The following is a 115,343-nucleotide window of genomic DNA, read 5'->3' on the forward strand; positions in this document are numbered from 1 at the left end:
GGCGCTGCCCTATAAGCTTCTGCGCGAGCAGTCGCTTGAGACGGCCCGGCGTCTGCTCGGTGCGGGTCTCTCGGTCGGTGACCGTGTCGCCATCGTTGCCGAAAGCGACGGCGATTTCGCTCGCATCTTCTTTGGCTGTCAATATGCCGGGCTCGTACCCGCGCCATTGCCCCTGCCAATCGCGTTCGGTGGCCGGGAAGCCTATATTTCCACGCTGCGTGGCATGGTCTCGGCTTCGGGCGCCCGCGCTGTCGTCGTGCCGGAACTGATCGGATCATGGACAGCAGATATTGTTGCCGGACTTGATCTCGCTTTCGGCGGTTCGCCTGCCGAGTTGCTGGCCCTTGCCCCATCCGACCAGCCCCTCCCGTCGATTGGCGCTGAAGACCTCTCTTATCTTCAATTCTCATCAGGCAGCACGCGCTTTCCGATGGGGGTTGCCGTCACTCAATCGGCAGGCATGGCCAATGCTCGGGCAATCGCGCGTGACGGCCTCAAGGTCAGGGAGACCGGGGATCGTTGCGTCTCCTGGCTGCCGCTCTATCACGATATGGGGCTCGTCGGGTTCTTCCTGACGCCCATGACCTGTCAGCTGACGGTAGATCTTCTTCCGACGCGCGAATTCGCCCGACGCCCGCATGTGTGGCTCGATCTGATCAGCCGCAATCGCGGCACGATCGCCTATAGCCCCTCATTCGGATACGAACTCTGCGCGCGTCGCCCTGTTTCGGGCGATCTCGACCTATCCTGCTGGCGCATCGCCGGGATCGGCGGTGACATGATCCGCCACCATATCCTCGAGACCTTTGCCGAGCGCTTTGCCGCCTATGGTTTTGATGGCCGCGCCTTTGTGGCGAGCTACGGAATGGCGGAAGCCACGCTCGCGATCAGCTTTGCTCCGCTTGATACAGGCATCGTCACCGATACAATCGACCTGCGCAAGCTTGAGACCGACGGTGTTGCGATCGCCTCGAATGACCCCTCTCATGCGCTGCGCACCTTCGTACTTTGCGGCGTCGCTCTTCCGGAGCATGACGTGCAGGTGCGCAATGCCGATGGCGCCCTTATGCCGGAGCGCCATGTGGGCATGGTTTATGTTCGTGGCCCCAGCCTGATGCGCGGCTATTTCGGCCGCAGCTCCGAGACTGACGAGGTGCTGGACAGCAAGGGCTGGCTGAATACGGGCGATCTTGGTTACATGCTTGACGGTCAGGTGGTCATCACCGGGCGCGCCAAGGACCTTATCATCATCAACGGTCGCAATATCTGGCCGCAGGATCTCGAATGGTCTGCCGAGCATGAAATTGCTTCGCTGCGCTCACGTGACGTCGCCGTATTTGCCGTCGAAGGCAGCGAGGGTGAGCGCGTTGTGGCGCTGGTGCAGTGCCGCGCCACCAATGACGATGATCGCGCAAAACTGCGCGAGGAAACCATGGGTCTGTTCCGCCGTCAGCATGGCATCGACGTTGATGTCATTCTGGTGCCGCCGCATACCTTGCCGCAGACATCGTCAGGCAAGCTGACACGCGCCCGGGCCAAGGCAATGCTTCTGGCAGGTCAGTTCGAAACCAGCCAGACCGCCGCCTGATGCTCGCGGGAGGGACGGCCGTGACGAACTGCTTCCTTCCCTGGTTTCCCGACAGACCCGCATGAGAAGCAGCCGAAGGGTCGCCCTCTGGCCATAAGGCCCACGCTGTCGCATAAGACCCACCATCACGGGGCGCCCGGCGCCCCAATGCCTCTACTCGGAGACCTTGAAATGGCCGATACGGTCGCCTCCATCGCCTCGATGATCATCGACAAATTGCTTGCTAATCCGAAAGTCCCCCGCGACATCACCGGTGAAAGCAAGATTGTGGAAGATCTCGCCTTCGACTCACTCGCCGTCATGAATTTCGTGATGGAGATCGAAGACGAACTCGATGTCTCCGTACCTCTCGACAAGCTGGCCGACATCCGCACGATCAACGATCTTGCAGCCTGTCTCGCGTCTCTCAAAGCCGGTACCGCCTCGTGACCGATATCTTCGCCAAATATGCGGGCCTCAAGACGGCAGCAGCCGGACTGACGGCGCATTCGCCCCGCAATCCGTTCGGGGTGGTGATCGATCATCCGGTTTCGGCCACGGTCGGTCTGATCGAGGGACGTGAAACCCTTCTTTTCGGCACGAACAATTATCTCGGCCTCAGCCAGTCGACAGCTGCCGCCGAGGCAGCCATCGAGACCGTGCGCCGCGAAGGTGTTGGCACAACGGGCTCGCGCATCGCCAACGGCACCTACGCGCTTCATCGCAAGCTCGAAACCCGTCTGGCTGAAGTCCTCCGCCGCCGCCACTGCATGATCTTCTCGACGGGGTATCAGGCCAATCTCGGGGCAATTTCCGCCCTGGCCGGCAAGGATGACGTGCTGCTGCTCGATGCAGACAGCCATGCCAGCATCTATGACGCAAGCCGTCTGGGCTATGCTCAGGTCATCCGCTTCCGCCATAACGACCCGGCCGATCTCGATCGTCGCCTGTCCCGGCTGAAGGATCATCAGGGTGCCAAGCTGATCGTCGTTGAAGGCATCTATTCAATGACCGGCAACGTCGCACCGATGCGCGAATTTGCCGAGGTCAAGAAGAAGCATGGCGCTTATCTCCTCGCCGATGAGGCGCATTCCTTTGGCGTTCTGGGCGAGAACGGCCGCGGTCTGGCCGAGCGCGACGGCTGTGAGGACGATGTCGATTTCGTCGTTGGCACATTCTCCAAAAGCCTCGGTACGGTTGGTGGATATTGCGCCTCCAACCTTGATGGGCTCGAACTGATCCGCCTCTGCTCACGCCCGTATATGTTCACCGCATCGCTGCCACCGGAAATCATTGCCGCGACGCTGGCTGCACTTGATGAGATGATCGCACGTCCCGAGCTTCGCACGCAGCTCTACGCCAATGCAAAGCAGCTCAACCATGGCCTGCATGCGCTGGGTCTGAAGACGAGTGCGCATGTCAGCCCGGTTGTGGCCGTCACGCTCGACAATGTCGAGCAGGCTCTTGCTTTCTGGAATCGCCTGCTGGAACTCGGCGTTTACGTCAATCTGTCGCTCCCGCCTGCAACACCTGACGAACACCCGCTGCTGCGCTGCTCTGTCATGGCAGTGCACACGCCGGAAGAAATCGACCGTGCTCTGGGCATTTTCGCCCAGGTGAAGAAGGACGTTCTGGGGTAATCAGCCGGTCAGCGACCACAGAAAAGGCGAGAGGTTCTCCGAACCCTCGCCTTTTTTTATGCCTGTTTCTTAGCCCTGCATCCCGCTGAGAAAGATCCTGCGGGCTCGCCAGAGCAGTCTCGGCAGGCAGATCAATGGATGTCGCGCCTCAAAGGGAGAGAGCTTCAACACGAAGCCACTATGGCGTTCGATTTTCCAGGCAAGATAGGCAGCCCCATTCTTGAAGGTGAAGGCTGCCTTGATAAGCCGGGCAACGTTGCGCCACCGCCCCTTGCGAGCCATGCGTTCCCATCGACGCTCTGCCCGCAGGCGCTGGGCTGTCGACAGCCTCGGGGCCACACAGCCGCCCGTCTCATCAAAAGCAAGGCCTGCACTTTGCCATGCCGGGCGGGTAAGCGCGGCGTAACGCGCGTCTTGACCCTGCATGATTACAGAACCTCGTGCCGATTGCTCGACACGCAATTCGGCGCGATAGGTACGCCTGAAAAGTGCCTCCCACCATTTTTCGGGGGGATGCGCTCCCTCTTCCAGACGTGCCGCCCAGCCAGCCGCTGTCGTCACGCAAGAGCGGATGATCGAGAGAAGGGTATCCGCAGCTTCAGGGTTTCTCACCCAGACGAGGCGCACCGGCTGGCAGAACCGTGCCCACAGCGTTGTGTCGGCCGAGCGCGGAGACGCCCCGGCACGAAGCTGCTGCATAGTCAGTACGGCAATTTTTGCCCGTAGAACCTGCCCGTCGATTTCATGCTCGGCATAAAAGACATTGGGGGGCAACAGATGATTGGCCAGCATCGCTGCGGGCGACGCCGGCCAGTCGGACAGACGCTCGAGCACGATATAAAAATCGAAAAGCCCTTCGGGGTCGAATTGTCTCAGACCGGAGCCGTAGAAAAGCACACCAAGTGGTCGGGCAATGCCAAGAATCTGCGTGACCAGCGTATGCAAACGCGGGTCGACCGGTGTCGTCAGTTCACCGATCAGGATCTGATCAAGCGCAGAGTCGGCCTCAGTCATGCACAAAACCGAATTCCGGCCCTTCGGAAAGCACAATGCGATGGCTGGCGCCCGGCGAGAAGCGTTCACCGTCCAGCACGAAATCGCCTTGGCAGGTCAGGACGAGCTCACTCGCCTTGCCGCTCGTATAATCGGGACTCTCACGCAGCCAGGCCGGCGCACGACCACGGAGCAGCGCCCAGGTCGCCTGCAGCAGCTTTCTGGGATGATCGGCAACGCGCAGGAAATGCAGGTCGCCGGTTCTCACCTTGCCGGTGTTCCAGAATGGCCAGATACCGAGATTGAGCTTCTGCAATGCGGTGGAGAGAAAAAGAAAACTCAGTCCATCGACCAGCGGCGTGCCATCCACCTCAAGGGTAAGGCGATCTCCCGCCAGCCAGGTCTCGCGCTGTCGTCGCCAGAGCAGGCTGCCAAAAGCACCAACCAGAGTCGCAGCTACCGCCAGATTATGCGGCGCGTAGCGCAGCACATGCGGCGAATGGGCTATGGCAATGGCGCGTGCGTAACCCGAACTGCCCTGAAACATGCCAAGACGCGTCTCATGCTCACCCTCAGGCCAGGAAATCTTGAGAGGACGGCGGGTCTTGCGCGGCAGAACCGCACTGTTTCGATACAGAAGCTTGAGCGCCTCGATACCGCGTGTGGAAAAACCGATATCCTGGGCAATCAGATTGGTATTGCCTGAAGGAAAGATCGCGATATCGGGCAGCGCATCCTCGGGATAGATACGCGCAATGGCGGTCATGACATCGCTGACCGTACCATCGCCGCCGTTGATAGCGACCAGCGGGACATTGCGCCGGGCGAGTTCCGTCACCATCTCCTGCATCTCGTCATGAGAAGAAGGCACGAGAAACCCGTCACCAAGAAGGTCACTCGCCTGGCGCGCGAATTTTCTGCCATCCCGACGGTTCTTACGACTACGCGGGTTATGGATCAGGGCTAGGCGCACGGCAGTATCATTTATGTTACGGTAATCCCTTCAGCCCGACGGAACATCGGGGGTCCGCCTTGCGCGGCGCCATAGCATGACTTAGGCAGCGGGACCAGAAACCGATTGGTCATTTTTAACTTTTGCCGTTACCGGCCTTTGACCTGTCGCTAGGAAGAGAAAGGTTGATGACCCTGACCGAAACCCCCTCTGTGGTTCTGGCGCATCTTTCCGACGTGCATCTTCCACCCCCTGCTTCCCTGCCCTCGTGGCGCCATTTCACCAATAAGCGGGCCCTCAGCGTCGCCTCATGGAAGCGCCATCGCGTCCATCATCACCTGCCCGCGCTTTCGGATGCTGTCCGCGATGACATGCATGCCGCCCGGCCTGATCTGATCCTCAATACCGGCGACCTGACGAATTTCGGCCTGCGGGAAGAATTTTCGAATGCTGCCTCCTGGCTTGGGACCATGGCGGCCCCCTGCCTCGTGGTGCCGGGCAATCATGACGCCATGGTACGCGAACCATGGCATGACACCGCAGCCAAATGGGCGGACTGGACGGAAAAGACGGCCGAGGGCGCCTTTCCCTATCTGCGCGAAGAAGGCGATCTCGCCATTATCGGCGTAAACAGCGCCATACCGACCCCGCCCTTCATGGCCTGCGGGCGTGTCGGCGCAGCGCAACGCGCGCGTCTGGCCGAAATTCTGGATACGACACGAGACAAATGCCGCGTGGTCATGATCCATCATCCCCCACGCGCCGGACTTGTTCCTTGGCGAAAATCCCTGCTCGATCTCAAGGCAGTCGCTGCCATTATCGCGCAGCACGGTGCCGCCTTGGTGCTGCATGGTCATTCGCATGACGCCACACTCTCGACGATTTCGGGCACATCCATTCCGCTCATCGGCGTGCCATCGGCCTCTTTGCAATCATCCAGACCCTGGCGCCATAGTGGCTGGAACCGGATAGCGATTGCCCGCCAGAGCGCCGGATGGGAGATCGACCTGACGACACGCCAATTCACTCAGGCAGAGGGGTGGCGCTGCAGCCGTCATCGCAACTGGCTCATTCGGGATGGACAAGGCTGATGCGTCTTCCCCATTTTCCGACGCTGGACCGCTATCTTCTTGCCCAGCTTCTTCCCCCCTTCGTTGTCTCGCTGGCTGCCGTTCTGGCGGCCCTTCTGCTGGAACGCCTGCTCGTCCTGTTCGACGATCTCGCCGCAGAGGGGAGCTCACTGGCCACTTTCGTCTCGCTGCTGACCGACCTGTTGCCGCATTATCTTGGCCTGGCGCTGCCCGCGGCTCTTTGCGTCAGCGTTTTCCTGATCATCCGGCGAATGAGCGACAATAACGAGATCGACGCGCTTATGGCGAGCGGCGTCTCGCTGCTTCGTATCGCCCGGCCTTATATGTGGTCAGGTGTGGTGCTGGGGCTCGGCAGCATCCTGCTCTACGGCTATATCCAGCCCGTAGCGCGTTACGATTTCCGATCCGGATTTTACTATGCCGCCCATTCGGGCTGGGCACCTCATCTGCAGGCTGGCATGTTCGCCACGACGTCAGGCGACTCGATGCTCACAGCCGACCGCGTCTCGCGCAACGGGACAGTCTTGCATGAGGTCTTCATCCGACAGCGCGAACCCGACGGTGCGGTCCGGATCATCACTGCTCATCGTGGGCTGATTACTGCCGTCCCCTCTCTCAAGCAGACCCGCCTTGATCTGTGGGATGGGCTGATCGTCTATGATCCGCGCGACGAGAGCAACAAGGCCAATCAGACCCGCTTCGAACACAGCATGCGCACTTTCGATCAGAGCCACGATACAGCGGCGTTCCGCTCCCGCGGGATCGACGAACGCGAACTGACACTGGTGGAACTGGCAACCCGTCTCGAGGCCTCCCATCAATCGGATGCGCCTGCCGGCGACGGCGTCATTACCCGCTCCAGCCTGCGTGCAGAACTCGATTTCCGCCTCGCACGCGCGCTCGCCATTCCCTTCATACCGCCCCTTGCCGTGGCACTAGCCATTGGCGCCAAACGACGTCGCCCGATCATGGGTCTCATCGCGCTCGCGCTCGTGCTGGTGGGCTTTGACCACACACTGCAATTCGGTCACGGCCTGATCGCGACCGGCAGGATGAAGGGTCTTTATGCCATCTGGCTGCCTGAAATTCTTTTCTGCACGATCTGCATGGCGTCCATCTTCAGACGCTCACGCGGGTCGTGGCGCCGACGTCAGGCGATCCCCCTCAACAAGGCGAGGCGCCCGGCATGAGCGAGACCCAGGCATCACGCGCGGTGCTGCGCACCCATCTGACACGCTCATTTCTGAGCCGGACCCTGATCTGTGGGGCAATTCTGGTGTCAATGATGGAAATTCTGGGCCTGCTCGAAATGACCACGCCCATACTCGAGCGCCATCTCGGTGCCATGGGCATGGTGCGCTACGCCCTGCTCAGACTGCCAAGCCTCATTTATCAGACGCTCCCTCTAAGCACGCTGATCGGCGCGCTTTTTCTGCTCATGCAGATGACGCTCAACAGCGAGACAGCAAGCCTGCGTGCCGCCGGGCTCTCGACAAGACGACTGCTTCTGCTGCTCCTGCCTGCAATCGGGATCATCAGCCTGGTCGGGATCGCGACGCAGGAAGTCGTTGCTCCACGCGCCGAACTGGCTCTCGCCAAATGGTGGAACAGAACCGACCCTCACGCCGCAGGCAGCGGCCACGGCTTCTGGTTTCACGCGGCGGGTGACGTCGTGCATATCGACAGCTTCAGCGATGGCGGGCGGCGTATCACGAAGGTTGCCGTCTATCACCGCATCCCTGGCGGCGATCTGGTCGCCGCCGATACGGCGCCGGAGCTGCTCTACGACCCGAAGACCGGATGGCAGGCAACCCTTGTGCGCAGCCTTGCGCTCAGAAGTAACCGTGTCGACATCGACCAGCGCAGCAACATCACGCTTCTGCCTGCGAGTGTGACACCCGATACGCTGATCCAGCTTTCGCAGAATTATCCGGTGCTGTCCTTTTGGTCACTCTGGAGCATCCTGCATCGTGGTGGGGCCTCAAGCCTGCCGAAAGCGACGTATCGCATGGCGCTTTTTGCGCCGTTCACTTTGCCGGTCTCGCTCTGCGCAATGCTGTTCCTGGCCTTGCCGGTCATCTATATTCCCCCGCGCACAGGGACGCGCAGCCTGCTGCCGATTGCGGCGCTGGCTGCCGGTTTTGGTTTCATAGTGCTTCAAGGCCTGATACAGGCACTGGGCAATGCGGGAACCCTGCCTGCGTTAATTGCCGTCACGGCGCCTCCCGCCCTGGCATTCCTCCTCGGAGGGGCATGGATAGTGAAGATGGAAGAAAAATGAGCACGTTCAGTGGTGAACAGGCCGAAGGCTTCTGGAAAGCCTTCTGGAATGCCCGGAAAAACCAAGGCTCCCTTCGCACCGGCAGAAGCTTCGACCTTGGCAAGATGAGCCTGCCGCAGCTCTGGATGGCCTATCTCACCTACCCGACCATTCTGTTCTATTTCACCCTGATCGCAATCTCTACCGGGGTCGCTCTGGCTCTCACGCCGAGGCTCGGGCCGACCCTGATCACCATCCTGCTGGTGGTGGGGATCTATCCCTTCGCCTGGTACGCCATCCATCGCTTCATTCTTCATGGCCGGTGGCTCTATCGTAACCCGGTCACGGCCTCGCTGTGGAAGCGCGTCCATTTCGACCACCATCAGGACCCGCATCTGCTCGACGTGCTGTTCGGCTCGCCGCTCAATACGCTTCCGACAATCGCAATTATTGTCATGCCTATCGGATGGGGCATCGGCGGGGCCAGCACGGCTTTTGCCGCACTGGCGACAGGCCTGGTTATGACCTGCATCTATGAATTTTTCCACTGCATCCAGCATCTGGCCTACAAGCCACGCTGGGCATGGGTCAGCAAGATCAAGCAGTTGCATGTGCTGCATCACTTCCATGACGAGGACGGTAATTACGGCATCACCAATTATGCTGCCGACCGTCTTTTCGGCAGCTTCTACAAAGATGCCCGCGCCCGCGCCCGCAGCGCCCATGTCTTCGATCTCGGCTATGATCTCGACGAGGCAAAGCGCTATCCCTGGGTCATGAAACGCACAGGGGCACCGCCCAAGCAGCGTCCGGACGGCGCGAGAAGTGGCAGCAGCGCACGGTGAGTCTTCCCGTTCTGGTTCTTGCCGGGTCACGCGACGGCGCGCAGGACCCGCTGGCCCGCCATGGAAACGTTGCTCATAAGGCCCTTCTCCCTGTCGCAGGCCGGCCCATGATCGATCGCGTTCTTGAGACGCTTTCTGCAACGCCGAGTCTTGGCCCTGTCTACGTCAGTATCGAGACACCCGAAGCGCTTGATGCGCTCGACAGGGCGTTTACCTGCGTCCCCACGGCCAAAGGCCCGAGCGGCAGCGTTGCCCTTGCGCTTGACCGTATCGGCGCACCCCTACTGATAACGACGGCGGATCACCCGCTTCTTCAGCCGGTCTGGATTACCGAGTTTCTTCGCAATGCCGAATTGTCAGGTTGCGACCTGGCCGTGGGCGTTGCCTTGCGTCCCGTTATAGAGCGCGACGTGAAGGGAACGAAACGCACCTATATCCCGCTTAGCGACATGAGTTTTTCGGGCTGCAATCTCTTCCTGCTGCGCACCGATCGTGCCCGCGCCGTCATCGAGCTGTGGCAGAAGCTCGAACGCGACCGCAAGCATCCGCTCAGAATGGCCCGCACTCTGGGCTTTGGCATCCTGCTGCGGGCATTGTTCAGACGCCTCGACAGCGCGACACTCACGTCACGCATTCATGCCCTGACCGGTGCCCGCGTCAGCCTCGTGCCCATGGCCCACGGACGGGCGGCGGTCGATGTCGACAAGCCAGAGGACTTGGCTCTGGTGGAAAAGCTTTTGGCTGAAGCGCCATGAAAATTGCCTATGTGATCAACTCGGTTGAAGGCGGTGGTGCCGCCCTTCCCGTGCCCGCCATCACGCAGGTCATGCGTGAAAACGGTCATGAAGTGATTGTACTCGCCCTGACACGCCGCGATGGACGCGCCATCAAGCCCATGCTGCAGGCCGGACTGACCGTGCATGTGCGCGAGGGCAGCAAGACAGATCATCTGGCAGCCCTACTCTGGCTCAATCGGGAAATAGGCGAGCAGAAGCCCGATCTGATCTGGACCTCACTGACGCGCGCCACCCTTCTCGGACAATTGGTCGGTCTTCGACGCCGGCTGCCGGTGGTAAGCTGGCAGCATTCTGCCCGCCTCAAACCCGCCAATGCCAGACTGTTGCGCCTTATGCGCAGTCTTTCGAAGCTCTGGATTGCCGATTCCACCTGTGTGGAGCAGGAAACAGAGCGCAAGCTTGGCCTGAGTGGCGATAAACTGACCTGCTGGCCGATCTTTCGCGCCAGTGACAGCTTTCCTGTGGCCGTCCCCGGGTCTGAGGCCGCACCGATCCGTATCGGCAGTCTGGGGAGACTGCATCCGGTCAAGGGATATGACACGCTGTGCGAGGCGGTGCGTCTTCTTGGCAAAATCGCGAATCTGCCGGGATACGAGTTCCATATCGCTGGCGAGGGCGAGGAACGTGACCGTCTGGCGGCACTGATCGCTCGCGACAAGCTGCCGATCGTTCTCGATGGCTATAACGCCGAGCCACGACAGTTTCTCTCGACGCTGCAGATCTACGTCCAGCCTTCGCATTGGGAAGGGCTTTGCCTGGCCGCTCATGAGGCCTTGCTCTGCGGCGTTCCTGTGATCGCGTCAGAGGCAGGAGAACTGCCTCATACGATCACCGAGGCCTGCGGCCGTATCGTGCCCCCCAAAGACCCCGAGGCTCTGGCGCTCGCTCTGGCAGACCTGCTGCGTCAGCCAGAACGCCTTGCCACAATGGGTCAGATCGGGCGCAACCGCGTTCTTTCACGCTTCGACGCCGCATCCTTCGACCGGCGGGGCGCAGAAATCCTAGCGCGCCTCGAAAGAACTCTCTGAACGGGTCTGGGTCAGGTGGCTCGAGAGACGAAAATCCATCTGCGCAAAAACGACTGACGCCGCCAGAAGCAGTATCCAGACCATGCGCGCCGCTGCCTGATGCTCAAGCCAGGCAGCAGCACCGAAAGCGATGACGGCAAGCATGTCGAGCCCGAAATGCAGTCGCTCATCGAGATGACCGCACAGAAACCCGATCAGAAACAGAACAATTCCGAAAATGGCGCAACTCAGAGCCTTTTCCCGACGCATCCAGTCAAGAACAGGCATAACCCGATCGGTTGTGTCGCGTTTGTCAGACAAGAGTTTCTCCAGACAGGTGAAAGCAGGGTGCCTTCGATGAGTAACCACAAGTGAGCGACAGGCAAAGTTACGAAGACGACAAGCGGGGCATGACCGATGCGACACCCCCGCCTCTGAGCCTGCCGGAAAACCAGTTTGCCATCAGGCGCGCCATGCTCGGTCTGGCCCGGAATCTCAACTGGGCATGTCTGAACGAGTTCTCCCTGCCCGCTGCCGGTCGCCGGGCCGATATCATGGCCCTTGGCGCCGATGGGCAGTTGCACTGCATCGAGATCAAGTCAGGACCACGCGATTTTCTGACAGATCACAAATGGCCGGAATACCGCGACTGGTGCGACAGGCTGTATTTCGCAGTCGATCAGCATTTCCCTCAGGCCCTCATTCCGGACGATGTTGGGCTCTTCGTCGCGCATGTGATGGAAAGCCCCTCAACCATCGTGCCGGAATGTGCCATGATCCGCGAAAGCCCGTTTGCCAAGCTGGCAACGGCCCGCAGAAAGACCCTGATGCAGCTTTTCGGCCATAACGCCGCGCTGCGTCTCATGGCTCTGGAAGACCCTGCCATGACAGCGTCTCTCCGTGCGGCCCGACGTGTCGAATAAGGAGTGTCTGCATGACCGATCAACGTCTCATCGCCCAACGCCTGGAGGTTGCCCGCGCCGTCGTCGCCGATGCCGCCGCCCTGGCTATGGCAATGAGGCCGCCGCCGGGTGGACCGGTCGGCAGCATGAAAGGCGTGCAGGATTATGTCACTGAAGCCGATATGGCAGTCGAGGCCCTTGTCTCGAAACGGATCGAGGCCCTTTTCCCTGAAGATGGCTTTATGGGCGAAGAGGGAGGACGCCAGCGTGAGGGTGGGCTGACCTGGGTTATTGACCCGATCGACGGCACATCGAACTACGCTCGCGGACGCGAGCGCTGGTGCGTCTCACTTGGCCTGATGGATGGCGCAGTGCCAGCTGCGGGTGTGATCAATGCCCCGGCTCTGGGCGAGGTCTATACGGCCCAGCGCGGCGTGGGTGCCTGGCTCAATGGCAGGAAGCTTACCGCCTCCCCCGTCACAGACCCGAAAAATGCCATGGTGGAAACGGGATGGAGCGCGAAAGTGTCGCCGGAAACCTATGCCAGCCGTGCGAAGGCGTTTCTGGAGCTCGGTATTGCGCCGCGAACAGGCGCCTGTGGCGCTCTGGCTCTTGCTGACGTCGCCTCGGGTCGCAGTGACGGCTATCTCGAAATCGCCATCAATCTCTGGGATGTTGCCGCCGCCCTCGTCATGATTGAGGAAAGTGGCGCGCGCGTCTCACCGTTCCTGCAGGATGGCGGGCTGACCGGATGCATTTCCATTCTCGCAGCAGCACCGGGTGTCGCCGAGCCAATCGCTGCGGCTGCCGGAATGCGCCTTCTCTGACATCCGGTCCGGTTGCCTGATGACAACCATTCTCACGCCATAATTTCCCGTCAGGGCTGGCAGCTCCTGCCCCCTGACGGTTCACGATACGAGGCCCCTCATCCATGGTTTCTCTCTCACGCCGACTCGTCGCTTCCACGGTCTTGCTGGCCGCAGGTCTGACGGCTGTGCCTGCCATGGCGACGCCAAAACAACAGGCTCTGGTCGACCGGGCGACGCTCGCGGTTCAGGATATCTTCCAGGGTACGACACCGAATTCGCGCGCCCAGCGTTACCTGGCCAAGGCGCGCGCCGTGATGGTGTGCCCCTCGGTCTTTCGCATGTCGATCGTTTTTGGTGGCGCAGGAGGCGGCTGCCTTCTGCTGTCACGCGATGCCCGCGGCTCGTGGTCAGACCCGGCCTTCTATACGCTGAGCTCTGCCTCAATGGGACTTCAGCTCGGCGTTGAAAGCTCTGAGCTGATGTTTTTCGTCATGTCCGATCGTGGTCTTCAGGCCCTGCTCGACAGCCAGTTCAAGTTCAGCGCCGGGGCTTCGGCTTCATTCGCCAATATGGGGAGCGGTATCGAAAGCGGCTCTGCCGGTGCCTCAAACACCGATATTCTCGCGCTTCAGAAATCATCCGGACTTTTTGCCGGCGCCTCGCTCGGTGGTTCCAAGCTGACTATCGACAGCGCCTCCAATCGCGCCTTTTACAATCAGCCCGTCGGCCCGGAAGATATCGTTATCTCGATGCGCGTGAACAATACTGGCGCTGACCCGCTGCGACGCGTCCTGATGCAGGTCGTGCAGCAGCAAAGCGCAACACCGGCCCAATCAGCCATCACGGGCGCTGCAACCTCCGCCGCAAGCGGAACGGTAGGCAACAGCCCCTATCCGGCAAATTACGACAGCAGCAAATCATTCACCAGCCAGTCGCATGGCGCCGTGAAGAGCGAAACACTCTCGGCACCGAAGTAAGACGCAAGCGCCAGGGCGGATTTCCTGCCGTCCTGAGCCTGGCCTGTTGACCTCAGGGATGATGGGAGGGGGTCTTGCCCTGGCCAGTTTGCCCCGCCCTGAGGGCTCTCAGAGCCTCGATCCGCGTGTTATGCTCATGCAGATCATGTGAAAATCCGTGCTTGCCTGTACCGTCAGCCACGAAATACAGCATGTCTCCGGTGGCAGGATGCGCAACCGCATTCAGGGCAGCAAGGCCGGGGGAACAGATAGGGCCTGGCGGCAGAGCCGCAATCTCATAGGTATTATGCGGGCCTGCCACATGCAGGTCATCATGGGTCACCGGATGATCCAGCACACCCAGCCCCTCGCTCAGATCGTAGATCGCTGTTGGATCTGATTGCAGCTTCATGCCGAGCGCCAGACGATTGAGGAAGACGCGCGCCACTTGCGGCCGCTCGGCGTCGTCACCTGTTTCCCGCTCGACAATCGAGGCCAGAACCAGCAGATCCCTCGGTGTGTTCAAGACAGGGTCAGGCTCCCTGCCAGCCCAGACGCGGGCGAGAGCCTGCGTCATGAGCGCTTCGAGACGATGCACGATCTGCGCACGCGGCGCACCACGCTCATAGGCAATAGTCTGGGGAAGCAGCGCGCCTTCCTCAATCGCGGGCATGGGACCGGTAAGCAGCGGGTCCTGCGCGATGAGCGTCGCAATCTGCCGCGCCGTGCGTCCTTCGGGAATGGTGAGATGATGGCTGACTGGCGTACCGTGACGCAGCACATCAAGAACATCGAGTATAGAGGCGCCCGTAGCAAAATGCAGTTCTGCAGCATGGAGGGCACCATGCGATCTTGTCAGCCTGGCTATGAGCCTGAACTGACGTTCAGACATTGAACCACCTGGGATAATCCCGGCAGAGGCCAGATCATGGGCGATCATGACGGTGCTGCCGTGAGGCACGACATGATCGACAGGGTTCTGGAGAGGCCCGGGGCGATGTGCGAACAGCCACAGCGCCGCAGCCCCCCCTGCCCCTGCAAGGACAAGAAGCAGGAAAAGGGCAAGAAAGACGCGCTTCATTCCCGCCCCTTCATGATTTCAGGGCGTGGATCAGACGCCCTTGACGATCAGGCTGGCATTGGTGCCGCCAAAGCCGAAGCTGTTGGAAAGCGCAATGTTGATCTTGCGCTGCTGGGCTTCATGCGCCACGCGATCAATCACGCTCTCACGTGCGGGATTGTCGAGATTGAGCGTCGGCGGAGCGACATTGTCACGGATCGCCAGCATCGAGAACATGGCTTCGACCGAACCCGCTGCGCCGAGCAGATGGCCCGTGGCAGACTTGGTTGAAGACATGGCGACACGCTTGGCGTCATCACCGAAGAAACGCTCAACCGCATCAAGCTCGAGGTCATCGGCCATGGTCGAGGTGCCATGCGCGTTGACGTAATCGATATCGGCCGGGGTGATGCCCGCCGAGCGCAGGGCGGCCTTCATGGCGCGGAACGCCCCTTCATGACCCTCTGCAGGGGCCGTGATGTGATGCGCATCGCCCGAGAGCCCATAACCGATGATCTCGCCATAGATCTTCGCACCACGTGCCTTAGCGTGCTCGTATTCCTCAAGCACGACAATACCCGAGCCTTCGCCCATGACGAAGCCGTCACGGTCGCGATCCCAGGGGCGCGACGCTTTTTCGGGAGTATCATTGAAGCCGGTGGAGAGCGCACGAGCGGAGGAGAACCCTGCAATGCCCAGCGGGCAGACAGCGGCCTCGGCTCCACCTGCAATCATCACATCGGCATCGCCCAGCATGATGAGACGCGTGGCATCGCCAATGGCATGCACACCTGTCGCACAGGCGGTCACGGCCGAGTGGTTCGGCCCCTTGAAGCCATAGCGAATCGACACATGGCCCGAAATCAGGTTGATCAGGGCGGAGGGAATGAAGAAGGGCGACAGGCGACGGGCCTTGCCGCTCGCGACTGTCAGAGAGGCATCATAGATGGTCTGAAGACCACCAATGCCCGAGCCGATCATCACGCCGGTCGCGCAACGGTCTTCCTCGGATTCCGGCTTCCAGCCTGAATCCTCGACGGCCTGAATGGCAGCCGCCATGCCGAGATGGATGAAACGATCCATCTTCTTCTGGTCCTTCGTCGGAACCCAGTCCGAGAGCGTCAGGCCGCCTTCTGCTGTCGGGCCTTCAGGCACCTCACCCGCCACATGGGCAGGAAGATCGCTCGGGTCGAAGCAGGTGATGCGGCCAATGCCGGTCTGTCCGGCAATCAGACGCTGCCAGGTCTGGTCCACGCCCACCGCCAGTGGCGTGACAAGCCCCATACCGGTGACGACGACGCGTCTTTCTTTCATTGCCGATAGGTTTGCCATCATGGGCGGACGAAGCTCCAGTCATAAAGGCCAGCTCCCGGCGGGCTGCCATGAGGGAGCGGCTGTAAATCTCGTCGTATGCTCCGGCTCCACTGAAACGGGAGCCGGAGAAAGATCAATGCATCAGGCCGAATGGCCCAATGCAGCCGGATCAGGCGGCCTTCTGCTTTTCGATGTAGTCGATGGCGTCCTTGACGGTCGCGATCTTCTCGGCTGCATCTTCAGGAATTTCGACGCTGAAGGCTTCTTCGAAAGCCATGACCAGCTCGACCGTGTCGAGGCTGTCGGCGCCGAGATCGTCGATGAAGGAAGCGTCAGGGGTTACCTTGCTCTCTTCAACGCCGAGATGCTCAACAACGATTTTCTTAACCTTATCGGCGATTTCGCTCATCTGTTCTGGCTTCCTGTGTGCCCTTATTCGGGCGGTTCGAATCTGTTTTACCATCCGTCTGGTCGCCCAGTCGGTCCCCGTCTTTACTTCAGAGACGGCCTATACTGCCAGTACCCTGAATCGCGGACCGAAGTTCGGACCCCGGCGGGCCTGGACGCCCACGCTTCGGACGAAGCAGCGGGCGCTTAGCATGGTTTACCCTCCCACGCCAAGCTTTGCGTGTCGAAGGCGCTTTTGCCCTCAGGGCATGGCCATCCCGCCATTGACGTTCATGGTCATGCCGGTCACCCAGCCTGCCTCTTCAGAGGCGAGATAGACGACGGCTGCAGCAATATCCTCGGGCTTGCCCATGCGACCGAGCGGGATGGAACCCAGCAGCTTGTCACGCTGCGCATCCGGCAGCACGGCTGTCATGGCAGTCTCGACAAAGCCAGGCGCGATCACGTTGACCGTGACGCCGCGCGAGCCGACTTCCTGAGCCAGCGACTTGGTCATACCGATCATGCCGGCTTTGGCTGCGGAATAATTGGCCTGCCCGCCATTGCCCGTCACACCGACAATCGAGGCGATATTGATGATGCGGCCGCCGCGACGACGCAGCATGCCCTTGAGAGCGGCACGACACAGACGGAAGGGCGATTCCAGATCAACCGTCATGACCTGTGACCAGTCTTCATCCTTCATGCGAATGATGAGGCCATCGCGCGTGAGCCCGGCATTATTGACGAGAATATCGAGCGGCTTGCCAAGCAGGGCCTCAGCCTTGCCCACGAGCGCATCGGCTTCCTCACCGCTTGAGAGATTGGCGGCGCAGACATGCACGCGCTCGCCAAGGCTCGCCGCCACTTCAGCCAGAGCCGGTTCACGCGTGCCGGAAAGCACGAGCTCGGCACCCTGGGCATGAAGGGCGCGTGCGATGGCAGCGCCCAGACCGCCCGAAGCGCCCGTCACGAGCGCCGTCTTGCCTTGCAGATTGAACATTGTCGTTTTCTCCAGGTTTTCAGAGGTCGCGAAGCAGCGCCTCGATTTCTTCCGGGGTACCCGCGTTGCGCGCCGTCATGTCAGGCACGATGCGACGCACCAGGCCTGTCAGCACCTTGCCCGCACCCAGTTCGATCTGTGATGTCACACCCATGGCCGCCATCGCCAGTACGCTCTCGCGCCAGCGCACCGAACCGGTCACCTGCTGCACCAGCAGATCGGCAATGCGGGTTGCGTCCGTATTCTTGCCTGCCGTGACGTTTGTGATGACGGGGATAGCCGGCACCTTGATCTCGGCGCGTTCCAGAGCCTCTGCCATCCTCTCGGCTGCCGATGCCATCAGCGACGAATGAAAAGGCGCAGAGACGGGCAGCAGCACAGCGCGCTTCACACCCTTGGTCTTGGCGAGCGCAATGGCACGCTCAACGGCTGCGAGACGACCCGAGATTACAATCTGCCCGCCGCCATTGTCATTGGCGAGTTCAAGCGTCTCATGAACGAGATCGCCACCCTCGCTTTCGAGACGCGCGGCTTCACGGCAGATTTCATGGGCCAGTTCAGTCTCGACACCGAGCAGGGCCGCCATGCCGCCCTCGCCTGCGGGAACGGCCTCCTGCATAGCCAGACCGCGCAGACGCAGCAGGCGTGCCGTCTGGGCAATGCCCAGCGCGCCCGAAGCCGCCAGAGCGGAATACTCGCCAAGCGAGTGACCAGCCACAACCGTAGCCTTGTCAGAAAGGGCAAAACCGCCTTCGGTTTCGAGCACACGCACCGTCGCAAGCGAGACGGCCATCAAGGCGGGCTGCGCGTTTTCGGTGCGCGTCAGCTCGCCGGCATCACCCGTGAAAATGAGCTTCGACAGATGCTCATCGAGCGCATCATCGACTTCCTGAAATACTTCGCGCGCAGCAGGGAACGCTTCGTAAAGCCCCTGCCCCATTCCGACAGACTGGCTGCCCTGGCCCGGAAACACGAATGCATGCACTGACATCAGTTCTTTCTCACCCTAAGCTTTGAGCAATTCCGGGTGGGTGATGGCGGAGGCCATGCATCGCTGTCAAATTGTTACTTTCGCTCAAGGGCACCATGCAGCGGAAAAGGCAGATCGAGGACGATGCGGGCCAAGGGCTTGCTCGCCTGAAAAACCGCATCACGTGGATAATCCTGCGGCCGGAAAACAAAGCGATAGGGCGTGCCCCCCTGATTGACGACCAGCGGGTGCATCGTGCCGTTCTCGACCACCTCGAACCGGCTGTTCGGGGCAATCTCGACGGTCAGCTTGTGCGTGTCAGGCAAAAGCAGGGCTATCAGAAAACCGCCTTCATCTTCGATGCATCGGTCAAGCTGGTTCAGCCAGTGCTTCGCCTCGCCCTGAGTAAAGCGCGTGGGATCTGCAGGCGTGACGGTAAAGAAAAACCCCACGCTCACCGTCTCTCCCGGGCGCAGCCTTGCGTAAAGCGGGGGATTTGTGTCCCATAATCCTGCGTCACGTGGGAAGACGATCTCGTTTCCGGGCTCGGGAATCAGCCTGATCATTTCATCGCCATTGCGCAGCATCAGACCTGAGCCATAGCCGGGACGATCCCCCGGCTGGATCGTCGCCTTGAGATGCAAGGTGAGACCGCTTCTGTCGGCAGCAGGATAGGAATCAAAGCGCCGGAAAACACGCTCAAGCCGCTGATAGCGTTTCGAGAGAACCACAAAGGGCTGACCGGTAACCTCAATGGTCTCGTCAGAGGCATGGTTTGGCGGCTGCGCCTGTGCCCTTGCCAATCCGACGGCGGAAACGAAAGCGATGACCGCTGCCAGCAGAACTCTGTTTTTCATCACGCGACCTTCTGCAACACAATGAAGACCTGGGGCACACGGGTCGGATCGTCCAGAAACTCGATCACCCTGAACAGCTGCCCCCATTTCTGGACAATATACGCGCGCGGGATGATTGCCTCGCCATAATGCGCCCCCGGATGCGGACGCCTGACAGACGAGGCATGCAGGAAGCGCCCGGCATCATAGCGGGCATTGGCACGCGCTTCATCCGTGAAACTGTCGGCGCAGGCCTCATGCCATCCATGCTCAAGCCTTATCCCGGAGGCACGGCGCAAACGCTGTTCGGCACAAAAAGCGATAAACCGCCTGCTCTGGGTCGTGATGACCGCAAGCCCGCCCGGACGCAGAAGACGGTGAAACTCGTTGATCCATAACCCAGCGATGAATTCATCCAGATGGGAGAATACCGAAAACGAGACAATGATATCGAAGGTGCCCGCACCAATCAGGGTCGGCGGTGCCAGTCTGGTATCAAGGAAACACAGCGCCGGGTTGCAACGACGCGCCTCCATCAGAAACCGCGATGTCGAATCGATTCCGAAAAGATTTTCCGGGCGGATGTCCTTCATGAAGAGACGCAGGATACGCCCCCAGCCACAGCCGAAATCGAGCACTCTCGTTTCCGCAGAGAGCGGTCTGCCGACATAGCGGCAATAAGCCTTGATCTCCCGAAAGAACATGGAGGCCTCGTGAAGCGACACCTCGCCCGAATGTCCGTGAATTTCACTTTGAAGCGACGGAGCGGGAAAATCGGGCATTCTCACGCCCTCGATTTCGGGAAGCTGGAGTGAAGCGACCAGTATCTGCAGCCAGGCCTCATCGCTGCAATGCCTGAATTTTTCGTAAAGATCTGACGCTTCTGGATAAGAAGACATGCGCTGCCTGCAAAAAATAGCGAATTCATGTCTATAATATAGATTAACGATTTATGAAAACATCATCGCCCACAGATCGTATTTACAAGAATAAAAGTGCCGGACGATCTCTTTTCCGTTCAAACCTGCAACTCTGTTCAGGGCATGGGACAGAAAACCACCGTGCATTGCCTCCACCCGCCAAGCGCGAAGAGTGCCCCATATGCCGCCTTGCCGCAGAAAAGCGACAAGGCGGCAAAAAAGCCTTATCGCGCCACCAGACGCCCGCGCTGCCATGCCTCGGCTGCCTCTTCAGGGTCCATATTATCGACCTGAATGGCATATTCGAGAGCGCTCATCACCTTGTTGCCCAACGTCATCTCGGACAATTCATCGAGCATATCCTGATCGGCACAGGCAGCGACAGACTCACGCACAAGCAGCGCCGCTTCCATCTCTTCCGAAAAACGCGGATCGCTCACCGGCTGGAATGCCTCGTCGTGAAAAAGCGCATGGGGTTGCGCCAGGAACACGACAAATTTCCTGCCAGCTTCGCGCGCGCCCTGCACCGTGCCGAAAAGGACCTCATCTTCACAAATTGTCGGCGTCAGACCCGACAGGTTGGGCGTCTGAGCCAGAACCTGCTGCAATTTCTCCGCATCAGAGCGGGCAACGAACAGGGCTTCCAGCGTGTCGCCAGACAGCTCGGCCGCTGACGACACAGCCTCATAGCTGCCCCAGCAATAATAGGGGCGATAGATTGTGCCCAGAACGCGCATGCCATGCTGGACCAGATCTGCATCACGCGGCAGCCAGGCCGAAACAAGCAGATCGATCGCGCCTTCATCAAGCAGACCAGGCAGCTCCCCCGGATCGGCATCGACGAACTCGACCTCGGCCTCATGGGCATCGAGAACGCGTGCGACCGCGCTCGCACAGCCAGCGTGCAGGGCATTACGCAGATAGCCCAGAGAGATCGTGGTCATGGCGCATCCTTCAGCAAACGAATATCAGGCGAATTGCCTGTGTTCGATCACTTCAGGGCAGGAATGGCAAGAGGATAGTCCGGGTTTGACGCTTTTGGAGCCTCTTCCGGCCATCAACATTTTCATCCCCTGCCCTCATCTCCCTCAATTGCTCTGCGCCTGACGCAACGGAAGGGTAAAGAGCGCATCGCACCCCGTCTCGGGATAGGCTACGGCTGCCGAGCCCTGATGACCGAACCCGGCCTGAAGCAGCCTCGACCCGAACCCTTTCGATTGAGGGGCCGCAACAGGTGGTCCCCCTTCCTCCCGCCAATGCAGGGAGAGGTTTCGACGCGCCTCTTCGTTCACGACCGACCAGACGAGGCTCACCCGCCCCGCCTCGGCGCTGAGTGCCCCGTATTTGGCTGCGTTGGTCCCGAGCTCATGCAGCATCAGACCAAGCGTGGTCGCTGTATTGGGCCCGAGCGAGACCGGGGGGCCCGCCAGATGAAAGCGTTCAATCGGCGCGATGCGGGCCAGCACCTCACGAGCAAGCGTTTCAAGATCACCGCTGCGCCATGCCTGACGCATCAGCAGGTCATGCGCCGACCCCAGGGCCACGAGGCGCTTTTCAAAGGCCTTTACCGCATCGCGATTATCGACCCCGCGCAGACTCTGATTGGCCAGAGCCTGAACCAGAGCCAGCGTGTTCTTGAGACGGTGGGCAAGCTCCTGATGCATTGTCTGCTGGTGGGCGCGTGCTTCAAGAGACGCCGCTGCCACCTGGGCACGGTCAGAGACGGCCCTCAGAAAGGCAAGCTCCTGATCGGTCCAGTCGCGCGGCGTGCAGCACTGGATATAGAGACAATGCGTCAGATGCCCCTGGCTCAGAACCGGCATCAGAAGCTGCGACCTGATCTGGTCTTTGTTGCCATGCTCGGGGACAAGGCAAGGCAGCCAGACATTCTCATGTGCATCGCGCACCGAGAACAACACACCCTGCTCGAGCATATTGAGGGCAACGCTGTAATCGGACCGGTCGTAAGTCCCTGCCGTGCTTGGCAAACCGGCGCTGTGCCAGTCCTGCACGATGCGAAAATGGGTCTCGTCACTGGCCTCGAACAGGGCCCAGCCCGCCCGATCGGCACCGAGCGCATCAGCCAACGCTGAAGCCGCCGCGTGATAGGCTTCCGCGGGCGTGTCCACCTTGCGCAAGGCATCACCAAGAATGACCATTGCCGAAAGCCGATTGGTGGCCACCCTGTCTCGCGTGATATCCTCAAGCGTACCGATGAGGCGCCAGGGTGTTCCCCTTTCATCAGCCTCGATCTCTGCCCTGCGCCTTACCCAGCTTCTGGTCTGGTCTGTCAGGTTTTCGATTGCAAAATCCGTCTCGGGAAACTGGATCTCGTCGCTGATACCCTCTGCAAAATGCAGCAGATCGGTATCCGGCACCGGCATGCAGTTCTGGAACACTTCTATCGGGCATTGCGTGCCGGTCGGCACACCGGTCAGGCGCATCAACTCGGCAGAAAGCGAAATGAGATTGCTTCCGAACCTGATCTCGAACGTGCCGATCCCGGGAAGATCCTCAATCGAGGGTAGGACCGACGGCATTTCGCCCCGCCGCGCGCGCCCTTCCCTTGGGGCTGGCGCCGTAACAGGGCTTTGTTCCGGGCTGTCATCATCCGATCTGGACAGAACGAGCGCAATCTGTCGCTTCAGGGCGTCCATTCCTTTCCGGAACGAGATGGAATCAGGGTCCAGAAACCCATGTGTCAGGAAACAGAGCGTCCCTGCTTCCTGCTCCCGGACGAGCGGAACAGGGACGCGTATCTGAAACACGTAACGCCAGGGGGCCTGCGCCAGCTCGTTCAGCGGTGGCAGCAATTCCTGAACCAGGGGCTGCTGCGGTGCCTTTAGCGGCACTGAAAGACGTGTAGGGAGCGGGCCATAACTGGCCGCCACACTCTGCCGACCGCGATCGGGGAGAGTCACATAGGCGGCAGGGGCCCGCACCAGAGCGGCCGCGACCGTCAAAAGGTCGTGGAGATCGTGCTGGCGCCTCATGAGGCGCCAGGCTTGCAGAAGGTGAACGGATCGGTCGTCTCTTCTGTCGGAGACTGTTCCCTCGCCGTTCCTTGAACGTACATGAAGTTTATTGCACCTTTCGGGCCGTTCGCGGCTGCGTCATGGCGACGCAGACCAAAAAACGGCATCAGGGATATTTAACGAACAACGCGAAAAAATCACCATATTTTAACGCGATCCTGCGGGGCGAGGTAGAGTTTGTCACCCGGCTTGACACCAAAGGCCGCATACCACGCATCGATGTTATGCATCGGCAAATTGACGCGGGCTTCCGGTGCCGAATGCGGGTCTGTCACGGCGCGATTGCGAATGGAATCCTCACGCAGCTTCTGACGCCAGACCTGAGCCCAGCCCAGGAACACGCGCTGATCGCCGGTCAGACCATGCACGACAGGGGCGGGCTTGCCATGCAGCGAGGCATGATAGGCGTCGAGTGCAAGCGTCAGACCACCGAGATCGGCGATGTTTTCGCCCATCGTCAGCTTGCCATTGAGATGCACGCCGGGCAGCACCTCAAACGCATCATACTGCTTGCCGTAACGATCGGCGAGCGCCTGGAAACGCTTGACGTCATCTGGCGTCCACCACTGGTGCAGACGGCCATGCTCGTCATACTGACGCCCCTCATCGTCGAAGGAATGGGTCATTTCATGACCGATCACCCCGCCGATTGCGCCGTAATTGACTGCAGAATCACCATTCGGATCAAAGAAGGGCGGCTGCAGAATAGCTGCCGGGAAGACGATCTCAACCTGGTTGGGATCATTATACGCATTGACCGTCTGCGGGGTCATGAACCACTCGTTGCGGTCGACCTTCGTGTCGAGATGGCCAAGGTTGTACTGCCACTCAAAGGCGATGGCGCGCGCGCCGTTGCCATAGAGGTCACCCGGCTTGATCGTCAGCCCTGCATAGTCGCGCCATTTGTTGGGGTAGCCAACCTGGATCTCGAAATTCTGCAGCTTGCGACCTGCTGCCTCTCGGGTGGCAGGCGCCATCCAAGCATTATGGGCCAGACGATTGGCAAACGCTGCCTTGACGTCCTGCGTGAGCCCCGTGATGCGTGCCTTGGCTGCGGGCGGGAAATAACGCTCGACATAGATCTTGCCGATCGCCCAGCCCATCGCGTCTTCCGTATGGCTGACGGCCTGCTTCCAGCGAACGGGAAGCTGCGGGGAACCCTCGAGCTCATGATCGTAGAAATCGAAGGCCGCCTGCACAAAGCCCTGGCTCAGATACGAAGAGGCATCGCTGGCAAGATGGAAGGCAAGCCAGGAGCGGATCGTCCCGTAATCTGCGGTCGACAGCACCTTGGCCATTCCCGCAAGCGCTGTCGGCTCACCCACAATAATGCGGCGGTTTTCGAGGTTCGACGCAGGGATACCGGCTGATGTCAGGAACCCGGCCCAATCGATACCCGGTGCTTTTTTGGCCAGCTCAGCCACGGTCATCGGGTTGTAGACCTTCACGGGGTCACGCATTTCCGTGCGCGACCACTCAACCTTCGCGAGTTCGGTCTCGAGCGCCACGATCTTTGCGGCTTCCTGCTCGGCACCCGCCCAGTCGATCATGGTCAGGGTCTTGGCGATATAGGCCTGATACGCCTTCTTCTTGGCTGCGAAATCGGGCTTGAGGTAGTAATCGCGATCCGGAAGACCGAGCTTGCCCTGATGCAGGAGCAGCGCATATTCGCCGGGATTATTGTCATCCGCGTTGATGATCAGAGAAAAAGGAGCGTACTGAAAGCCGAATGCTGCCTGGCCGAACAGATGTGCCAGCGATGCAGCGTCTTTCACGCCCCGCACGGTGTCGAGATCAGCCTTGAGCGGGGTCGCACCCAGCTTGTCTGCCTGAGCCGTATCAAGAAAAGTCGCATAGAATGCGCCGAGCTTTTCCTCGGTTGTTTTCGGATCAGCGGCAGGATGCTTGCCTGCCTCGCTCAGGATCTTCTGCACGCGCTCACGTGCCGTCTCGGCAAGAATGATAAACGGACCGAAAGAGGCGCGATCTGCCGGAATGACGATGTTCTTCAGATACGTGCCATTGGCATACTGAAAGAAATTATCGCCCGGTCGTACCGCCTTGTCCATGCCAGCCATGTTGAAGCCCCAGCTCGGATCATAGGGCTTGACGCTGGCGTCATCGGCCTTCGCTTTCGGAGCAGAGGTCTGAGCCGAAGCAGACTGCACGGTCAGAGCAAGAACGCTGACAGCACCGAGCCAGAGCGAGGAAGCGCGTTTCATTTTTCTGGTCACTAGGCAGCCTTTTCCACAAATAAGCTTCAGGTCCCGCCTTCCCGTAAGGCGGGACACATTATGCAACGTTATGACAGTTTTTGTTCAACGGCGAGTCTGGCTGCCAGCCTTGTGAGACGTACCCTTGTGCCCGCTCGGCTCGAGACTGGCCGTGGCCAGAACATCGAAATCGAACACCACAACCTTCTCGAGAGCCGGGGCTGCAAATGTCTTGAACGCCTCATGCGCCGGATCGAACCAGGCCGGATCCATGATCACGGGTTTGCCGACATAGAAGTTGCGATCACCCTCGGAGGCAAAGGTCACAATAAAGGCCTGCTGCAGACCGGCATCGACCCCCTCGCCGCTGTTCTGCACGCCCATCTCGATCGACTTGACCGGATGCGTGCCATCGGGGCGACGTGAGTCCTGCACGAGCCTCAGAAAACGCGATGTCACCTCGGCACGCATGGCGGCCGTCGCGCTCGATTTATAGCGGAACATCACGATATGGCGCACCAGACCGGGGCGCCAGCTTGGCGAGGTAAACTGCGGCAGACCGACCTGCGCGGCGAGGCCGCGTGCGGCCATTGTGCCGCCATCGGCGACGGGAGGCAGGGCGACCGGCCCCGATGAGGCGATCGGCAGGGAATATGGATCTGCCATGACAGGCGTTGCTGCAAGCGTCAGCACGCCACCGGAAATGATCGCCCCCATAAGGGTAAGGCGTGAAAGATGAGACAGCACAGCTATAACGCTCCACGGTGTTGGTTCTGATCCATCTTAGAGCAGGAACGCACCGTGAGAGGGCTTAATTTGTCGTAGGACAGAAAACGCTTTCGTTATGAAGCGGCCAGAGACCGCCTGAAACGCTTCGCCTTGAACTGGATCAGCTGATACATCGCCTTGGCAACCAGCACCTGAACCTTCGAATGCGGCGTAAAGCCGATGGTCTTGAAGATCATGCTGGTCACGCGGTTGATATGCTTGAGCTGATAGCACCCCATTGCCCGCGCCATATAGGCGGCAATGCACTTCTTGTGATCATAGGGCGTGTTGGCTGACATATTGGTGGTGTAATAAGCCGTCGCCAGCTCGTCATCCTCACTCTCGGTCACACGACCAAGCGCGATCTTCGTGCGCTGCCATACGCTCAGCTTCTCGCGCTTCAGATAGCGATGCATGTGGTCGTAGAAGAGCTTGAAATGCCGGTATTCATCGGCAGCGATCTGCTTGCAGATCGCCTTGAGAACCGGCTCATCTGTTGCATCGGCCATGGCGGTATAGAAAGACGATGTCCCTGTCTCAACCATGCAGCGCGCGATCAGCTCGCCCGTGCGCGACCCACGGATCGAGGCATCGACATCCTGCTCGATATGATACGTGCCGCGATAGCGTTCGAACGCCTTCATGTAGTCCCAGCTCGGGTCAGCGAGCATGGCCCATTTGCCAAGCGCATCGCCGTGCTGCACCTCTTCGACCGCCCAGTTATCCGCTGCCTGACGGAAATCCGGGTCGCCCACGAAGACGTTGCCGAGATAGACCGCATAATCGAGCCCGTTCCGCTCGACCACAGCCGCCGCCTTGATGACCGGAATGATGTCCGGGTCCACGCGGGATGCATCGAAAGCATCCCAATCCATCTGATCGATGCGCCAATGTTTCATGACGCAGTGATGACATGAATGCGCCATTTTGGGTAGACATCTCGCGCAGATGGGTGACAAGCGCCCCCTTGCTGTGGCATCGCTGCCGGAGCTTTTTCATTTTCAAATATTTTGGAGCCATGCCCCGCATGTCCCTCGATACGCTGACCCGTGATCCGGTCCTTCCCCGCGAAATCCGCACCCAGGCAAGCTGGAAACCCGAGATCAGGCATGACTGGACACGCGACGAAGTGGCGGCCCTGATCGACCTGCCTTTTCCGGAGCTGATCTTTCGCGCCCAAATGGCGCATCGCGCCTATTTCGACCCGACGCGCGTGCAGATCTCGACCCTGCTTTCAATCAAGACGGGCGGCTGCCCTGAAGACTGCGCCTATTGCCCGCAAAGCGCCCTGCACGAAAAGAGCGTGAAGGCCGAGCGTCTGATGGCCGTGGAAAAGGTGCTGACGGAAGCACGCGCCGCCAAGGCTGCGGGTGCCGGTCGCTTCTGCATGGGCGCTGCATGGCGCTCGCCCAAGGAACGTGACCTCGATACGGTCTGCGCCATGATCGAAGGCGTGAAATCGCTTGGTCTCGAGACCTGCGTCACGCTCGGCATGCTCGATGGCGACCAGTCACGCCGCCTGAAGGAGGCCGGTCTCGATTATTACAACCATAACCTCGACACCTCGCCCGAGTATTACGACAAGATCATCACAACCCGCACCTATCAGGATCGTCTCGACACGCTCTCGAATGTGCGCGAAGCTGGCATCAATGTCTGCTGTGGCGGCATCGTCGGTATGGGTGAGGATGAGAGCGACCGCGCTGGCCTGATCGCCACACTGGCTTCCCTGCCCCAGCATCCTGAGAGCGTGCCCATCAACCTGCTCGTACGCGTCGAGGGCACGCCACTCGCCGAAGCCGAGGCTGTCGATCCCATCACATTCGCCCGCATCGTGGCAGCTGCGCGTATCACCATGCCCGCCAGCCATGTGCGTCTGGCGGCAGGACGCGAACTGATGAGCGACGAAGCCCATGCTCTGGTGTTTCTCGCCGGCGCCAATTCGATCTTCTGTGGTGACAAGCTGCTGACCACCCCCAACCCTGCAGAGCACCGCGACCGCAAGCTTCTGGCCAATCTCGGCATGAAGCCGATGACCGAAGGGCACTAAGCGCCTTCGCTTGATAGAGACAGGAAAGGCCGGCTCCGAGACGGACTGGCCTTTTTCATGCCTCATCTCCGACTGATCGGCACGGATCACGGAAGGAAATTGTCCCTTCCCTGATCATCCCGCGCCTTATGGCCTGTATGGGTGCTGTTATTTGCCTGCCATGTTTGCGGGAAGAGTGCGCACTGCAATCGCCAGAGTGAGCCACCAGCGCAGGTCAAATCGTGCCCCCAGGGTTTCTGCTATCCTGCCTCAAAAGGCCCCCCCCCTAGGCCGCTTTGTCCATGACCGCGAGGCACCCGATTTCTCTAGCCCGCCCTGCCCCCTCCCCGCCCGGGAAGGAGGGGCACAAGGCGGCACAAAACAAAAAAGCCAACCTAAAGGTTGGCTTTTCGACAAACGGAAGACCTGTAGCGCCTTAGTAAAAACGAGAAGTGCATCAACACCCCTCTCGTCTTCCGTGGCTCAGAAATCGGCCGTGACAGAGAATTTGAACGTGCGCGGCAGGCCCTGAAGCAGATAGCCACCGAAAGCACTCTCCCAATAGCGCGTATTGGCAAGGTTATCGACACCAAGACGGGTCGTGATGGCCTTGTGCTCGACCACGAAGCTGTAACGTGCCCCGACATCGAAGCGTGTCCAGTTCGGTACGCGCAGCTTGTTGAGGTTGTCGGCATATTGGTGACCGGTCTGGATCACACGCCCGGTAAGCGTCGCGCCACGAATGAACGGCAGATCATATTCAAGATTGCCGTTGATCGTATAGCCCGGCACGCCGATGGAGCGATTGCCGTCATAAAGCCCCCCCGATGTGCGGCGCTGGCTGGCATCAATGATCGACGTGCCACCATTGAAGCGCAGACCCTTCATGATCTCGCCATTGACGGTGAATTCGATACCCCGGTTACGCTGCAATCCGTTGACCGAGAAAATGCTGTTGCTGGTGCCTGCAATGGCAGAGGTATAGGCATTGGGCTGATCGATCTGGAAAATCGACACAGCGGTCGAGAACCGGCCGATATCGTATTTTGCCCCGAGTTCGTACTGTACCGTCTGATAGGGCGGGAAGATCTGACCGAGATTGACGACCTGACCGGTGGCCTGCGGGCCGGGGGCCAGCCCTTCGATACGGTTGAAATAGATTGAGGTCTGTCGCGTGGGATGCACCACAAGACCGACAACCGGCGTGAACGCGCCCTGATCGTAAGACGTCGTGCTGGCACCGTAATTATAGGCAACCGTCTTGATTGCCTGATAGCGGAAGCCCGCCGTCAGCGCCACGCGGCCATGAAAAGCAGAGACGGTGTCAGAGAAGAAAAGGCTCCAGAGCCGCACCCGGTTGTTCAATTGGGGATTGTCGATATTTCCGCCAATCCATGTCTCAGGCTGTGCCGTGGCATGACGTATCGGATTATAGATATTATTGGCCTGATTGGTGAGGGCGAAAGCGTATGCAGTCGCTGTATCTTCCCACAGGCCCGAACCACCAGCATTGACTTCATGCTTGATGCCACCAGTGTTGAAATGCGCGCGCAGCCCGGCCTGTGTGCTCTTGTTGGTCTGCACATAGGGCACATACATCGCCCCGTTATAGCCTGCGCCGGTCTGGCTGTTGGTTACGTAGGTGCTGCCGTAATTGCCCTTTTCGTTGCCACCCAGACCACCGAACTGCGCATACGCGGTCAGGTATTTGCTGAAATCATGCTCGACCTTGAGCTTGCCATAGATGTAGTTGAGCTCGGTATAGGTCCAGGGCTGACCATAATTCGTCCCTGCGCCCGGGACCTTCGGTACCGAGGTGACGCCGCTCAGAAACACGCCACCGCGACCGCCATTCACGCCCTGGTTCTCATAGGCCATGTCGATGGTCACCCGCGTGCGGTCGGCACGATCATGCCAGTCGAAACCACCACCTACGGCCACCTGATGCCGCTTTTCACGGTCAATGGCCGTAACACCGCTGCGACCAGCCACATTGATGCGCACGCCGAACTGCTTGTCCTGACCGAAACGGCGCCCCACATCGACGGCACCGCCGCCCATCGACGAGCTCGTATAGTCGCCCGTGACACGCGTCAGAGGCGTATCGCCCGCATGCTTGAATTCGAGATTGATGTTGCCGCCCTGCGCCGTGCCACCAGGCGCCGCACCGTTCAGGAAGGCACTGGCACCGTTGAGAACCTGAACCTGCTCATAAAGCTGGGGGGAGACAAGCTGGCGCGGCGTGATGCCATACAGCCCGTCAATCGCGACATCATCGCCGTAAACGGGAAATCCACGGATGACAAACTGTTCCGAGAAATTGCCATAACCCAGCGTCGTGCGCACGGTCGGGTCGTTCATCAGCACTTCACCCAGCGTCTGTGACTGCTGGTTCAGGATCAGGGCTGAGGTATAGCTGCGTACGTTGAAGGGCACATCGAGCCCCTTCTTGTTACCCAGTGCACCGAGATTACCGCCAGACTTCACTTCCATGCGGTTCTGGCGCTGTGCCTTCACCTCGATCTGCTCATCCGACGAAAGCTCTCTACCCCCGGATGATGCGGCGGCCTGTTTCTGGGCGGGTTTACCTTGTTTTTGTTGTGCCTGTGCTTGAACATTCGTCTGATCCTGTGCGCGCGCCTCGCAGGCAAGAGCGGCAGACATCATCAGAAAGGCAGAAAATGCGATGCGCTGTGAGCGCTTACGCAGAGGATTGACGGTAATCAGGGCCGAACTGTTCAAGAGGGTGATCTCATTGACAAGGGGTAAATGACGCGGTCAAATAGACGCGATTAAGAAACGATCGCAACTAAACTTTGGCCCTTCCGACGGTCTTTCGTCAGGAAAAGCAGGCCCTGTTGCACAGGAACCACATGCGAAAGAGTCTCAAAAAAAAACATGACCGAAAGCTGATCCGTGCCTGGACCCTGCGGCTCATACTGGGCATCGCGTTCGTCTATATTGCGGGTATCGGTGTGCTCTCCCTCTTTCGCCGCATGGGCGGAGAGCCTTTCATGAATGTCGGGTTTCTGTGTGCCTTTGCCCTCATGCCCGCCCTGCTGCTCGTGCTTTTCTCAATCCCGCCCCGCCGAAAGCGTAATATCGTGCCCAGCCTTGCCCTGCTTGCCCCCTGTCTCGGATGGCTCTTCTGATGCGAGACACGCTTCGCATCCGCATGGGATGGCTTCACGAGTGGGTAGGATTCATCGGCGGGCTTATTCTGGTTGTCGTATTCACCGGAGGCTCACTGGCTCTGTTCGATACCGAACTGACCCACTGGATGCAGCCGGAACTCTCCCGCTATCAACCGTCCCCCCTGAGCGATGACGCGCTCAACCGGATCGGCAGACTGGCGCAGGACCTGCACAGCCAGGGCCAGAACGCCTTCATCACCCTGCCGACGCCACGCGACCCCATGCTGCGCGTCCAGTATTTCAACGGCCATGCCTTTATCGGCACAGTCTATAATCCGGCGGACGGCTTTCCCATTCTCACGCGTGAGACCGGCGGCGGGCAGCTCTTTTTCGACCTGCACCACTCCCTCTATTACGGCCCCTTCTGGGGGAACATGCTCACCGAAATCGCTGCAATCGGCCTTCTCGTGGCCGTCGTGTCAGGGGTCATCATCCATTTCCGCAGCATTCTGACCGATCTCCTGCTGTTCCGACCCTTCGCCTCGAAAACGCGCGCCTGGATGGATGCGCATATTCTGGCTGGCCTGCTGTTTCTGCCCTTCATGGCAATGATGGCCTATACCGGCGCCGTCATTCACGCCCCGCGCCTCTTTCCGATGTTCGGCATGGGGCATCATGGCAGGCCGAGCCATGAGCGACCGGCACACCCTCAGGGCGGTCGGGCACCCGGAAACGGGCAGAACGCTCCTGCCCTCGCGCCCCTCGCACCGATGCTGCACAAGGCCGAAGCCGTTCTTGGAGCCGATACAGTCGGTCTGATCCTGTTCGAACGGGGCACGGTATCGATGACAAAAGCCGATTCCGCGTCTTTCGCCCTGTCACGCGATCACGTGACCTTTTCCGAGAAAGACGGTAGCCAGATCGCCGTCGTCCAGATACCGGATAATCTTCACCGCATCGGCGGCGTGCTACGTGGTCTGCATTTCATTCGCTGGGCATCCTTGCCCATGCGCTGGCTCTATTTCATTTCCGGTCTTGTCGGCAGCATCATGATGTCAGGCGGCCTGATCCTGTTCCTGATGAAACACCGCCCCAAAAAGGCGCGGAGCTTTTTGTTCCGCCTGGCCGAGACGCTGACCATTGCCGTAACGACGGGCCTGCCTCTTGCCTGTCTTTCCTATCTCTGGGCCAATCGTCTTTTCTGGTCGGATCTGCCTGCTCGCGGCGCCTTAGAGATCCGGACCTTCTTTATTGTCTGGGCTCTGGCCCTCATTCATGCTGCCCTACGCAGCTTCAGTGCAAAACCGAGACGAGGCTGGAACGAGCAATGCGCAGTTTTTGCGGCTTTCGCGCTGACGCTTTTCCCGCTCGATCTGCTGACGCGCAGCGCAAACGGTTTTCTCAACGGTTTCGATGTTTATAAATCTGTCGATCTGACGGTTTTCTGCTTCGGTCTTGCAGCGCTTTTCATCCATCGCAGGCTTGTCGCCCTATGATCATCATCATCATCGCCACATCCTTCTGGGCCGTTGCCCTCTTCGCCCATGCGATGCTGCAACCCAAATTCCTGCGGGTGCAGGGCATCGCGCCTGTGCCCCGCCTTCCCCTGCATCTCTGCCGGATTGTCCTGCCCGTTCTGGCTGCCTTCCTGTGCTGCCAGCTCGACCTGATTTCCGGCGTGCTCGTGTGGTTTGGCTCCGCCTCTATCGCCGGGCTTTTTGCCTCTGCCTTTCTGACGATCATGTCCGTCAGGGCCATGAAACGCCCGACACTGACGAATCAGCCAACGAAGATTGCCTGAAACCGGGTTCGTCCGCCTTTGGCGGGCGCTACCGGTTCAACAGGGCGTCCCAACAGGACCGCAAGAGAACGGCCTCAGGGCTTCTTTTCAGCCTCAGCCCGGCTTTCAGCGGCGCGCTGGGCATAGGAAGCGGCCTTGTTCAACTGACCTGCCCCTCTTGCCGCATTGGCTGCGCAGTCGAGACCGCGCGCCATACCGCGATAATCCAGAATATCCCGACGCAGGGTTACAGCCCTCAATGCCTCGTTCTCGGCCTCGTCATAGGCTCCCTGACGCAGCGCCAGGCGAGACTCGATTTCAGCGCGATCGGCCTGTTCGAGCAAAGGCGGTTTGGCAGAATGCGGCAGGGCATCGCGCGCGCTGGCGAGAGTTTTCACATCCCCCAGCCCATCTGCAGCAAGCCCCGTAAGGAAGGCGCGCCGCTCACCCAATGCCGGATCGCTGGTCTGAATACGCCCGCCAGCCTCAAGGGCTGCCTGATACTGACCAAGGCGACAATAGGCCGCCATCGCAACAAGCTCCAGCTCTGCGCCAGCCGTCGCCCCACGCAGAGTCAGAGCACGATGCGTCTCCGCAACGGTGCCCAGAGCCGCCTGAGGGTCGCCCATTCCGAGCTGCGCCACGGCCAGATTATAGCCTGCATCGTCGATCGCCACGGCATCGTCACGCAGCAGGGCACGATCATAAGCCGTCTGGAACTGCGCCCGGGCCTGTTCGGCTCGGGTCATGTCGAACGCTTCGCGCCCGACATCCATGGCATTGGCGTAGTCCTGATCGGTGCGTACCCCGCCATGATCGCCCGCGCCGCCGCAGGCAGTCAGACCAGCAAGAGCGCTGACCGCTACAAGAGCCCGGTATCCTCGGATCTGGGATCTCATGGCTTGATATCTCCGGCGCGCAATTTGCGCGGCGTTGCCTTGCCTGAGCTGCCTCCCAGAATCCAAAGGCTGCGCAGTTGGTCGGTCAGTTTCTTGAGACTGTTCGCCGTTGCCTGGGCCTGGGTCAGCAGAGCGGGAAGCTGGGCGCTCGCCTCATTCATATGCGCCATCGTCTCCTTGAGTTGCGGCGTGGCCTTCTTCACGTCATTGCTGCTCGAGCGCAGATTACTCATTGTGCCTTCGGTCTGCTTCAGCACGCCCGAAACCTGTGCCTCGATGGGCTTCAGACGCTCGATTGAGTCCTGCAGCGACTTGAGAACGTCATCGGCATGGTTGAGCAGCTTGTCATCCATGATGATCCCGCCAACCGATCCCTTCCCTGCACGAATGGCGTTCGTGACCGTTGCCAGATCAGCCATGATCCTGTCGGCATTATGCAGGCTGGGCATCATACCAGCGCGGATATCAGCAATGGTCTTGGTGATCATATCGGCAGGGTTGGGCTCGACCGTAGCCTCCAGCTCGGCAAACTCCCAGTCCATTGCCGGCCCCTTGCTGCGCTCCAGCTCGATATAGCTCGCGCCGGCCACGACAAAGCGATGACGGATGATCGCGCGACTGTCCTTGCGGATATAGGGCTCGAACTGCGGATCAATATCAGCAATCGCATACATGTTGCCATGCGGGTTGATCTTTACCGAGCGGATAGACCCGATACGAATGCCCATGAGCTCGATATCGTTACCGACGGCGAGCCCGGCGATGCCACTTTCAGGCAGGTTGAAATGCAGCTTGCCGGAAGGCGTCAGCCAGTCGCGCAGCACACCCGCCTCGATGATCGCGAAAATGAACAGACCGAATGTCGCCATCACGAGAATGCCGACCCATTCATCTGCGTAGCGGATACGCATCAGCGGTCGTGAACGGCCATCGGCCTCGGAATTGGAGCGTACGCGAAACATCACACCACCTGCTTCATTGGCATCAGACCTTCATCCAGCAATCTGAAACGCTGTGTGCCCATGGCATTGTAGCCATGCCAGAGTTCCGGCTCCCGCGAGAACCAGATGACACCACAGCCGCGTTCCCGTGCTGCGGTCAGTTCGGCAAGAAAGGCCGTCATCATATCGGCATTCTCCTGTTCGACAGGGTCTTCCAGCAGGAGCAGGCGTGGCTCCCCCAGAAAGGCCCTGACGCAGGCAGCCTTTGCCCGGTCAGCCTTGCTCAGCCTGCCGGGCGCCAGGCTTGGCAAACCCGGAAGTCCGAAGCGCCGGGCCAGAGCCGTCGCTTCATCAACGAGATCCTGCGTCGGCGTGCGCGTGTGATGCAGCTGCTGGACAAGGATGTTCAGATCGGTCCCGAAGAGATCGATCCATGCCCCCTGCTGCATCACCCGCCCGATCCTGCCACGCAACGCCCAGGCGCGCGTCTCGGCGAGCTTCTCCCAATCAAGGCCCAGACACAGTGCATGACCCGACACGAGTGGCGTCAATCCGCTACACAGATCGGCAAAGCGCGTCGCCCGCAGCGGATCGCGGCAGGCGATCAACAGGCAATCGCCGGGCATGAGACGCAAAGAATAAGGAATAGACGCCAGTCCGCTTTCTTCAAAAACCGGCAGGGCTTCTCTCAATTCCAGCACAGCAGAAAGATCATCGCTCATGCGACAGCCACCCCGAGAATGACATTCACGATCATGATCACCATAATGCCACGGGCAAAGCCACGCGGCAGCAGCGTTGCCAGCGTATCGCTGCGCGTGGCGTCGAGACCGGTCAGCTGGGTAGCCAGGCTGAGCAGAAATCCGCTGAGAACCAGTTTGAGCGGAATGCCGATATAATCGATCGGCTTCATGGCGCCGACAATGTCGTAAAGAAACGTCCAGAGTGGCATCGTGATGATGGCGTGCAGTCTGCATACGCCATAACCCACTGAAAGCGCGATAACACTGAACACAACGCCAAGTGTGAACGAAGCGAGCATTGTCGCCAGAGCGCGCGGCATTACCAGTGTCAGAAACGGATCGATGCCCTGAGCCTGGAGTGCACGAAGCTCTCCTCCGATCGTCAACTGCCCAAGCTGTGTCAGGCTGAGCATGGCGCTCCGGCCGAGAAGGATGATGCCGACCAAAACAGGCGCGATTTCACGCACCAGAACCGTCGCAAGGAGGGAATCCGTCGTATCCGCCATTCCCGCAATGCCGAGCCAGTAGATAGCTTGCGCCACAATGCCGAACCCCGTCAGCGCTGCCGTAAAGAGCGTGCTGAAAAGCCCGCCTCCTGCCGACTGACGCAGCGTGCTCTTGAACTCGTAGATGACGGTGCGACGCCATGAGGTGGGGCGAGATGCTTCTCGCACAACCCCCCAGCTTGCGCCGACGAGCATGAGTGTGAAGCGAAGCTGTCGTCGCGTCAGCCCGCCCAGACGGTGCAGAAAGCGCCGATAAAAAGGTAGCTCTTCTCTCACCGCCGCGCCGCCAGCACATAAGTATTGGTGATACCCAAGGCAGGCAGATAAAACATGCCGCGCGGTCGGAAGAGATAAAAATCGCGCAGCAGCGCATGGGCCGCTTCGGATACCTGGATAGTGCCCGCATCGGGTGCGCTGACTGCCAGAAGCTCGGACGTTTGCGGCGCCTCTCCCCAGACGTTGAACACCTCCGGCTCCTTGCCGAGCGTTGCTCCGAAGGCACGGCCGACATCAAGGCCGATCCGGAAATTGGGCGTCAGATCGGCATCGGACAAAGTGATCAGAGCCAGCTCGCGCAACGCAAGAAGCGCATCGGCCACACGACGCGCGGCCTCTGGATCAGGCTCCTGCGAACACCCGCCGATCAGAACGAGGCGGCTCCCCAGAACCTGAGCGGAAAACAGATTCTGCTGCTGGACCACCTCCTGAAATTTTTCGACGAGATCCTGCACGATCGGAATCAGGGCAACGTCGCTTTCGGTCGTGGAGTCCTGAAACAGCACCGTTGCGACAGGCACCATGGCGTATTGACCCGAGGCAAGCTCACCGGCACCCCGCCTCTCTGGCGCAGCGATAAACCCCTCGCTCAGGCGCGCTTTAATGCTCGCGGATTCCTCACGGCGTTGCGGGGCCGGCTTTGCGGTACTGCTTTCATCTTCGCGCATGGCCGCAAACCGTATGGCCGCGACCTCAGCAACAATGGCGATGATATGCGACACTGCGTGGGGCCGGATCGCATCTTCAAGCACGACCATGCCGATAACAAGGCCGCGCGCGAGGATGGGCTGGATATAGACCGATTTTGAGCCGATCTGCGCCATGACCATGCGCTGGAACGTACGCAGGCCTTCTTGACTTGCGGCATGATCGCTCTCGATCACTTCGCCTGCCATCAATTGCGTAAAGAAGTTCTTCAGATCGCTATGCGACAACTCCATGCCAGCACTATGCGCTTCGGTAGCACTGTCATAGGAATCCTCGCAAAGCAGCCGTTCATCGTCACCGACGGAGCGCCAGAACCCCACACGTCTTGCCTTTGCGAGTTCAGCCAGTCTCTGGGTGAGCAAGGGGGCGTCCTGCGTCGGATCGAGAAGATGAGGTGTCCCCGCCATCGCATTGAGAGCCCGGCTCTCGGCTTTCACCTGCGCACGCTCAAAGCCGATCTGCCGGCGCAGACGCTCGGTCCTGCGATTCTGACGCACCAGAAAACCCGCCAGAAGCGCGGCAAGCACAACAATCACAAGCGAAAAGAGAAGTCCCTGTCGTCCAGCGGCCGCCGCAAAGGCGGCAAAATCGTCTTCGGGCGCATTCAGCAGCAAGACCCAACCCGGCCTTATCTTGTGCAGCGAGGCCATGATGGTGACATACTGCGTGTCATGCGCCTTGATGAGGTGTACCCCCGCGCCATAGATGTGGAACAGGGAGAGCGCTCTGGTGAAGACGGGTTGCGTCTGCGGATCGAGCAGCATCTTGTCAAACTGCCAATCGGCCTTGCGTGCCACATCCAGCAGATTATTGCCCGCTATCATGCGGCCTTCCTTGTCGACCACGACCGCCTTGCCGCTTTTTCCGATCTTGATGGCCGCAAGGAAATCAGTCAGCCGGTTAAGGGAAATATTGATCGCAAAAACTGCCTGATGACCGTCAGATGTATGGAGAACGCTCGCTGCAGTAACAATCAGCTGCTCGGTCGCGACGGTCGGATAAGGATCGGACCAGTTCAGATCGGGATGCTCGAAGGCCCCTTTGTACCAAGGGCGCTGACGCGGGTCATAATCCTTTCCCGGCGTATCCATGACGCGAACGAGCTTGCCGCCCTTGTCGTAATACCAGTGTCGGAAAACGTTCTTGTCGCGCAGCAGATGCACCCATTCCATACCATCGCTGATTGCCTCTGGGGCGCGATCAATAAACCAGAAGGACCCGCGATCATCAGCCAGATAAAAGCTTTCAACCTGGGTGACATTGCGTAGCATGGAGGCGCCATACGCTAGGAAGACCCGGGGAGGTTCATCGGTGACAGGGTCGGTCAGCAGATCACGTGCCACGATGGCGGTCGCCGGAGCTGGCGCGAGATAATCCGACACTTCTTGCGTGATGTTTTTCTGTTCTTCGCTGAGCAGGTCCTGGGAAAGCGAGATCACGCCATTGCGTGTCTTGTGGTAGGAGTGCAGCGTAACGATGACGATCACCACAATAACGAGCACAACCCCAAGAATGGGGGCGACGAGCTCGATCAAACGGCGCCTTCTTGTTTCGGCTTCCGGATCAGCCGGATCTATAATCTCGGAAACAGGCAAGAATCACGCCTCCCAGGATCTCCCCTTCCGAGGGGAATGACTTGCGTTGACAACCTAACGTGCGAATAACCTATGCGTCGCGTTCACATCTTCTCTCTTGTTTCATGACGCTGCAATCCGCATCTCCTATCAATACTGTCCGAAATGGAGAACCATAATGGCAAGAGCATGGCTCACGGATCGCTCGGTCCTCTCCGTAAGCGGTCAGGACAGGGTGAGCTTTCTACAGGGGCTCGTCTCGAATGACGTAACCCTGGCTGATTCTGAAAAACTGGTCTGGTCAGGCTTTCTGACGCCGCAGGGGCGTTACCTCTCGGATTTCTTTATCTGGCATAGTGGCGATGTTCTTCACCTCGATGTCCCCGCAGATCACGCGGCCTTTCTCTGCACGCGGCTTTCGCGCTTCCGTCTGCGGGCCGATGTCCTGATCGAACAGACTACCCTTGCCGTCGAGGCGCTCTGGGACGGCGAAACCGCCAGCGATGCACGGCCTGATCCGAGGCTCGACACGGCCGGTTCTCGCCGTATTGCCCCGGCTGAGAGCGCAGGCAACGCCGAGGCCCTCAACGCCTATCACAGCCACCGCCTGACCCTTGGCCTGACCGATTCAAGCGATTGCGAAACTGAAAAGACCCTGTTGATCGAAGCCAATTTCGACTGGCTCAACGGCATTTCCTTCCAGAAAGGATGCTATATGGGTCAGGAGCTCACAGCGCGCACCCATTATCGCGGGCTGGTCAAGAAACGCCTTGTGCCCGTACGCAGCGATCACACCCTGCCGCCACCCGGTACGCTGCTGATGGAGGGCGATCGCGAGATCGGTCAGATGCGCAGCAGCATCGGCACGCACGGCCTCGCCCTCCTGCGGCGCGAAGTCTGGTCAAAAGACATCCTGCATGAGGGGTTGACCCTCACCCCCCAACGACCAGACTGGTTCAGAGAAGAGACACCATGAGCTACTCCCCCCCCGACCAGCAGACGCTGGAAGGCATCCTCGATACGGTCAAATTCGACAAGGATGGGCTGATTGCCGCCATTGCCCAGTCTGCAGAGGCGCCGCATGAGATCCTGATGCTCGCCTGGATGAATCGCGAGGCTCTGGCTGAAACGCTTACGACAGGGCGGGTCTGCTACTTCTCACGCAGCCGCAACGCGCTTTGGCGCAAGGGCGAGAGTTCGGGTCAGACGCAGCATCTCGTTTCTGCACGTATCGACTGCGACCGCGATGCCGTGCTGGTGCTTGTTCAGCAAAAAGGCGTCGCCTGTCACACCGGACGCCGAAGCTGTTTTTATCACGAAGTCACGCCCGAGGGGCTGCGCGATACCACCGCCCCCGAAATCTCGGCCGAGGTGCTCTACGGCAAAAGCCACTAGGGGGGCGCTACTCCCGCTCTGCGGTTACGTCTTTGCCTGCGCTGCGTGACTTTTCGTTCAAAATTCGCAGTACAGCTTCCGCTGCAGCATCGGAAGGCGTTCCGTTGTGCTTGTCCGATTCCGTCGGTCTGAGTTGGGCCATGACGGCGTCGAACGCGGTTTTCTGCGCCTTGCCCAGAGCGGGATCAGTCAGAAGCGCATAGGCCGAATCGGCAAGATGCTCTGGCGTGCAGCGTTCCTGAAGCAGTTCAGGCACCACCTCGCGGCCGGCGAGCAGATTGACCATGGCGACATATTTCACCTTTATCATGCGGCGCGCCATGAACGCCGTCACCGGGTTTACGCGATAAGCGACCGCCATGGGCACATGAGCCAGAGCGAGCTCAAGCGTTGACGTGCCCGATTTCGTCAGCGCCGCCCCGGCTGCGGCAAAGGCATCATGCTTGTCATGCAGCTCGGTTACGATGATCGGCTTGACCGGCCATTTCGCGACAGCGGCTTTCACTGTCTGGGCGACGAGAGGAGAGAGCGGCAGCACCGGGCAGATATCCGGCAGGCGCTTCTTCAGCAGCGACAGCATACGGCCATAGACTGGCAGAAGGCGCGGCACTTCCGAGCGACGGCTACCCGGCATCAGGATCAGCACGGGCGCCTTATCGCTCAGCCCATGCCGCAGCCTGAAGCGCTTCGCATCGCCCTGATCGGCGCCGGATTGCAGAACAGGATGACCTACGAAATCGACCGCCACCCCACGCTGGGCAAACCACTCGACCTCGAAGGGCAGAAGGCAGAGCAGCCTGTCCCAGAGTTCGGGAAAGCTATGGACGCGCTTTTCATGCCAGGCCCAGACCTGAGGGCCGACATAATGGATCTTCGGTACATTCTGATCGCGTAGCCGCTTGAGAAAGCGCAGGGCAAAACCGGGGGAGTCGATCGTGACGATCATGTCCGGTTGACGCAGCACCACATCATTCACCGCCTCATTGAGGCGCTGCGATAGCTGCCTGATTCGAGGCAGCACCTCGACCAGTCCCATGACGGCCAGATCACGCATGGGGAACAGGCTGTTGAGCCCCAGAGCCTCCATGCGTGGTCCGCCGATCCCGACAAAGATCAGATGCGGGTCGCGCGCGTGCAACGCCTGCATGAGATGGGCCCCGAGCACATCGCCACTGGCCTCACCTGCCAGAAGCCAGATGACACGAGGGGCGATGAGCGAATGGGGCATGAGCGTTCAGCGCCTCAGGGTTGCGCCGGTTGCCTTGGCAACAGCAGCGATGATTTTCTCGGACACGGCGTCGATCTCTTCATCAGTCAGGCTCGCCTTGACCGGCTGAAGGGTCACCTCGATGCCGAGGGAGCGATGACCGGCTTCGAGCGGCGCCCCTTCATAAACATCGAAGAGGCTGACATCGGTAATGAGCGCCCGCTCCGCCCCGCGCGCTGCCTTGAGCACAGCCTGCGCTTCGACACCGGGCGCCACGATGAAGGCGAAATCACGGCTGATTGGCTGGAAGGCAGACAGAGAGGGTGCCTGACGACGCTTCACCTTCGGTAGCGGTACAGCATCGAGCCAGATCTCGAAGACAACGAGCGTGCCATCGATCCCCATCGCCCGGGTCACCCGGGGATGCAGCTCGCCAAAACAACCGAGAGCCATTTTGGGCCCCTGACGCACGACGCCCGAACGGCCAGGGTGATAATAGCCCGGCGCATCAGTTGTGATGCTGAGCGCCTCGGCTGGGAGCTTCAGCGCATCCAGTGCCGCCATCAGATCGGCCTTGGCATCCCAGAGCGTTCTTGCCTGAGCCCGCGCACCGGGGCGACGCGGCGTTTCACCGCCACGAAGACCTGCCAGCACCAGCTTCTGACCATCGGCATGGAAGGACGGTCCAATCTCAAAGAGGGCAGCATCGGCAAAGCCGCGCGCCGCATTGCGCTGCCAGGCACGCACCAGATTGACCAGAGGTGTCGGGCGCATCTGGTTGAGATCGGAAGCGATCGGGTTCAGCAGACGCAACCCTTCCGGAGCACCACCGAACAGGAGCGCATCTTCATGCGAGACGAAAGAGAATCCGACCGTCTCGACAAGGCCGCGCATCGCGCAGAGTCGGCGCAGCTCGCCGAGACGCTTCTGGGCGGGCGTCAAGGCAGGGCCCGCAATGGCGGTCTTTTGCGGCAGGGCCTGTGGCGGAATCAGATCCAGACCATGGATACGCAGCACTTCCTCGATCAGGTCGTTCTCGGCCTCAATGGCATGAACGGAAGACGCTGCCGTCCGGGCCTGATCCGGGTCGAGATGCGGCGCCTGGTCGAGCATCACCCCCATGGCCACATCGTTACGCCATGACGGCACGGCAAAGCAGGCACGTGCGTCGTCGCGCTCCTTCACCTCGAAGCCCAGATGCTCGAGAATGCGCAACGCCTCATCGGACTCGATCTGTGCGCCGCCAAGGCTTTCGAGACGCTCGAAACGCAGCCAGGCCTCGCGATGCCAGTCAGGAAGATTTCCGGCAGTGGTCACTTCGCTCGCCTCGCCGCCGCAAAGCGACAGGATCAGCCGTGTTGCTGCCTCGAGCCCCGACAGCACCAGTGCCGGGTCGATTCCACGCTCGAAACGCTGACGCGCATCCGTGTGCACAGCAAGACGGCGCCCGGTCAGAGCGATGCGCACGGGGTCGAAAAGAGCTGCTTCGATGAACACGTCGCAGGTTTCGTCTGAGACGCCCGTCGATTCACCGCCGATCAAGCCGGCCAGAGACTGAACACCAGCCTGATCGACAATGACCAGATCATCGGTGCCGAGCACCAGATCGCGTCCGTCAAGCGCGCGGAAAGTCTCACGCGCAGCGCGCGTCAGGGACAGACTCGTCCCGCTGATCTTTGCCGCATCGAAGACATGAAGCGGGCGTCCGAGATCGAAGGTAAGGAAATTGGTGATATCCACCAGCGCGCTGATGGGCTTCAGCCCAATCGACTCCAGCCTCTGACGCAGCCAGTCGGGGCTCGGGCCGTTCTTTACACCGCGAACCAGTCGTCCTGCGATGAAAGGGCAAGCCGTTTCATACTGAATATTCCATGAAATCGGGGAAGGAAAATGACCTTCGACCGTCTCCACAAGCCAAGGCTTGAGATGACCTATTCCGTAGGCTGCCAGATCGCGGGCAATGCCGCGTACGCTTAGCGCATCACCACGATTGGGGGTGATGGAGATATCGATCACCGGATCGTCCAGCTTTGCATAATCGGCATAGGCCTGACCCAGCACGACCGTCTCTGGCAGTTCGGCAATACCGTCTGACTCAGCGCCCAGACCCAGCTCACGCAGCGAGCAGAGCATGCCGCCACTTTCCTGACCGCGAATCTTGCCAGCCTTGATGGTGATATTGCTTCCCGGGATATACGTGCCCGGCGGGGCGAAAATCACATGCAGCCCGGTGCGTGCATTGGGAGCGCCGCAAACGACCTGCACTTTTTCATAGTCGCCGCCAGCGGCCACGACGCAGACCTGAAGACGATCGGCATCGGGGTGGCGATGCGCTTCGAGAATTTTCGCAACACGAAATCCGCGCAGGCTGTCAGCCGGATTTTCGACGCTTTCGACCTCAAGACCGATCGTGTTGAGGGCGCTCAGGATCTCGTCGAGCGATGCGGTGAAATCGAGATGCTCACGCAGCCAGGAAAGAGTGAATTTCATGGTCTCAGACTCCTTCTGCGAGGCTGGCGGAAGACAGGGAGGAGAAGCCGTAATGGCGCAGCCATCTCAAATCGCTCTCATAGAAGGAACGTAGATCGGGAATGCCGTTCTTGAGCATGGTCAGACGCTCAATTCCCATTCCGAAGGCAAAGCCCTGCCAGATGGCGGGATCAAGGCCGCAATTGGCCAGAACACGCGGATGCACCATGCCCGACCCCAGAACCTCCAGCCAGTCCGTGCCACCGCCGATCTCGCCCGTCTGGCGCGACCAGCCGATATCGACCTCCATCGAGGGTTCGGTGAACGGGAAATACGACGCGCGAAAACGCACCGGCAGATTCGGCTTGTCGAAGAACACGCGAAGAAACTCGATCAGACAGCCCTTGAGATGACCAAGCGTGATGCCCTTGTCGATAACGAGCCCTTCGCACTGATGGAACATCGGCGAATGGGTGGCGTCATGATCGGCGCGATAGGTGCGGCCGGGCGCGATGATGCGTATGGGCGGTTCCTGGGTCAGCATGGTGCGAATCTGAACGCCAGATGTCTGGGTGCGCAGCACGCGCGCCGGAGCGTCTTCATGCGTGGCGGGCAGATAGAACGTATCGTGCTCGGTGCGTGCCGGATGATGGTCAGGCGTATTGAGCGCCGAGAAATTATGCCACTGGGACTCGATATCCGGCCCTTCGGCAACGCTGAATCCCATCGCCCCGAAAATGGCCGTCATTTCCTCAATGGTGCGGCTGATCGGATGGACAAGACCGAGCGGAGTCGCCGGTGCCGGCAGGGTCACATCGACCTGCTCGGATTTCAGACGCGATTCGAGGGCTGCCTCGACAATTTCCTGGCCACGCTGCTCGACCGCAGTGTTGAGCGCATCGCGCAGGCGGTTCAGCGCCTGACCGCGTTCCTTGCGCTCTTCCGGGCTCATCTTGCCCAGTTCCTTGAGCAGTCGTGTCAGGCGGCCGGATTTGCCCAGCACACCGACACGAATGGCATCCCAGGCGGCGTGATCCTGCGCCTGCGCCAACGCTTCGAGAGTTTCGCTTCTCAGCGCTTCCAGATCATCGCCCATCACTGCCTGTCCCATCGTTCGTCTGGTGGTGCCGTCAAAAAAGAAAACGGGCCGTCCTGATACAGGACGACCCGTTTTCTATCAAATCTGCAAATCGGCAAATCCGAAAAGCGGCAGATCAGGCCTGAGCCGTCTGCTCCTGGGCAGGCTGCTCGAGAGCCATCTGCGCCAGCTTCACGATTTCGGCGAAAGTTGCTGCGTCATCGAATGCGATGGCGGCCAGAACCTTGCGGTCGATTTCGATGCCAGCCTTTGCAAGACCATTGATGAACTTGCTGTAGGTCAGGCCCTGCTCGCGAACGGCAGCGTTGATACGCTGGATCCACAGAGCGCGGAAATCGCGCTTCTTGTTGCGACGGTCGCGATAGGCATAACGAAGAGCCTTCTCGACGCGCTCAAGAGCGATACGATAGTTGGTGGAAGACCGGCCGCGGTAACCCTTGGCGAGATCCAGAACCTTCTTGTGACGGGCGTGCGTCGTTACGCCGCGCTTAACACGTGCCATTTATATTGCTCCTCAAGCCAGTCCGTAGGGGGCCCACTGCTTCACGGTCTTCGCATCCATGTCCGTCATGGTCTGCGGGCCGCGATTGGTGCGCTTCATTTTCTGCGGACGGTTGATGAGGCCGTGGCGCTTGTTGCCGGGACCGCACATCACCTTGCCGGTCGCGGTGATCTTGAACCGCTTCTTGACCGACGACTTGGTCTTCATCTTGGGCATTTCGTTCTCCTCTCGACATATCAGGCAGCTTGTCGCAATCACTCGCAACCACCACCAAGCGGCCAGGCATGCCCTACCATCGCCTGGACGCGCGTTCGAAAGGGGGCACCTATAGGATATCTTGCCTCCGCACAACCCGTTTTAACGCGCATAAACATTTACTTTAGGTTAGACGGGACCTTAACCATGATGTGGGACGTTCTTGACGTAGATCAACATTTGCGCCTTTTACCACGCGGTCTCTTTTCACAACGTTTCCGACCACGAAACCTCATATAGGACGACGCATGAACACGGTTTCCCGGCCGCGGTTCTGGGCAGCCCTCACCGCCGTCATATTTGCCCTCGTTGGCATCTATCTGACACTCGGCGGTGTCTGGCTCCTGAGCTATGGCGACACCCCTTATTATGCAGTCTGCGGTATAGCCCTTCTGGCCACCGCGTATCTTGTCTGGACCGGCCGCCCGGCGGCTTTTTGGCTCTACACCCTTATCATCCTTGGCTCCCTTGCCTGGGCGATTGGCGAAATCGGCATCGATTTCTGGTCTCTCGTCCCCCGCGGTGACGTCATCGTCATCCTCGGCATCTGGCTGCTTCTGCCCTTCGTCAGCCGGCAGATCACCACGAGCCGCCTGGCCACCTTCCCCCTCGCCGGCAGCGTTCTTCTCGCCCTGATCGTCGTGATCGTCGCGTTCGTGCAGGACCCGGGCGACAAGGAAGGCAACCTGCCGACAGACAAGATCGCCGCTGCAGGCAGCGATGCGTCGCAGGTGCCCGATGGTGACTGGCATGCCTATGGCCGTACCCAGTATGGCGATCGTTTCTCGCCGCTGACGCAGATCAACTCGGACAATGTGAGCAAGCTCAAGGTTGCCTGGACCCTGCGTACGGGCGATCTAAAGGGGCCGAACGATCCGGGCGAAGCCACCAACGAAGCCACACCGCTGGCAGTCGATGGCACGCTGTATTTCTGCTCGCTTCACCAGAAGCTCTGGGCTGTCGACGGTGCAACCGGCAAGACGAAATGGGTGTTCGACCCCCATCTCTACGTCAACCCCGGCTTCCAGCATCTCACCTGCCGTGGCGTGACCTATCACAAATCCGACGCCAGCGCCGTGACGTCCGATGGGACGCCCGCGCCGGATGAGTGCCATGAGCGCCTCTTCCTTCCGGTCAATGATGGTCGCATGTTTGCCGTCGACGCCCAGACAGGCAAGGCCTGCCCGAGCTTCGGCAAGAATGGCGAAATCGATCTACGCACGCCCTTCATGCCGTATGACCATGTTGGCGGCTATGAGCCGACATCGCCTCCGGTCGTGACCGATAAGGTTGTCATCGTCTCCGGTGCCGTGACCGATAACGGATCCACCAAGGAGCCGTCAGGTGTCACACGCGCATTCGATCTGTTCACCGGCAAGCTGGTCTGGGTATTCGACCCGTCCAACCCCGATCCGAACGAAATGCCGACGGGTGACCACAAATACGTCGCCAACTCGCCCAATTCCTGGATCACCGCGTCCTATGACGCCAATCTGGGTCTCGTCTACATCCCGACCGGTGTGCAGACGCCTGACCAGTGGGGCGGCAACCGCACACCTGACGCAGAGCGTTATGCCTCGGCCATTCTCGCCCTTCATGCGGATACCGGCAAGCTGGCCTGGAGCTACCAGACCGTTCACCACGACCTGTGGGACATGGATCTGCCGGCCCAGATGAGCCTTGTGGACATCACGCAGAAGGATGGCACCGTCATCCCGACCATCTACGCGCCGGCCAAAACGGGCAACGTGTTCGTGCTCGATCGTCGTGACGGCAAGCTGGTCGTGCCTGCTCCCGAACTTCCGGTTCCCCAGGACGTGGTCAAGGGCGATCACGTCGCACCGACCCAGCCCTTCTCTGACCTGACCCTTCGTCCCAAGGCCCTGCTGACGGGCAAGGATATGTGGGGCGGCACCGTGTTCGACCAGCTGATCTGCCGCGTGGCATTCCATCAGCTCGACTACAAGGGCACGTTCACTGCCCCTTCAGAACGCGGCTCGCTTATCTTCCCGGGCAATCTCGGTATCTTCGAGTGGGGTGGCCTTGCGGTCGATCCGCAGCGTCAGATCGCCATTTCCAACCCGATCGCCCTGCCCTTCGTGTCGAAGCTCGTTCCCCGTGGTCCGGGTAACCCGCTCTGGCCGGAAGATGGCAATAGAAAGGGTTCCGGTGGCGAGACCGGTCTGCAGCATAACTACGGCGCACCTTATGCCGTCATGCTCAGCCCGTTCCTGAACCCCATCACCACGAAGCTGGGTCTGCCCATCCCGTGCAAGCGTCCGCCGTGGGGCTACATGGCCGGTATCGACCTGCGCACCAACAAGGTGATCTGGCAGCACCGCAATGGCACGCTGCGTGACAGCCTCTACAGCAGCTCGCTCCCCGTGCAGCTTCCGCCGCTGAAGATCGGCGTGCCGAGCCTCGGTGGCCCGCTCACCACAGCTGGCAACGTCGCCTTCCTGACCTCGACGCTGGATTTTTACATCCGCGCCTATGATGTCACGACCGGCAAGACACTGTGGCAGGACCGTCTGCCTGCTGGTGGCCAGTCCACCCCGATGAGCTACTCTGTCAATGGCAAGCAGTACATCGTGACCTATGCTGGCGGCCATGGTTCGTTCGGCACCAAGATGGGCGATTACGTCATCGCCTACGCTCTGCCGAACTGATCCGGTTCAGCAGACCAACGGAAAAACCCGCCTTCTGGCGGGTTTTTTTGTGTCTGCTCGTCGGGCCAGGAAGGTTTTGTGACGCAGGCAAAAACCCTTGCACCTGCGTAAATAATGTCAGAGTGTTTCAACACCCTCAAACGAAGGAAATGAGCCATGCTCCGTGGATTTCTCGCCCTGACCCTTCTGTGCGGCGCGATCGCTGCACCAGTCGCCTATGCCAAGCCCTGTCGTGACGCCACCACCGGCAAGTTCACGAAATGCGAGAAGCCAAAGGCTGAGAAATGTCGTGACGCCAAAGGCAAGTTCACGAAGTGCAAGGCTGATACTGCCGCTAAGGACGATACCAAGGCGGCCACGGCAGCAACGCCCGCCGATGGCGCGCCCGGCAAGAACTGACCCGGACGCGAAAGCGTCTTTACCGGACCAGAAACAAAAAGACCCGGCAATGCCGGGTCTTTTCTCGTTCAGGCACGGGCGCGGGCGCGTATCGCTTGCGCCATGGCTTCCACACCATTGCCCCTGTTTGTCGAGAGCGCTTTCACCAATCCCAGATCATGCAGGAATTTCGGATCTGTTGCCTCGATCTCGGCCTTGCTGCGTCCTGAATAGACACGCAGCAAAAACGCAACGAGCCCGCTTACGATAGCGGCGTCCGAGGCTCCGGCAAAATACAGCCTGCCATCAGCCTCATGCGCCTCCAGCCATACCTGGCTCTGGCAACCCGGCACGCGATGGGCGTCATTCTGCCACTCGGCAGGAAAACCCGGCAAACCTCGCCCCATCTCGATGATATATTCGTAACGATCCATCCAGTCGTCGAACATGGCCAGTTCGTCGCTGATCGCGACAATGGCCTCTTCTGCCGATCCGTCGACCGGCTGCACCCACGGTGCCTGAACCGCGCCGCTCACAGGATGAACCTGCTCAGATCGCCCTTGCTGGCAAGGGGAGCCACACGCTCCTGAACATCCTGCGCTGTGACGGTAATCGTTTCACCACCACAATCGGAAGCACGGAACGAGATATCTTCCAGCAGGCGCTCCATCACCGTTGCCAGACGTCTGGCACCGATATTCTCGACGCGCTCATTGATATCCGCAGCCAGCTCGGCCAGCGCCTCGACAGCGCCGTCCTCGAAAATCAGGGTGACCTTCTCGGTGCCCAGCAGCGACACATATTGCTTGAGCAGCGAGTGCTCCGGCTCGAGCAGGATACGCTTGAGATCATCACGGGTGAGACCTGCCAGCTCTACACGGATCGGCAGACGCCCCTGCAGTTCAGGCAGCAGATCGGAGGGCTTCGCCAGGTGGAACGCCCCGGAGGCGATAAAGAGGATATGATCCGTCTTGACCGGACCATATTTGGTGGTGACCGTCGTGCCCTCGATCAGCGGCAGCAGATCGCGCTGGACGCCTTCACGAGAAATATCGCCACTGCGCCCCCCGCCCTCGCCGGAGCGGGCGCAGACCTTGTCGATTTCATCGAGAAAGACGATGCCGTGATCCTGCGCGTGGCGCACGGCGTCCTGAGTCAGGGCGTCGCTGTCGACCAGCCGGTCGGCCTCCTCGCGGATCAGCAGCATACGCGCGGCCTCAATGGTCAGACGACGCTTCTGCGGCGAGCGATTCATCAGATTTTTCATCAGATCGCCGAAGGCCGCCGCATTCATGACGGTGCCGCCTGCCATTTCCGGCATGTCGCCCGGGCCCGCCTCGCGACCGACCTGAATCTCGATTTCCTTGTCCTCGAGTTCCCCATTGCGCAGCATCTGGCGGAACTTGGTCTTGGTGTCAGCCGAAGCACCCTCGCCCGTCATAGCATCGACAAGGCGTGCCTCGGCAGCCAGTTCGGCCTTGGCATTCACATCCTTGCGCCGCGCTTCGCGCAGCATGGTCAGCGAGACTTCGACCAGATCGCGCACGATCGATTCCACATCACGACCGACATAGCCGACCTCGGTGAATTTCGTGGCCTCGACCTTCAGAAAAGGCGATTGCGCGAGACGGGCCAGTCGGCGGGCAATTTCGGTCTTGCCGCAACCGGTCGGGCCGATCATCAGGATGTTTTTGGGCACGACCTCTTCACGCAGCCCGTCAGCAAGCTGCGCCCGGCGCCAGCGATTACGCATGGCAATGGCCACGGCACGCTTGGCCTCGTTCTGCCCGATGATGAAGCGATCAAGCTCGGAAACGATCTCGCGCGGCGAGTAATTCGGAATTTCCATCAGAGCGTCTCCCCGCCGAGCAGTTCCACCCGAACGGAGTGGTTGGTGTAAACACAGATATCGCCTGCAATTCTCATGGCCTTGCGCGCCACATCCTCTGCCGTCAGCCCCTCGATATCGATCAGGGCACGCGCCGCCGACAGGGCATAATTGCCCCCGGAGCCAATAGCGATGATGCCGTCTTCTGGCTCCAGAACATCACCATTGCCAGTAAGGGTGAAAGAGCGATGCGCATCAGCCACCGCCATCATGGCTTCAAGCCGACGCAGATAGCGATCGGTCCGCCAATCCTTGGCCAGATCCACACAGGCGCGTTCGAGCTGGTCAGGATAACGCTCAAGCTTGGCTTCGAGACGTTCGAGCAGCGTGAAGGCATCGGCCGTCGCACCGGCGAAACCAGCCAGAATGGCACCTTTCGGGCCAATACGCCGGACCTTGCGGGCATTGCCCTTGATGACAGTCTGGCCAAGCGTCACCTGCCCGTCACCCGCCATGGCCACCTGACCATCACGACGAACACAGAGGATGGTGGTGCCATGCCAGCCAACAGGGTCATGGGGAGAAGATGAGTTCTGCATGCTCCTTCACATAAGCCGTATGCGCCGTCAGACAAGATCGAAACCTCTTCTGACGGCACGACTGCACGGCGCTGTCAGATGCTACGCCTCAGCCTCGCTTGCGCATTGTCGTGCAGATCGCCTCACGCAATTCCTGCGGGGTGAAAGGCTTGCCGAGCACGAAGGCCTGCGCAGGCAGATTCTGCGGATCGGCATAGCCACTGACATAAAGCACCGGCAGGTCAGGATAACGCGCCGCCACGATCAGCCCGCATTCCCGCCCACCCATGCCGGGCATGAGAAGATCGAGCACGACCAGATCGACTGGGTCACCCTTTTCGAGATAGCTGATCACGTCGGCGCCATCGGGCACGCTGACAACATGATGACCATCCTGTGTCAGGAACTGCGCGGTGACGAGTCGGACACCGGGCTCATCATCCGCCAACAGAATACGCAAGGGCCTGGAGGGCTGCGTCTCTGCCCTGTCGGGAACGGCCCCATCCTCTCTTTCGGGCGCACAGACGGGCAGTGTCACGATCATGCTCGTGCCACGATCGGGAACGCTTTCCACACGGATGTCGCCGCCACTGCGCTGCAGGAACCCATAGATGGTCGAGAGACCAAGACCCGTTCCGCTTCCAAGCCCCTTGGTGGTGAAGAAAGGCTCGAAGATACGACGCACGACTTCCGGCGGCATCCCGCAGCCCTGATCTTCCACCGTAAGGATGACGCATGGAGCCCCTGCCGCATTGGTCTCGCTGGCAAGGCGGATACTGATCGTCCCTCCCTTGGGCATCGCATCGCGCGCATTGATACACAGGTTGAGCAACGCCATTTCCAGCTGCCCCGAATCGCTGAGCACGGGCGCAACTGGCAGATCACGCGGTACGGCATCGAGGTCCAGCGTGCACCGCCCCGTCTCGCCACGCAGGTCGCTGGGGCGGCTGAGGCTCTGCACGATCAGGTCGCGCATGCTCCAGATCAGCTCGACCAGATCCACAGGCTTGAGCGCCACCGGCTTGGGACGACCGAACTCCAGCAGGCGTCGAGTCAGCACGGTGCCCCGACGCGCCGAGTCGAGTGCATTATCGAAAAGTTTGGTCACCATCGGGTCGCTGGCAGGCGTCATATCCTGCAGCAATTCAAGCGATCCCAGCATGGCGGTCAGCAGATTGTTGAAATCATGCGCGATACCGCCAGCCAGAGTGCCAAGCGCATGCATCTTGTCATCCTGACGCAGGCGCTCTTCCATGGCCAGACGCTCGGTCACGTCCCTGTCCAGGCTGAGCTGCCATCGTTGCGCCGAAGGATAGGGCACGCCTGAGGCATTGCGTGGCCAGGGTAGCGTCTGACGGGATATCTCGTGCCAGCGCACGCCTGCCGGTGTCGTCTCGGGTACGAGACGCATCACCTCGTCACGCTCCTTTGCCTCCTCGCGCATGGCCGATATCTCGGGGCGAAGCGCTTCATCGAAAAGCTTATCCTCCTCGATATCGCCCCGTGCGTTGACGGGGGCATCGACGTCGAAATTATGGCGCAGCACCGTGCCATCGGCTTCCGAAAACACGACATTCATAGGCACGGATTCCATCGCGCCATGCAGCAGCACGCGCTCGGTCATCAGCGCTCGCTCAAGCCTGTGATGAGCGGCCACCTCACGCACCATTGCGCGTAGCGAGTCGGACTCCCACGGCTTATGGGCGTAAAACTGGATGCGTCCCTGATTGAGGGCGGCAACGACCGCCGCCAGATCGGCGTAGCCGGTCAGAAGAATCCCGCGTGCGTCCGAAAATTCGCGCGCCTTGCTGAGCAGCACATCGCCCGTCATGTTCGGCATGCGCTGATCGGAGACGATCACGGCAATATCGGGCGATTTCTGCAGAAAACTCAACGCTTCGACAGGATCCGTGCTCGACAGGATATCGAATTCGTCTTCCAGCAGGTCCGTCAGCGCCACGAGGATTTCCGCCTCGTCATCAACGATAAGAATACGGCTGCGCCCGTACGGGACAGACATCTCTGTGCGTTTCATGCGCTGCGTCCTATCGTAACCGGGCCGGTAGGGGTCAATCGCACAGGAACGGAAAGTGTGAAACACGCCCCTACTCCATGACCGCCATCGAGATTGGCATCTTCAATATCAATCGAGCCTCCATGAGCCTCGATAACGCCATAGGCAATTGCCAATCCGAGACCCGTCCCCATTCCTACCGGCTTGGTAGTAAAGAAAGGCTCAAAGACCCTGGCGCGCAAATCAGCCGGCACACCAGGGCCGTCATCCGCCACGCTGATCACGTAATTCGCGCCCTGTTCATTCTGCCTGAGCTCCGTCTCAATCACGATCTTGCCGCTCGGCGCCCCGGGCTCGAGCCCTTCGACTTCGGCGCGTGACCGGATGGCATCGGCTGCATTACTCACGATATTCATAACGACCTGATGCAGCAGGGCTGGCTGACAGACCAGCATACGCGGCGCGGTCAAATGCCGCTCGACCGTAATTTCGCGTCCAAATTTATGGGCGAGTAGCGCCAGCGCCGTGTCGATTGCCTCGACCACATCCGTATCCTGAAACGCGCTCTCGTCGAGGCGGGAAAAGCGGCGCAGGCTAAGGACAAGATTCTGGATGCGCTGCAGGCCAAGACGCATCGCCCCGATACGATTGGCGCATTTTTCAAGCAAGGTGAGCTGGGACGGCTGAAGCGGTCCTTCCGTGTCGATCAGCTTGCGAAGGGCACGCGCTATCGTCTCCTCATGCGCCAGCGTGAACGCGAGCGGGTTGTTGATCTCATGCGCGATACCGGCCACCAGTTCACCGAGCGACGCCATCTTGGCAGTCTGAACGAGCTTCGCCTGCGTTTCAATCAACCGTGCATTGGCATCGGCGAGCTCCGCATTGGCATGAGCCAGTGCCTCCGCCATGGCCGCTTTCGCCGCAATGGCCCGTGCCTCGCTCTGGGCGGTCTGCAACGCGACCTCGCGCACCTGACGCTTGATTTCCTGCTGCCTGATCTCGTCCTGGGCAAGCTTCCGACGCACCAGCACCCTGATACGCAAGGCGAGCACATCCGGCGCGATATCACTGGGCACAAGATCATCGAGCCCGGCATCGAACAGATCCGCCGCAGAATGACGCCGGAACCGATCCGCATCGACAATGCCAAGAATGCGAAAAGACGTTCCGCCGGCCTCAAGCACATCCTGACGACGCGCATCGAGACGCCGACAGAAATTGACCCCATCGAGCAGGCGCGAGGTGAGATCGAGCACGAGGCAATCGGGCCCCTCTTCTCCCCCAAGCCATGCCCCGTTGATCAGCTCGCTAGACGCTGTAACCGTGGTAACTGTATGTCCATCACGCCAGAGCAATTCACCAAGGGAAGCCCCTGCGGCATCGCGCGCCCAATTGGCGTTCTCGCTGGTTTCTTCCTCGCAATCGTCGCTTCGTGGACTGGTGACGATGACGATGCGCGCGCGCCTGAAACGCCCGGCCTCTTCCGCCTGCAGAAAATCGGATCCCTCGCGCAGCAGAGCCCTGATGCGCAATACCAGCAAATCGGGATGGGCGGATTTCGAGATATAAGCATCCGCCCCGCTTTCGAGCCCCTCGCGCTCAAGACCCGGGGCCTCGTCTTCGGTGAGCATCAGGATCGGGATCGAACGTGTCTGGGCGTTCATGCGGAACTGCCGCGCCATCTGCCCGCCATTCATGCCCGGCAGATGATAATCGGAAACGACCAGATCAGGCAGACCGCTATCGAGGCAGGAGAGCGCTTCTTCACCACTAGCCACGCGCCGGACGGCAAAACCTGCGTTGTCGAGCAACGAGATCAGAGCCTGTGCCTGGCTGTCGGATTCCTCGACAATAAGAATCAGGGGAAGTTGCGTGTCTGAAAGGGTCATACAGTATCGGGGTCCATCATATCATGCACGCCACAAGGAACGACTGTGACCGTGCAAGGTCTGGAATGGGTGATTGTCAGGATCGGCTTTTGCCAATCATTGCATTTCGGCGCGCCGACAGCTACCTCAACGACAGACAATGTAGCCAGCTTCGACTGGACGCCATATTTTCCCGTGCCCGTTACGACAAGCTGAAAGCGCCCCATGGAAGCTCCGTCCCGCCCTTCCCTGTCACGTCTGGCCCAGGCAAGCGAAGATCGTGAGACCCGCCGGTCCACGGGACTCGGCTTTATCCGCACGACATTCTGGGCAATCTGCCATTTTGTCTTCTACTTCGCCCAGCAGGTGGCTGAGGTTCTGGCACCGCTCTGCCTTGTGCTCGGCATTGGCTGGATGGCCCTCCCCCGTGCGCTCGCGGCCATCACCACGGGTAGCGCCTCAACCGATCCGCAGGCACAGGATGTCATGAATCATGTGGTCGGCAGCATTCCTGACCATCTGACAATCGGCAGCCATGTCATGACACCGGGTGGTCTGATTTTTGATGGTTTCCTGCTGATGGCCATCGCCGCAGTCGGCGCGACGATTTCCGCCGTCGCTGCCCGGAATATGTGATTTTCCACACGAGACGTTCATGATCCAGGGCCGTTCATGATCCGGTTTCGCAATGTGAGCTATCGGCATGAAAGAGGCCGCCGGGCACAGGGGCGCCCGGTCCTGGAGGGGATAACCCTCGATATCCCCCAGGGCAGTTTCCATTGGCTGACCGGCCCATCCGGCGCCGGCAAGTCGAGCCTCCTGAGACTGATGCATCTGGAATCCCTGCCCTGTGAGGGGCACGCCGAGATACTGGGTGTCGATGTCAAAAGCGCCAAACGGCGACAACGCGCCCAGCTACGGCAGAAGATCGGCTTTATCCCGCAGGATCTCCGCCTTCTTTCAGAGCTGGATGTCTTCGACAATATTGCGCTTCCCCTGCGACTGGCAGGCGCCAGATTTGAGGCGATCGAAAGCGAGATCGTCTCCATTCTCGACTGGCTTGGCCTGGGTGGCAAGAAAAGCAGCCTGCCTGACCAGCTCTCCGGCGGCGAGCGTCAACGTGTGGCCATTGCGCGTGCGCTTGTCATGCGGCCCTCTCTCCTTCTTGCCGACGAGCCCACAAACGCCCTTGCCGAAGAGCAGAGCTGGCAGCTTGTCGACGCTCTGCAGGCCCTGAGCCGGTCAGGCACAACCGTCATTGTCGCGACCCATAATGAAGCCCTGCTTCGTGCCGTGAACCACCCCTGCATCGCGCTGAAAAATGGCCGTCTTGCAGGAGTGGCGGCGCGATGAGGCGCGTCCTCCCCGATGGCCTGCATCTCGGCAGGCGCGACCATGGGCTGATTCCGGTCATTGCGGCCGTTGCCGCCATTGCTGCCCTCGCGCTCGGTGGATGGAATGCCGCCCGCAGCCTCTCGCGAGAATGGGAAAATGGCGCAGCGCATCATGTCACGATCGAAATACCTGACTTTACGGGCGATGCCGGAGAAACGGCGAAAAAGCTGAGCGCCGTTTTACAGAGCGATCCGGGCATTGCGCTCGTCGAAACCCTGCCGGAAGCGCAGATTCGCGCCATTTTGCGCCCATGGCTTGGAGCAATGCAGGGTGAGCTGTCGGATCTGCCAGTCGTTTTGGCTGTCACGCGCAAGGACGGAGCGCCGGCCACCGACCTGCCTGCCATACTCGACACGGTCGCCCCTTCTGCCATTCTTGAGGAAAATGCCAAATGGGGCGAGAGGCTAACCCTTCTGGGCCATAGCCTTCAGGCCTGTGCCTGGCTGGCGGTGCTCCTTGCCGGCTTCGCCACAGCGGGGGTAACCACACTCTCGGTGCGCATGACACTGATCGCCAGACGCCGGACGATCGAGATCCTTCACGGCTTTGGTGCCCGTGACGGCCTGATTGCGCGGCGCATCGCCTGGCGCAGCGCGGGGCTTGGCCTTGCTGGCGGCGTGCTCGGCACGGTCCTGGGCGGTGCGACACTCGCGGTTCTGCACCGGCTCATACTGCCCTTCATGGATCAGCACAGCATCGGGCTATCACTATGGCCTCAAGGCCTTTCTGAGTGGCTCTCCGTGTCGACCAACCTGCCGCAACCGCTGTTCCAGTCTCTGGCCTGCGTACCGATTCTGGTCGCTCTACTGAGCTTCACCGTCGCTCATTCGACGGTTCGGCTGTGGTTGCGGAGGCTGCCGTGAAGTTCTGGCTGGCGTTGCCGTTTCTGGTTCTCGTGCTTGCGCTCTCCTGGTGTGCGGGATTCGCCTGGTTCTGTGCTGACGCGCTTCACCCGTTATCCGAGCCGGTTCATTGCGACGGCATCGTCGCCCTGACAGGCGGGCGCGACCGGATAGAGGCGTCGCTTACACTGCTCGACAAGGGCATTGGCAGAAAGCTGCTCATTTCCGGTGTTGGCCCCCATGCCACGCTCGCTCAACTGGCCGAGCATGCCCCCATCACCCTCACCTCCGAGCTGGCCTCGCGAATCACACTGGGGCGCAGAGCGGTTTCGACAATCGGCAATGGCTCGGAAACGGCAGAATGGGCTGCCAGGAATGGTATCCATTCGCTGCTCGTGGTCACGGCGGGCTATCATATCCGGCGCGCCATGCTCGAACTGCATCGCGCTGCACCCGGTGTGGTGCTGCATCCTTTTCCGGTGCGCTCGCCCGCCCTCAGGCGTAGCCCCGACAGAGCGACTTTCAGGCTTCTGTTTCATGAATACATGAAATGGATCGGCTCCCATCTCGGCCTCTCACGCGGGATCAACCTGACACCGCCAGCGTAAGGCGACCGGTGACACCCGAGGCGTGACCGTAAGGATTGCCTCTTTTTCGGCACGAGCGTCCCCGCACATAATTCCATCAGGGCGCCTGTTGCTCTAGAGCTTCTCGGATCGAACGGAATCGACCGACCGGATCGGGACGCCCATCCAGACCATGTGCGCCTGCCCCGCAAGCCAGCGCAGATGAGAAGGGCGCTGGTGACGATCGGATACAGAGCCGGCACTGGGAGAGGTCATGAACCGGATACGCGCCCTTTTCTTCATCATCTATTTCGTGATCCTGACCCTGGTGATGGGGCTGGGCGCGCTGCCGATACGCGCCCTCCGCCGTCAGGAGGCCGCGCTGCGCTATGCGCAGCTCTGGTCATCGCTCACACTCAAGGGGCTTAAATTCTTCTGTGGTGTCAGCGTACGCATCACAGGAGCAGAGAACCTGCCAGACGGCGCCTGCCTGATCGCATCCCAGCACCAGGCCTATTTTGACGGCTTCATCTGGATGGTTCTGGTTAGGCGCCCAGCCTATGTCATCAAGCAGGAACTCACCAGAATTCCCTTCATCGGTCCGATGCTGCTGCTCTCGGGCATGGTGCCTGTCGAGCGCGCAGCAGGTGCCAAGGCCCTGCGCGCCCTCATGAAGGCAACCCAGGCGCATTTCGACGAAGGGCGGCAGATCGTGATCTTTCCGGAAGGCACACGCACCCGCCCCGGCGAACGTGCTGCATTGCAGCCCGGGATCGTGGCGCTGGCCAAACAGGCCGCTGCTCCGGTGATCCCGGTAGCCACCAATTCCGGATTGCACTGGCCGCGCCGAGGCTGGGTCATGACCCCCGGCGAGATCGTCATCGCCATCGGCAAGCCTCTTCCCGCCAATGCCGGACGACTCTCGCTGATCGACTCGATCTACAAATCCTGGGACGCCCTGTGTGTGGAAAACGGATTGCCACGCCCTGTGGATAACTCTGTGGACTCGCCTCGCTGAGCAGAGACTAACCTGTTAGGAAGCGGGGTATGGATTGGGGAGAAAACGCCGCCTGCTCCATAAGTGCCTGATCTGGCGGGCCGGAAAGCGAGTCAAGGGACAATCGCCTTAAATGCTGGGTTTTGTCCCGATATTGTCCCGGCAGAGACGGGCGGAGGCGGCATCTAACACAGGCATTTGCGCTTTCATAGCCCCCAGTCGAAGAGTCTTTTCCTTTCTGTCACATGCTCTGTCTCACCTCTGGGGATAAATTGTGCTCTTTCTCGAAAGATGTGTGAAATCGGCCTGTGGAGATCCCGAGTTGCGCAGTAATCGCGGGGGTTTACTCGAGTGAGAAAACCCTTCTTCTTCGCCGCATTTTCTGTTGCGATCTTGCTGCTCGCCGCGATCGGTGCGGACGGTTGGCGCCTTGTCAGGCTCGACCGCCAGCTCGCTGCCCTGCCCTCTCAGCTCGACTCCAGAGGGTGGCACCTCACCTGGCAGGAAAAGCGCGTCCTCTGGCGTCCCTGGGGCTCGCAGATCGTTTTCAATCGGCCTATCCTTGCAGGGCCGCAAAGCCGCCTCTGGGCGGGCGTGCAGCTCAGCATCGCAACCAGCCCGGTTCATCCTTTCTCGCTTTCCTTCACCGCTGAAGGGACGCAGATCGTCAGGTTGAGTGAAACCCTCTCGCTGACGACCGGGGCACTGCACGGTCGTTTCATCCCCTCGACGCGCATCGCAACCCTGGCTGCGGAAACCGTCACGGCTACCGGGCTGCCCATCGAGGGGATCGAAGCGCTCTCGCTCCAGACACTGACGGCGCGGCTGATCCCCGGCATGCAGAACGGGCCGGGCAGCTCTGCCTGGGCTGTCGACCTGCGCGCGCAAACAGTGCTGCCCCAGTTTGCCCCTGACGGCGCGGCTCCCGGCCAGACCCTGCCCGATCAAACTCTGCCCGACGCGGCTGTGAGCGCGTCACCGGGGCGTCTGAAGGCGCTTCTTGCCCTGCTGCCTCCCCCTCGCGACCTGCATCTCATCGTGACCGCGCTGAACGGCGATGATCGCGAGTCAGGGCCGCAAATGACCCATGATATGGGAAATGGACGCTATTTAATTCAGGCGGCGTCTTTCAGCCTCGGTCCACTGACATGCATCGCCAGAGGGACACTCTCCCATGAAGGCGAAGGGACGCTTTGGGCCCATCTGACAGGCTTGCAGGGCTTTGTTCGTTACGGGATCGCCCATGCCCCGCAATCGCTTCGTATCGACCCGGAATATGCAAGGCTATTCAAGGCGCTCGATGAACAAACGGCAAGGATACCGGACCAGCTCGATCTGCCTTTTCCAGTGAGCCGCCATGACATTTCATTGCAAAATCACATCTTCGCGATATTAACAGGGCATTCTCGATGAACCGGAGGGGAAGCTGACGCCTTATGGCGGATGCTGTTTCCAATTCCCCTTCACGACTGGCCTTGATGGCCGCGGATCACTGCAATGCCCGATTTGAGTGCCCTCTTCCTTGCACGATTGCAATTCGCGTTTACCGTCGGATTTCATATCGTCTTTCCCGCTTTTTCCATCGGTCTGGCCGCGTTTCTGGCTGTGCTCGAAGGCCTGTGGCTCAAGACCGACAAGCCCGTCTATCTCGACCTTTTCAAATATTGGCTGCGCGTCTTTTCGGTCGTTTTCGCCATGGGCGTCGTCTCGGGACTGGTCATGTCCTACGAGTTCGGCACCAACTGGTCGCAATTCTCCCAGAAAGCAGGGCCGATCCTCGGCCCGATGCTTGCCTATGAGGTCATGACGGCCTTCTTCCTTGAGGCAGGCTTTCTCGGCGTGATGATGTTCGGCCTCAACCGCGTGGGCAAGCATCTGCATTTTGCTGCCACCTGCATGGTCTCGATCGGCACGCTGATCTCTATGAGCTGGATTCTGGCCTCGAATTCCTGGATGCAGACGCCGCAGGGCTACAAGATCGATGCCGCAACCGGCCGCTTCCTGCCGGCTGACTGGTTTGCCATCGTCTTCAACCCGTCCTTCCCGTTCCGTCTTGTGCACATGGCTCTGGCCGCATTCCTGTGCGTGGCCTTCATCGTTGGCGGCGTCGGTGCCTGGCATCTGCTCAAGGCCAAGCGCCAGAACCGCGCGCCGACCGATGCGGTCAAGGTCATGTTTTCGATGGCCATGTGGATGGCCGCCATCGTGGCCCCGCTCCAGATTCTGGCCGGTGATGCCCATGGCCTGAACACGCTGAAATACCAGCCAGCCAAGATTGCAGCCATGGAGGGTGACTGGGAATCCGAGAGCCGCGCCCCGGAACTGCTTTTCGGCGTGCCGGACATGGAGCATGAGGTCACACGCTACAAGATCGGCATTCCGCTCGTGGGTTCGCTGATCCTGACGCACAGCCTCGATGGCAAGGTGCCGGGCCTGAAGGACTTCCCCAAGGACCAGCGCGCCCCGATGTACGTCGTGTTCTACACCTTCCGTGTGATGGTGGCCCTTGGCAGCCTCATGACGCTGCTCGGCTTCTTTTCGCTGTTCCTGCGCTGGAAGGGCGGGTTCTATACCAACCCGATCCTGCTGCGCGGTGCGCTGCTCATGACGCCTGCCGGGTTCATTGCGCTGCTATGCGGCTGGGTGACCACGGAAGTCGGCCGTCAGCCTTTCACGATCTATGGCCTGCTCCGCACTGTCGACAGTGTCTCCCCCGTGACGCTGCCGAACATGGAAATATCGATGGTCGCCTTCGTGATCGTCTATTTCATCGTGTTTACCGCCGGTATCGGCATTCTGCTGCGCGACTTCGCCAAGGAGCCCAGCTCGGACGAGCACGAACCCCCGCGTGATCAGCCGCACCGTGCTGCAGGCATCACCCAAATTTCTCATCACCCGGCGGAGTAAGCGTCTCGATGAACACCCTCGCCTATTGGTTGCCTATTATCTGGGCAACCCTCGCCGCCCTCGCCATCTTCATCTATGTCTGCCTCGACGGGTTCGACCTGGGTATCGGCATCCTGTTTCTTGGTGAACATCGCAAGGATCATCGCGATGTCATGGTCAACACCATCGCCCCTGTCTGGGACGGTAACGAGACCTGGATGATCTTCGGGGGCGCCACGCTCTATGGTGTCTTCCCGGTTGCCTATGGCACCATTCTGCCAGCGCTCTATCTTCCGATCCTGTTCATGCTGCTCGCGCTTATCCTGCGTGGCGTGGCCTTCGAATTTCGCGTCAAGGCGAGCGGTGTTTTCGGCACGACCTTCTGGGACCGTTCCTTCTGCCTCGGCTCACTTGTGGCCTCGATCATGCAGGGCGTCATCCTGGGTGAGCTGATCCTTGGCGTGAAGGTCGAGAACAACGTGTTTGTCGGCAGCGCCTGGGACTGGGTCGCCCCCTTCCCGCTCTTCTGCGGTTTCGCGGTTGCCGTTGGCTATACGCTGCTCGGTGCCACATGGCTGGTCTGGCGTACCGAGACCGATCTGAAGGCTGTCATGCAGCGGCTCTCGGCCCCGCTCGGCATCGCCATGCTGGTCCTGATCGCCATTGTCTCGGTCTGGACGCCTTATCTGCACGCCACATACATGCATCGCTGGACCGATTTCCCCGAGATCATCTGGGTGGCGCCGGTACCTGTCGCCGTGATTGTTCTGGCGGCGCTGTTCTTCCTGTCACTGCGCAAGGCAACCACCCGCCTGACACCGTTCCTCTGTGCGCTTGGCTGGTTCTTCCTGTGCTTCTCGGGGCTCGGGATCAATGTCTGGCCCTATATCGTGCCGCCGACAGTCACGATCTGGTCTGCCTCGTCGCCGCCCGAGAGCCAGCTCTTCCTGCTTGCCGGGGCCTCGATCCTGCTGCCGATCATTCTCGCCTACACGATCTATTCCTACTGGGTTTTCCGCGGCACCGTGACCGCTGACCATCACTACCACTAAGGGAGCCTGATCATGCCTGCCACTACAGCGTCTTCTTCGTTCCTGGCCCGTCTCGGGTGGTTTGTCGGGCTCTGGGCAGGCGGGGTCGCGACCCTCGCCGTGGTCGCGACCGCAATCAGGATCGTTATTTTTCACCAATGGTGAAAGGGCGGACGTCCACGGCGTCCATCCCGGCAGCACGCGCTGCCTCGAGCCCCTCATCGGTGTCTTCAAAGACAAGACATCTTTGCGGGGCAACCCCAAGCTTTTCAGCTGCGAGCAGATAAAGATCAGGCGCCGGTTTGGGGCGGCTGACATCTTCTACCGTTACGACATGCTCGAAGAGTTCGAGCAGATCGAGCGTTCTGAGCGTTGCCGTCACCACGCTCTTCTGCCCGGCTGAGGCCACGGCCATCGGCACATGCCCGAACTGGCTTCTGGCGATATCTGCCGCAAACCCGTGTTCGCGCAATGTATCGAGATGATTTTCATAGAGCGCTCGTGAGCGCGTAAGCAGGGCATCGCGGTCGAGTGTGACGCCATGGGCCTGCTCATACGCCGTAAACAGCTTGCCGCTCGAAAGGCCCGTGCGCGCATGGTACCAAGCCTCATCGAGCGTATGGCCGTGCTCGCCGAGCGCCTCCTTGAAGGTAAGGTAATGCACGGGCAGGGTGTCGGCGATGGTGCCGTCGCAATCGAAGATGATCGCATCGAAATCATGATCGGCCAGCGTAAAATCGGGCATGGGAGTCCCTCCTTTCCTCAGAAATGATCCTTGGCCGCACGCAGGGCCGCGAAGGTTTCGACATCGGGTGCCATCAGAAACGGATTGGTCTGCCGCTCGACGCCAAGCGTGACCGGCAGGGTGGGCAGACCCTGCGCGCGCAACGCCTGAACCTCTTCTGCACGCTGCTGCAGCGCCCTGTTGTCCGGCATGCGTGACAGGGCGAACGCCGCATTGGCAGCCGTGTATTCATGCCCGCAGCAGACCAGCGTTTCATCGGGCAGCGCGTCGAAACGGTGCAGACTTGCGAACATTTCTTCCGCCGTGCCTTCGAGAAGACGCCCGCAGCCGAGACTGAACAGCGTGTCGCCGCAGAACAAGGCCGGGACCGAGCGAAAATAGAAGGCGATATGGCCGCGCGCATGGCCGGGAGTTGCGATCACATCACCCAGATCATGACCGATCGCAATGCGGTCCTCATCATGCAGCAGCAGATCGAGCGACGGCAGGCGGGCAGAATCGGACTCGGCACCAGCGATACGCGCGCCATATTTTTGGCGCAGGGCCTCGGCACCGCCGATATGATCGGCGTGGTGATGGGTCAGCAGAATGAGATCGAGACGCCCATCGCCGATCACGGCGCTGATCGCATCGGCATCACCCGGATCGACAATGGCCACGACACCTGTCGCAGGGTCGGTCAGAAGCCATGCATAATTATCCCGTGCATAGGGAATTGCCCTGACAGCAAGACTCATGGCGGTGTCCTCCTCTTTTCACAGACCTGTCTGTTGCCCAACATGGTTCTGATCATTCTAACTCTTGAGATGTTACGCTCGTTCATTTCCGAACGCATCAGCCTGACTGCCTATCGGTCGATCACGGTTGCGACGGTTGAAGCATTCTTTCTTGCTCTGGCCCCTGCCTGCCGTTCGGGGTAGCGTGACGCCATGCAGACGCGTCCTTCCCTGCCCGTGCCGTCAGACGCCGCCGGGTTTTATGCCAGCAGACGGGGTGAGCAGGTGACGTCTCTGCTGATGTCGCGGCTTCTGCCCCTTCTGCCGGACCCGAAAGGCCTTCGGGTTCTGGGGGTTGGCTATGCAGCGCCTGTGCTCTCGCAATGGCGCGCCCTCAGCCAGGCGCAGTGGGTAGCCTCGGCGCGGCTCGACACTCCCCTGACCAGACGGCAGGGTATCCCTTCTGCGGCGGGGCATAACTGGCCGGGCTGTGTTGTTGCTGCCGATGCGCTTCCTTTCGATGATCTGAGCATTGATCTCGTGGTTCTGATGCATGGCCTGGAACTGTTGGACCCGCACCCGCTGCTTCGTATTGTGTGGAAGCTCCTCTCCGATCACGGGCGGCTCGTTCTGGTCGTGCCCAACCGGACCGGGCTGGCCGCCAAGGATGATACGCTTCCTTTCGGGCACGGAAGCCCCTTCTCGACGGGGCAGCTTGACCGCGTGCTGCAACGCGCCCTGTTTCGTGCCGAAGCCAGCTCGACAGCGCTGAGTGCGCCGCCGGGGCTGCTCTCGCTTGGCGAGCAGGCCGGTTTCATGGGGGACAGGCTTTTCAGCCTTCTGGGGCGCCGCCTCGGCGGGGTGCATCTGGTGACGGCCTGCAAGGATCTCTATTCCGGCATGCCTGTGGAAGCCGAGCGCGCCTCGCTGAATTTTGCGCGCCGCGTCACGACGCTCGCCGGCTCGGCAAAAACCTGATCCGACCTGCCAGAAGCACCGAATTTCCGGCCTTCTGTCCCAAAAGCTTGACCGCAAACCACGGTGTCGTAAGACTGCGCTCATGTCCCTGATTCAATCGATCAAATCCGTTCTGGCTCCGCCGCATCGCGCAGCCATCCCGTTTCTCGCGCTGACAGGCGGCCTGACCGTTCTGGGCCGTGCGACGCCTTGGCGGGCCACACGCCTGATCGGCAATGTGGCGCTGGGTGGGTTTGCTTTCTGCCTGTATTTCTTCCGCGATCCGAAGCGTTTCCCGCCGGCGCGGACCGATCTGGCTCTGGCACCGGCTGATGGCCGCGTGGTTTCGGTCGAGCTGGCGACGCCCCCGGCAGCGCTTGGCATGGGCAGCGACCCGGTCTGGCGTGTGGCCACGTTCCTCTCGGTGCTGAACGTCCATATCAATCGTATGCCTGCCGCGGGCACGGTAACGAAGATTGCCTATCATGCCGGTCAGTTTCTCAATGCCAGCCTGGACAAGGCTTCGGACCTGAACGAACGCAATGAAGTACGCCTGACGCTTGAAGACGGACGCCACATGGCGATCGTGCAGATTGCCGGCCTGATTGCACGCCGCATCGTCTGCTATGTCGAAGAAGGCAGCACAGTGGAACCCGGCGACCGCTTCGGCCTGATCCGCTTCGGATCGCGCACCGATCTGTATCTGCCGCCCGGCGTGACGCCTCTGGTGAGCACCGGGCAGATCATGGTCGGCGGCGAAACCGTCATAGCCCATCTCTGATCCGCGGTCGCCCGTGTCGGAAGCGCCCCTTACGCCCGCGCCGGATCTTCCGGTGTCCAGATCTGACAACCCGGAAAGCGGCGCCACGCGACCGGGGCGCAAGCGCCGTCGCCTGAGGCGCATCCGCCCCCGGCGTGTGCGTGTGCGTGGGCCCTCCTTCAACCGGCTGATTCCGAATCTGCTGACCATGCTCGGGCTTTGCGCCGGGCTAAGCAGCCTGCGCTACGGGCTGGAGCAGCAATTCTCCTATGCCGCTGTGGCGCTGGTGATTGCAGCGTGCATCGACGGGCTGGATGGCCGCATTGCCCGGTTGCTGCATGGCACATCGCGTTTTGGCGCCGAATTCGACTCGCTGTCGGATTTCGTCTGCTTTGGCGTGGCACCGCCCTTCCTGCTCTATCTCTGGACGCTGCATGGCGACGGTGGCCGCTATGGCTATGTGCCCTGCATTCTCTTCACCGTCTGCATGGCGCTGCGTCTGGCTCGATTCAATGCCAGCCTCGATGACGAGGAAAAGCCGGAATATTCCTATAATTTCTTCACGGGCGTCCCTGCCCCGGCAGGTGCGGGTATTGTGCTTTTTCCGATCTTTCTTGGCCTTGAAGCCGAAAAGATGCATTGGCCCCTGCTCGATTCCATTGCCCGCTCTCCCATACTGGCGGCCGGAGCGCTGATTTTGACGGCGGCTCTTCTTGTCTCGACCCTGCCCGTCTGGTCGTTCAAGAACTTCAAGATCGCATCGCGCTATGTGCTGCCGCTGATGCTCGGCACGCTGCTTTATGCCGCCATTCTTCTGGCCGATCCCTGGCTGGCCCTTGCAGCTGCCGGGCTGATCTATCTGCTGATCCTCCCCTTCAGCCGGCGCAGCTTTCATCGTCTGAAAGCCCAGGCAGAGGCCCTTTCGGAAGACGTGCCCGAAGCCTGATGCCTGGTGCCTGGTGCCTGGTGCCTGGCGCCCGATGTGGCCGCGCATGCCAGGGATTTGTCACCCTGCATGCGCTCCTTCCTGGCGGCACCGGAGCATTGCCGGGATGCCATCAGGCTTCCAACACAGGCGATACATCTGCGGATGAGCAGAACCGCACCCGCAGCTGTCGCACTCAGAAGGCCAGTTCGACCTGACCACCGAACTGACGCGGTTCGTTGAAATAGCTCTGCAGACCGGTCGTGACGCCCAGAGACTTGAAATAGGCGTGCTGCTCGGCAAACAGATTGCGTGACCACAGCGAGAACGTCGCCTTGGTGCCGGTATTACCCAGCTGAACATTCGAGATAGCGATACGTCCATTGACGATCAGACCGCTATCACCCTTTGGCTGATAGACGTTCTTCGCGTTGCCAACACCCAGATAAACCGGATCGGTCGTATTGGCATAATAGCCGCTGTCGATATTGCCATCGAGATGGGCAAGAAGCGTGAAGCCATGAAACGGCCGCGTGTAATCGACTTGGAAACTGCCCGAATGGGCGGGCGTGTAGTTCTGGTAGATCGGCACGAGCATGGTGCTGATGACGCCGAGCGAGTTCTGATAAGGGTTCGCGGTCGGCGGGATATGCACATAGTTATAGGCGTAGGAAAAGCCGACTGTCAGATAGCGCATGGGCGAGACATTCAGCTCGGCTTCGACACCACTCAGATCGCCATGACCGGGGGCGTTGATGGTCGATGTCGTGGTGCGCGTCGTGAGCTGGTTGCCGATCTGATAGGGCTTGCTGAAATCAACCTGGATGTCCTTGTAGTCACCCCAGTATCCCGCGACATTGAAGCGGACGCGCTGGTCGAGAAACTCGGTCTTGGAGCCGAATTCGAACATCGAGACCGATTCAGGCCCGAAAGCCTCGTAATCCTGAGCGCGTGAATTGGCGCCGCCGGGCTTGTAGCCTGTGCTCCATTTTCCATAAAGCAGCACGCGCTTTGTCAGATCGCCGCTGACTTCGAGCAGTGGATCAACACGTGACCACGCCGCATCGAAATCGATCGGACCCGAGACACCCGCCGTGTTGATGGGGGCGCTGTTGTTGACCGTGGTGAGCGTGCCATGCTTGCCGTCATGCGACCAGCGAAGCCCTGCCGTCAGATGCAGCTTGTCGTAGAGAATGGGCGGCGTATAGACCGCATTGCCATAGACACCCCAGCTTTTGGACGTGACGTGGCTGGCGCGGTCGATGGGCTGAAGAGCCCAGTCATCATAGGCTGGACCGGTGAGCAGCTTGTATTCGCTGCCGGAAGCATTGGTGAACTGATTGGTGTAAAATGCCTGCGCGTTATCGGCGGCATGCTCGCGAAAATAGATAAGGCCGCCCTGATATTTCAGCCGTTTGGTATGGCCGAAAGCCTGAATTTCCTGACTGATCTGGTTTTGCCAGAAACCAGCAAGCGAGTTGCGCGCAAAGCTTACCCCGGTGAATTTGCCGCTCGTGTTGGACATGCTGCCTGCAGCCATACCGTTATCGAACTGGCTCTGGCTCAGCTCGCGATAGGCCGTGATGGATCTGAAGGAGAGATATTGCGGGATGGCCTTGTAGTCGAGCGTCATGCGGTGGCCGTTGGTCTTGCCGATGCTCGGCTCCTCCGGAACGCCCACAAAGGCGTGCTTGGCGCGGGTCGTCTGCAGCTGGGCAATCTGCGCCAGCTTGTTGGTCCCCGGTTTCAGCAGCTGCATCCACAGGGTGGTCGTGCTGTCATAGGAATTATCATAGGCATAATCGGCGGTGAAATTATCGACCGGGTGATACATCGCTTCGACATGGAAGCCGTGCTTGTCATACTGGTTGAACCCACCCGTGTCGGGCAGGGGGTTCGTTACCAGCGGCGCACGATGGGCCGTGACGGCGTCGATCTTGATGGCGAGATCGTGGAATGCCGGAAGGTCGAGATGCAGCTCGCCCTTGTTGCTATTGTAATTGCCGAACCCGCCGAGAAGACGCATGCCGAACTTGCCGGTCGGCCTGCGCGTGATGATGTTGAGCGCGCCGGCTTCGGTATTACGCCCGAAGAGCGTGCCTTGCGGGCCCTTGAGCACTTCCATGCTTTCGACGTCGAAAAGCGCTGTGCCGAGTGCTTGCGGGCGGGCCACATAGACGCCATCGATATAGACACCCACACCCTGATCGCGCGCAGGCTGGTTGCTGTCACCCAACACACCCACGCCACGGATATTGACGACCAGCGCCGAGTTGCGGCCCGAGAACTGCGCGATACGCAGCGACGGGATGGAACCATCGCCCAGATCGGTCAGTGAGACGACATGACGATTGGCGAGCTGTTTTGCCGAGAAGACCGTGACCGAGCTTGGGTCTTTCTGGAAGTTTCTGGCGTGTTTTTGCGCCGTCACGTCAATGCTCTCGGGGTCACTCTTGAGCATGACGGTTTTCTTGGAGGCCGACTTTTTGACCTGACCGGAAGAGTCTGTCTTCGCTACGGGTGTCGCTGCGCTCTGCTTGGCAGCGGCGTGGGCCCGGTCATGTGCCTGTGACTTCTTGTCGCTTTTGGTCGCGGAATAGGCAGAGCCGGTGCAGCAAAGAAACGTAAACACCAGGCACAGTCTTTTACCCTTCAACACAAACATTTCTCCCGCCCCTGCCCGACTGTATTTTGCCCAGTCGAGGCTTCCGGCTTTCTTCGATCCGCACGAAAACCGGGGCATCGCTCATGCTGACGCACATCCGGCGCGCATGACTTAATGCGGTTTGAGAATAGTTTTATGTCGAAACAAGTATGTAGTGTGAAATATATGTTGTAATGACTTATATATTTAACAATAGTTTTTCTTGTTTTTCATGGTTGCGTTTCTGAATGAATTTTGACGCAATAAGCGTTTCTATATGAATTTTTTATTTACTCTTCCTGAAAACAACCTGTTGCGAGATGAAAAACGTAGCGCGGTGTCGACAGGCTTCTGACCTGCCACGCCAGCAGCAGGGTCAGGCCAGCGCGCGCTTTTCACTGAAACGGTTGGGCGTCAGCTGTCGAATGCAGGTTCCCGCTCATGCACATGCAGACGTCGATAATCGATCAGGTAGTTTCCCTGACTGTCCTGCGAGACCATATCGACAAAACGCCTGCCCGCCAGAATACGGGCTGGCTCATAGGCATGTTGCGACAGCACCGCCTGACCCGTGGCCTCGTCGGTGCCGCGCACAGTGACCAGGATCTGGGCATAGGTCGCATCGAGCTGCTCACGGTTGAGCAGTGCGAGGGGGCTGTTGCTGTCGATGGGATGCGCCAGTGTCTCGATGAACCGCAATTCCGGCATGCGCGACTGCAGCAGCTTCAGCGGCGTGAAGATGCGTGTCGGATAACCGCCCTCGCCAATCACGAATTGCGAGAGGGAGAGTTCGGCATCGACCGCCAGAACAGCGCTCTTTCGCGCATTGGCTATTCTGAGACACAGGACAGGCGGGGCCGCACGCTTGCTGATGACCGCTGCCTTGCTGAAAACGATCTGCGCACGCGGGCGCGAAAACCGTGCGAAGACCACGCCCGTCGAAAGCGCATTGATCATCATACCCAGCAGGGCCTCAATCGAGACAAGGGCATTGGCCATATGGCCCGTTGGGGCCATGACGCCATAGCCGACGGTCGAGAGCGTCTGCACGCTGAAGAAGAACAGCGACAGCAGATCGAGATCCGCAGCATTGTTGATGCGCGCATTGCACAGCCGATACAGCAGCGCGAAAGCCAGATTGATGACAAAATAGGCAACAGTCGACCACCCCATGAAGCGGGGCCACGAGGTGGTCAGGGCATGATGATAGAGATCGGTCCAGAAATTGCTTCCAATCCCCACGCGCGTCACAGAGGCGCGCGCGCGATCCTGCAATCCATCAGCTGAGTCGGTCAGGAGCCCAAGGGCTTCCGGGGGTGGCACCTTGCCCTGCTCCGCCTTCTCAGCCGGATCGTCAGTCATGACGGCGCCCCCCGATTTCTCAGGTCAGGGCTGCTTCCTGCAGGCGCCGGATGACGCGCTCACGACCCATCAGAGGCAGAAGGGCATGAAGCTCGGGGCCCGCATCCTCTCCTGTCAGGGCAAGACGCAGCGGGTGGAACAAGGCCTTGCCTTTGCGGCCCGAAACCTCCTTGAGGGCATTGGTCCAGAGCTTCCAGCTCTCGGAGTCCAGAGGCGCTTCGGGCAGGGTCTGCTCTGCCTGAGCGAGGAAGGCAGCCTCATCGCTCAAAGCGGGGGGCGCGATTTCGCCCTGCACCACATCCCACCAGAACGCGATCTCGCCAGTGAGATCGACATTGCCCCGAATGGCGTTCCAGAAGGCCTCATCGGCGCCCTTCGGCAGACGTGCTTTCACATCCTCGAAGGACAGGCTGTGCAGCAGACGGCGATTGAGGCCGAGCAGATGCTGCATATCGAAGCGCGCTGCCGATTTCGAGACGTGAGACAGGTCGTAGCTCGCGATCGACTGCTCAAGCGTCATCGGCACCGGGTCGTCAGAGCTGCCGATTTTCGACAGATAGGAAACGACCGATTGCGGCTCCATGCCGTCATGACGCAGGGCGCGCAGCGAAAGGGCGTCAAAGCGCTTGGACAGCTTGCCACCGCCCTCATCGAGAAGCAGGGGCAGATGGGCAAAGGTAAAGCGGTTCGGTCTGCCACCCAGCGCCTCGATGATATCGAGCTGGACGCCGGTATTGGTGATGTGATCCTCACCACGGATGATGTGGGTCACGCCCAGCTCCATGTCGTCGACGACCGAGGCAAGCGTGTAAAGCACCGTGCCGTCCGCGCGCACCAGAACCGGGTCGGATATGGCGGTGAGCTTGACCGACAGATCGCCCATGACGAGATCGCGCCAGCTTTTGTGGCCGTCTGAAAGGCGGAAGCGCCAATAGGGCGTCTTGCCATTGGCTTCTGCCCGCTCGCGCTGCTCAGGCGTCAGGCGCAGCATTGCACGGTCATAAATGGGGGGTTTACGCGCCTTGAGACGGGCCTCGCGCTTGGCAGCGAGTTCGAGCTCGCTCTCAAAGCACGGATAGAGACGCCCTGACGCCTTCAGGGCCTCGATGGCAAGCGCATAGCGGTCGAGGCGCTGTGACTGATGGGCGATTTCATCCCAGCCCAGACCGAGCCATTCCAGATCGGTCTTGATGCCCTGCTCGTATTCCGCCTTTGAGCGTTCGACATCCGTGTCGTCGATACGCAGCAGGAATTTGCCGCCATGGTTGCGGGCATACAGGGCGTTGGCAATGGCCAGTCGGGCATTGCCAACATGAAGATAGCCGGTCGGGCTGGGGGCGAAGCGCAGTTTCATGCTGCTTCTATGCCAAGCGCTTCGGCAATTTGCCAGAGCCTCTGCACCCCCGGATGTTCAGAAAACCGGGGGGTTCTCAGAAAATCCGCGAGAACCCGGCTCGCTGCAACTCTGCCAACGCGCCCAGCGCGCTTGGCGTCACGATGGCGCGCGGGTCGAGCGCATTCGTCAGTTCTGCGGCGAGTTGCTCCTGACTCAACCCTGCAGGCCCGGCGCCGAGGGCGATCAGCCTGCCTGCATGCGCCCAGATGGCGTTATGACAGGCCAGGAAGACAACGCCACGCGCCTGGAGCGCGGGAATGCTGCGCCCTGCAGCGCCATAGGCACCCTGCTCATCCTGATGATGGCGCGATGTGCCTGCCGGTGTCTGATGCAGTGGAGACGCGGTCTGGCCCGGGGCAACCAGCTTGGCCAGATCGAAATGGGACCAGGCAGCCTCGTTATAGAGCGCGAGCTGCGCTTCGCCCCACAAGGCCATCACCAGCAAGGCATCGGGGTGAACAAACGAGAAAATCTCGCTGTTGAGCAGGTTCTGCGCCTCGCTCGGCCAGCTACCTGCCAGCGACGTGCCCGTGCCGAGCATTTTCTGCTGGCCGCGATAGGCGAGCAGCGCATCGAAGGCCACATCGTCCCATAGATCGGGGTGATCAAGCAGGCGCGGCACGGTGGTGAACTGGCGGCGCCGCGGCAGGGATGCAAGCAGTCGGCTCAGATCCGAGAGGCCGTTCTGCGGTGCGGGGGTGGGTGGCAGCACGGTTGCGGCAAGACCTGACACAGGCGCAGCCATGCCGAGTGACGCTGCGGCGAGAAGGAGTTTACGGCGGTCGAGAGCCATCAGAGTTCGACCTGCTCGTCGTCTTCCACGAGACGGCGCGGGTCGAGGGTGCGCCAGTCGCGTTCCATGGGAGAGGCGGGCGTTGCCGCAAAATCCTCAAGCTCTGAAGCCGATTTCCAGCCATCATCGCCTGCTTCGACAACGATCGCGTCTTCACCGAACGAGAACCAGGATTCGAGAACTTCGCGCCCGACAGCGCCGCCGACACGGCAGCGCTCGATGCTGTCACGCACATAGGCGCGCGCATAGGCATTGGCATGGGCGAGATCCTGGAAGTCCTTGACCTCCTCTACGATCCCCTCTTCCGCACCGCCCGAATTATCGAGAATGCGGACAAACCAGCCGCGATCGGGCTCTGCTTCAGAACTACTCACGCTTCATTCTCCTTTGTTCTGGACGGGATTTTCTGCAGGAGGAACTCACGCCCGACCTTCACACGCTTTTCGCCGTCATAGGCAACGATATCGGCTGTCGCATAGGTTTCGTTCCATTTGACCGGAATGAAAGATCCTGTCCCGACCACATCAAGCGGCGCATGAGAGTCGCGCATGGTCATGCATTTCTCAAGGCCGAAACCGGACGAGACAATGATCTTCACTTCCGTGAAACCGGCGGCGTTGAGCGATTCGCGCATCCACCAGATAGCCGCTGCCGACACCCCTGTGCCGACGAGGTCTTTCAGCTCGTGATCGGAGCGATAGCGCCTGATCGTGCCCGGCGTATGACGCTCGAGCACGCCGTAGGAAGATTGCGGGTCGAGCCCTTCGATGAAGCGCCCGCCATGGGTGTCGAGACGCACGCTGATGCGCCCTTCCGCTGCCAGTTCAGGAAAGCGACGGCAGACGGCCAGGGCATCGGTGATTTCCTGGCCAAAATAATCGACGAGCACCACCAGAGGGTCGTTCGGATAGACCTCGTGATACATCTCGGCAGCACGCAGGGTCGAACCGGCATAGCCGATCAGGGCATGAGGCATGGTACCCAGCCCGTGCTCGCAACCGAAGAAACCGGCAGTCACGTCATTGGCGCAGCCGATAAAGCCCCTGGCCCCCTCGCGTCGTGCGGCACGCGAACCTACGGAGGCCGCGTAGCCCATGATTTCCTGCATTTCGAAACCGGCACAATGCCGTGCTTCCATGGCAAGGAACGCCGCATCAGGCAGCGCGAGCGCCATCTGATAGGCATTATGGGCTGCGACGCAGGCAGAGCCGAGCTTCTGAAGCAGCAATGTCTCAAGCGGGGCCATTCGGGTGAAGGGGCCGGTCAGATAGACCAGTGGCTCCCCTGCCCCGACCCAGCTGCCTTCCGGTGTCACGATCTCGATTGCGACCGAAAAACCCTGCTCGCGCGCAACGTTTTCGAGCCATTCGATCATCAGACCATGGGCAGCGATAACCGGCCGACGGATGAAGAGCGCATAAGTGACTTCGCACTCGCCGAAATGCGAGACGATGGCCTGGGTGCGGTTGAAATACGCATCGGTGCGCGCCGCGATCTCACTTTTGGTCAGAGCGAGTTTCGGGCTGACCGCCGCCTTGATGGCCGTATTTTCTTCATCGGGCCGGTTCGGGCTCATTTTTGCAGCACTCCATGATCACGGAAATGCCCTGTCAGCTCTTCAGCGAGCAGAAAGGCCATTTCGAGTGACTGCTCGGCATTCAGCCGCGGATCGCAGAAGGTTTCATAGCGCCCGGCCAGATCGGCTTCGGTGAGGCACTGGGCGCCGCCGACGCATTCCGTCACGTCCTGACCTGTCATCTCGATATGAATGCCACCCGGTCGCAGACCGGCCTGCTGGAACACCGAGAAGAAGCCCTTCACCTCGCCCAGAATGGAGTCGAAAGACCGTGTCTTGACCTTATCTGCCGTGGTGATGGTGTTGCCATGCATCGGGTCGCAGAGCCAGGTGACCGTGCGGCCGCTGGCCTGAACCTTGTCGAGAAGCGGCGGCAGGAAATCGCCCACCTTGCCCGCACCCATGCGCGAGATGAGGGTGATACGCCCGGCCTCGTCTTTCGGGTTCAGGATATCCAGCAGCTTTTCGAGGTCATCGAGGGTCGTTGTCGGACCCACCTTGATGCCGATCGGGTTGCCGACACCACGCAGGAACTCGACATGAGCGCCATCGGGCTGACGCGTACGGTCGCCGATCCAGAGGAAATGCGCCGAGCAGTCGTACCAGTTCTCGCTCAGGCTATCGATGCGCGTCAGGGCCTGCTCGTAAGGCAGAAGCAGCGCCTCATGCGAGGTGTAGAATTCGGTTTCGTTGATCTGCGGTGCGCTCTGGTTGAAGCCGCAGGCCCCCATGAAGGACAGCGTCTCGTCGATACGCTGGGCGAGATCCTGATAGCGCTCGGCCAGAGGCGAACGCTTCACGAAGCCCAGATTCCAGCGATGCACTTCGTGCAGATTTGCATAGCCGCCAGAAGCAAAGGCGCGCAGCAGGTTCATGACACCCGCAGACTGGAAATAACCGGTTTCCATACGGCCCGGATCGGGCAGACGGGCGGCTTCGGTGAATTCCGGTCCGTTGATGATATCGCCGCGATAGCAGGGCAGCGTCACGCCATCGAGCGTTTCAGTGTCGGAAGAGCGCGGTTTGGCATATTGCCCGGCCATGCGCCCGATCTTGATGACCGGCACCTTGGCACCAAAAGTCAGCACGACGGCCATCTGCAGCAGCACACGAAACGTGTCGCGCACGATATCAGCCGTGAACTCGTTGAAGCTCTCGGCACATGCCCCGCCCTGCAGAACGAACGCCTCGCCGCGCGCCGCCTTGGCGAGCTGGCTTTTCAGGCGCCGCGTCTCGCCAGCAAACACCAGCGGCGGATAGCGCCGCAGTCGGGCTTCGACAGAGTCGAGCGCGGCTGCATCCAGATAATGCGGTGCCTGGCGAATGGGGTGCGACCGCCAGCTCGACGGCGTCCAGCCGGCGTGCTGGGCGGGTTCGCGGTTCGGGTGCATGAGAGCGTCTTCCTTCGGTTCAAAAAGAGGGGGGCTAGTATGAAACGGAATATCCGTGCCGCCTAGGGGCTATCCTCGGCACAGACACGGCGGAAGGTCAGATTCCAGCGACAGGCGCCCGTCAGGGGGTGATGACCGGGGGGCAATGGCGCAATCCCGTGATAGAAAAGACGGGAGGGACCACCCCACACCACCACATCGCCACTCACAAGGCGCAATTTGCGAACGGGGTCGGAGCGCTCGCCTCCACCGAACAGAAACTGCGCTGGCAACCCCAGTGAAACAGAAACGATCGGGGAATCGAAGGCCGTTTCGTCCCGGTCCTGATGCAGCCCCATGCGCGCACCGGGAACATAGCGGTTGAGAAGACAGGCCTGTGGCTCGAACCCATCGAAACCCGCCTGCGCCGCCATGTCACGCGCAAAAGTGATCCACTCAGGCGGCAAGGCTGGCCAGTCCCTGCCGGAAAGCGGGTCTCGGGACTCGTAACGATAGCCGGCCTCATCTGAATGCCAGCCGAGCGAGCCACAATTTGTCATTTCAACGGAAAAGCGACGCCCGCCCGGTGTCATGAGCTGTCGCAACCCCGCCTGCGACACGACATCATTCACCTGCGCCAGAAGGTTTTGCTGATGCGAGGCGGCAGCGCCGGGAAAAAACACCGCCCCGGGCGCAAGGACCTTGGATGCGCGAAGGGCAGTGAACAGATCATCCATCATAATAGACTCTTGCCGCCCCCCGCCTCACCGCTTACTTGACGTTCTTACAGCGCCAGAGATCGGGCTTATTTCCGAATTGGCAACCACCGTTCCTGTACGCCATGCGAAACGGGACGAAACTGCAAGGGAATGCTTCGATGCCAAAGCTCCGACGCGGCGCCTTTCTGGCCGCCACTCTCATCGCCCTGCCAGCCGGTACGGCCTGGGCCCAGTTCACGGGACAGAATGCCCCCAATGACGCTCATGCCCCGCAGAGCACGACCAATGACGGCGGCGTCGAGTATCATGGCAAAGGCGAACATCTGACCGCCAAGGGACGTCACTCCCTGCCCCCCGGCTATCAGGAAACGCCCAGCACCGAATTCAACCACGGTCCCGACCCCGATCACGCCGATAACGTGCAGCGCGATGCCGTGACGGGTGCCGATCTCAGCAAATTCGGTTCTGCCTATTCCAACAGCAGCCCGGTCCAGAGCGGCCAGCTCGGCGATGCCTCCGGCAATGGCTGGGTCGCCCCACGCTGAGTCTCGCCATCTGATCTGTCGTCGAAATCTGAGTTAACGCGAGACAGCGCACCGGTCAGAGACAGATCAGTGCACACAGACGCGTTACATCTGAGGGTTCTTCACCACTTAAGCCTTGTCGGTTGCGAGCAGGTGAGAGTCTAGTTCGCTGCGTCGCGCAGGAAGTTGCTGGAACCCTTCAACTCCTTCGAGCGGAAAGACAGCGGAAGAAACTATTTGCCCTCAATTGTCTTTCCAAGCCCAGACGCGGCCTGGATAGGCTCACGACAACTCGACTTCTACCAGCTCTCCTGGTCACGCAGCGTGGCTAAAACCCCGCCACAAGCAGGACATATCCTGCGGTATTATCTTTGGAACTACCCAGGCGGAGAGATGAGTTTTATATACATCGTGCTGATAACAAATAATAAACTGCTATTATTTGAACTAATATTGTAAGACTTATACGCCACAATATGACTTGAAGAACAGACATATTTATAAATCGCTTTTCTCTATTTCAATACCGTGAAAAATCATACAAAGCAAAAGTGTCAAAAAAGGATATTGGAGAGACACTGGTGATTAGACAAAAGACTACAGATAAGATAAACGATCACTTCATAAGCAAGAAGATTATCGCGCCGCTCTCCACCCCACCAGAAACATGATGTCTTTTGATATGCATTCTTTTCTTCCTGACCCCATCCATTTTCTCATAATACTGTTCATATTTGCAGGGTCAGGCTTTCTCGCAGGATATCCTTTATCTCGCTATCTGGATTCGAATATTCGAAACCGAATATTTCTCTCCCCGTCTTTAGGCCTTCCCTTGATCGGGGCAATATCTCTGCCCGTCTTCCTCCTCTGTCCGTTTAACCCCATCGCTGTCATCCTCGTGGCGGGACTTATCATCACCGGCTGCTGGATAGGCGACAGATGGATCCAGCTACCGGACAAACAGCCTTGCGGCAGCCTGAGCTGGCTATGGATTGTTGCTGCTGCTGGTCTCAGCCTCATTCCGGCCTATGCTGTTTCTCCCCACTTCTTTCACCACGGCATCGGCTTTGGGGCTCCGATATTCGACCACGAAAAGGTGGTTATCATTGATGAAATGGTGCGAAACGGCACACCTGTCCGCAATCCGTTCCTGACCAAAGCCGGCAGCTCTCCATATCTGAATTACTACTACGGGTGGTATTTTCTCGCAGCCCAAGCGTCGCTTCTCAGCGGCTGCAATGGATGGGCAACCGATATTGTATTCACTGGTGTTACCGCCTTCCTCTCCTTGATATTCATGGGGTGGGCGGCGTTGCGGTTTTCCGGACGGAATTCCTCGACGTGGATTGTGCTCCTTTTCAGCCTGCTGTCCTCAGTGACGCCGTTTCTCTCTTTTGTTCTCGGCCAGAGGGGAAACGAAATCCTGGTCCCGGAACACCCCTTGGAAACCTGGATTGTCCAAAGCGTCTGGGTCCCGCAGCACCTGTTCAGCGCCACGACAGCGTGCCTTGCCCTGATATTATTTGTCCGCCTCGTGCAGGCCTCTGCATTCACGCCAGTCGTTTCCGTAGTCTCAGGGCTACTGGTTGCCTTCTCTTACCATTGCTCCGTATGGGTCGGACTCACGGGACTGCTTCCGGTTATCTTCGCCATTGTCCTGATGTCATTCAGTCGCACAAAAAATAAATCATATTATAGCAATATCTTTCTTTCAGGCTTTGTATCCCTTGCCGCTGTCGCGCCAATAGCCATGCAACAAGCCCACCGAATGAAATCGGGAAAAATTATTGCAACATGGATATATCCGGTATTTTCTTCATCACATTCCAGATCTTCTGATATCTTGAATTTTATTGGATATTGGACATTTCTGATACCTTTATATTTCGGAATCATCTACCTCCTCTCCATTCTTTGGGTCTGGTATCGTCGATCAGTACATGCCCCCTGGAGCCTCAAAGAGAAATCAATCGTCGCAGCGTGCTTTCTTCCCCTTCTGGTCGCACAAATTCTTCACAGCGTGATTTCTACAAACGATCTTGGCTGGCGCTGTGTCCTGATCAGCGTAATGGCCATGACAATTGTCTCTGCGCGCATTCTTTCTGAGCACATTCGAAAAACGTGTGTACTCATCGTCAGTATTATCGCACTCATGCCAGCTCTTCTCACAGGTTTGTCATTCGCCGTGGGAATAACTGCAACACAGATCCTTTATGGCTCACCTAACGAAGAATCTGAGCGCATGCTGTCGGTAGATAAGGATATGTGGAAAGCCGTTGCAGATGTAACGCCAAACAAAGAAGCCGTCGCCTTCAATCCTACCTATGAGGAGCATCTCACCCTTTGGGAGGGAAGCATTTCGTGGGCAATGCTTAGCAATAGAAATACCTGTACGCCTGGCTGGCTTTATCTCAATGCGTTTGCCTCAGATACAACGAAAGATGAAATAGTCATCATCTCAGATCGGATCCACCGCGTTTTCGGATCTGACACACGCGCGGATGATTTTCGAATTCTCCGCGATGAATATAACTGCCGGACACTTTTGGTCGTGCCGAGTGATGGACTATGGCATCTACCCCTGACAACTCCTTCCCCGTATTTCGACCTTGTGCAGGAAAATCCCGGGAAATGGCGTATCTATCGTGCTCACGGAGAGAAATAATATGCCTCAGCTGATTTCCCTGATTGTTCCCTGCTATAACGAAAGCAACGCTATCGATCCGTTTATGGCAACAATCCTGCCAATACTGTCCGCCGTTCCAGACACGCTCTGGGAAATCATCTGCATAGATGATGGCAGTAAAGACGATACATTGGCCAGACTTGTTGCCCTGACGAAAACAGTTTCCGGCCTCAGAGTGATCGAGCTTTCACGGAATTTCGGTAAAGAGGCGGCGCTGACTGTCGGTCTCGATTCATCGCGGGGCGCAGCCGCGATACCGATCGATATCGACCTGCAGGACCCGCCGGAACTGATTACGGATATGGTGAAGGCGTGGAGAGAGGGCGCTGAGGTCGTCGTGGCTCGACGGATCGATCGAACATCTGACTCACTGATGAAGCGCAAAACGGCGAGCGGTTTCTACAAGCTGCATAATGCCCTTTCCAAAATCAAGATCCCGGAAAATGTCGGAGATTTCAGATTGATGGATCGATGCGTCGTCGACGCCCTCAAGGAACTCCCCGAGCGCCAGCGCTTCATGAAAGGTCTGTTTGCCTGGGTAGGCTTCCGGACTCAGACAATCGACTACATCAGGCCTGCGAGGAGTGCCGGAACATCCAAATTCTCGGCGTTGTCTCTTTGGAACCTGGCAATGGAGGGCTTTACGAGCTTTTCAACTACGCCTCTGAGAATATGGACCTACGTGGGAGGCTGCGGCGCAGTCATAGCGTTACTCTACGGTCTCGCAATTCTTTTACGTACCTTTTTTATCGGTAGCTCGGTTCCCGGGTACCCTTCTTTGTTCGTCGCCATTATTTTCTTCGGGTCTGTCCAGTTGATTTCCATTGGTTTCCTTGGGGAATACATCGGCCGCATCTACATGGAGTCGAAATGCCGACCCAATTATATTGTCCGCCGACGCTATGGCGACACCAATACGGTCCCATAACATAAAGTGAAATAGAAACCGTTTGATTTAACCGCAAAGAAAGAGGTTATTCTAGGTTAAATCAAATTTTCGATAATATATGCATTAATAATATATTGGCATATATTTCGTGTATATAATTTCGGAAGAATCACGTATTTACGGACAAAATGCGATTTTCAATGATTATACCGTGATATATCTATACTTATTATAGAGATTGTTGTTAACAAATCCATCATAAAAACGAAATAAAATCGTGGTTTGAAAGAAAACGATCGTTTCGACACCGTCGCGTCCGCATCGGGCGGCGTGAGGTTGCGTCTGCCCTGAGACCATCAGGATCAGGCCATGTCGTTTTCGCGTTCCGCCCGCAAACGGGCTCTTCTTCCTCTCGGCACGTTCGGGTTTGTCGCTCTCGCAGCTGCCGGGACGTGTCATCCGGCAGTCGCGAAGGCGCATCACAAGCCTGTTCCGGCAGCCGCACGGCGCAAGGCGGCGCCAAAGACACAGGCAAAACCGCATGACCTCATGGCCACGCACGACGAGAATGTCAGCGTCTCTGCTCATCGCGCCGTGCAGGGGGGCGGCCTCATGACCCGTCAGACCGAAGCAAAATCGGTCAGCATGGTGACGCAGGACTATATCGCCAAGCAATCGCCTCTGGTTAACCCCGGTGTGCTGGTGTCCAGCCTTCCCGGTGTTCAGGGTACAAATGAGGGGCCGCTCAGCACCACATCGGAAACCGTCCATATCCGTGGTCTCGATCAGACCCAGATCGGCATGGTCTATGAAGGCATGCCACTGGCCGACCCGTTCACTTACAGCGCTTACACCTCGGCCATGGTGGATAATGAGGACCTAGCCAATGTAGCCGTCAGTCAGGGGTCATCAGATCTCACAGCACCGACCTATAATGCCGATGGCGCGCAGATGACCATGAGCCTGCGCCACCCGGGAGCGCATTTCGCTGCCTATGCTGAAGGCTCAGGGGGCACCCACAGCTCGAACAAGGAATTCGTGCGCATCGATACCGGCGAGATTGGTCATAGCGGTGTCACGAGTTTCGTCTCGGGTTCCTATTCCAGCGGCAATCTGTGGCGTGGGCCCGGCAGTCTTTATCGTTGGCATCTCGACGCGGCGGTCGAAAAGCACTGGACACCCAAAGGCAGTTCCGAGCTCATTTTCGGCTATAACTACGCCAACCAGACGGAATGGCTCTACCCCAATCTCGCGCAGTGGCGCCAATATGGCACCAGCTATAACACCCACGGCCAATACACGCCGGGCGATACGCTTTACTACAAGCTCAACACCAAGGCGACGAATGCCGTCGTCGGGACACTGAAGAACCATTTCGATCTGGGAGACGGGTTTGCGCTCGATGCCCAGCCCTATGCGGTCGAAACATACGGGCCCAATAATTACGGTGCCAGTATTCCCATCACAAACGGCTATCGCGGGACCGAACAATATGCCGTTCTTGATGGCTATACGCCCGCGAAAGGGTCAGTGACGGCCATCAGTATCCATCCCTGGGTGCAGACATCGAGCGGCCTGAACCTGATTGGCTCATGGCACCGTGGCATCAACACGCTGAAATTTTCCTACTGGTACAGCTATGCGGTCCATACCGAATTTCAGAACCACTACGCGGTCAATGCACAGGGGCAGTATACCCAGAATAACGGCTACCTGACCGTAGGCGGCAAGGCGATCACCCAATATGACATCAACGGGTTCCAGCAGCTCAACGCGCTCGGCCTCGAAGACCAGATCAAGCTGTTCCATGATCGTCTGACGATTGATGCCGGTCTGCGGGCCAACATGATTTCACGCAGCTTCACCGAGGATCTCCCCGGCGCCCAGCCGTATAAATCGGTGAAGAACATGTTCATCCCGGCCCCTCAGGTGCTGATTTCCTACCAGCTTACGTCTGACAACCAGATCTATATCAACGGGACCACGGGCTATCGCGCGCCCTCTTCCTTTCAGGCGCAGGTGCCTGTCTACACATTCACGACGCCTGTGCCGGTCACCCAGCCTCTGGCCAATTTCACGCCTGAATACATGATTGGTGAGGAAATCGGCTTTCGTCATTACGGGCCAGTCATGGCGACGATTTCGGGCTTCAATTACAATCTGACGCACCACCAGATCAGCAGCGTGTCCTATATCCCCGGCACAAGCATCCTGACCTCACAGCCTATCGATGCTGGCGGTGAATCGGCCATGGGCATTCAGGCTGAACTATCGACCCGCCCCTGGCACCATCTGAGCGCCTATGCCTCAGGCCAGTACATGCATACGAAGATCGGCAATAACATAGCCTATATGGGCGATGTGCTGCCCACCAAGGGCAAGCAGGAGGTCGCCTCGCCCAAATTCCTGGGCGCATTGGGGCTGACCTATGATGACGGCACGACTTTCGGCAATTTCAACCTTCGTTATTCTGACTCGCAATATTCTACACTGATGAATGATCAGAGCATTCCGGCCTATTTCACGGCTGATGCCTCGATCGGCCGCTGGCTGCCCCGTTTCGGCCGCGTGCGCCCCAAGGCCATGGTGAGCCTGATGAATATCGGTGACGTGCATTATCTGTCTTCCATCACCGGATTTACGCCGACAGCCGCCGCCTCGATCAAGGGAATGGGCGGCAAGACCCTTGCCGGGTCGCAGCCCGCCTATGCGGTTGGCACCGGCTTCGCCGCCATCGCCACGGTCTCTGCCAGTTTCGAGTGATCACGCTCCTGTCGTAGCGGGAACTCCCCGGTTTCAGGCCAGTTCTGGCCTGAGACCGCTTTGGCTTTCTTGAAAAGGATGCGACCATGCCTTCGCTGAAACTGCGTGACGGAAACAGCCTCCATTACAAGGATATGGGCGCAGGCCGCCCGGTCCTGCTGGTTCATGGATGGCCCCTTACCGGCGATATGTGGGAATATCAGACACTGGCCCTGCTCGAGGCCGGTTATCGTGTCATCACCTATGACCGACGCGGCTTTGGCCAGTCGAGCCACCCTTTCGGCGGTTATGATTACGAGACGCTTACCGCCGACCTTGCCGAGCTGATCGACTATCTCGACCTGACCGATCTAACCCTTGTCGGGTTCTCGATGGGTGGTGGTGAGGTGACGCGCTATGTCAGCCGTTTCGGCACGACCCGTCTGGCTGGCGTCGGGCTGATCGCCTCTGTCGTACCGTTCCTGCTTCAGACAGATGACAATCCCGATGGGGTGCCCGTCGATGTGTTTGCCGAGTTCAAGGCGCAGATACGCCGCGACCGCTTTCACTTCCTCGCCGAGTTCCTGAAAGGGTTCTACGGCGTCAGTATGATCCGCAAGCCGGTCAGTCAGGCCCTGATCGACTGGAGTTTCACGCTGGGCATCATGGCAAGCCCGAATGCAACGCTGGATTGTATCGACAGCTTCAGCCGCACCGATTTCCGCCCTGATCTGGCCGCTCTCACCCTGCCCGTTCTGGTGGTGCATGGCACGGGCGACAAAACCGTGCCCTATGAGCTGACAGCAAAGCGTGTGAGCGAAGCCGTGCCTCATGCGCGCTATGTCGAATATGACAGCGCCCCGCATGGTCTGTTTGCTACCGATGCCGAGGCGCTCAACCGCGATCTGTTTGCCTTCCTGAACAGCACGAGAGGCTGAGCGCGGTTTTCCCGGCCCTTAGCCGGGCCGGGAAAAGAGTTACGAGGTGCGGCTGACCTGACGGGTCGGGCTGCGCATTGTCACAAACTCCTCTGCCGTCGTCGGGTGGATGCCGATTGTGCGGTCGAAATCGCGCTTCGTCAGCCCGGCCGTTACGGCGATGGCCACACCCTGCATCAGTTCGGCAGCAGCATCACCCATCATATGCGCGCCGACGACCTTCTGACTGTCCCGTGACACGATCAGCTTCATGAATGCCTTGCGGTCACGGCCGATCAGCGTCTGACGCAACGGACGGAAAGAGGCCGTGAAAACGTCGAGATCCGACTCTTTCGCGGCTTCTTCTTCCGTTAGCCCGACACTGGCCAATGTTTCAGAGAAGAACACGGCCTTCGGGGTGGTCTCATAAGCCCAGTCGCGCGGCGTGTGCGATGAGAACAGGCGCTCGGCCAGCGTATGCCCCTCCGCAATGGCAACCGGCGTAAGGTTGATGCGATCGGTGACATCGCCAATGGCGTAGAGGTTCGAAACCGATGTGGCCGAGTGTGCGTCGACGACGACCGCCCCTTTCTTGGTTTTGACACCAAGCGTTTCGAGGCCCAGCCCGTCGGTAGCAGGCTTGCGGCCTGTCGCGAAAAACACGCAGTCAGTGTCGATCGTGGTGCCATTGGAAAGGCTGACTCTTCTGGCGCCAGCCTCCAGCGCCTCGATCTTCTCGGGAGAAACGCCCGCATGGACGGTAATCCCGTGTTTCGGGAGCGCCTCGAGCAGCTTCTCACGCAATTCCTGATCGAAACCGCGCAATGGCAGATCCTGGCGGAAAACGAGATCGACCTTCGATCCGAGCCCCGCGAAGATTCCGGCAAACTCGACGCCTATATAGCCGCCACCGATAATGCAGACGCGCTCGGGCCGCTCTGTCAGATGAAAGGCCTCGTCGGAGATAATTCCGAGTTCAGCGCCTTCGATTGGTGGGCGCACGGGGCGGCCGCCGGTCGCGATGACGATCTTCTCAGCCGTGACACGTTGAGGCGTTGCCTTTTCATCGAGCGGGCCCGGGCCGATTTCGATCGTATGAGCGTCGATCAGCTTTGCCCTGCCGACAAAGAGACCGACCCCGGCCTTGTCGAGCATGGATTTGTAAATCCCGTCGAGCCGCGTGATTTCCTTGTCTTTTGCCGCGATGAAGCGGGTCCAGTCATGTGCGCCGATCTCGACATCCCAGCCATAGGCGCGGGCGTCTTCAGCGGCTTCGGCCCCCTCGGAGGCATAGACCATCAGCTTCTTGGGCACACAGCCCAGATTGACACATGTGCCTCCCCAGTGGCGGCTTTCAGCTATGCCGACGCGAGCCCCATTCTGTGCTGCAATACGGGCGCAGCGCACGCCGCCCGATCCGGCACCTATCACGAAAAGATCGAAATCCGGCATGTGGCCTGTCTCCAAAAGAAAACGCGGCCGGAAAAGCTCCCGGCCGCGCATGTCATGGTCATCAATAAGGTCTGCGCCCGTCCAGAACGGACAAGACGGGCTCAGCGTTCCGCAAAAGCCTTTTCGACAACATAAGAGCCCTGCTTGCTCATATTGCCTTCCTCGAAGCCCATCGAAACGAGAAGCTTTTCGGTATCGGCCAGCATTTCAGGCGACCCGCAGATCATCACGCGGTCATGCTCTGGGTCGAGCTTCGGCAGGCCGAGATCCTCGAAGATCTTGCCGTTTTCAATCAGCGTGGTGATGCGGTCGGTCACGGCAAAGTCTTCACGCGTGACGGCCGGGTAGTATTTGAGCTGCTTGGACACGAATTCGCCAAGGAATTCATGGTTCGGCAGGTCGTGGCGGATATGGTTCATATAAGCCAGTTCGCCCGAGATACGCACGGTGTGGCTCAGCACCACATTCTCGTAGCGCTCGTAGCACTCGGGGTCTTCGATCAGGCTCATGAACGGTGCAAGACCGGTGCCGGTCGACAGGAAATACAGGTTGCGACCCGGGCGCAGATTGTCGAGCAGCAGCGTGCCGACCGGCTTGCGACCGACCAGAACCGTATCGCCCACCTTCACATGGCGCAGACGCGAGGTCAGCGGACCGTCTTCCACCGCGATGGAGAAGAATTCCAGCTCTTCCTCATAATTGGCCGAAGCGATGGAATAGGCGCGCAGGAGAGGCTTGCCCTCAACCTCGATGCCAATCATCGTGAACTGGCCGTTCTCGAAGCGCAGGCCGGGGTCACGCGTGCAGGTGAAGGTGAAGAGACGGTCGGTCCAGTGATGGACGCTCAGCACTTCGCAGGCCTGAAGGTGACCATATTCCTTGCTGGGCGGCGCCAGATGGTACTGGCCCGGATGGCCATCGACGGGCAGGAGCCCGGTCAGTGGCTCGGAGATAGTCGGCATGGGCAGAGAGACGGGGGCGTTCATCTGGTATCTTTCGAAAGGCAGCAGGGGGCGGGCGGTCTGACACCGCCCAAAGTGGCGAAATTTCTAAAACATCCTCTCGCCCTTTGAAAACCCCACAGCCCCGCCTGTTCTAAAATATTACGACGATTTCGGATGCGTCCTTGCGATAAACTGCGAAACATTATCGTGCATTTCATGCAGCGCCGGCAGATGCGCATAGACCATATGCCCCGAGGCATATTGCTTGATCTCGATATTCTTCGCGAGCGCACGCGGGATCGGCAGATGCCGCATCTCATAAACACCCTCGAAATAGGGCGTCCCGAGATCGTAATACCCCTGGTTCAGCATCACCTGAAGCGCCGGATTGGCCTTCATGGCCGCTGCAAGATCGGGCAGCACATTCGGCTCTCCCCGTGCAGGGCCACGCTGGTCGGGCTGCTTGTGCGTAAAGCTCCATTTGCCGATGCTATGGGCGCTGACGCGATATTCCATATAGCCGTCACCAAAGGACGGGTCGGCGCCATAATGCAGCGTCGTATGGGCGTAGTCATTGAACGCCGCCACATAGGCGGACTCCATGGCGGCCGATTGCGGGTCATATTCGGGCGTCTGGCCCAGCGGGTCCATGCTCGGGCCGGAGAAACGACTGTCTAGACGACCCGTATCCATGCCCTGATCGCCCAGCAGGGTCTTGGCAAATTCGCCGCCATTGACGCGCAGATTGGCCTTGATGATGTAATCGACCGGCAGGCCGGTATAGCGGTGCAGTTTTTCTGCTGTCGCTTTCAGCTTGTCATCGCTGATGCCGGTGCCATCCTGGAGCGCCGATGTGTAATCGGTCAGCGCAAAATGCTCGACCTCGGCCAGAAAGGCTTTCAGATCGGTGGGCTGGTCGGGCAGCTTGTGGTGATACCAGGCTGTTGCGGCAAAGCTTGGCAGGCCAAGCACATAAGGCTGATCGTTGCTCGGGTTATTCTGTGCCCGGTCGATGGAATTGCCGTAATTCAGGATCTGCGATAGCAGGATGACGCCGTTGAGGTCGATCCCCTTATCCTGACGCAGCGCATTGGCGATGATGGCCGAGCGCGTCGTGCCATAGCTTTCACCAAAGAGATATTTGGGCGAATTGAAGCGCCCGTGCCGCGAAAGGAACTGCGCGATGAAATCGGTAAAGGCGGCGGCATCGGGGTCTGTGCCATAAAATGCCTTGTCGCGATCCTTGCCAATGACGCGGCCATAACCCGTGCCGGGCGCGTCGATGAAGACGAGATCGGTCGCATCGAGCAGGGAGTCGTCGTTATTGACCACCTTGTAGGGGGCGGCTGGGGTTGGCTGATCGTCCACCGTCACGACGCGCTTGGGGCCGAGCGCGCCCATATGCAGCCAGACAGTCGAGGAACCGGGGCCACCGTTATAGACGAAGGTGATCGGGCGGTTTTCGGGATGCGCGCCCTTCTTGAAATAAGCGACATAGAAAACCGAGGCGACAGCCTGAGGCGCCTTAGGGTCCGGATTGGCGTCATCCCACCCGGCCGGATGGATGATGAGCGTGCCGGATTCTGTCTGGTACGGGATCGCCTGCCCGCGAATGGTCACGCTGCCCTCGCTCAGCACGTGCTGCGGCTTCATCAGGAAAGCTGGTCCCGGAACGCCACCGGGGCCACCATCGGGGCCGGGCGGCGGCGGGGGCGGTCCCATATGGGGCGGCATGTCGGGCGCGGCCAGAGCCGTGCCTGCGAGAAGGGTCGTCAGACCGAGAATAGCAGAGAGTTTCGGGGCTTGCTTGAACCGCACCATGGGCTCCTTCAGATCGTTTCGCACTCGTATAGGAGAACGAAACGCCCGCTTGGACAAGTCTGCCGTTGCAGCAAACCGTGTCATAACGCACAAACACATTCATGGATTCTGCACGCTCCCCCGCCGATCACGCTCTCGCTTTGGCCGTTGAGGACACTGGCCTTTCTCCTACGCCCAAAGAGGAGCCGCGCCTTCTCAAACTGATCGCCCGAAGCCTTGTGCCGGGGGCAGAGCGCATTCTGCCTTCGGAATATGAGCGTCTTCTCTGCGACGTGCGCCGCAAGGACTGGGCCGCCCAGCTGATGAACGCCACCCGACGGGCGGGCGAGTTGTGGATCGGCAAGGCGGATATTCTCGATGCGGTAGGCCGCGTGCATGACCCGCGCGCCGGGCTCGACCTGCTGCGCAGCACGCTCGATGACACGCTGGCAGGGCGCCTGCGCGAGATGGGTCATACGCCGCGTGACGTGCTCGAGGCCGTGCAGGCCGATCTGAGCGATGCCGGGACTTTCCTTTCGGGCGGGCAGATCGACCGTCTGGCCCAGATTGTTGCTTCCGCCTTTGGCGTTGAGGATACGGGGTTCGAAGCCGAGCTGATCGCCAGCGAGAAAGCACGGCGGGAAGAAGAAGAACGGATCGAGGCACGCGCCGAAGCCCGTCGCAAGCGCGAGAATGAACGCCTCAAGGCCTGGGAAGAAAGCCTTGTCGGGTTCGATCAGGTGCCAACCATTCTGCATTGCACCCCACGTGAAGCCTTGCGCTGGATTGCTGAAAACCGCCTGCCGGTCACGCGCCGCACGCCGCAGCCCGATGGCACGGAAAAATTCGAATTCGACCCCGAGATCCTCAAGCGCCTGCGCCCGCAGCTTGCGGAATGGCGCGGCGGCGCACGCGGCACCCCTGCCCTCACGGGTCGCAAGGTCGGTAATGCCGTCATTGCCCGCGTAGCAGCGCTTGACCGTTACGTCGCGCATTTCCGCACGGCGCGCTCGCTCAAGCGACGGATCACGCTCGTGACCGGGCCCACCAATTCCGGCAAATCCTATACGGCGCTCAATGCGCTGGCCAATGCCGAGAGCGGTCTGGCCCTCGCCCCGCTGCGTCTTCTGGCGCATGAATTCCGGGAGTCGCTTCTGTCTCGCGGCGTGCCTGCCTCTCTGGCGACTGGTGAGGAACGCATCGATTTCCCCGGTGCGCGCCATCTAGCCGCGACGGTGGAGATGTGTCCGTTCCATAATCCGGTCGATGTGGCGCTGATCGATGAAGCGCAGATGCTGATGGACCCTGACCGTGGGGCTGCCTGGACGGCGGCGATCATGGGTGTCCCTGCACGCCATCTTTATATTCTGGGTGCGCCTGACTGCATTCCTCTCATCAGGCGCATTGCCGAACTCTGCGACGACCCGCTTGACGAGATCACCCTTGAGCGCAAATCGCCGCTGCGGGCGGCCAGCGCCCCTGTGCGGCTGCGCGACCTCGAGGCAGGCGATGCGCTGATCGCATTCTCGCGTCGAGAGGTACTCGACCTGCGCGCCGAATTGCTGACACTCGGCAAGCGCGTGGCTGTGGTCTATGGCGCACTCAGCCCGGAAGTGCGCCGTGCCGAAGCGGCGCGCTTCAATAACGGTGAGGCGGAAATTCTGGTGGCGACTGACGCCATCGGCATGGGCCTCAACCTGTCAATCAAACGCGTCGTGTTCAGTGCGCTGCGCAAATATGATGGCAAGCAGACCCGCGACCTGACAGCGCAGGAAATCAAGCAGATTGGTGGGCGTGCCGGGCGATACGGGCACCATGAGAACGGCATCGTGGCCGTTCTGGGTGAGGCGGGAACCCCTGCCCATATCCGCAAGATGCTCGCCGCCCCGCCTGAGCCGATCACCGAACTGCGCCCCCTTGTGCAGCCCGATTCCGATATCGTGCGCGCTGTCGCCGAGGAAATCGAAACGGACAGTCTTTACGGTGTTCTGGTGCGCATCAAACGCGCCGTTTTGCGCGCCGATGACCCGAATTACCGTCTTGCCGATATGGATCAGGCCTTCGAAATCGCCTCGGCACTAGAAGGTGTGGAAGGGCTCAGCCTCACGCAACGCTGGGTCTATGCGATGTGCCCGATCGACGAGCGCGATAACGGCATTGCCCGGCTTGTCGGCTGGGCGAGCGACCATGCCGCCGGCAGACGCGTGCCACCGCCTGGCACAGGACGTCTCGTCCAGCCGTCACAGGCAGGCCGAGAAGAGCTGGAGCGCGCCGAAAAGCGCCATAAGCGCCTTGTCGCGTGGCGCTGGCTCTCGCTGCGCTTTGCCGATGCCTATACCGACAAGCAGGCGGCAGAGGATAATACAAACGCGCTGAATGACTGGATTGAAGCGGTTCTGCGCCAGCAGAGCCGTGAGCGTGAACATCAGCGGCGGGCAAGACCGGGGCAGAGACCCGGAGGTCAGCGGCCGGGCAGCCAGAAGCCGGGGGGCAAACGCCCCTTCGGGAAACGCCCGGCAGAACGGGACGCGCAGCCGCCCCGCGATGGCCGTGGACCAAAAAGCACAAGAAAACGCGGGCGCAGCTGAAGCCGCGCCGTCGCTCCTCTGACCCGAAAGCTGAACTGACAGTACCCTTCTGCTCTGGCCCCATCACCACGCCAGAACACAAGGGTCGCATCTCGACACAGTCAGGTCATGACACGACCTGAAAAGGTCAGGCCTTCCTGCGCCAGTCGCCCCAATCTGTTGAGACCGGTCGACGCGTCGCAGCGGATTGATAAATGGCCTGTATCAGCCTGATGTCCTGCATCCCCTCCTCACCCGTGGCGAGCGACGGCTTTCCGCTTCCGAGAACATCCGGCAGGTGATCGAGCTGGGCAGAAAACTGGTTGAGCGCCGGAATCTGGAACATGGGATCGGAAAGGATATGCGTTTCCTCTCCGGCAACGGTTTCGAAGCGATTATTATAATATCCGGTGGCAGGGTTGAGCATTCCGGAGAGCTTCTCCGCCTGAATGCCGAAGCGCGATGTCGCGGCAGCGGTGAAGGACGAATTGCCATGGGCGAGAGCGCCCGAGCGATAACGGAATGTCCAGGAAATGATGTCTTCCACCTCGTGGAAAACAGGATTGGTGCTCTCGGCCCTGATAGCGCTGACTTCGATCGGCTCTTCATTCAGCAGATAGCGTGCACCGTTCACGCCATAGATACCGAGATCCATAAGGGAGCCGCCGCCTGAGAGGCTGCGTTTGACACGCCACTGGCCGGACGGATCATCAATGCTGAGGACATCGGTATTCTCGGTCGTCACGACACGCAGCTTGCCGAGCTTTCCCGCACGGATAGTCTGGATCGCGCGCTGGGTGATCGGGTCGAAATGGCAGCGATAGCCGATCATCAGCTGCTTGCTGGCGCGCCTGGCGGCGTCGATCATGCGCTGGCAATCCCCGACGCTGGTTGCCATCGGCTTTTCGCACATCACATGCTTGCCCGCACGAAAGGCCCGCACCGCGAAATCGGCATGAAGCGCATTGGGCAGGATGATATAGACAGCATCGATCTCGGGATTGTTCCGGATGTCGTCGAAATTGTCGTAGCTGTAGATGTTCTTTTCGGGCACGCCATAGGCCGATGCGACCTTGCGCGCCTTTTGCGGGTCGCCACTGACCAGACCGGCCAGTCGCGCATGCTGGCACTCGCCGAAGGCGGGCAGGATCTGATTGATCGCATATTTTCCCAGACCGACAATGGCATAGCCAAACGGGCGGCGGCCTTCCGGAAGCGGGCGTATCGGCTGGGGCGACGGGCGGGGTGCCAGATGATCCGGCGGTGTCGTCTGCGCCGAGGCGCTCTTGCCCAGAACCAGCCCTGCAACACCTGCGGCCTGCAGGAATCTGCGACGTATCTGCGACGCAGGCTGTTGGTGAGTGTCGTTGTCGCTCATCTCATCTCTCTCAGCGTTTCAGAATCGTTCCGCCTCATTCGGCAGCCCCACTTCACAAGCGCGTGATGAGCGTCGTGGTTCGCCATGGGATTGGCTCAGACCGATGACAAAGTATGACCTTTGACGGCCTGTACTCCCGCGCCACAATGGCACTCAGCCCGCTTTCCGGGTCTGGCTGGCGATGGAATCAGACGGACCTAGCAGCATGTCGTGCTGTCATTCAGATGTGGCGGAACGAGATCGCCGCCGCTGGTGACCGATCAGACGGATGCCTCCCCTTAGCCGCAAGGCGCTTAAATGGGCAGGTTCATCCCCAAGCGGGAGATTCCGGCTCCCGTGGCTGGATACGCAGAACCTCTCAGACACAAGACGCGTCAAACGGCACAGCAAGATCGGTAGGGTCCGACGCGAAAAGGGAGCGTCAATTGCCCGTCGACTCGCTTTTGAAGCCTTTTTTTGCCCTCTCACATCGCTAGAAAACCCTTGTGCCATCTGGTTTTTGGGCAATTGTGCTTTCTACGGGGCAGATTTTTCGCCGAAACGACGCAGAAAGTTCTTCCATTCTTCACAAAAACCGCGCTAGCGTTCTTTTGCGGCAACCGAGGTTGCTTCAAATAATTCTTCGAGAATCACTTCGAAGAAGAAAGTAAAGTACGGCCGCCGCAAAATAGTGCGCATTTCGCGCCATGTGAAGAAGGAATACAGATATGTCGTCTGGTCTTTCCGTAAGCACATTTTCGTCGAAAACCATGATTTCGGTCAGGGTTTTCTCCGCAGAAGCCAAATATCAAGGGGTCGGCCCCCCATAAGGGAGCCACGCAGTCCTTAGGTTTCTCTCATCGGCTAGAGTAATCACAGGATCTGAAACACCCGTTTCTTCCTCAACCTCTTTTCGTCTCTCTATTTCAACCCTTTGCCAACACTCCAACGCCAATACTTCCATAGCATTGACGATAGTGAAGTAAGTCAAACACGAAATAGGGCGCATCTGGCGCCATGTGAAGAAGGAATACAGATATGTCGTCTGGTTTTTCCGTAAGCACATTGTCTTCGAAAACCATGAAAGCGTTCAGGGTTTTCTCCGCAGATGCCAAATATAAAGGCGTAGGGCCGCCGTAGATCAGCGAACCGGCTCCGGCGTTTGCCTCCTCATGCAGGTGCAGCGCCGGGCCCCTCATATTCGGTCCTTCAGACCTCTTCTGCTTTCCAGTTTCTCTTTCTTGTCGACTTCCCGATACCGGGATTGAGGCAATTGCACGGGTCGAGATCCCGGTAATGGCTGAGTATTTCAGCCCCTGCTTCATAAAGATGCCCGAGATTATGCTCTGCCGGATAACGCGCCCCGCGTGCATCCAGCAATTTGAGCATTTCGTGCTCCACATCTTCCGCTGACTCGCCGGGCTTCAGAACATAATCCTGATGCATCACGTGGCACAGGAAATGACCGTAATAGAGCTTGTGCTCTATGCGTTTCTCAATCGCTTCCGGCAAAGTCTCGAACCACGCCTCGTCATTGCGTCGCAGGGCGATATCCAGAGCGACGATTTCCCCCGCTTCCTTTCCCAGCACATTTCTGCAGCGTAGCGCTGCACCAGCAGCCGCAAAGCGATGCAGGAAGGCGCGTTTGCCCTCATCATCGGTACAGGCAAACCAGTCGAACGCGTCCTTATCACCCACCTGCCCTGCACTGAGCGTTGCAAAATAGGCCTGGAGCTTTTCCGCCAGAGAACGGGAAACGCGCAGCATCAGATGATGCTCGAACCGCTTTTCGAACGCGTGCATCTTTGCCGGAATCTGATTGGGCAGAAGGCGACCCAGTTTCTGCATGATCCGGTCGGTCAGATGCGGGGGCAGAAATCTCGACCCGGAGAAGAGATCATCGAGCCATGCCTTGGCGGCGAAAAGACGCGGAATGGACCGCGTGCCCGCATAGCGGATGAGGGCCACCGTATCGCGACCATAGATCTCGGCGATGCGAAAGGCATCGCGATGCATGTATTCGCCCGCGATGGGCAACTCGTCATAGGCCGTCAGCAGGTGGCGGCGCAGGGATTCGAGCGCATTGGTGCTGTTCGTACCGATGTAGAAAACCTGGCTGTTCTTCTCAGCCGGGAAGGTATCGACACGCACGGCAAAAACGATCAGCTTGCCAGCACAGCCCGATGCATCGAACCAGCGGGCGCTGTCCTGATTGTAGCGTGCCGGGGTGTCGGCTTCGACGTCGCGCACATGGGTGACATAGCCATCGTCATGCCCCCTGGCGTCAGTCCACTCGATCTCCTCTTTGCTGAGAGCCCCGCTCTCAAGGCGGGCGAGAGCCTTGACCGGATCGGCATCGAGCCTGATGCCCAGACGATTGACCAGTTCCAGCCGCCCGTCTGCCGTCACCCGGCCAAACAGTGCCATCTCGGTATAGGCGGGGCCTCGCTGCACCAGCGCACCACCTGAGTTATTACTGATCCCTCCCAGAACCGACGCGCCGATACAGGAAGACCCGATGACCGAATGAGGTTCGCGCCCATGGCGTGCAAGGACGGTCTCGAGCTTGTGCAATGTGGTACCGGGCAGGCAGATAACCTGCCTGCCGCCTCCGAGCAGATGTATGCCGCGCAACCGGCGGGTATTGATCAGAATGACGGGGCGATCATAATTCTCGCCATCGGGGGTCGACCCTCCGGTCAGACCCGTATTGGCAGCCTGCACGATCATGATCTGATCGGCGGCTACGCAGAGTTCGGCCACACGCCAGAACTCGACCAGGGTTCGGGGGCGAATGACCGCCCTCACCTTGCCCGAGCCGAAACGGTACCCCTTCGTATAGGGTGCTGTCGCATGGGGCGCGACCAGCACATGCGGCGTACCGACGACCTGCCGCAGCAGAACCAGCAGGCGGTCTGCATGCAAGGTGGGTTCTGTCAGGCGCATGATCGTCTTCCTCTGTCTGGCGATGCCAAAGGCCGGTTCAACCCCGGCATCGATCGTTCGACGCGTGCGCTCGAACGGGAAAGATAGGGCTTCTCGCGAAGCCCTGTCACGCCCTTGCAGGCGCGACAGGACAAGGCTCAGCCGATACGGGTCAGCCCGCCCATATAGGGCTGAAGGGCTGCCGGAATCTCGATGGTACCCTCTGCCGTCTGGCCGTTTTCCATGACTGCAATCAGCGTGCGACCGACAGCCAGGCCAGACCCATTGAGCGTATGCACGAAGGCGGGACCGTTCTCGGTGCGATAGCGCGCATTCATGCGGCGGGCCTGAAAATCACGCGTGTTGGAGCAGGAGGAAATCTCGCGCCACGCCTTCTGCCCCGGCAGCCAGCCCTCGAGATCGAAAGTCCTAGCAGCACCGAACCCGGTATCGCCCGCGCAGAGCAGCATGCGACGATAGGGAATATTCAGACGCTCGAGAATGCTCTCGGCGCAGCGTGTCATGCGCTCATGCTCGTCAGCGCTCGCCTCTGGCGTCGTGACAGAGACAAGCTCGACCTTGCTGAACTGATGCTGGCGCAGCATGCCGCGCACATCACGCCCCGCGGAACCCGCCTCGGAACGGAAGCAGCTGGAGAGCGCCGTCATGCGCAGCGGCAGCATTTTGGCGTCAAGTATTTCACCCGCCACACTGGCGGTCAGCGGCACCTCGGCCGTGGGGATCAGCCAGCGGCCATCGGTCGTCTGGAATGAATCCTCGGCAAATTTGGGCAGCTTGTCGGTGCCATACATCGCGGCATCATTGACGAGCAGCGGCACGATGGTCTCGCTATAGCCGAATTCCTGCGTGTGGGTATCGAGCATGAACTGGCCCAGTGCCCGCTCGAGACGGGCAAGCGCCCCGCGCAGCACGGTGAAACGCGCGCCCGAGAGCTTGGCAGCGGTCGGGAAATCCATCAGGCCGAGCTGTTCACCGAGTTCGAAATGCTGCTTCGGCTCGAAATCGAAAACCGGCACCTCGCCCCATTGATGAACGACCTGATTGGACTCTTCATCGCGGCCTTCAGGCACGGTCTCGTCAAGACGATTGGGCAGGCTGGCAAGCACGCCGCTGATATCGTTTTCAATCTGCGCGGCGCTGGCCTCAAGGGCAGCGATATGGTCGCGCAGCTCGACGGCTTTCTGCTCAAGCGCGGTCGTGTCCTGACCAGTCTTCTTGCCCTGGCCGATTTCCCTGGCCAGCACCTTGCGCTGTGCCTGCTGTTCCTGCAGGGCCTGAAGGGCTGCACGACGCTCTTCATCACGACGGACCAGATCACCGGCAACGGGCGACAGGCCACGACGGGCCAGAGCGGCATCAAAACCGGCCGGATCGGCGCGAAGGGCGCGCAAGTCATGCATCGTAGTCGTTTCCCGTTATTGCCTAGTCGATCGCGACAGCGCGCGGCTCGACAAGTCGTGCCGTAAAGATCGAGATTTCATACAGAAAGATCAGCGGCACGGCGAGACCTACCTGGGTAATCACATCGGGGGGCGCCAGTATGGCAGCGATAACCGTGGCCCCCACAATGGCATAGCGCCTGAATTTCTTGAGCCCTGCCGAGGTGACAATTCCGACACGCGCAAGAAGCGTCAGCACCACAGGCAGCTCGAAAGCCGCGCCGAAAGCCAGGATCAGCTTCATGACCAGCGAGAGGTAGTCGGACACCTTGGCCTGCAACTCGATATGCATGCCATGAGATCCCACCGGCGCTGTCTGGAACGACAGGAAAAAGCGCCAGGCGATGGGGAAGATGAAGTAATAGGCCATCGTTGCCCCAAGCAGGAACATGGCCGGCGTGGCGATCAGAAAAGGGGCGAAGGCACGCTTCTCGTTCCTGTAGAGGCCCGGCGCGATGAAGATCCAGGCCTGCATGGCGACGATCGGGAAAGACAAGAAGATCGCGCCGAAAACGGCGACACGCACATAGGTAAAAAATGCCTCTGACAGGGCCGTATAGATCAGATGCGGCTGCTCACCCTGCTGCCGCATGATCTTGGCCAGTGGATCGGCCAGGAAGAGATAGATCTGCTCGGAGAAATGATAGCAGACCAGAAAGGCAACGATGAACGCCGCCAGTGACCAGATGAGGCGCTTGCGCAACTCGACCAGATGTTCGAGCAGCGGCATCGCCTTGTCGTCGATGGAGTTTTCGTTCGTCATGGCGCGGTCGGGCAGTCTGGCTGGGTTGGGGTCGCAGGCGACAATATGGGCGTTTCCGCTGGCGTGGCGGAGAGCGGGGCAGCCTCTGGGGGCGGATCGAGCGCAACGCGACGCCCATTATGAATGACACGCAGGGGCGGTATGACCGCAGGGGCGTGCCAGAGCGTCTTTTCGTGATTCAGGCGTCGCGCCGTCAGAGGCGGCAGGATTGCGGGGGCCGATGCTTCTTCCTGCCGGGCCGGAACAGTCTCGGTATTGCTGACGCCCGGCCCGCTGACCGGAATAACGGCAGGCGCTGTTGACGCAACCGATGCCGAGGCGGGCGCAGACAGCGATGGCGGTGGCCTGAAATCGAGGCTCTTGCTGATGGTCTGGTCTGAATCGATGGTGCGGGCGATGCGATCGCGAAAATCGAAACGTTTGAGATCACGCAAATGATCGCGTGCCTCACCGAGATCGGCCTCACGCACCATTTCGTCCACATGGCCCTGAAACTCGGAAGCCATGCGGCGCACAGCCTTCAGCCCCCGGCTGACAGCGCGTATGGCGGTCGGCATGTCCTTGGGGCCGATGAAAACCAGCGCCACAATGACGATCAGCGCAATTTCCGACCAGCTAAAATCGAACATCTTCCCCACTCATACCAAAAGCCCGATCAACGAGGCGCCTACTGAATGCCCTGCTGGGTCACGACACGCCCCGTCTGCCCCGCTGCGTCAGGATCGAGCAGCAACTCGTCACGACGTGGAAGGGCGCCGAGATCGCTCAGGCCGAAACTGCTGAGAAAATGCGCCGAGGTTCCCCAGAGAATAGGCCTTCCCGGAACTTCCTTGCGCCCTTTCGGCATGATCAGTCCATCCTCGATCAGCGTGTCGAGCACGGTCTGACTCAACGAAACACCGCGTATGCCTTCGATATCGGCACGTGTGCAGGGCTGATGATAGGCGATGATCGCGAGCGTTTCCATGGCGGAACGGCTCAGGCGCCGGGGTTTCTCGATGATGCGCGTCAAAGCGGGGGCGATTTCGGGCCGGGTGCGGAACTGCCAGCCCTTGGCGATCGCTATGAGCTCGACCGCGTGATCCTCGTAACGGGCCATGATTGTCGCGAGAACAGGCCCGAGAACGGTTTCTTCAGCACCTTGCGTGACAAGAAACTGCCTGAGCGCGTTCTCCGATACGGGTTCTGCACTGGCAAAGATCAGCCCCTCCACCAACCGGGACAGGGTCATCAGCGCATCCATTACGTTTCGTCCTTTTCGGAAACCTGCCCGGCGGATGCTTTTTCGAAAACATCGTCCTTCTGCGGCGCCCTGAGCATGATCTCGGCGAAAATACCTTCCTGCTTCAGCTCGACCGCGCCGCTCTTGGCCATTTCCAGCCCTGCCACAAGCGCGCTGGCCAGAGCGGCAGCGCGCGCACGTGGCGCTGTGCTTTCCTGGGCAGGCAGCAAGGCGGTCAGTTTCTGCCAGCCAGCCACTTCGCTCGCATTGAGCAGACGCTGCAGCGCCGATACCGCCTCGGTCACGGTCCAGTAGCGCGGGCGTGGCGGCGCATAGAAACGTTTGCGCCCCCTCCGACGCGTCATGGCGAGATAGGCTGTGATGAGCCCGATCATGTCGACACGCAGGCCGGAACGGTCGATCTGGGTCATGCTCTCGCCGCACCCACGGGCAAAGACATGCTCGCCAAGGCGGGGACGGTTATCCAGCCACCGGGAAAGACCGCGTATGGCCTCAAGCTCGAGCAACCTGCCCTGAAGCAGTTCGGCCGCTTCTTCGGCTTCGCCATCGGGTTCGTTTTCAGCAGGCAGCAGGAGGCGCGATTTGAGCCAGGTCAGCCATGCCGCCATGACAAGCCAGTCTGCTGCCAGTTCGAGCCGGATCTGGCGCGCGCCTTCAACGAAGGCGAGATATTGTTCGACCAGCTGCAGGATCGAGATCTGGGCCAGATCGACTTTCTGGGCGCGCGCAAGATCGAGCAGCAGATCGAGCGGCCCCTCGAAACCCGTCAGGGACAGGTGGGGCGCGGTTTCCGGTTCCGCGCCCGTCGGAAAGACGAGACCCCCCTCACCCATTGCGATCAGAAGACCGCCGGTGTGCAGGCAATGGAGCGGGCATGCAGACGCACGCAGAAAGCACGGGCCGCCTGTGCTGAGTCGAACCCGCCAACGCGCAGTCTATAGAAGACATGACCATTGATCGTCTTCTGCTCGATGACCGGCTCATGGCTCGACAGCAGATCGCTCGCTTGCTTCGAAAGCCTGGACCAGGTCGCCTTCGCGTCGGCATCGCTGCCCAGAGCCGCCAGCTGCACCATGTGACCGGCGCTGTCCGCCTTGGCCGCAGGCGCCACCGGAGCCGTCTCGGGGGCAGGTCGGGCTGCTTCCTTCTGCGCCGGGGGTGCGGCCTTGGCAGCAGGCTCGGCCTGACTTGATTCCGTCTTGCGAGCGGGCGGTGAAGCAGGTGCCTCTTTCGGCTCAGGTGCGGCGGCGGAAGGCGCTTCGGGGGCGGCAGAAGGCCCGGCATTGTCTGACGCGCCAGCGCTCTCTTTTGGTGCCGTGCCGGATGCCGCGCCTGTCGAAGCCGCCTCACCGGAAGTAGAGGATGACGCTGCCGGTGCCTCGGGGGCTGTGCGGGCAGCAAGCGCCTCGGGGCGCGGCTGTTCGGGCTCGGGCGCCAGATGCGCTTCACCCTGCCCAGTCACATCGAGATCGGTGCCATCGCCCATGATCTGCATCCCGCCCGGATCGGCGGGGCGATCACGCACGGGGCCAGGGGGCGGCCCGATGACGGGAATACCGCCGGAATGACCGCCGAGTAGAGACCAGCCCCCCACGCCCACGACCAGAAGCGCGCCAAGCCCTGCTGCGCCATAGACCAGACGACGTGTCATCACGTCAGAGCCGAGCAATGCGCCCAGACCGCCACCCGTCGCAGCACGACGGCGAAAGACGGGCTCTTCGTCATAATCGGCGCTCAGGCGCTCGCGCGGTGACGAGGCGCGGGAATTGTCGCGCGCCGATGAGGACTCAGCGCTGTAAGACGGGGGCCGCGTATCGGTAAAACGCGGGTCATTGGCGCGTCGGTCATTGCCGCCGGGTTGACGGGGGCGCTCATCGCCCCCCTGCCGGTCGTCGCGCCAGTCTGGCGTGTCGTCGTTCATCGCATCTCCTCAACCGGCTCGACACCGAGAATGGCCAGGCCACAGCGCAGCACGCTGGCAACCGATGCCACGAGCGCGAGCTTGGCCAGACTCGCCGCCTTGTCCTGCTCATGCAGGAAGCGCAGCGTCGTATCCTCACGCCCCTTGTTCCACAAGGCATGGAAATCCGCTGCCAGTTCACCACAGTAATAGGCGATGCGGTGCGGTTCGCGCGTCTGGGCTGCGCCTTCGACCACGCGGGGGAAAGTCGACAGACGGCGCAGCACGGCAAGCTCGACATCGGAGTCGAGGCGTGACAGCTCGGCACCGGCCAGGGACGCATCGCTCGTGACCTCGGCGCCAAACATGGTCTCGGCACTCCGCATGACCGAGCGGCACCGCGCATGGGCGTACTGCACGTAGAACACGGGGTTGTCGCGCGTCTGGGCTACGACCGCATCGAGATCGAAATCCATCTGCGCATCGGCCTTGCGGGTCAGCATGGTGAAACGCACAGCGTCACGTCCGACTTCGTCAAGCAGGTCGCGCAGCGTGACGAACGTGCCCGCGCGCTTGGACATACGCACAGGCTCGCCGCCCTTCATGATACGCACGATCTGGCACATCACGACTTCGAAACCCGTCTTGCCATCGGTCAGGGCACTGACGGCCGCACGCATACGAGAGACATAGCCGCCATGATCGGCGCCAAGAACGTCGATCAGCTCGTCGGCGTTGCGGGCCTTCTGGGCGTGATAGCCGATATCATTGGCAAAATAGGTGTTGCTGCCATCGGATTTGCGCAGCGCACGGTCGACGTCATCGCCGAACTGCGTGGAGCGGAACAGGGTCTGGGGGCGTGGCTCCCAGTCTTCCGGGGTCTTGCCCTTGGGGGGCTCGAGTACGCCTTCATAAAGCAGGCCCTTGGCGTCGAGGGCGTTGATGGCCTCATCGACCTGACCGCTGGCCAGCGTCTCGGCCTCGGACGAGAAAACCTCGTGATGGATACCCAGAAGGCCGAGATCGGTGCGGATCTCTTCCATCATGACCTTGAGCGTGGCTTCACGCACGATCTCGAACCAGACAGACGGATCGGCGGGCTGACCCGCTGCATCGGCAAGGCCCTTGCCATGCGCGGCGGCCAGGGATTCACCGATGGGGATCAGGTAATCGCCCTGATATTGCAGACCTGTCGGCGTAAGCGCCGAGAAGGCCTCGACATCGATCTGGGTGCCGATGGCCTGCAGATAGCGCCAATAGGCCGCCCAGGTGAGCGCGATGACCTGCGCTCCGGCGTCATTAATGTAATACTCCTTGGTGACGATGTGCCCGGTCTTGGCCAGTAGATTGGCCAGCGCGTCACCCACCACGGCGCCACGGCAATGACCGACATGCATCGGGCCGGTCGGGTTGGCCGAAACATATTCCACATTCACGCGGCGATTGGCGCCAAGGCGCGATTCACCAAAGCGCGGCCCGGCCTCGATGACAGAGCGCGCAACGGATTGCAGCACGTCCGGGCTGAGCGTCAGATTGACAAAGCCTGGCCCCGCCGCTTCTGCCTTGGCGACACCGGGCAGCGCCGAGAGCAGCGGCACCAGATCAGCCGCGATATCGGCCGGGCGGCGACGGGCGAATTTCGAGGCCAGAAGCGCAGCATTGGTGGCCATGTCACCATGGGAGGCGTCACGCGCCGGGGTGAGTTCAACACGTGCGGCAATCTCGTCCGGCAGATCTGCCACGACAGATCGCAGCGCCTCTCGCACCTGCCCCTGGTAACGGGCGAAAAGGCAATCTGTGGTGGGCGCTTGTGTATCGGACATGAGGGCCTTGCGTTCCTGACGTGGTTCTTGCTGCCTGTATCAACCCAGCATGGAGAGTTCCGTCAACCGTCGATGTTCATCCATCGCAAAACGATCGGTCATTCCTGCTATGTAATCCGCCACCACGCGACGCCGGCCAGCCTCGTCTGCGGTCTTTGCCTTCTCCCGCCAGCCATCGGGCAGCAGGCTCGGATCTTCGGACAATATCTCGAAAACCTCGGTCGTCGCCAAGCGCGCCTTGCGCGTCATGCGGTTCACCTTCCAGTGACGATACATGCGCGCATAGAGAAACTTGCGGATCTCCTTGTTCTCACGCGCGATCGTCTCGCTGAAAGCCACGACAGGCATCGGCGCATTGCGGATGTCGTCAGCCGATTCCGGTTTCAGCGCTGTGATATTCGCCCGTGTCTGCTGCATCAGATCGGTTGCGAGCACATTGATGACCTGGCGGATCGTCTCATGCCTGATGCGGCGTTCGCGCTCATAGCGGTCATCTGTCCGCGCTCCTGCCATGGCGCGTTCGAGCGCGGGGCCGACAATGGGGAGGCCCGCAATATCCTCGAGCGCCAGCAATCCGGCGCGGAGCCCGTCATCAAGGTCATGACCGTGATAGGCGATATCATCGGCAAGAGCGGCCACCTGCGCTTCGGCCGAGGCATAGCTGGACAGGTTGAGATGATGCCGCTGGTCGTATTCGAACAGATAGGGGGTCGGGCGCTTGACCGGACCGTTATGCTTGGCGAGCCCTTCAAGCGTCTCCCATGTCAGATTCAGTCCGTCGAAAGCGTGGTAACGGCCTTCGAGATGGGTCACGAGGCGCAGCGACTGGGTGTTGTGATCGAACCCGCCCCAGTCTTTCATGCAGAGCTTGAGAGCATCTTCGCCCGCATGGCCAAAAGGGGTGTGACCGAGATCATGCGCAAGCGCGAGTGCCTCGGTGAGATCCTCATCGAGCTGCAACTGGCGGGCGATGGAGCGCGCAATCTGGGCGACTTCGAGAGAATGGGTCAGCCGCGTGCGAAAGAAATCGCCTTCGTGATTAATGAAGACCTGGGTCTTGTATTGCAGGGTACGAAACCCCGCCGAGTGGATCACACGATCGCGGTCCCGCTGCCAGGGCGAGCGCGTGGGAGCGTCTTCCTCGGCGTGTAGGCGGCCTCGCGCGGTCTCGCGACGCACGGCATAAGGGGCGACATCCTGGCTGATCATCCGCTTTCTCCACATCACCCGCTTTGAGCGGGCGCACTGGCGCATTATATGGGAAAAAATGAGCCAGACCACGCCCCCCTCCGCAGCGCCCCTCGCGGGACGCTTCTCGGTTTCCGCCGGTGCCGCTGCCCGGATTTCGGAGATCATCTCGCAGCAGGCCGATCCGTCGGGACTTGCCCTGCGCGTGGCGGTTCTGGCCGGGGGCTGTAACGGCTTTCAGTATCAGTTCAAGCTCGACACCGAGCGGGCGGCAGATGATGTCGTAATCGAACAGGATGGCGCGACCGTTCTGGTCGATCCGGTCAGCCTCGATCTGCTCGAAGGGGCGCAGCTCGAATTCATCGACAAGCTGATGGGCGCGCATTTCGCAGTGACCAACCCCAATGCCGCCTCGTCATGCGGTTGCGGCACCAGCTTTTCGCTGGCGTGACCCGTCTGCCATGAGCTTCACTTTTGCCAGCTGGAACGTCAATTCCATCCGCCAGCGCGAACGCCATGTCCTTGACTGGCTCGATCGCGTCAAACCTGACCTGCTCTGCCTGCAGGAACTAAAATGCGAGACCGGGGTCTTTCCGGCAAGCTTCGCCGAGGCAGAATATCACCCGGTTGTGGTCGGGCAAAAAGCCTATAACGGCGTCGCCATGCTGATGCGCGAACCGGCTGAAGTGACCAATCTGAGTCTGCCGGGCTTTGAAAACGACGCCTCGCGCTATGTCGAGTTGCGCATGGCGGGCATGGTGATCGGCAATCTCTATCTGCCCAATGGCAATTCGGGCGGCGCAGCCGGGTTTGAGACAAAACTCAACTTCCTCGATGCCCTCGCCCATCGGGCAAAAGAACTGCTCGAGGCTGAAGAGGATTTTCTCTTCACCGGCGACTTCAATGTCTGCCCGACCGATGAGGATTACGCCCCCGGTGCGCTCAGCCCCGATGACGCATTGCTGCGGCCGGAGAGCCGGGCGGGCTGGCATCGTCTGCTCTGGCTTGGCCTGACCGACGCCTTGCGGGCGCTCCATCCGACCGGACGCCACTATACTTTTTACGACTATCAGAATGCGGCGTTCCAGCGGAATGCCGGACTGCGCATCGATCACGCGCTTCTATCGCCCCGCCTGGCCGAGCGCCTCGTTTCCGTCACGCCCGATCGTGACGAACGCGCCAGGGATCAACCCTCGGATCATATTCCCCTCATCGTCACCCTGTCCTGAACATATCGCTCCCGTGATACCCCTGGAGGCGTGACGGGAGCGACTGCCCCAGCGGATGGCTGGGGATCTGGCGATGAAAGACCTGCCGGTCAGCCCCTTGATGACGCGGCAGGAATGAGGAGAGCCGAAAAGGGCCGGCTGAGAAGCGCGTTCAGGCAACACCCTCGTCAGAGCCGAAGAACTCATGATGGATGCGCGCCCTGTCGACACCCAACCGGCTCAGCCCCCCAATCAGATCGCGCTGGAAGCTGCGCGGACCGCAGACAAACACATGCGTGTCAGGACTCATCCGGGCGAACACCCATTCAGCCGAGACCCGTCCCTCATGGGTTGGCATGGCAAGATGACGATCCTGCCCCAGAGTACCGAAGACGTCGATTTCTGGTGCTGATTCTGCGGTCGCCAGCTCTGCAAGAGCCGATCGGAACGGCATATGGTGCAGATCGTGATCGCCATGGACAAGATGGCGTTTGCCGCCTTCAGCACCGCCTTTACTGGCAAGGAGCATGCTCAGAAACGGCGTGATGCCAATCCCGGCACTGACCAGCATGGCAGGCGCCTTGCCGATTGCCGCCAGGGCAAAATCACCCGCAGGCGGTGTCGCATCGAGCACATCGCCCACTGCGAGCCTGTCATGAAACCAGCGTGACACCAGCCCCTGCGGGTCGCGCTTTACCGAGATACGATAGCCGCTTGCGTCCGGTGCGCTCGAAATACTGTAGCTGCGCCTTGTGTTGATCCCATCCCGTTCGAGGCGGAAGGTCAGAAACTGGCCCGGCTCATGACGCAGGACCGGTTTGCCATCGACGGGAGCAAGCCAGAACGATGTGACGCAGTCGCTTTCCTGAACGCGCTTCTCGACCCTAAAGGCCCGCCAGTCGCGCCAGCCACCCGGAAGGGCTGAGCGTTCATCATAGACGCTGGCCTCACGGGCAATGAGCACATCGGCAAGAAAGCGATAGGCATCGCCCCAGGCATGCATGATTTCCGGCGTTGCAGCCTCTCCAAGAACGGTCTTGATCGCGCCGAGCAGGGCAGCTCCGACGACCGGATATTGTTCCGGTTTGACCATTGCGGCGACGTGGCGCTCGACGATGAGGCTGAGCGCCGCCTCAAGTTTCTCGGGATGCTCGATATGGCGCGCATAGGCCAGAACCGCAGCGGCGAGCGCATGGGGCTGACGCCCATTGGCCTGATCTGTCTGATTGAACATGGCCGCTATGGCCGGGTCGCGCATGAGAGAGGCGTACATGGTTCTGGTGATCGTGACGCCATACGCCTCGAGGGCTGGGATCGTGGCTTTGACGATCGCCGGGGTGCCGGATTCGAGCGGTTTGACCATCATGCGACTCCTAAAAGATGTATATCATGCACATCTTTTAGGCCTGATGCATGAAAGATGCAAATCTGCTACATCTTTAGAAATGCGCCTGACCCTCCACACAGATTACGCCTTGCGCGTGCTGCTTTATCTCGGCCTCAACCAGGAAAGGCGCGTCTCGATTCACGAGATTGCCGAGCGCTACGGGATTTCGGAAAACCATCTGGTCAAGATCGTTCATCGCCTCGGACAGGGCGGTTTTGTCACCACGACGCGCGGCCGTGGCGGGGGGCTGGTGCTTGCCCGTTCCCCCGCCGAAATCGGGCTTGGCGATCTGGTGCGTTTTACCGAAGAGGATATGGCGCTGGTCGCCTGTTTCCAGACAGGTCAGAGCTGCCTGCTGACAGGTGCCTGTCGGCTTCAGACCCTGCTTGGAGACGCACTGGGCGCTTTCATGGCCGTTCTGGACGGACAGACACTCGCAGACCTGCTCAAGCCGCCGGACTGGTCTGCGCTCGCTGCACGTTTGCACCCCCCTGCCCCTGAGTAAGGCGCAACAGGCCTCAGTGCCGACAGACAATCAGCCCTTCGCCTGATTCGCGTCTTTCATCAGGCGCCAGACAGACGCGGCCCGGTTCTGCTGACAGTGAGATCTGACAAAGGATCGCCTGACGAGTGGTCCGTTCCGCCGATGGGTCAACGCGGACTAGACGATGCCGTCGCGATCAGCACGGCCATGACCGGCAATGACCTCGGTAATGATCGTCAGGGCCTTGCCAAGCTCGGCCTGGCTTTCCGGCGCCCCGAAGCAGAGCCGCAACCCTGTATCGGCATCGCGTGAGACCAGGGCCGCGTCTGGTGGCGTCACCTCGACGCCAGCGCGTAGCAGACGCGTCGTTACCCGCTCGGCTTCGAGTGCCTGCATGGGCAGGAAGCCATGGGGCGAGTGGTCGGCGCCGGGCGGCGTCAGCAGAGGCCCCAGGGCCTGATGGGCCATCTTCCAGCGCGAGGCAGCTTCGTTCTGGATGGCCTGTGCAATGTCTTCGATACGACCCTCTCTCACCCATTCCTCAAAGACCAGGGCCCCCAGCGCAGGTGGGCAATATCCGAAAGCGCGCACACCGCGCATCAGACGCTCGCGCGCCACGCCCGGCGGAAGAGCCAGAAAAGCAACGCGCAGGCCGGGGCAGATGCCCTTGGACAGGCTGACGAGATAGAGCGTCCGTTCCGGTGCGAGAGAGGCAAGCTGCGGCGGCCTGCGGGAATAGGCGTAATAGGCATCGTCTTCGAGAATGGTCAGGTCATGACTGCGCGCTATCGCCACAATGGCCTCTCGACGCTGCACCGACATCGTGCGCGTGGTCGGGTTGTGCAGCGTGGGGAGCGTGAACAGCAGGCGACTTCCGGTTTCTGTAACCGCGCGGTTGAGCGCTTCTGGCAGAATACCTTCCTCATCCATCGGCAAACCGTGCAGTTTCAACCCGAGATGTTCTGCCGCCATACGCGCGCCGTAAAACGTCGAGGACTCGCATAAGATCGTGTCACCCGGACCGCAGAAAGACGAGAAGGCCAGAGCAATGGCATGCTGCCCTCCGTTGCACTGGACAAGATTGGCCGCATCGACCTCAAGGCCGTAGGCATTTCTGATCCAGAGCGACGCAGCCTGCCTTACAGGCGCCAGCCCGGCCCCCTGGATATAATGCACTGCCGGATCGAGCGCACCGCGTGCCATCAGGGCCATGAGGGCTTCATTCAGATCCTGCATGAGGGAAACAGGCGGCGGCGTATTGCAGCGCAGATCGATCGCCCCTGCCCCCCTTGGCCCGGCATTTGTCAGGCGCGCCACGCCGCGCTCGGTGGTGGGAATATCGGGCACGGGCGACGCGTTCGTTCTTACGAATGACCCGCGGCCTACATGGGCAACCAGCAGCCCACGGCGCTCGGCTTCGGTATAGGCGCGCGTGACGCTTCCCACGCTCACCCCCAGTCTTAAGGCAAGGTCCCTGTGCGGTGGCAGACGCATGCCGGGGGCAAGCGTGCCGCTTCTGATATCGCCGGCAATGGACTGGACCAGCCGTTCATAGAGCGGCGCAGGGCCGGGCTTGAGCTCAGGAGTCCACATGAAGGTCACTCTCGGCAATATTGTCATGAGACATTAAAGTCATTGCTCTTTTTATCGCCTCAAGCAGAATAACACAATCGAATCGATTCGTCACTATTGTACCAATACAATCGAGGTGATCATGTTTTCTTCCGGCGCGGATTCCGCGCATTCCTCCCCATCCCCTGTGGAGCGGAGAAAGACGCGCCATGAGACGGGCGTCAGGCACATCATGCTTGCCCTGATCTTGGCCAGTTGGGCCGTATCGCCCTGCGCCCATGCTCAGGACCATGGCGAGAGACAAATAGTGCAAGCAGAAACAGCTGACGACCTGACGGCGCTGGATCTGGCAGGCCCTTCCGGGCGCGTGTCGGATCGCTCACCTCTGGACAGCGAGGAAAGCCTCGACCAGCTTCGAGTGACGTATCGACCGGAGGCTCTGGCCGACAAGTCTTATATCCGCCTTCTGCTTCGCCGTCTCGATCGCGCTGCCCTGCACGTCTGTGGTGAGATGGATGGTCTTTCATTGCCGGTTCGTCTGGCTATCGAACGGTCTGATTGCCACCGGGAGAGTTTGCACCGCAGCGTAACGGCCATTCACAATCCGCTTTTGACACAACTCGCTGACGAGACCCTTCTTCAGCTTCCCACCACCCCCACGCCGCCCCAGGAGGAGCCCTGATCATGGAATTACGTTTTCAGCAGGTCGATGTGTTTTCGGCAGAGCCCTTCAAGGGCAATCCTCTTGCCGTTGTTACCGGGGCAGATTCTCTGACCGACGCGCAGATGGCCGCCATCGCCAACTGGACCAATCTGAGCGAGACCACCTTTCTGCTCAAACCCACCTCGCCAGAAGCTGATTATCGCGTGCGTATCTTCACACCGCATGGCGAACTTCCTTTTGCCGGGCACCCTACGCTTGGCAGCGCGTATGTCTGGCAGACTCTGGCCCGCTCATCGGGCGATGTGCCGGAAAAGGATCTGATCGTGCAGGAATGCGCCGCCGGTCTGGTGCCGATCCGCAGACAGGCGGATGGACTGGCCTTTGCCGCACCGCCACGGCGACGGTCCGGTCCTGCCAGTCAAGAAGAACGCGAACGGGCAATTCAGGCATTGCGGCTCGACACCGATGCCGTGCTCGACATCCAATGGGCCGATAACGGCCCTGGCTGGCTGGTTGTGCATGTCGATGATCGTGACACGGTGCTTGCCATAAAGCCTGACTGGGCCGCGCTGGTAGGGCAGAAACTCGGCGTTGTGGGAGAATGGCACAACAGCCCTGCCGCCACCGGGGCCTGTTTCGAAGTCCGCGCCTTTGTCGGGGAAAACCCCGGCTATGAAGACCCTGTGACAGGAAGCCTCAATGCCTCCATCGGCCAATTGCTGATCGAAAGCGGCAAGGCCCCTGACTCCTACACCGCCTTTCAGGGAACGGCTCTGGGTCGTGCCGGGCAGGTTTCGGTGAAAAAGCTGGGCGATGACATCTGGGTGGGTGGCGCCGTGGTCACGCGAATCAACGGCACTATCACCCTCTGATGCTCTGGACGGATTGCTCGCAGGCGCTGCGTTACCGTGCCCTGCAAGCGATCTGTGCCAGCGCCCTTGCTGCGCACCCCATACCCTAGTGGCAGGAAGCCGCTGGCAGGGATGTCAGGGAATCCAGTGTGCCGGACAAGACGTAATCACCGAAATCGATCAGAAGCCGGTCTTCCACACCATTGGTCCAGAGACGATCGCTATAGGCGGAATCGGGCAGAAGCGCGCCTGTGCCCGCCCCGAAACTGGCGATCGAGACCGGCACGGCCTCCTGCCCTTTCAGAAGCGGGCTTGAGAGGCTGGCGACCTGCGGAGCCAGCCTGCCCAGTGTGGCATAGGTGGGGATACTGCCTGTCTCGACACTGCCGTCGAACAGGTCGGTGGCGAGATGCAGTTTCTTTTCACGAGCGGCCTTCAACAGGGCCTGGGCCTGCTGCAACGGGAAAACCGTTCTGGCGGGAAGCGTCACGCTGCTTGTCTGCGGTCTGGTGTAATGCACCACGACCTCGCCCCGACGGTTGCGTGTCGCCTCGCCCGATGTCTCGCTCGTGACCTGCCCATCCTGACTCATGATGGTGCGGAAAACGAAGCGATGGGTGTTCTTGTCTTCCAGGGTCGCGGACTGAAAACCGATTGCGCTCGAACCGCCATCGCCGTTGATGATGTCGATATCGAGCTTCTGGCTGACAGACCAGGCGGTGCAGAGGTCGCGTATCTGATAGGTCGCTGTCCCGCTGGCACCAGCCAGCGCGCCTGCCTTGAGGCGCGACAGGCTCAGGCTATAGACGGCCTTGTGGGGCTGCAGACTGTCTGCCAGCGCAGGAAATGGCAGGGAGACTCCCCCTGCCACCAGCCCTGCCATCAGCCCGGATAAAAGCCGTCTCACGCAACACCGCCTTTCCGGCTCAGTCCTTCTGGGCGGTCGCCGCAGGCTGAACGCCTGCCTTGGGCTTGGGCGGCAGAATGGCCAGAGAAAGCTCCTTCAGACGGGCAGGCTCGACCGGGGCCGGGGCTTCCATCATCAGGTCTTCGCCGCTCTGGTTGAGCGGGAAGAGAATGACCTCACGGATATTCGGCTCATCGGCCAGCAGCATCACGATACGGTCCACACCGGGTGCCGAACCGCCATGCGGCGGGGCGCCGTAGCGGAACGCGTTGAGCATGCCGCCAAAGCGGGCCTCGACCACATCCTCGCCATAGCCGGCAATGGCGAAGGCGCGGATCATGACTTCCGGCAGATGGTTACGGATGGCGCCCGAGGAAAGCTCGATGCCGTTGCAGACGATATCGTACTGATAGGCCTTGATGGTCAGCGGATCCTGCGAGTTCAGCGCCTCAAGCCCGCCCTGCGGCATGGAGAACGGGTTATGCGAGAAATCGACCTGGCCCGTTTCCTCATTGCGCTCGAACATCGGGAAATCGACGATCCAGCAGAAGCGGAAGGCATCCTGCTCGATCAGATCGAGTTCCTGGGCAATGCGCGTGCGCACCTGCCCCGAGAACTTGGCCACGGCATCGCCTTCGCCTGCGGCGAAGAACACGGCGTCACCCGCCTTGAGACCACAGGCTTCACGAATGGCCTCGACGCGATCGGCTTCGAGGTTCTTGGCAATCGGGCCCTTGCCGCCATCTTCCTCGAAGATGATGTAGCCCAGACCGCCCGCACCGGCATCACGCGCCCAGCTGTTGAGCTTGTCGAAGAAGCCGCGCGGACGCGTCCCGGCACCGGGGGCCGGAATGGCGCGCACTTCGCCGCCATTGGCAGCGATACGGGCAAACAGGCCGAAACCGGAATTGGCGAACGCTTCGGTAACCGTGCTGATCAGCAGCGGGTTGCGCAGATCGGGCTTGTCGGAGCCGTAAAGACGCATCGCCTCGTCATAGGGAATACGACGGAACGGCGCTGTATCGACCTTGCGGCCCTTGCCGAACTCGGCAAACAGACCGCTCAGCACGTCTTCCAGAACCGCAAACACGTCTTCCTGGGTGGCGAAGGCCATTTCGAAATCGAGCTGATAGAACTCGCCCGGGCTGCGGTCAGCGCGTGAGGCTTCATCACGGAAGCAGGGGGCGATCTGGAAGTAGCGGTCAAAACCCGCCACCATGGCGAGCTGCTTGAACTGCTGCGGTGCCTGGGGCAGCGCGTAGAACTTGCCCGGATGCAGACGCGCCGGAACGAGGAAGTCACGCGCGCCTTCCGGCGAGGAGGCGGTAAGGATAGGCGTCTGGAACTCGGTGAAGCCATGGCCGATCATGCGCGAGCGCATGGAGGCAATGACCGCCGAACGCAGGCGGATATTGGCGGCCATCTTCTCGCGACGCAGGTCGAGATAGCGATATTTGAGGCGCAGATCTTCGGGATAGTTCTCGCTGCCAGCGACCTGGAAAGGCAGGACAGCAGCATGGGAACGCACTTCGATCTCGCGGGCGCGCAGCTCGATGGCACCGGTCGGCAGATGCGGGTTACGCTGGCCTTCCTCACGCGCCACCACGTCACCCGTGACCGTGATCACGCTCTCGACACGCAGACGCTCGACGATATCGAGCAGATCGGTGCCCGAGGGGATAACGATCTGCGTCATGCCGGTCTGGTCGCGCAGATCGATGAACAGAAGCCCGCCATGATCGCGCTTGCTGTGAACCCAGCCGGACAGACGCACGGTCTGGCCGGCGTCGCTCTCGCGCAGGGCGCTGCAGCTATGAGTGCGATAGGGATGCATGGGCGTCTTCCTGATTCGAAACAGCGGGGGCGCAGGGGGCGAACCCCTGCCAATGGAGCGCAGGAAGCCGCTCCACCCCTTCCCTGTCAAGCATCGTCGAAGGTAACGGCGGCTTCACCCATCTCTTTTGGCCGCCCGGCGGTGGCCAGACCGACGATTTTGCCCTCTTCATCGATATAGCGTGCGGTGAAATCAAAGCGGTCGACATCGCCGTCGATCTCGACGCGCTCAAAACCACGCGGCCAGCCTAGATATTCGATTTTGCGATCATATTGCTGCGTCCAGAACCAGGGCGTCGTAAGGGCGCCACCCGGCAGACCGAGCATGGTACGCGCCGCGATACGCGCCTGGCTCTGCGCCGTGCGCCAGTGTTCGATACGATATTGCCTGCCCTCATGCGTGACACTCGCGATATCGCCCGCCGCATAGATATGCGGCGCGACACGCATGGCCTGATCGACTTCTATGCCACCATTCTCGCTGAGTGCGTGGGAAGGCAGATAATCGAGCGCTGGCACCGCCCCGACGCCGATGATCACCAGATCGGCGGTGATCTGGCTGTCATCTTCCAGGGTAACGGACTCGACCTGCGTCTCGCCGTTGATGGCTTTGACGCTGCAGGACGAGATGAACGCCACACCCTTGCTCTCATGCAGATTGCGCATTTCAGTGGCGATTTCGCGCCCGAGCTGCTTCTGGAACGGCAGAGCCGAGTTGGACAGGACGGTCACTCCTGCCCCTCGCTTGCGCAGAGCCGCCGCCGCCTCCATGCCGATAAAGCCGGAGCCGATCACCACGACCGTCGTGTTCTCGCCCACTTTCGAGGCGATTTCACGCACGTCATGCGCGCTTCGCAGCGTATGCACCCCGGCAAGGGCGCTTCCGGGAATTTCGAGTTCTTTTGCGCGGGAGCCGCTCGCCAGAAGCACATGATCGGGCGTGAGGCTCACCCCTTCTTCAAGAGTGATCTTGCGCGTCTCGGTATCGAGCTTCACCACACGATCCATCACGCGTTCGATACGCTGCTCGATATACCAGGATTCCGGACGCAAGGGCGGGGGTGACGCCTCAGGATCCGGATTGGCGAGGGTCATCTTGCTGAGCGCGGTGCGATCATAGGGCAGATCTTCCTCGGGTCCGATCAGAAGAATGCGCCCGGCATATCCCTCGTCGCGCAGTGTGACGGCTGCTGCGATTGCGGCCGCACCGGCACCGATAATGGCAACGGCCTCATGCTCGCGCATGGGCGCGGGTGCGTCAGGGCGCATGGCCATCTTGCCGACGAGAATGCGGCCATCATGAACCTCGACCGGGTAACGGGCGAGCGGGTCGAGCGCCGGTGGCTCGATCAGCCGACCGCTTTCTGCCGAGAAACTCGCCTTGTGCCAGGGGCAGACAAGCTGCACATCGCCATGACGCGATTTGCACGCCACACCCTGCTCCATCGGGGCGCTTTTATGCGGGCATTTGCCATCGAAGGCCCGCACTTCATCGCCCGACCGGTAAAGGACAAGGGCCTTCTCGCCGATAGTGACAGGCGTGATGACACCCTCTTCGAGATCGTTCAGCGGAAGGACATCTGTCCAGTCCAGTAGTTCAGCGCTCATTTCCCTGTCCGTTCACTCGAAATTGGCTCGTTATCTTCGAATGCAACGTGAGGAACGGGTTACGGTTGAAACCTATATTTTCTTTTCACCGTGCAACCGGCGGGTGGACCTCACCCGCTATCAGGCGAGACCGATCTCCTGCTTCAGCAGCCAGTCATGCATCTTCATGTTGGTGCGCCCGAAGGAGAGCGGGGTGACACTGACATGATTGGCCGCAACGGCTGCAGTTTCAGTGCCATCCTCGTCTCCCGCATGATCGCGTTTGAGATGCAACCAGTGATAGGCGAGACGACGCATGTCATCACGCGACACCACCTCGATATCGCGCAGGAAGCCACGCCCCTGTGTGGTGGTTTTCAGCGGTCTGGCTTCCTCGACTGTGCAGGCGGGAAAATTGACATTGAGACAGGCCTGCTCTGGCATAGGCCTGCGGGCGAGAAGCCTGAGAATATCCGGTGCAAGCGCCCGGGCGGTCTCCCAGGGAACGGCCTTGCCTGCGGCAAAGGTCTGGCTCAGGGCGATGGACGGCAGATCGAGCAGCATGGCGGTCATGGCCGCACCTACCGTGCCTGAGAAGACAGTCTCCACACCGAGATTGGCACCGCGATTGATGCCTGAGAGCACGAGGGTTGGCAGGGCATCGCGCAGGATATGGCGGGCAGCAATCGCCACGCAATCGCCTGGCGTGCCAGTGACGGCAAAGCGCTTGGGGCCATGCTGATGGACGCGCAGCGGGTCATGCAGGCTGAGCGCATGGGAAATGCCGCTCTGATCCTGAGCGGGCGCGACAAC

At 60.1% G+C, this 115,343-nt stretch carries 105 protein-coding genes (2 of these 105 running past the window's edge); 43 read left to right on the forward strand and 62 right to left on the reverse strand.

Features of this window, described 5'->3' with window-relative positions; genetic code table 11:
* The 3 genes from AAID99_RS06920 to spt form a co-directional block, all read left to right on the forward strand.
* Positions 1-1,588, forward strand: the 3' portion of a protein-coding gene (locus tag AAID99_RS06920) for a fatty acyl-AMP ligase (protein ID WP_188425878.1). The gene continues 146 nt to the left of window position 1, outside the view; 1,588 of the gene's 1,734 nt are visible here — the last part of the coding sequence; its start codon lies off the left edge, out of view; it ends in the stop codon at positions 1,586-1,588.
* A 171-nt stretch (positions 1,589-1,759) separates the two neighbouring features.
* Complete coding sequence (locus AAID99_RS06925; protein ID WP_188425879.1) at positions 1,760-2,017, forward strand: acyl carrier protein; 258 nt, start codon at positions 1,760-1,762, stop codon at positions 2,015-2,017.
* Positions 2,014-3,207, forward strand: coding sequence for a serine palmitoyltransferase (spt, locus tag AAID99_RS06930; RefSeq protein ID WP_498493498.1), 1,194 nt, complete (start codon positions 2,014-2,016; stop codon positions 3,205-3,207). Before AAID99_RS06925 ends, spt begins: the two co-directional genes overlap by 4 nt.
* Positions 3,208-3,276: 69 nt before the next feature.
* Here the strand turns inward: spt and AAID99_RS06935 are convergent, their stop codons facing one another.
* Complete coding sequence (locus tag AAID99_RS06935) at positions 3,277-4,221, reverse strand: hypothetical protein (RefSeq protein WP_188425881.1); 945 nt, start codon at positions 4,219-4,221, stop codon at positions 3,277-3,279.
* Positions 4,214-5,173 carry a diacylglycerol/lipid kinase family protein gene (locus AAID99_RS06940; RefSeq protein ID WP_188425882.1) on the reverse strand — a complete coding sequence of 320 codons (960 nt, stop codon included), beginning with the start codon at positions 5,171-5,173 and terminating at the stop codon, positions 4,214-4,216. The genes AAID99_RS06935 and AAID99_RS06940 overlap by 8 nt, the downstream gene beginning before the upstream one ends.
* 167 nt (positions 5,174-5,340) lie before the next feature.
* Between AAID99_RS06940 and AAID99_RS06945 the strand changes: the two genes are divergently transcribed.
* From AAID99_RS06945 to AAID99_RS06970, 6 genes are all read left to right on the forward strand, one after another.
* On the forward strand, positions 5,341-6,243 hold the full coding sequence (locus tag AAID99_RS06945; protein WP_498493499.1) for a metallophosphoesterase family protein: 903 nt from the start codon (positions 5,341-5,343) through the stop codon (positions 6,241-6,243).
* Entirely contained in the window at positions 6,243-7,433 is a 1,191-nt protein-coding gene (locus AAID99_RS06950; RefSeq protein WP_188425884.1) for an LptF/LptG family permease, read from the forward strand. Before AAID99_RS06945 ends, AAID99_RS06950 begins: the two co-directional genes overlap by 1 nt.
* Positions 7,430-8,524: an LptF/LptG family permease gene (locus AAID99_RS06955; RefSeq protein ID WP_498493501.1), complete on the forward strand. Its 1,095-nt coding sequence runs from the start codon at positions 7,430-7,432 to the stop codon at positions 8,522-8,524. Before AAID99_RS06950 ends, AAID99_RS06955 begins: the two co-directional genes overlap by 4 nt.
* A 104-nt stretch (positions 8,525-8,628) precedes the next feature.
* Complete coding sequence (locus tag AAID99_RS06960) at positions 8,629-9,348, forward strand: sterol desaturase family protein (RefSeq protein ID WP_498494274.1); 720 nt, start codon at positions 8,629-8,631, stop codon at positions 9,346-9,348.
* On the forward strand, positions 9,345-10,103 hold the full coding sequence (locus AAID99_RS06965; protein ID WP_498493502.1) for a nucleotidyltransferase family protein: 759 nt from the start codon (positions 9,345-9,347) through the stop codon (positions 10,101-10,103). Before AAID99_RS06960 ends, AAID99_RS06965 begins: the two co-directional genes overlap by 4 nt.
* Entirely contained in the window at positions 10,100-11,173 is a 1,074-nt protein-coding gene (locus tag AAID99_RS06970; protein ID WP_188425888.1) for a glycosyltransferase family 4 protein, read from the forward strand. Before AAID99_RS06965 ends, AAID99_RS06970 begins: the two co-directional genes overlap by 4 nt.
* On the opposite strand, the gene AAID99_RS06975 is transcribed toward AAID99_RS06970, so the two are convergent.
* On the reverse strand, positions 11,147-11,473 hold the full coding sequence (locus tag AAID99_RS06975; RefSeq protein ID WP_188425889.1) for a hypothetical protein: 327 nt from the start codon (positions 11,471-11,473) through the stop codon (positions 11,147-11,149). The two genes, AAID99_RS06970 and AAID99_RS06975, sit on opposite strands and share 27 nt — an antisense overlap.
* A 50-nt stretch (positions 11,474-11,523) precedes the next feature.
* Here AAID99_RS06975 and AAID99_RS06980 point away from each other — a divergent pair, with 50 nt between their 5' ends.
* The 3 genes from AAID99_RS06980 to AAID99_RS06990 all read left to right on the forward strand — a co-directional run bounded on the left by AAID99_RS06980 (position 11,524) and on the right by AAID99_RS06990 (position 13,840).
* Positions 11,524-12,075, forward strand: a complete 552-nt coding sequence (locus AAID99_RS06980; protein ID WP_498493503.1) for an MmcB family DNA repair protein — start codon at positions 11,524-11,526, stop codon at positions 12,073-12,075.
* An 11-nt stretch (positions 12,076-12,086) separates the two neighbouring features.
* Positions 12,087-12,881, forward strand: coding sequence for an inositol monophosphatase family protein (locus tag AAID99_RS06985; RefSeq protein WP_188425890.1), 795 nt, complete (start codon positions 12,087-12,089; stop codon positions 12,879-12,881).
* A gap of 104 nt (positions 12,882-12,985) precedes the next feature.
* A complete protein-coding gene (locus AAID99_RS06990; protein ID WP_188425891.1) occupies positions 12,986-13,840 on the forward strand; it encodes a lipid-binding SYLF domain-containing protein in 855 nt (284 codons plus the stop codon).
* Between the two features lie 52 nt (positions 13,841-13,892).
* On the opposite strand, the gene mltG is transcribed toward AAID99_RS06990, so the two are convergent.
* The 12 genes from mltG to AAID99_RS07050 form a co-directional block, all read right to left on the reverse strand.
* Positions 13,893-14,900: an endolytic transglycosylase MltG gene (gene mltG, locus AAID99_RS06995; protein ID WP_498493505.1), complete on the reverse strand. Its 1,008-nt coding sequence runs from the start codon at positions 14,898-14,900 to the stop codon at positions 13,893-13,895.
* Positions 14,901-14,930: 30 nt separating this feature from the next.
* Positions 14,931-16,193, reverse strand: coding sequence for a beta-ketoacyl-ACP synthase II (gene fabF, locus AAID99_RS07000; RefSeq protein WP_371869840.1), 1,263 nt, complete (start codon positions 16,191-16,193; stop codon positions 14,931-14,933).
* A gap of 169 nt (positions 16,194-16,362) precedes the next feature.
* The gene (locus AAID99_RS07005; RefSeq protein WP_023978090.1) at positions 16,363-16,602 is read right to left on the reverse strand and encodes an acyl carrier protein; all 240 of its coding nucleotides are present in this window, start codon (positions 16,600-16,602) and stop codon (positions 16,363-16,365) included.
* A gap of 240 nt (positions 16,603-16,842) precedes the next feature.
* Positions 16,843-17,583 (reverse strand): 3-oxoacyl-[acyl-carrier-protein] reductase, encoded by a 741-nt coding sequence (fabG, locus tag AAID99_RS07010; protein WP_188425894.1) that lies wholly within the window; start codon positions 17,581-17,583, stop codon positions 16,843-16,845.
* A 19-nt stretch (positions 17,584-17,602) separates the two neighbouring features.
* The gene (fabD, locus tag AAID99_RS07015; protein ID WP_188425895.1) at positions 17,603-18,574 is read right to left on the reverse strand and encodes an ACP S-malonyltransferase; all 972 of its coding nucleotides are present in this window, start codon (positions 18,572-18,574) and stop codon (positions 17,603-17,605) included.
* A gap of 74 nt (positions 18,575-18,648) precedes the next feature.
* Positions 18,649-19,413, reverse strand: a complete 765-nt coding sequence (locus AAID99_RS07020) for a hypothetical protein (protein ID WP_498493507.1) — start codon at positions 19,411-19,413, stop codon at positions 18,649-18,651.
* Positions 19,410-20,288 carry a class I SAM-dependent methyltransferase gene (locus AAID99_RS07025; RefSeq protein ID WP_498493508.1) on the reverse strand — a complete coding sequence of 293 codons (879 nt, stop codon included), beginning with the start codon at positions 20,286-20,288 and terminating at the stop codon, positions 19,410-19,412. Before AAID99_RS07025 ends, AAID99_RS07020 begins: the two co-directional genes overlap by 4 nt.
* Before the next feature lie 245 nt (positions 20,289-20,533).
* On the reverse strand, positions 20,534-21,253 hold the full coding sequence (locus AAID99_RS07030) for a glycine betaine ABC transporter substrate-binding protein (RefSeq protein WP_498493509.1): 720 nt from the start codon (positions 21,251-21,253) through the stop codon (positions 20,534-20,536).
* A 144-nt stretch (positions 21,254-21,397) separates the two neighbouring features.
* Entirely contained in the window at positions 21,398-23,302 is a 1,905-nt protein-coding gene (locus tag AAID99_RS07035; protein WP_498493511.1) for a sensor histidine kinase, read from the reverse strand.
* 179 nt (positions 23,303-23,481) lie between these two features.
* Complete coding sequence (locus AAID99_RS07040) at positions 23,482-25,566, reverse strand: M13 family metallopeptidase (RefSeq protein WP_498493512.1); 2,085 nt, start codon at positions 25,564-25,566, stop codon at positions 23,482-23,484.
* Between the two features lie 96 nt (positions 25,567-25,662).
* Positions 25,663-26,304 carry a Dabb family protein gene (locus AAID99_RS07045; protein WP_498493513.1) on the reverse strand — a complete coding sequence of 214 codons (642 nt, stop codon included), beginning with the start codon at positions 26,302-26,304 and terminating at the stop codon, positions 25,663-25,665.
* A gap of 95 nt (positions 26,305-26,399) precedes the next feature.
* Positions 26,400-27,224, reverse strand: a complete 825-nt coding sequence (locus AAID99_RS07050) for an acyl-ACP desaturase (RefSeq protein ID WP_188426264.1) — start codon at positions 27,222-27,224, stop codon at positions 26,400-26,402.
* A 119-nt stretch (positions 27,225-27,343) separates the two neighbouring features.
* On the opposite strand from AAID99_RS07050, the gene bioB reads away from it, so the two are divergent.
* Positions 27,344-28,375 carry a biotin synthase BioB gene (bioB, locus tag AAID99_RS07055; protein ID WP_229719699.1) on the forward strand — a complete coding sequence of 344 codons (1,032 nt, stop codon included), beginning with the start codon at positions 27,344-27,346 and terminating at the stop codon, positions 28,373-28,375.
* Positions 28,376-28,837: 462 nt separating this feature from the next.
* Here bioB and AAID99_RS07060 read toward each other — a convergent pair whose 3' ends face one another.
* On the reverse strand, positions 28,838-31,096 hold the full coding sequence (locus AAID99_RS07060; RefSeq protein WP_498493514.1) for a TonB-dependent receptor: 2,259 nt from the start codon (positions 31,094-31,096) through the stop codon (positions 28,838-28,840).
* Between the two features lie 131 nt (positions 31,097-31,227).
* On the opposite strand from AAID99_RS07060, the gene AAID99_RS07065 reads away from it, so the two are divergent.
* From AAID99_RS07065 to AAID99_RS07075, 3 genes are read left to right on the forward strand one after another with little or no spacing between them, the layout of a single operon-like run.
* Positions 31,228-31,506: a hypothetical protein gene (locus tag AAID99_RS07065; RefSeq protein ID WP_498493515.1), complete on the forward strand. Its 279-nt coding sequence runs from the start codon at positions 31,228-31,230 to the stop codon at positions 31,504-31,506.
* Positions 31,506-32,984: a PepSY-associated TM helix domain-containing protein gene (locus tag AAID99_RS07070; protein ID WP_498493516.1), complete on the forward strand. Its 1,479-nt coding sequence runs from the start codon at positions 31,506-31,508 to the stop codon at positions 32,982-32,984. The genes AAID99_RS07065 and AAID99_RS07070 overlap by 1 nt, the downstream gene beginning before the upstream one ends.
* The gene (locus tag AAID99_RS07075) at positions 32,981-33,289 is read left to right on the forward strand and encodes a hypothetical protein (protein ID WP_188425904.1); all 309 of its coding nucleotides are present in this window, start codon (positions 32,981-32,983) and stop codon (positions 33,287-33,289) included. Before AAID99_RS07070 ends, AAID99_RS07075 begins: the two co-directional genes overlap by 4 nt.
* A 74-nt stretch (positions 33,290-33,363) precedes the next feature.
* On the opposite strand, the gene AAID99_RS07080 is transcribed toward AAID99_RS07075, so the two are convergent.
* Genes AAID99_RS07080 through AAID99_RS07100 form a run of 5 tightly spaced genes read right to left on the reverse strand, consistent with a single transcriptional unit; the run spans position 33,364 to position 38,876 of the window.
* Entirely contained in the window at positions 33,364-34,167 is an 804-nt protein-coding gene (locus AAID99_RS07080; RefSeq protein ID WP_498493517.1) for a hypothetical protein, read from the reverse strand.
* Positions 34,164-35,129 carry an MlaD family protein gene (locus AAID99_RS07085; RefSeq protein WP_267312559.1) on the reverse strand — a complete coding sequence of 322 codons (966 nt, stop codon included), beginning with the start codon at positions 35,127-35,129 and terminating at the stop codon, positions 34,164-34,166. The genes AAID99_RS07080 and AAID99_RS07085 overlap by 4 nt, the downstream gene beginning before the upstream one ends.
* A complete protein-coding gene (locus tag AAID99_RS07090; RefSeq protein WP_188425907.1) occupies positions 35,129-35,830 on the reverse strand; it encodes a P-loop NTPase family protein in 702 nt (233 codons plus the stop codon). The genes AAID99_RS07085 and AAID99_RS07090 overlap by 1 nt, the downstream gene beginning before the upstream one ends.
* A complete protein-coding gene (locus AAID99_RS07095; protein ID WP_498493518.1) occupies positions 35,827-36,633 on the reverse strand; it encodes an MlaE family ABC transporter permease in 807 nt (268 codons plus the stop codon). The genes AAID99_RS07090 and AAID99_RS07095 overlap by 4 nt, the downstream gene beginning before the upstream one ends.
* A complete protein-coding gene (locus AAID99_RS07100; RefSeq protein ID WP_188425908.1) occupies positions 36,630-38,876 on the reverse strand; it encodes an adenylate/guanylate cyclase domain-containing protein in 2,247 nt (748 codons plus the stop codon). Before AAID99_RS07100 ends, AAID99_RS07095 begins: the two co-directional genes overlap by 4 nt.
* Positions 38,877-39,093: 217 nt before the next feature.
* Here AAID99_RS07100 and ygfZ point away from each other — a divergent pair, with 217 nt between their 5' ends.
* Positions 39,094-39,891: a CAF17-like 4Fe-4S cluster assembly/insertion protein YgfZ gene (ygfZ, locus tag AAID99_RS07105; RefSeq protein ID WP_498493519.1), complete on the forward strand. Its 798-nt coding sequence runs from the start codon at positions 39,094-39,096 to the stop codon at positions 39,889-39,891.
* Positions 39,888-40,310, forward strand: coding sequence for a phosphoribosyl-AMP cyclohydrolase (gene hisI, locus AAID99_RS07110; RefSeq protein WP_498493520.1), 423 nt, complete (start codon positions 39,888-39,890; stop codon positions 40,308-40,310). Before ygfZ ends, hisI begins: the two co-directional genes overlap by 4 nt.
* Positions 40,311-40,317: 7 nt before the next feature.
* Here hisI and lpxB read toward each other — a convergent pair whose 3' ends face one another.
* From lpxB to rpmI, 5 genes are all read right to left on the reverse strand, one after another.
* Positions 40,318-41,538 (reverse strand): lipid-A-disaccharide synthase, encoded by a 1,221-nt coding sequence (lpxB, locus tag AAID99_RS07115; protein WP_498493521.1) that lies wholly within the window; start codon positions 41,536-41,538, stop codon positions 40,318-40,320.
* A gap of 6 nt (positions 41,539-41,544) precedes the next feature.
* Positions 41,545-44,007 carry a phenylalanine--tRNA ligase subunit beta gene (pheT, locus tag AAID99_RS07120; protein WP_498493522.1) on the reverse strand — a complete coding sequence of 821 codons (2,463 nt, stop codon included), beginning with the start codon at positions 44,005-44,007 and terminating at the stop codon, positions 41,545-41,547.
* A gap of 4 nt (positions 44,008-44,011) precedes the next feature.
* Entirely contained in the window at positions 44,012-45,082 is a 1,071-nt protein-coding gene (pheS, locus tag AAID99_RS07125; protein WP_498494276.1) for a phenylalanine--tRNA ligase subunit alpha, read from the reverse strand.
* Positions 45,083-45,200: 118 nt separating this feature from the next.
* Positions 45,201-45,587 carry a 50S ribosomal protein L20 gene (rplT, locus tag AAID99_RS07130; RefSeq protein WP_147094196.1) on the reverse strand — a complete coding sequence of 129 codons (387 nt, stop codon included), beginning with the start codon at positions 45,585-45,587 and terminating at the stop codon, positions 45,201-45,203.
* Between the two features lie 12 nt (positions 45,588-45,599).
* Complete coding sequence (gene rpmI / locus AAID99_RS07135; RefSeq protein ID WP_023978115.1) at positions 45,600-45,803, reverse strand: 50S ribosomal protein L35; 204 nt, start codon at positions 45,801-45,803, stop codon at positions 45,600-45,602.
* A gap of 287 nt (positions 45,804-46,090) precedes the next feature.
* Here rpmI and AAID99_RS07140 point away from each other — a divergent pair, with 287 nt between their 5' ends.
* The gene (locus AAID99_RS07140) at positions 46,091-48,511 is read left to right on the forward strand and encodes a glucose/quinate/shikimate family membrane-bound PQQ-dependent dehydrogenase (protein ID WP_332362535.1); all 2,421 of its coding nucleotides are present in this window, start codon (positions 46,091-46,093) and stop codon (positions 48,509-48,511) included.
* A 156-nt stretch (positions 48,512-48,667) separates the two neighbouring features.
* Positions 48,668-48,910 carry a hypothetical protein gene (locus AAID99_RS07145; protein ID WP_498493523.1) on the forward strand — a complete coding sequence of 81 codons (243 nt, stop codon included), beginning with the start codon at positions 48,668-48,670 and terminating at the stop codon, positions 48,908-48,910.
* A gap of 68 nt (positions 48,911-48,978) precedes the next feature.
* Here the strand turns inward: AAID99_RS07145 and AAID99_RS07150 are convergent, their stop codons facing one another.
* The 6 genes from AAID99_RS07150 to AAID99_RS07175 all read right to left on the reverse strand — a co-directional run bounded on the left by AAID99_RS07150 (position 48,979) and on the right by AAID99_RS07175 (position 55,404).
* Positions 48,979-49,425 carry a SufE family protein gene (locus AAID99_RS07150; RefSeq protein WP_498493524.1) on the reverse strand — a complete coding sequence of 149 codons (447 nt, stop codon included), beginning with the start codon at positions 49,423-49,425 and terminating at the stop codon, positions 48,979-48,981.
* The gene (gene hslU, locus AAID99_RS07155; protein WP_498493525.1) at positions 49,422-50,738 is read right to left on the reverse strand and encodes an ATP-dependent protease ATPase subunit HslU; all 1,317 of its coding nucleotides are present in this window, start codon (positions 50,736-50,738) and stop codon (positions 49,422-49,424) included. Before hslU ends, AAID99_RS07150 begins: the two co-directional genes overlap by 4 nt.
* The gene (gene hslV / locus AAID99_RS07160; RefSeq protein ID WP_188425916.1) at positions 50,738-51,316 is read right to left on the reverse strand and encodes an ATP-dependent protease subunit HslV; all 579 of its coding nucleotides are present in this window, start codon (positions 51,314-51,316) and stop codon (positions 50,738-50,740) included. The genes hslU and hslV overlap by 1 nt, the downstream gene beginning before the upstream one ends.
* 88 nt (positions 51,317-51,404) lie before the next feature.
* A complete protein-coding gene (locus tag AAID99_RS07165) occupies positions 51,405-53,330 on the reverse strand; it encodes a response regulator (protein ID WP_498493526.1) in 1,926 nt (641 codons plus the stop codon).
* Positions 53,327-55,198 (reverse strand): response regulator, encoded by a 1,872-nt coding sequence (locus AAID99_RS07170; protein ID WP_188425917.1) that lies wholly within the window; start codon positions 55,196-55,198, stop codon positions 53,327-53,329. Before AAID99_RS07170 ends, AAID99_RS07165 begins: the two co-directional genes overlap by 4 nt.
* Positions 55,195-55,404 (reverse strand): hypothetical protein, encoded by a 210-nt coding sequence (locus tag AAID99_RS07175; RefSeq protein WP_188425918.1) that lies wholly within the window; start codon positions 55,402-55,404, stop codon positions 55,195-55,197. Before AAID99_RS07175 ends, AAID99_RS07170 begins: the two co-directional genes overlap by 4 nt.
* Here AAID99_RS07175 and AAID99_RS07180 point away from each other — a divergent pair.
* From AAID99_RS07180 to AAID99_RS07220, 9 genes are all read left to right on the forward strand, one after another.
* Positions 55,403-55,813, forward strand: a complete 411-nt coding sequence (locus AAID99_RS07180; RefSeq protein WP_188425919.1) for a hypothetical protein — start codon at positions 55,403-55,405, stop codon at positions 55,811-55,813. The two genes, AAID99_RS07175 and AAID99_RS07180, sit on opposite strands and share 2 nt — an antisense overlap.
* Positions 55,814-55,849: 36 nt before the next feature.
* Positions 55,850-56,530 carry a cell division ATP-binding protein FtsE gene (locus AAID99_RS07185; protein WP_188425920.1) on the forward strand — a complete coding sequence of 227 codons (681 nt, stop codon included), beginning with the start codon at positions 55,850-55,852 and terminating at the stop codon, positions 56,528-56,530.
* Entirely contained in the window at positions 56,527-57,435 is a 909-nt protein-coding gene (locus tag AAID99_RS07190) for a cell division protein FtsX (protein ID WP_498493527.1), read from the forward strand. Before AAID99_RS07185 ends, AAID99_RS07190 begins: the two co-directional genes overlap by 4 nt.
* Complete coding sequence (locus AAID99_RS07195) at positions 57,432-58,022, forward strand: YdcF family protein (protein ID WP_229719706.1); 591 nt, start codon at positions 57,432-57,434, stop codon at positions 58,020-58,022. Before AAID99_RS07190 ends, AAID99_RS07195 begins: the two co-directional genes overlap by 4 nt.
* A gap of 232 nt (positions 58,023-58,254) precedes the next feature.
* Entirely contained in the window at positions 58,255-58,998 is a 744-nt protein-coding gene (locus AAID99_RS07200; RefSeq protein ID WP_188425922.1) for a lysophospholipid acyltransferase family protein, read from the forward strand.
* Positions 58,999-59,328: 330 nt separating this feature from the next.
* Positions 59,329-60,390, forward strand: coding sequence for a hypothetical protein (locus tag AAID99_RS07205; protein ID WP_498493528.1), 1,062 nt, complete (start codon positions 59,329-59,331; stop codon positions 60,388-60,390).
* 84 nt (positions 60,391-60,474) lie between these two features.
* Positions 60,475-61,884 carry a cytochrome ubiquinol oxidase subunit I gene (locus tag AAID99_RS07210; protein ID WP_498493529.1) on the forward strand — a complete coding sequence of 470 codons (1,410 nt, stop codon included), beginning with the start codon at positions 60,475-60,477 and terminating at the stop codon, positions 61,882-61,884.
* Between the two features lie 8 nt (positions 61,885-61,892).
* Positions 61,893-62,915 carry a cytochrome d ubiquinol oxidase subunit II gene (gene cydB, locus AAID99_RS07215; RefSeq protein ID WP_267312539.1) on the forward strand — a complete coding sequence of 341 codons (1,023 nt, stop codon included), beginning with the start codon at positions 61,893-61,895 and terminating at the stop codon, positions 62,913-62,915.
* Between the two features lie 12 nt (positions 62,916-62,927).
* Positions 62,928-63,059, forward strand: a complete 132-nt coding sequence (locus tag AAID99_RS07220; protein ID WP_188425926.1) for a DUF2474 family protein — start codon at positions 62,928-62,930, stop codon at positions 63,057-63,059.
* Here AAID99_RS07220 and AAID99_RS07225 read toward each other — a convergent pair.
* Entirely contained in the window at positions 63,040-63,639 is a 600-nt protein-coding gene (locus AAID99_RS07225; RefSeq protein ID WP_498493530.1) for an HAD family hydrolase, read from the reverse strand. The two genes, AAID99_RS07220 and AAID99_RS07225, sit on opposite strands and share 20 nt — an antisense overlap.
* 17 nt (positions 63,640-63,656) lie before the next feature.
* Positions 63,657-64,376 carry a hydroxyacylglutathione hydrolase gene (gene gloB / locus AAID99_RS07230; RefSeq protein ID WP_498493531.1) on the reverse strand — a complete coding sequence of 240 codons (720 nt, stop codon included), beginning with the start codon at positions 64,374-64,376 and terminating at the stop codon, positions 63,657-63,659.
* Between the two features lie 192 nt (positions 64,377-64,568).
* Between gloB and AAID99_RS07235 the strand changes: the two genes are divergently transcribed.
* The 3 genes from AAID99_RS07235 (at position 64,569) to AAID99_RS07245 (ending at position 67,018) form a co-directional block, all read left to right on the forward strand.
* Positions 64,569-65,333 carry a class I SAM-dependent methyltransferase gene (locus AAID99_RS07235; RefSeq protein ID WP_498493532.1) on the forward strand — a complete coding sequence of 255 codons (765 nt, stop codon included), beginning with the start codon at positions 64,569-64,571 and terminating at the stop codon, positions 65,331-65,333.
* Between the two features lie 34 nt (positions 65,334-65,367).
* Positions 65,368-66,093 (forward strand): phosphatidylserine decarboxylase, encoded by a 726-nt coding sequence (locus AAID99_RS07240; RefSeq protein WP_332362575.1) that lies wholly within the window; start codon positions 65,368-65,370, stop codon positions 66,091-66,093.
* A gap of 142 nt (positions 66,094-66,235) precedes the next feature.
* Positions 66,236-67,018, forward strand: a complete 783-nt coding sequence (locus AAID99_RS07245) for a CDP-alcohol phosphatidyltransferase family protein (protein ID WP_188426271.1) — start codon at positions 66,236-66,238, stop codon at positions 67,016-67,018.
* A gap of 175 nt (positions 67,019-67,193) precedes the next feature.
* Here the strand turns inward: AAID99_RS07245 and AAID99_RS07250 are convergent, their stop codons facing one another.
* The 8 genes from AAID99_RS07250 to alkB form a co-directional block, all read right to left on the reverse strand.
* Positions 67,194-69,629, reverse strand: coding sequence for a TonB-dependent receptor (locus AAID99_RS07250; RefSeq protein WP_498493534.1), 2,436 nt, complete (start codon positions 69,627-69,629; stop codon positions 67,194-67,196).
* Positions 69,630-70,055: 426 nt separating this feature from the next.
* Positions 70,056-71,003 (reverse strand): ion channel, encoded by a 948-nt coding sequence (locus AAID99_RS07255; protein WP_188425932.1) that lies wholly within the window; start codon positions 71,001-71,003, stop codon positions 70,056-70,058.
* A gap of 19 nt (positions 71,004-71,022) precedes the next feature.
* The gene (gene gltX / locus AAID99_RS07260; protein ID WP_498493535.1) at positions 71,023-72,357 is read right to left on the reverse strand and encodes a glutamate--tRNA ligase; all 1,335 of its coding nucleotides are present in this window, start codon (positions 72,355-72,357) and stop codon (positions 71,023-71,025) included.
* 76 nt (positions 72,358-72,433) lie between these two features.
* Positions 72,434-73,192, reverse strand: coding sequence for a thiosulfate dehydrogenase (locus tag AAID99_RS07265; protein ID WP_498493536.1), 759 nt, complete (start codon positions 73,190-73,192; stop codon positions 72,434-72,436).
* Positions 73,192-73,566 carry a hypothetical protein gene (locus AAID99_RS07270; RefSeq protein WP_188425935.1) on the reverse strand — a complete coding sequence of 125 codons (375 nt, stop codon included), beginning with the start codon at positions 73,564-73,566 and terminating at the stop codon, positions 73,192-73,194. Before AAID99_RS07270 ends, AAID99_RS07265 begins: the two co-directional genes overlap by 1 nt.
* Positions 73,563-74,768: a beta/alpha barrel domain-containing protein gene (locus AAID99_RS07275; RefSeq protein ID WP_498493537.1), complete on the reverse strand. Its 1,206-nt coding sequence runs from the start codon at positions 74,766-74,768 to the stop codon at positions 73,563-73,565. Before AAID99_RS07275 ends, AAID99_RS07270 begins: the two co-directional genes overlap by 4 nt.
* On the reverse strand, positions 74,765-76,159 hold the full coding sequence (locus AAID99_RS07280; protein WP_188425937.1) for a class II 3-deoxy-7-phosphoheptulonate synthase: 1,395 nt from the start codon (positions 76,157-76,159) through the stop codon (positions 74,765-74,767). Before AAID99_RS07280 ends, AAID99_RS07275 begins: the two co-directional genes overlap by 4 nt.
* Before the next feature lie 62 nt (positions 76,160-76,221).
* Positions 76,222-76,878, reverse strand: coding sequence for a DNA oxidative demethylase AlkB (gene alkB / locus AAID99_RS07285; protein WP_498493538.1), 657 nt, complete (start codon positions 76,876-76,878; stop codon positions 76,222-76,224).
* 137 nt (positions 76,879-77,015) lie between these two features.
* Between alkB and AAID99_RS07290 the strand changes: the two genes are divergently transcribed.
* The 5 genes from AAID99_RS07290 (at position 77,016) to AAID99_RS07310 (ending at position 84,636) form a co-directional block, all read left to right on the forward strand.
* Positions 77,016-77,402, forward strand: coding sequence for a hypothetical protein (locus tag AAID99_RS07290; RefSeq protein WP_498493539.1), 387 nt, complete (start codon positions 77,016-77,018; stop codon positions 77,400-77,402).
* Positions 77,403-78,048: 646 nt separating this feature from the next.
* On the forward strand, positions 78,049-80,046 hold the full coding sequence (locus AAID99_RS07295; protein WP_498493540.1) for a hypothetical protein: 1,998 nt from the start codon (positions 78,049-78,051) through the stop codon (positions 80,044-80,046).
* Between the two features lies 1 nt (position 80,047).
* Positions 80,048-80,995 carry a glycosyltransferase family 2 protein gene (locus tag AAID99_RS07300; protein ID WP_498493542.1) on the forward strand — a complete coding sequence of 316 codons (948 nt, stop codon included), beginning with the start codon at positions 80,048-80,050 and terminating at the stop codon, positions 80,993-80,995.
* 330 nt (positions 80,996-81,325) lie between these two features.
* The gene (locus AAID99_RS07305; RefSeq protein WP_498493543.1) at positions 81,326-83,719 is read left to right on the forward strand and encodes a TonB-dependent receptor; all 2,394 of its coding nucleotides are present in this window, start codon (positions 81,326-81,328) and stop codon (positions 83,717-83,719) included.
* An 86-nt stretch (positions 83,720-83,805) separates the two neighbouring features.
* Positions 83,806-84,636, forward strand: a complete 831-nt coding sequence (locus tag AAID99_RS07310) for an alpha/beta fold hydrolase (protein ID WP_188425943.1) — start codon at positions 83,806-83,808, stop codon at positions 84,634-84,636.
* A gap of 39 nt (positions 84,637-84,675) precedes the next feature.
* Here AAID99_RS07310 and gorA read toward each other — a convergent pair whose 3' ends face one another.
* The 3 genes from gorA to AAID99_RS07325 form a co-directional block, all read right to left on the reverse strand.
* A complete protein-coding gene (gorA, locus tag AAID99_RS07315) occupies positions 84,676-86,067 on the reverse strand; it encodes a glutathione-disulfide reductase (protein WP_498493544.1) in 1,392 nt (463 codons plus the stop codon).
* 101 nt (positions 86,068-86,168) lie between these two features.
* Positions 86,169-87,053, reverse strand: coding sequence for a ferredoxin--NADP reductase (locus AAID99_RS07320; RefSeq protein WP_188425945.1), 885 nt, complete (start codon positions 87,051-87,053; stop codon positions 86,169-86,171).
* Positions 87,054-87,170: 117 nt separating this feature from the next.
* Positions 87,171-88,832 (reverse strand): S10 family peptidase, encoded by a 1,662-nt coding sequence (locus AAID99_RS07325; RefSeq protein WP_371869843.1) that lies wholly within the window; start codon positions 88,830-88,832, stop codon positions 87,171-87,173.
* Between the two features lie 101 nt (positions 88,833-88,933).
* On the opposite strand from AAID99_RS07325, the gene AAID99_RS07330 reads away from it, so the two are divergent.
* Complete coding sequence (locus AAID99_RS07330) at positions 88,934-91,399, forward strand: helicase-related protein (protein WP_188425946.1); 2,466 nt, start codon at positions 88,934-88,936, stop codon at positions 91,397-91,399.
* A 127-nt stretch (positions 91,400-91,526) separates the two neighbouring features.
* Here the strand turns inward: AAID99_RS07330 and AAID99_RS07335 are convergent, their stop codons facing one another.
* The 11 genes from AAID99_RS07335 to AAID99_RS07385 all read right to left on the reverse strand — a co-directional run bounded on the left by AAID99_RS07335 (position 91,527) and on the right by AAID99_RS07385 (position 104,058).
* On the reverse strand, positions 91,527-92,756 hold the full coding sequence (locus AAID99_RS07335) for a Gfo/Idh/MocA family protein (protein WP_498493546.1): 1,230 nt from the start codon (positions 92,754-92,756) through the stop codon (positions 91,527-91,529).
* A gap of 905 nt (positions 92,757-93,661) precedes the next feature.
* On the reverse strand, positions 93,662-93,934 hold the full coding sequence (locus AAID99_RS07340) for a hypothetical protein (protein ID WP_188425948.1): 273 nt from the start codon (positions 93,932-93,934) through the stop codon (positions 93,662-93,664).
* 10 nt (positions 93,935-93,944) lie between these two features.
* Complete coding sequence (dld, locus tag AAID99_RS07345) at positions 93,945-95,681, reverse strand: D-lactate dehydrogenase (RefSeq protein ID WP_188425949.1); 1,737 nt, start codon at positions 95,679-95,681, stop codon at positions 93,945-93,947.
* 137 nt (positions 95,682-95,818) lie between these two features.
* Complete coding sequence (gene serS, locus AAID99_RS07350; RefSeq protein ID WP_188425950.1) at positions 95,819-97,081, reverse strand: serine--tRNA ligase; 1,263 nt, start codon at positions 97,079-97,081, stop codon at positions 95,819-95,821.
* A gap of 22 nt (positions 97,082-97,103) precedes the next feature.
* Entirely contained in the window at positions 97,104-97,883 is a 780-nt protein-coding gene (tatC, locus tag AAID99_RS07355) for a twin-arginine translocase subunit TatC (protein ID WP_188425951.1), read from the reverse strand.
* The gene (tatB, locus tag AAID99_RS07360; RefSeq protein WP_188425952.1) at positions 97,880-98,512 is read right to left on the reverse strand and encodes a Sec-independent protein translocase protein TatB; all 633 of its coding nucleotides are present in this window, start codon (positions 98,510-98,512) and stop codon (positions 97,880-97,882) included. Before tatB ends, tatC begins: the two co-directional genes overlap by 4 nt.
* Positions 98,513-98,550: 38 nt before the next feature.
* Positions 98,551-99,126 carry an SMC-Scp complex subunit ScpB gene (gene scpB / locus AAID99_RS07365; protein WP_188425953.1) on the reverse strand — a complete coding sequence of 192 codons (576 nt, stop codon included), beginning with the start codon at positions 99,124-99,126 and terminating at the stop codon, positions 98,551-98,553.
* Positions 99,126-99,959 (reverse strand): segregation and condensation protein A, encoded by an 834-nt coding sequence (locus AAID99_RS07370; RefSeq protein WP_188425954.1) that lies wholly within the window; start codon positions 99,957-99,959, stop codon positions 99,126-99,128. Before AAID99_RS07370 ends, scpB begins: the two co-directional genes overlap by 1 nt.
* Positions 99,960-99,964: 5 nt before the next feature.
* Positions 99,965-101,047 carry an SPOR domain-containing protein gene (locus AAID99_RS07375; RefSeq protein WP_188425955.1) on the reverse strand — a complete coding sequence of 361 codons (1,083 nt, stop codon included), beginning with the start codon at positions 101,045-101,047 and terminating at the stop codon, positions 99,965-99,967.
* The gene (gene argS, locus AAID99_RS07380; RefSeq protein WP_498493547.1) at positions 101,044-102,849 is read right to left on the reverse strand and encodes an arginine--tRNA ligase; all 1,806 of its coding nucleotides are present in this window, start codon (positions 102,847-102,849) and stop codon (positions 101,044-101,046) included. Before argS ends, AAID99_RS07375 begins: the two co-directional genes overlap by 4 nt.
* A gap of 39 nt (positions 102,850-102,888) precedes the next feature.
* On the reverse strand, positions 102,889-104,058 hold the full coding sequence (locus tag AAID99_RS07385) for a deoxyguanosinetriphosphate triphosphohydrolase (RefSeq protein ID WP_498493548.1): 1,170 nt from the start codon (positions 104,056-104,058) through the stop codon (positions 102,889-102,891).
* 58 nt (positions 104,059-104,116) lie between these two features.
* On the opposite strand from AAID99_RS07385, the gene erpA reads away from it, so the two are divergent.
* Both erpA and xth read left to right on the forward strand, forming a co-directional pair.
* Entirely contained in the window at positions 104,117-104,488 is a 372-nt protein-coding gene (gene erpA, locus AAID99_RS07390) for an iron-sulfur cluster insertion protein ErpA (RefSeq protein ID WP_188425958.1), read from the forward strand.
* Positions 104,489-104,498: 10 nt separating this feature from the next.
* A complete protein-coding gene (gene xth / locus AAID99_RS07395) occupies positions 104,499-105,266 on the forward strand; it encodes an exodeoxyribonuclease III (RefSeq protein WP_498494279.1) in 768 nt (255 codons plus the stop codon).
* Between the two features lie 151 nt (positions 105,267-105,417).
* Here the strand turns inward: xth and AAID99_RS07400 are convergent, their stop codons facing one another.
* A complete protein-coding gene (locus tag AAID99_RS07400; RefSeq protein ID WP_498493549.1) occupies positions 105,418-106,611 on the reverse strand; it encodes a globin domain-containing protein in 1,194 nt (397 codons plus the stop codon).
* Between the two features lie 79 nt (positions 106,612-106,690).
* On the opposite strand from AAID99_RS07400, the gene AAID99_RS07405 reads away from it, so the two are divergent.
* Complete coding sequence (locus tag AAID99_RS07405; protein ID WP_188425959.1) at positions 106,691-107,137, forward strand: RrF2 family transcriptional regulator; 447 nt, start codon at positions 106,691-106,693, stop codon at positions 107,135-107,137.
* A 156-nt stretch (positions 107,138-107,293) separates the two neighbouring features.
* On the opposite strand, the gene AAID99_RS07410 is transcribed toward AAID99_RS07405, so the two are convergent.
* Positions 107,294-108,709, reverse strand: a complete 1,416-nt coding sequence (locus AAID99_RS07410) for an aminotransferase-like domain-containing protein (protein WP_498493550.1) — start codon at positions 108,707-108,709, stop codon at positions 107,294-107,296.
* 211 nt (positions 108,710-108,920) lie between these two features.
* Between AAID99_RS07410 and AAID99_RS07415 the strand changes: the two genes are divergently transcribed.
* Positions 108,921-109,370: a UrcA family protein gene (locus AAID99_RS07415; protein ID WP_498493551.1), complete on the forward strand. Its 450-nt coding sequence runs from the start codon at positions 108,921-108,923 to the stop codon at positions 109,368-109,370.
* Between the two features lie 2 nt (positions 109,371-109,372).
* Entirely contained in the window at positions 109,373-110,224 is an 852-nt protein-coding gene (locus AAID99_RS07420; protein WP_498493552.1) for a PhzF family phenazine biosynthesis protein, read from the forward strand.
* Positions 110,225-110,309: 85 nt separating this feature from the next.
* On the opposite strand, the gene AAID99_RS07425 is transcribed toward AAID99_RS07420, so the two are convergent.
* From AAID99_RS07425 to surE, 4 genes are all read right to left on the reverse strand, one after another.
* Positions 110,310-111,110 (reverse strand): EipB family protein, encoded by an 801-nt coding sequence (locus AAID99_RS07425; protein ID WP_498493553.1) that lies wholly within the window; start codon positions 111,108-111,110, stop codon positions 110,310-110,312.
* Positions 111,111-111,129: 19 nt separating this feature from the next.
* The gene (aspS, locus tag AAID99_RS07430; RefSeq protein WP_188425964.1) at positions 111,130-112,944 is read right to left on the reverse strand and encodes an aspartate--tRNA ligase; all 1,815 of its coding nucleotides are present in this window, start codon (positions 112,942-112,944) and stop codon (positions 111,130-111,132) included.
* Between the two features lie 86 nt (positions 112,945-113,030).
* Positions 113,031-114,551, reverse strand: a complete 1,521-nt coding sequence (locus AAID99_RS07435) for an FAD-dependent oxidoreductase (RefSeq protein WP_498493554.1) — start codon at positions 114,549-114,551, stop codon at positions 113,031-113,033.
* 120 nt (positions 114,552-114,671) lie between these two features.
* Positions 114,672-115,343: the 3' portion of a 5'/3'-nucleotidase SurE gene (surE, locus tag AAID99_RS07440; protein ID WP_498493555.1), read on the reverse strand. The gene runs 111 nt beyond the window's last position; the window shows 672 of its 783 coding nt (coding positions 112-783); its start codon lies beyond the right edge, outside the window; it ends in the stop codon at positions 114,672-114,674.

This window comes from Asaia sp. Ae19-3 (genome assembly GCF_059801175.1).

Excerpts from the sequence above, each read along its gene's own strand:
- AAID99_RS06925 (WP_188425879.1), top strand. The coding sequence starts at position 1,760 with ATGGCCGATACGGTCGCCTCCATCGCCTCGATGATCATCGACAAATTG.
- AAID99_RS06935 (WP_188425881.1), bottom strand. The coding sequence starts at position 4,221 with ATGACTGAGGCCGACTCTGCGCTTGATCAGATCCTGATCGGTGAACTG.
- AAID99_RS06945 (WP_498493499.1), top strand. The coding sequence starts at position 5,341 with ATGACCCTGACCGAAACCCCCTCTGTGGTTCTGGCGCATCTTTCCGAC.
- AAID99_RS06950 (WP_188425884.1), top strand. The coding sequence starts at position 6,243 with ATGCGTCTTCCCCATTTTCCGACGCTGGACCGCTATCTTCTTGCCCAG.
- AAID99_RS06955 (WP_498493501.1), top strand. The coding sequence starts at position 7,430 with ATGAGCGAGACCCAGGCATCACGCGCGGTGCTGCGCACCCATCTGACA.
- AAID99_RS06960 (WP_498494274.1), top strand. The coding sequence starts at position 8,629 with ATGAGCCTGCCGCAGCTCTGGATGGCCTATCTCACCTACCCGACCATT.
- AAID99_RS06970 (WP_188425888.1), top strand. The coding sequence starts at position 10,100 with ATGAAAATTGCCTATGTGATCAACTCGGTTGAAGGCGGTGGTGCCGCC.
- AAID99_RS06985 (WP_188425890.1), top strand. The coding sequence starts at position 12,087 with ATGACCGATCAACGTCTCATCGCCCAACGCCTGGAGGTTGCCCGCGCC.
- AAID99_RS06990 (WP_188425891.1), top strand. The coding sequence starts at position 12,986 with ATGGTTTCTCTCTCACGCCGACTCGTCGCTTCCACGGTCTTGCTGGCC.
- mltG (WP_498493505.1), bottom strand. The coding sequence starts at position 14,900 with ATGAAGCGCGTCTTTCTTGCCCTTTTCCTGCTTCTTGTCCTTGCAGGG.
- fabF (WP_371869840.1), bottom strand. The coding sequence starts at position 16,193 with ATGAAAGAAAGACGCGTCGTCGTCACCGGTATGGGGCTTGTCACGCCA.
- AAID99_RS07005 (WP_023978090.1), bottom strand. The coding sequence starts at position 16,602 with ATGAGCGAAATCGCCGATAAGGTTAAGAAAATCGTTGTTGAGCATCTC.
- fabG (WP_188425894.1), bottom strand. The coding sequence starts at position 17,583 with ATGTTCAATCTGCAAGGCAAGACGGCGCTCGTGACGGGCGCTTCGGGC.
- fabD (WP_188425895.1), bottom strand. The coding sequence starts at position 18,574 with ATGTCAGTGCATGCATTCGTGTTTCCGGGCCAGGGCAGCCAGTCTGTC.
- AAID99_RS07025 (WP_498493508.1), bottom strand. The coding sequence starts at position 20,288 with ATGTCTTCTTATCCAGAAGCGTCAGATCTTTACGAAAAATTCAGGCAT.
- AAID99_RS07030 (WP_498493509.1), bottom strand. The coding sequence starts at position 21,253 with ATGACCACGATCTCTCTGGGCTATCTGCGTAATGCCCTGCACGCTGGC.
- AAID99_RS07035 (WP_498493511.1), bottom strand. The coding sequence starts at position 23,302 with ATGAGGCGCCAGCACGATCTCCACGACCTTTTGACGGTCGCGGCCGCT.
- AAID99_RS07040 (WP_498493512.1), bottom strand. The coding sequence starts at position 25,566 with ATGAAACGCGCTTCCTCGCTCTGGCTCGGTGCTGTCAGCGTTCTTGCT.
- AAID99_RS07050 (WP_188426264.1), bottom strand. The coding sequence starts at position 27,224 with ATGAAACATTGGCGCATCGATCAGATGGATTGGGATGCTTTCGATGCA.
- bioB (WP_229719699.1), top strand. The coding sequence starts at position 27,344 with ATGCCCCGCATGTCCCTCGATACGCTGACCCGTGATCCGGTCCTTCCC.
- AAID99_RS07065 (WP_498493515.1), top strand. The coding sequence starts at position 31,228 with ATGCGAAAGAGTCTCAAAAAAAAACATGACCGAAAGCTGATCCGTGCC.
- AAID99_RS07070 (WP_498493516.1), top strand. The coding sequence starts at position 31,506 with ATGCGAGACACGCTTCGCATCCGCATGGGATGGCTTCACGAGTGGGTA.
- AAID99_RS07075 (WP_188425904.1), top strand. The coding sequence starts at position 32,981 with ATGATCATCATCATCATCGCCACATCCTTCTGGGCCGTTGCCCTCTTC.
- AAID99_RS07080 (WP_498493517.1), bottom strand. The coding sequence starts at position 34,167 with ATGAGATCCCAGATCCGAGGATACCGGGCTCTTGTAGCGGTCAGCGCT.
- AAID99_RS07085 (WP_267312559.1), bottom strand. The coding sequence starts at position 35,129 with ATGTTTCGCGTACGCTCCAATTCCGAGGCCGATGGCCGTTCACGACCG.
- AAID99_RS07090 (WP_188425907.1), bottom strand. The coding sequence starts at position 35,830 with ATGAGCGATGATCTTTCTGCTGTGCTGGAATTGAGAGAAGCCCTGCCG.
- ygfZ (WP_498493519.1), top strand. The coding sequence starts at position 39,094 with ATGGCAAGAGCATGGCTCACGGATCGCTCGGTCCTCTCCGTAAGCGGT.
- hisI (WP_498493520.1), top strand. The coding sequence starts at position 39,888 with ATGAGCTACTCCCCCCCCGACCAGCAGACGCTGGAAGGCATCCTCGAT.
- lpxB (WP_498493521.1), bottom strand. The coding sequence starts at position 41,538 with ATGCCCCATTCGCTCATCGCCCCTCGTGTCATCTGGCTTCTGGCAGGT.
- pheT (WP_498493522.1), bottom strand. The coding sequence starts at position 44,007 with ATGAAATTCACTCTTTCCTGGCTGCGTGAGCATCTCGATTTCACCGCA.
- pheS (WP_498494276.1), bottom strand. The coding sequence starts at position 45,082 with ATGGGCGATGATCTGGAAGCGCTGAGAAGCGAAACTCTCGAAGCGTTG.
- rplT (WP_147094196.1), bottom strand. The coding sequence starts at position 45,587 with ATGGCACGTGTTAAGCGCGGCGTAACGACGCACGCCCGTCACAAGAAG.
- rpmI (WP_023978115.1), bottom strand. The coding sequence starts at position 45,803 with ATGCCCAAGATGAAGACCAAGTCGTCGGTCAAGAAGCGGTTCAAGATC.
- AAID99_RS07140 (WP_332362535.1), top strand. The coding sequence starts at position 46,091 with ATGAACACGGTTTCCCGGCCGCGGTTCTGGGCAGCCCTCACCGCCGTC.
- AAID99_RS07145 (WP_498493523.1), top strand. The coding sequence starts at position 48,668 with ATGCTCCGTGGATTTCTCGCCCTGACCCTTCTGTGCGGCGCGATCGCT.
- hslU (WP_498493525.1), bottom strand. The coding sequence starts at position 50,738 with ATGGAAATTCCGAATTACTCGCCGCGCGAGATCGTTTCCGAGCTTGAT.
- hslV (WP_188425916.1), bottom strand. The coding sequence starts at position 51,316 with ATGCAGAACTCATCTTCTCCCCATGACCCTGTTGGCTGGCATGGCACC.
- AAID99_RS07165 (WP_498493526.1), bottom strand. The coding sequence starts at position 53,330 with ATGAAACGCACAGAGATGTCTGTCCCGTACGGGCGCAGCCGTATTCTT.
- AAID99_RS07170 (WP_188425917.1), bottom strand. The coding sequence starts at position 55,198 with ATGACCCTTTCAGACACGCAACTTCCCCTGATTCTTATTGTCGAGGAA.
- AAID99_RS07180 (WP_188425919.1), top strand. The coding sequence starts at position 55,403 with ATGGAAGCTCCGTCCCGCCCTTCCCTGTCACGTCTGGCCCAGGCAAGC.
- AAID99_RS07175 (WP_188425918.1), bottom strand. The coding sequence starts at position 55,404 with ATGGGGCGCTTTCAGCTTGTCGTAACGGGCACGGGAAAATATGGCGTC.
- AAID99_RS07185 (WP_188425920.1), top strand. The coding sequence starts at position 55,850 with ATGATCCGGTTTCGCAATGTGAGCTATCGGCATGAAAGAGGCCGCCGG.
- AAID99_RS07190 (WP_498493527.1), top strand. The coding sequence starts at position 56,527 with ATGAGGCGCGTCCTCCCCGATGGCCTGCATCTCGGCAGGCGCGACCAT.
- AAID99_RS07200 (WP_188425922.1), top strand. The coding sequence starts at position 58,255 with ATGAACCGGATACGCGCCCTTTTCTTCATCATCTATTTCGTGATCCTG.
- AAID99_RS07210 (WP_498493529.1), top strand. The coding sequence starts at position 60,475 with ATGCCCGATTTGAGTGCCCTCTTCCTTGCACGATTGCAATTCGCGTTT.
- cydB (WP_267312539.1), top strand. The coding sequence starts at position 61,893 with ATGAACACCCTCGCCTATTGGTTGCCTATTATCTGGGCAACCCTCGCC.
- AAID99_RS07220 (WP_188425926.1), top strand. The coding sequence starts at position 62,928 with ATGCCTGCCACTACAGCGTCTTCTTCGTTCCTGGCCCGTCTCGGGTGG.
- AAID99_RS07225 (WP_498493530.1), bottom strand. The coding sequence starts at position 63,639 with ATGCCCGATTTTACGCTGGCCGATCATGATTTCGATGCGATCATCTTC.
- gloB (WP_498493531.1), bottom strand. The coding sequence starts at position 64,376 with ATGAGTCTTGCTGTCAGGGCAATTCCCTATGCACGGGATAATTATGCA.
- AAID99_RS07235 (WP_498493532.1), top strand. The coding sequence starts at position 64,569 with ATGCAGACGCGTCCTTCCCTGCCCGTGCCGTCAGACGCCGCCGGGTTT.
- AAID99_RS07255 (WP_188425932.1), bottom strand. The coding sequence starts at position 71,003 with ATGACTGACGATCCGGCTGAGAAGGCGGAGCAGGGCAAGGTGCCACCC.
- gltX (WP_498493535.1), bottom strand. The coding sequence starts at position 72,357 with ATGAAACTGCGCTTCGCCCCCAGCCCGACCGGCTATCTTCATGTTGGC.
- AAID99_RS07265 (WP_498493536.1), bottom strand. The coding sequence starts at position 73,192 with ATGGCTCTCGACCGCCGTAAACTCCTTCTCGCCGCAGCGTCACTCGGC.
- AAID99_RS07275 (WP_498493537.1), bottom strand. The coding sequence starts at position 74,768 with ATGAGCCCGAACCGGCCCGATGAAGAAAATACGGCCATCAAGGCGGCG.
- AAID99_RS07280 (WP_188425937.1), bottom strand. The coding sequence starts at position 76,159 with ATGCACCCGAACCGCGAACCCGCCCAGCACGCCGGCTGGACGCCGTCG.
- alkB (WP_498493538.1), bottom strand. The coding sequence starts at position 76,878 with ATGATGGATGATCTGTTCACTGCCCTTCGCGCATCCAAGGTCCTTGCG.
- AAID99_RS07290 (WP_498493539.1), top strand. The coding sequence starts at position 77,016 with ATGCCAAAGCTCCGACGCGGCGCCTTTCTGGCCGCCACTCTCATCGCC.
- AAID99_RS07295 (WP_498493540.1), top strand. The coding sequence starts at position 78,049 with ATGATGTCTTTTGATATGCATTCTTTTCTTCCTGACCCCATCCATTTT.
- AAID99_RS07300 (WP_498493542.1), top strand. The coding sequence starts at position 80,048 with ATGCCTCAGCTGATTTCCCTGATTGTTCCCTGCTATAACGAAAGCAAC.
- AAID99_RS07305 (WP_498493543.1), top strand. The coding sequence starts at position 81,326 with ATGTCGTTTTCGCGTTCCGCCCGCAAACGGGCTCTTCTTCCTCTCGGC.
- AAID99_RS07310 (WP_188425943.1), top strand. The coding sequence starts at position 83,806 with ATGCCTTCGCTGAAACTGCGTGACGGAAACAGCCTCCATTACAAGGAT.
- gorA (WP_498493544.1), bottom strand. The coding sequence starts at position 86,067 with ATGCCGGATTTCGATCTTTTCGTGATAGGTGCCGGATCGGGCGGCGTG.
- AAID99_RS07320 (WP_188425945.1), bottom strand. The coding sequence starts at position 87,053 with ATGAACGCCCCCGTCTCTCTGCCCATGCCGACTATCTCCGAGCCACTG.
- AAID99_RS07325 (WP_371869843.1), bottom strand. The coding sequence starts at position 88,832 with ATGGTGCGGTTCAAGCAAGCCCCGAAACTCTCTGCTATTCTCGGTCTG.
- AAID99_RS07330 (WP_188425946.1), top strand. The coding sequence starts at position 88,934 with ATGGATTCTGCACGCTCCCCCGCCGATCACGCTCTCGCTTTGGCCGTT.
- AAID99_RS07335 (WP_498493546.1), bottom strand. The coding sequence starts at position 92,756 with ATGAGCGACAACGACACTCACCAACAGCCTGCGTCGCAGATACGTCGC.
- AAID99_RS07340 (WP_188425948.1), bottom strand. The coding sequence starts at position 93,934 with ATGAGGGGCCCGGCGCTGCACCTGCATGAGGAGGCAAACGCCGGAGCC.
- dld (WP_188425949.1), bottom strand. The coding sequence starts at position 95,681 with ATGCGCCTGACAGAACCCACCTTGCATGCAGACCGCCTGCTGGTTCTG.
- serS (WP_188425950.1), bottom strand. The coding sequence starts at position 97,081 with ATGCATGACTTGCGCGCCCTTCGCGCCGATCCGGCCGGTTTTGATGCC.
- tatC (WP_188425951.1), bottom strand. The coding sequence starts at position 97,883 with ATGACGAACGAAAACTCCATCGACGACAAGGCGATGCCGCTGCTCGAA.
- tatB (WP_188425952.1), bottom strand. The coding sequence starts at position 98,512 with ATGTTCGATTTTAGCTGGTCGGAAATTGCGCTGATCGTCATTGTGGCG.
- scpB (WP_188425953.1), bottom strand. The coding sequence starts at position 99,126 with ATGGATGCGCTGATGACCCTGTCCCGGTTGGTGGAGGGGCTGATCTTT.
- AAID99_RS07370 (WP_188425954.1), bottom strand. The coding sequence starts at position 99,959 with ATGGGTGAGGGGGGTCTCGTCTTTCCGACGGGCGCGGAACCGGAAACC.
- AAID99_RS07375 (WP_188425955.1), bottom strand. The coding sequence starts at position 101,047 with ATGAACGACGACACGCCAGACTGGCGCGACGACCGGCAGGGGGGCGAT.
- argS (WP_498493547.1), bottom strand. The coding sequence starts at position 102,849 with ATGTCCGATACACAAGCGCCCACCACAGATTGCCTTTTCGCCCGTTAC.
- AAID99_RS07385 (WP_498493548.1), bottom strand. The coding sequence starts at position 104,058 with ATGATCAGCCAGGATGTCGCCCCTTATGCCGTGCGTCGCGAGACCGCG.
- erpA (WP_188425958.1), top strand. The coding sequence starts at position 104,117 with ATGAGCCAGACCACGCCCCCCTCCGCAGCGCCCCTCGCGGGACGCTTC.
- xth (WP_498494279.1), top strand. The coding sequence starts at position 104,499 with ATGAGCTTCACTTTTGCCAGCTGGAACGTCAATTCCATCCGCCAGCGC.
- AAID99_RS07400 (WP_498493549.1), bottom strand. The coding sequence starts at position 106,611 with ATGATGGTCAAACCGCTCGAATCCGGCACCCCGGCGATCGTCAAAGCC.
- AAID99_RS07405 (WP_188425959.1), top strand. The coding sequence starts at position 106,691 with ATGCGCCTGACCCTCCACACAGATTACGCCTTGCGCGTGCTGCTTTAT.
- AAID99_RS07410 (WP_498493550.1), bottom strand. The coding sequence starts at position 108,709 with ATGTGGACTCCTGAGCTCAAGCCCGGCCCTGCGCCGCTCTATGAACGG.
- AAID99_RS07415 (WP_498493551.1), top strand. The coding sequence starts at position 108,921 with ATGCTTGCCCTGATCTTGGCCAGTTGGGCCGTATCGCCCTGCGCCCAT.
- AAID99_RS07420 (WP_498493552.1), top strand. The coding sequence starts at position 109,373 with ATGGAATTACGTTTTCAGCAGGTCGATGTGTTTTCGGCAGAGCCCTTC.
- aspS (WP_188425964.1), bottom strand. The coding sequence starts at position 112,944 with ATGCATCCCTATCGCACTCATAGCTGCAGCGCCCTGCGCGAGAGCGAC.
- AAID99_RS07435 (WP_498493554.1), bottom strand. The coding sequence starts at position 114,551 with ATGAGCGCTGAACTACTGGACTGGACAGATGTCCTTCCGCTGAACGAT.